The organism is Kordia sp., from assembly GCF_965283645.1.
Classification (GTDB): domain Bacteria; phylum Bacteroidota; class Bacteroidia; order Flavobacteriales; family Flavobacteriaceae; genus Kordia.
Map to the genome: position 1 here is coordinate 3099798 of NZ_CBDIPG010000001.1, position 115343 is coordinate 3215140.

General features: G+C 33.5%; 106 protein-coding genes and 1 tRNA gene (2 of these 107 cut by a window edge). 35 read left to right on the plus strand and 72 right to left on the minus strand.

Features of this window, described 5'->3' with window-relative positions; genetic code table 11:
* The 39 genes from ACQ654_RS13620 to ACQ654_RS13810 form a co-directional block, all read right to left on the minus strand.
* Positions 1–2036, minus strand: partial view of a polysaccharide biosynthesis protein gene (locus ACQ654_RS13620; RefSeq protein WP_430410884.1) — the 5' portion only. It extends 1 nt beyond the left edge of the window; the window shows 2036 of its 2037 coding nt (coding positions 1–2036); the start codon lies at positions 2034–2036; only part of the stop codon is in view: it crosses the left edge, with 2 bases visible at positions 1–2.
* A 56-nt stretch (positions 2037–2092) separates the two neighbouring features.
* Positions 2093–3223 (minus strand): DegT/DnrJ/EryC1/StrS family aminotransferase, encoded by a 1131-nt coding sequence (locus tag ACQ654_RS13625; protein WP_430410885.1) that lies wholly within the window; start codon positions 3221–3223, stop codon positions 2093–2095.
* A gap of 2 nt (positions 3224–3225) precedes the next feature.
* Positions 3226–3804: a sugar transferase gene (locus ACQ654_RS13630; RefSeq protein ID WP_430410886.1), complete on the minus strand. Its 579-nt coding sequence runs from the start codon at positions 3802–3804 to the stop codon at positions 3226–3228.
* 6 nt (positions 3805–3810) lie between these two features.
* Positions 3811–4659, minus strand: a complete 849-nt coding sequence (locus ACQ654_RS13635; RefSeq protein ID WP_430410887.1) for a formyltransferase family protein — start codon at positions 4657–4659, stop codon at positions 3811–3813.
* A 137-nt stretch (positions 4660–4796) separates the two neighbouring features.
* Positions 4797–5360: a sugar transferase gene (locus ACQ654_RS13640; protein WP_430410888.1), complete on the minus strand. Its 564-nt coding sequence runs from the start codon at positions 5358–5360 to the stop codon at positions 4797–4799.
* A gap of 9 nt (positions 5361–5369) precedes the next feature.
* Complete coding sequence (locus tag ACQ654_RS13645; RefSeq protein ID WP_430410889.1) at positions 5370–6062, minus strand: PIG-L deacetylase family protein; 693 nt, start codon at positions 6060–6062, stop codon at positions 5370–5372.
* Complete coding sequence (locus ACQ654_RS13650; protein WP_430410890.1) at positions 6062–7246, minus strand: hypothetical protein; 1185 nt, start codon at positions 7244–7246, stop codon at positions 6062–6064. The genes ACQ654_RS13645 and ACQ654_RS13650 overlap by 1 nt, the downstream gene beginning before the upstream one ends.
* A 6-nt stretch (positions 7247–7252) precedes the next feature.
* Positions 7253–8164, minus strand: coding sequence for an NAD-dependent epimerase/dehydratase family protein (locus ACQ654_RS13655; protein WP_430410891.1), 912 nt, complete (start codon positions 8162–8164; stop codon positions 7253–7255).
* Between the two features lie 30 nt (positions 8165–8194).
* Positions 8195–9403, minus strand: coding sequence for a glycosyltransferase family 4 protein (locus ACQ654_RS13660; RefSeq protein WP_430410892.1), 1209 nt, complete (start codon positions 9401–9403; stop codon positions 8195–8197).
* Positions 9372–10508, minus strand: a complete 1137-nt coding sequence (wecB, locus tag ACQ654_RS13665) for a non-hydrolyzing UDP-N-acetylglucosamine 2-epimerase (protein WP_430410893.1) — start codon at positions 10506–10508, stop codon at positions 9372–9374. Before wecB (ACQ654_RS13665) ends, ACQ654_RS13660 begins: the two co-directional genes overlap by 32 nt.
* A gap of 7 nt (positions 10509–10515) precedes the next feature.
* The gene (locus ACQ654_RS13670; protein ID WP_430410894.1) at positions 10516–12429 is read right to left on the minus strand and encodes a hypothetical protein; all 1914 of its coding nucleotides are present in this window, start codon (positions 12427–12429) and stop codon (positions 10516–10518) included.
* A gap of 23 nt (positions 12430–12452) precedes the next feature.
* Entirely contained in the window at positions 12453–13916 is a 1464-nt protein-coding gene (locus ACQ654_RS13675; RefSeq protein WP_430410895.1) for an MBOAT family O-acyltransferase, read from the minus strand.
* A 16-nt stretch (positions 13917–13932) separates the two neighbouring features.
* Positions 13933–15066 carry an NAD-dependent epimerase/dehydratase family protein gene (locus ACQ654_RS13680; protein WP_430410896.1) on the minus strand — a complete coding sequence of 378 codons (1134 nt, stop codon included), beginning with the start codon at positions 15064–15066 and terminating at the stop codon, positions 13933–13935.
* Positions 15051–15491: a WxcM-like domain-containing protein gene (locus ACQ654_RS13685; RefSeq protein WP_430410897.1), complete on the minus strand. Its 441-nt coding sequence runs from the start codon at positions 15489–15491 to the stop codon at positions 15051–15053. The genes ACQ654_RS13680 and ACQ654_RS13685 overlap by 16 nt, the downstream gene beginning before the upstream one ends.
* An 8-nt stretch (positions 15492–15499) precedes the next feature.
* Positions 15500–16504: a polysaccharide biosynthesis protein gene (locus ACQ654_RS13690; protein WP_430410898.1), complete on the minus strand. Its 1005-nt coding sequence runs from the start codon at positions 16502–16504 to the stop codon at positions 15500–15502.
* Between the two features lie 2 nt (positions 16505–16506).
* Positions 16507–17865, minus strand: coding sequence for a glycosyltransferase (locus ACQ654_RS13695; protein WP_430410899.1), 1359 nt, complete (start codon positions 17863–17865; stop codon positions 16507–16509).
* Positions 17866–17867: 2 nt separating this feature from the next.
* Entirely contained in the window at positions 17868–18995 is a 1128-nt protein-coding gene (rffA, locus tag ACQ654_RS13700; protein ID WP_430410900.1) for a dTDP-4-amino-4,6-dideoxygalactose transaminase, read from the minus strand.
* Positions 18992–19684: a GNAT family N-acetyltransferase gene (locus ACQ654_RS13705; RefSeq protein WP_430410901.1), complete on the minus strand. Its 693-nt coding sequence runs from the start codon at positions 19682–19684 to the stop codon at positions 18992–18994. The genes rffA and ACQ654_RS13705 overlap by 4 nt, the downstream gene beginning before the upstream one ends.
* 15 nt (positions 19685–19699) lie before the next feature.
* Positions 19700–20584 carry a glucose-1-phosphate thymidylyltransferase RfbA gene (gene rfbA, locus ACQ654_RS13710; RefSeq protein ID WP_430410902.1) on the minus strand — a complete coding sequence of 295 codons (885 nt, stop codon included), beginning with the start codon at positions 20582–20584 and terminating at the stop codon, positions 19700–19702.
* A 5-nt stretch (positions 20585–20589) separates the two neighbouring features.
* The gene (gene rfbB, locus ACQ654_RS13715) at positions 20590–21645 is read right to left on the minus strand and encodes a dTDP-glucose 4,6-dehydratase (RefSeq protein ID WP_430410903.1); all 1056 of its coding nucleotides are present in this window, start codon (positions 21643–21645) and stop codon (positions 20590–20592) included.
* A 20-nt stretch (positions 21646–21665) separates the two neighbouring features.
* Positions 21666–22721 carry a glycosyltransferase gene (locus tag ACQ654_RS13720; protein WP_430410904.1) on the minus strand — a complete coding sequence of 352 codons (1056 nt, stop codon included), beginning with the start codon at positions 22719–22721 and terminating at the stop codon, positions 21666–21668.
* On the minus strand, positions 22708–24081 hold the full coding sequence (locus ACQ654_RS13725) for a hypothetical protein (RefSeq protein WP_430410905.1): 1374 nt from the start codon (positions 24079–24081) through the stop codon (positions 22708–22710). Before ACQ654_RS13725 ends, ACQ654_RS13720 begins: the two co-directional genes overlap by 14 nt.
* Positions 24082–25365, minus strand: coding sequence for a flippase (locus ACQ654_RS13730; protein WP_430410906.1), 1284 nt, complete (start codon positions 25363–25365; stop codon positions 24082–24084).
* Entirely contained in the window at positions 25362–26723 is a 1362-nt protein-coding gene (locus ACQ654_RS13735; protein ID WP_430410907.1) for an O-antigen ligase family protein, read from the minus strand. The genes ACQ654_RS13730 and ACQ654_RS13735 overlap by 4 nt, the downstream gene beginning before the upstream one ends.
* Positions 26724–26733: 10 nt before the next feature.
* A complete protein-coding gene (locus ACQ654_RS13740) occupies positions 26734–27330 on the minus strand; it encodes a hypothetical protein (RefSeq protein WP_430410909.1) in 597 nt (198 codons plus the stop codon).
* The gene (locus ACQ654_RS13745) at positions 27314–27874 is read right to left on the minus strand and encodes a hypothetical protein (RefSeq protein ID WP_430410910.1); all 561 of its coding nucleotides are present in this window, start codon (positions 27872–27874) and stop codon (positions 27314–27316) included. Before ACQ654_RS13745 ends, ACQ654_RS13740 begins: the two co-directional genes overlap by 17 nt.
* Positions 27875–27891: 17 nt before the next feature.
* Complete coding sequence (gene wecC, locus ACQ654_RS13750; protein WP_430410911.1) at positions 27892–29094, minus strand: UDP-N-acetyl-D-mannosamine dehydrogenase; 1203 nt, start codon at positions 29092–29094, stop codon at positions 27892–27894.
* A 6-nt stretch (positions 29095–29100) separates the two neighbouring features.
* Positions 29101–30225 (minus strand): non-hydrolyzing UDP-N-acetylglucosamine 2-epimerase, encoded by a 1125-nt coding sequence (gene wecB, locus ACQ654_RS13755; RefSeq protein WP_430410913.1) that lies wholly within the window; start codon positions 30223–30225, stop codon positions 29101–29103.
* Between the two features lie 31 nt (positions 30226–30256).
* Positions 30257–31516: a nucleotide sugar dehydrogenase gene (locus ACQ654_RS13760; protein ID WP_430410915.1), complete on the minus strand. Its 1260-nt coding sequence runs from the start codon at positions 31514–31516 to the stop codon at positions 30257–30259.
* Positions 31506–32501 (minus strand): SDR family oxidoreductase, encoded by a 996-nt coding sequence (locus tag ACQ654_RS13765; protein WP_430410916.1) that lies wholly within the window; start codon positions 32499–32501, stop codon positions 31506–31508. The genes ACQ654_RS13760 and ACQ654_RS13765 overlap by 11 nt, the downstream gene beginning before the upstream one ends.
* A gap of 106 nt (positions 32502–32607) precedes the next feature.
* The gene (cysQ, locus tag ACQ654_RS13770) at positions 32608–33408 is read right to left on the minus strand and encodes a 3'(2'),5'-bisphosphate nucleotidase CysQ (protein ID WP_430410917.1); all 801 of its coding nucleotides are present in this window, start codon (positions 33406–33408) and stop codon (positions 32608–32610) included.
* A 1-nt stretch (position 33409) separates the two neighbouring features.
* Positions 33410–34264 (minus strand): dTDP-4-dehydrorhamnose reductase, encoded by an 855-nt coding sequence (gene rfbD / locus ACQ654_RS13775; protein ID WP_430410918.1) that lies wholly within the window; start codon positions 34262–34264, stop codon positions 33410–33412.
* Complete coding sequence (gene rfbC, locus ACQ654_RS13780; RefSeq protein ID WP_430410919.1) at positions 34261–34794, minus strand: dTDP-4-dehydrorhamnose 3,5-epimerase; 534 nt, start codon at positions 34792–34794, stop codon at positions 34261–34263. The genes rfbD and rfbC overlap by 4 nt, the downstream gene beginning before the upstream one ends.
* A 10-nt stretch (positions 34795–34804) precedes the next feature.
* On the minus strand, positions 34805–35662 hold the full coding sequence (gene rfbA / locus ACQ654_RS13785; RefSeq protein WP_430410920.1) for a glucose-1-phosphate thymidylyltransferase RfbA: 858 nt from the start codon (positions 35660–35662) through the stop codon (positions 34805–34807).
* Between the two features lie 3 nt (positions 35663–35665).
* The gene (rfbB, locus tag ACQ654_RS13790; RefSeq protein WP_430410921.1) at positions 35666–36685 is read right to left on the minus strand and encodes a dTDP-glucose 4,6-dehydratase; all 1020 of its coding nucleotides are present in this window, start codon (positions 36683–36685) and stop codon (positions 35666–35668) included.
* Positions 36678–37763: a hypothetical protein gene (locus tag ACQ654_RS13795; RefSeq protein WP_430410922.1), complete on the minus strand. Its 1086-nt coding sequence runs from the start codon at positions 37761–37763 to the stop codon at positions 36678–36680. Before ACQ654_RS13795 ends, rfbB (ACQ654_RS13790) begins: the two co-directional genes overlap by 8 nt.
* A gap of 8 nt (positions 37764–37771) precedes the next feature.
* Positions 37772–39469 (minus strand): DUF6909 family protein, encoded by a 1698-nt coding sequence (locus ACQ654_RS13800; protein ID WP_430410923.1) that lies wholly within the window; start codon positions 39467–39469, stop codon positions 37772–37774.
* A gap of 42 nt (positions 39470–39511) precedes the next feature.
* A complete protein-coding gene (locus ACQ654_RS13805; RefSeq protein ID WP_430410924.1) occupies positions 39512–41011 on the minus strand; it encodes a GH3 auxin-responsive promoter family protein in 1500 nt (499 codons plus the stop codon).
* Between the two features lie 39 nt (positions 41012–41050).
* Positions 41051–41923 (minus strand): M23 family metallopeptidase, encoded by an 873-nt coding sequence (locus tag ACQ654_RS13810; protein WP_430410925.1) that lies wholly within the window; start codon positions 41921–41923, stop codon positions 41051–41053.
* 128 nt (positions 41924–42051) lie between these two features.
* On the opposite strand from ACQ654_RS13810, the gene tatA reads away from it, so the two are divergent.
* The 8 genes from tatA to ACQ654_RS13850 all read left to right on the plus strand — a co-directional run bounded on the left by tatA (position 42052) and on the right by ACQ654_RS13850 (position 47396).
* The gene (gene tatA, locus ACQ654_RS13815) at positions 42052–42237 is read left to right on the plus strand and encodes a twin-arginine translocase TatA/TatE family subunit (RefSeq protein ID WP_430410926.1); all 186 of its coding nucleotides are present in this window, start codon (positions 42052–42054) and stop codon (positions 42235–42237) included.
* A gap of 125 nt (positions 42238–42362) precedes the next feature.
* Positions 42363–43013, plus strand: coding sequence for a hypothetical protein (locus tag ACQ654_RS13820; RefSeq protein ID WP_430410927.1), 651 nt, complete (start codon positions 42363–42365; stop codon positions 43011–43013).
* A gap of 71 nt (positions 43014–43084) precedes the next feature.
* A complete protein-coding gene (locus tag ACQ654_RS13825) occupies positions 43085–43585 on the plus strand; it encodes a hypothetical protein (RefSeq protein WP_430410928.1) in 501 nt (166 codons plus the stop codon).
* A gap of 4 nt (positions 43586–43589) precedes the next feature.
* Positions 43590–44348 carry an LVIVD repeat-containing protein gene (locus tag ACQ654_RS13830; protein ID WP_430410929.1) on the plus strand — a complete coding sequence of 253 codons (759 nt, stop codon included), beginning with the start codon at positions 43590–43592 and terminating at the stop codon, positions 44346–44348.
* 226 nt (positions 44349–44574) lie between these two features.
* Positions 44575–45063 carry a Crp/Fnr family transcriptional regulator gene (locus ACQ654_RS13835; protein ID WP_430410930.1) on the plus strand — a complete coding sequence of 163 codons (489 nt, stop codon included), beginning with the start codon at positions 44575–44577 and terminating at the stop codon, positions 45061–45063.
* A gap of 65 nt (positions 45064–45128) precedes the next feature.
* Positions 45129–45983: an acyl-CoA thioester hydrolase/BAAT C-terminal domain-containing protein gene (locus ACQ654_RS13840; RefSeq protein ID WP_430410931.1), complete on the plus strand. Its 855-nt coding sequence runs from the start codon at positions 45129–45131 to the stop codon at positions 45981–45983.
* A gap of 33 nt (positions 45984–46016) precedes the next feature.
* Positions 46017–46634 (plus strand): hypothetical protein, encoded by a 618-nt coding sequence (locus ACQ654_RS13845; RefSeq protein WP_430410932.1) that lies wholly within the window; start codon positions 46017–46019, stop codon positions 46632–46634.
* Positions 46635–46664: 30 nt separating this feature from the next.
* Positions 46665–47396 (plus strand): DUF6348 family protein, encoded by a 732-nt coding sequence (locus ACQ654_RS13850; protein ID WP_430410933.1) that lies wholly within the window; start codon positions 46665–46667, stop codon positions 47394–47396.
* A gap of 226 nt (positions 47397–47622) precedes the next feature.
* Here the strand turns inward: ACQ654_RS13850 and ACQ654_RS13855 are convergent, their stop codons facing one another.
* Together ACQ654_RS13855 and ACQ654_RS13860 are read right to left on the minus strand one after the other, a co-directional pair.
* Positions 47623–47832 carry a hypothetical protein gene (locus ACQ654_RS13855; protein ID WP_430410934.1) on the minus strand — a complete coding sequence of 70 codons (210 nt, stop codon included), beginning with the start codon at positions 47830–47832 and terminating at the stop codon, positions 47623–47625.
* Positions 47833–47927: 95 nt separating this feature from the next.
* Positions 47928–50054, minus strand: a complete 2127-nt coding sequence (locus ACQ654_RS13860; protein WP_430410935.1) for a Tex family protein — start codon at positions 50052–50054, stop codon at positions 47928–47930.
* A gap of 263 nt (positions 50055–50317) precedes the next feature.
* On the opposite strand from ACQ654_RS13860, the gene ACQ654_RS13865 reads away from it, so the two are divergent.
* The 5 genes from ACQ654_RS13865 to ACQ654_RS13885 are packed head-to-tail and all read left to right on the plus strand — an operon-like array spanning position 50318 to position 54505.
* Positions 50318–52066: a hypothetical protein gene (locus ACQ654_RS13865; RefSeq protein WP_430410936.1), complete on the plus strand. Its 1749-nt coding sequence runs from the start codon at positions 50318–50320 to the stop codon at positions 52064–52066.
* Between the two features lie 21 nt (positions 52067–52087).
* Positions 52088–52684 (plus strand): DUF6705 family protein, encoded by a 597-nt coding sequence (locus tag ACQ654_RS13870; protein WP_430410937.1) that lies wholly within the window; start codon positions 52088–52090, stop codon positions 52682–52684.
* Between the two features lie 2 nt (positions 52685–52686).
* Positions 52687–53286 (plus strand): DUF6705 family protein, encoded by a 600-nt coding sequence (locus ACQ654_RS13875; RefSeq protein ID WP_430410938.1) that lies wholly within the window; start codon positions 52687–52689, stop codon positions 53284–53286.
* A gap of 2 nt (positions 53287–53288) precedes the next feature.
* A complete protein-coding gene (locus tag ACQ654_RS13880) occupies positions 53289–53888 on the plus strand; it encodes a DUF6705 family protein (RefSeq protein ID WP_430410939.1) in 600 nt (199 codons plus the stop codon).
* A gap of 17 nt (positions 53889–53905) precedes the next feature.
* The gene (locus ACQ654_RS13885; protein ID WP_430410940.1) at positions 53906–54505 is read left to right on the plus strand and encodes a DUF6705 family protein; all 600 of its coding nucleotides are present in this window, start codon (positions 53906–53908) and stop codon (positions 54503–54505) included.
* Positions 54506–54876: 371 nt separating this feature from the next.
* Here ACQ654_RS13885 and ACQ654_RS13890 read toward each other — a convergent pair whose 3' ends face one another.
* The 4 genes from ACQ654_RS13890 to ACQ654_RS13905 form a co-directional block, all read right to left on the minus strand.
* The gene (locus ACQ654_RS13890) at positions 54877–55863 is read right to left on the minus strand and encodes a DUF4837 family protein (protein WP_430410941.1); all 987 of its coding nucleotides are present in this window, start codon (positions 55861–55863) and stop codon (positions 54877–54879) included.
* 28 nt (positions 55864–55891) lie between these two features.
* Positions 55892–57544: a LysM peptidoglycan-binding domain-containing protein gene (locus tag ACQ654_RS13895; RefSeq protein WP_430410942.1), complete on the minus strand. Its 1653-nt coding sequence runs from the start codon at positions 57542–57544 to the stop codon at positions 55892–55894.
* 159 nt (positions 57545–57703) lie between these two features.
* The gene (locus ACQ654_RS13900; protein WP_430410943.1) at positions 57704–58891 is read right to left on the minus strand and encodes a phosphoglycerate kinase; all 1188 of its coding nucleotides are present in this window, start codon (positions 58889–58891) and stop codon (positions 57704–57706) included.
* A 19-nt stretch (positions 58892–58910) separates the two neighbouring features.
* The gene (locus tag ACQ654_RS13905; RefSeq protein ID WP_430410944.1) at positions 58911–59960 is read right to left on the minus strand and encodes a DUF2652 domain-containing protein; all 1050 of its coding nucleotides are present in this window, start codon (positions 59958–59960) and stop codon (positions 58911–58913) included.
* Between the two features lie 246 nt (positions 59961–60206).
* On the opposite strand from ACQ654_RS13905, the gene ACQ654_RS13910 reads away from it, so the two are divergent.
* Entirely contained in the window at positions 60207–61367 is a 1161-nt protein-coding gene (locus tag ACQ654_RS13910) for an ATP-binding protein (RefSeq protein WP_430410945.1), read from the plus strand.
* Positions 61368–61959: 592 nt separating this feature from the next.
* Here the strand turns inward: ACQ654_RS13910 and ACQ654_RS13915 are convergent.
* From ACQ654_RS13915 to ACQ654_RS13945, 7 genes are all read right to left on the minus strand, one after another.
* Positions 61960–64560, minus strand: coding sequence for a FecR domain-containing protein (locus ACQ654_RS13915; RefSeq protein ID WP_430410946.1), 2601 nt, complete (start codon positions 64558–64560; stop codon positions 61960–61962).
* A gap of 59 nt (positions 64561–64619) precedes the next feature.
* A complete protein-coding gene (locus ACQ654_RS13920; RefSeq protein ID WP_430410947.1) occupies positions 64620–65528 on the minus strand; it encodes a FecR family protein in 909 nt (302 codons plus the stop codon).
* Positions 65529–65580: 52 nt separating this feature from the next.
* On the minus strand, positions 65581–66093 hold the full coding sequence (locus tag ACQ654_RS13925; protein ID WP_430410948.1) for an RNA polymerase sigma factor: 513 nt from the start codon (positions 66091–66093) through the stop codon (positions 65581–65583).
* Between the two features lie 646 nt (positions 66094–66739).
* Complete coding sequence (locus tag ACQ654_RS13930) at positions 66740–67411, minus strand: hypothetical protein (protein ID WP_430410949.1); 672 nt, start codon at positions 67409–67411, stop codon at positions 66740–66742.
* Positions 67412–67440: 29 nt separating this feature from the next.
* Positions 67441–68526: a hypothetical protein gene (locus tag ACQ654_RS13935; RefSeq protein ID WP_430410950.1), complete on the minus strand. Its 1086-nt coding sequence runs from the start codon at positions 68524–68526 to the stop codon at positions 67441–67443.
* Positions 68507–69052 carry a hypothetical protein gene (locus tag ACQ654_RS13940; protein ID WP_430410951.1) on the minus strand — a complete coding sequence of 182 codons (546 nt, stop codon included), beginning with the start codon at positions 69050–69052 and terminating at the stop codon, positions 68507–68509. Before ACQ654_RS13940 ends, ACQ654_RS13935 begins: the two co-directional genes overlap by 20 nt.
* A 2-nt stretch (positions 69053–69054) precedes the next feature.
* Positions 69055–69591: an RNA polymerase sigma factor gene (locus ACQ654_RS13945; RefSeq protein ID WP_430410952.1), complete on the minus strand. Its 537-nt coding sequence runs from the start codon at positions 69589–69591 to the stop codon at positions 69055–69057.
* Between the two features lie 359 nt (positions 69592–69950).
* Here ACQ654_RS13945 and ACQ654_RS13950 point away from each other — a divergent pair, with 359 nt between their 5' ends.
* Entirely contained in the window at positions 69951–70217 is a 267-nt protein-coding gene (locus tag ACQ654_RS13950; protein WP_430410953.1) for a hypothetical protein, read from the plus strand.
* A 12-nt stretch (positions 70218–70229) separates the two neighbouring features.
* The gene (locus ACQ654_RS13955) at positions 70230–70889 is read left to right on the plus strand and encodes a hypothetical protein (protein ID WP_430410954.1); all 660 of its coding nucleotides are present in this window, start codon (positions 70230–70232) and stop codon (positions 70887–70889) included.
* A gap of 181 nt (positions 70890–71070) precedes the next feature.
* Here the strand turns inward: ACQ654_RS13955 and ACQ654_RS13960 are convergent, their stop codons facing one another.
* Both ACQ654_RS13960 and ACQ654_RS13965 read right to left on the minus strand, forming a co-directional pair.
* Positions 71071–71919 (minus strand): DUF4249 domain-containing protein, encoded by an 849-nt coding sequence (locus ACQ654_RS13960; protein ID WP_430410955.1) that lies wholly within the window; start codon positions 71917–71919, stop codon positions 71071–71073.
* Positions 71920–71923: 4 nt separating this feature from the next.
* A complete protein-coding gene (locus ACQ654_RS13965; RefSeq protein ID WP_430410956.1) occupies positions 71924–74302 on the minus strand; it encodes a TonB-dependent receptor in 2379 nt (792 codons plus the stop codon).
* 323 nt (positions 74303–74625) lie between these two features.
* Between ACQ654_RS13965 and ACQ654_RS13970 the strand changes: the two genes are divergently transcribed.
* From ACQ654_RS13970 to ACQ654_RS13990, 5 genes are read left to right on the plus strand one after another with little or no spacing between them, the layout of a single operon-like run.
* A complete protein-coding gene (locus tag ACQ654_RS13970) occupies positions 74626–75861 on the plus strand; it encodes a hypothetical protein (protein ID WP_430410957.1) in 1236 nt (411 codons plus the stop codon).
* 59 nt (positions 75862–75920) lie between these two features.
* Positions 75921–76445, plus strand: a complete 525-nt coding sequence (locus ACQ654_RS13975; RefSeq protein WP_430410958.1) for a hypothetical protein — start codon at positions 75921–75923, stop codon at positions 76443–76445.
* A gap of 18 nt (positions 76446–76463) precedes the next feature.
* Complete coding sequence (locus ACQ654_RS13980; protein WP_430410959.1) at positions 76464–77081, plus strand: hypothetical protein; 618 nt, start codon at positions 76464–76466, stop codon at positions 77079–77081.
* Positions 77060–77875, plus strand: a complete 816-nt coding sequence (locus ACQ654_RS13985) for a sensor histidine kinase (RefSeq protein ID WP_430410960.1) — start codon at positions 77060–77062, stop codon at positions 77873–77875. The genes ACQ654_RS13980 and ACQ654_RS13985 overlap by 22 nt, the downstream gene beginning before the upstream one ends.
* Before the next feature lies 1 nt (position 77876).
* Positions 77877–78623, plus strand: a complete 747-nt coding sequence (locus tag ACQ654_RS13990; RefSeq protein WP_430410961.1) for a LytR/AlgR family response regulator transcription factor — start codon at positions 77877–77879, stop codon at positions 78621–78623.
* 195 nt (positions 78624–78818) lie between these two features.
* Here ACQ654_RS13990 and ACQ654_RS13995 read toward each other — a convergent pair whose 3' ends face one another.
* The 6 genes from ACQ654_RS13995 to ACQ654_RS14020 all read right to left on the minus strand — a co-directional run bounded on the left by ACQ654_RS13995 (position 78819) and on the right by ACQ654_RS14020 (position 87219).
* Complete coding sequence (locus ACQ654_RS13995; protein ID WP_430410962.1) at positions 78819–79343, minus strand: OmpH family outer membrane protein; 525 nt, start codon at positions 79341–79343, stop codon at positions 78819–78821.
* A gap of 306 nt (positions 79344–79649) precedes the next feature.
* Positions 79650–80492, minus strand: a complete 843-nt coding sequence (locus ACQ654_RS14000) for a class I SAM-dependent methyltransferase (RefSeq protein WP_430410963.1) — start codon at positions 80490–80492, stop codon at positions 79650–79652.
* An 87-nt stretch (positions 80493–80579) separates the two neighbouring features.
* Entirely contained in the window at positions 80580–81419 is an 840-nt protein-coding gene (locus ACQ654_RS14005; RefSeq protein ID WP_430410964.1) for a GNAT family N-acetyltransferase, read from the minus strand.
* A gap of 34 nt (positions 81420–81453) precedes the next feature.
* Positions 81454–83325 (minus strand): tRNA uridine-5-carboxymethylaminomethyl(34) synthesis enzyme MnmG, encoded by a 1872-nt coding sequence (gene mnmG / locus ACQ654_RS14010; protein WP_430410965.1) that lies wholly within the window; start codon positions 83323–83325, stop codon positions 81454–81456.
* Between the two features lie 56 nt (positions 83326–83381).
* Positions 83382–83804, minus strand: coding sequence for an rRNA maturation RNase YbeY (gene ybeY / locus ACQ654_RS14015; RefSeq protein ID WP_430410966.1), 423 nt, complete (start codon positions 83802–83804; stop codon positions 83382–83384).
* Positions 83797–87219: a DUF4175 family protein gene (locus ACQ654_RS14020; protein WP_430410967.1), complete on the minus strand. Its 3423-nt coding sequence runs from the start codon at positions 87217–87219 to the stop codon at positions 83797–83799. Before ACQ654_RS14020 ends, ybeY begins: the two co-directional genes overlap by 8 nt.
* A 113-nt stretch (positions 87220–87332) precedes the next feature.
* Between ACQ654_RS14020 and ACQ654_RS14025 the strand changes: the two genes are divergently transcribed.
* From ACQ654_RS14025 to ACQ654_RS14045, 5 genes are all read left to right on the plus strand, one after another.
* Positions 87333–88160: a transporter gene (locus ACQ654_RS14025; protein ID WP_430410968.1), complete on the plus strand. Its 828-nt coding sequence runs from the start codon at positions 87333–87335 to the stop codon at positions 88158–88160.
* Between the two features lie 326 nt (positions 88161–88486).
* The gene (locus ACQ654_RS14030; RefSeq protein ID WP_430410969.1) at positions 88487–89527 is read left to right on the plus strand and encodes an alkane 1-monooxygenase; all 1041 of its coding nucleotides are present in this window, start codon (positions 88487–88489) and stop codon (positions 89525–89527) included.
* 151 nt (positions 89528–89678) lie between these two features.
* Entirely contained in the window at positions 89679–91619 is a 1941-nt protein-coding gene (locus ACQ654_RS14035; RefSeq protein WP_430410970.1) for a T9SS type A sorting domain-containing protein, read from the plus strand.
* Positions 91620–91773: 154 nt separating this feature from the next.
* Positions 91774–93285, plus strand: coding sequence for a glutamate--tRNA ligase (gene gltX, locus ACQ654_RS14040; protein WP_430410971.1), 1512 nt, complete (start codon positions 91774–91776; stop codon positions 93283–93285).
* Between the two features lies 1 nt (position 93286).
* A complete protein-coding gene (locus tag ACQ654_RS14045) occupies positions 93287–93742 on the plus strand; it encodes an OmpA family protein (RefSeq protein WP_430410972.1) in 456 nt (151 codons plus the stop codon).
* Positions 93743–93904: 162 nt separating this feature from the next.
* Here the strand turns inward: ACQ654_RS14045 and ACQ654_RS14050 are convergent, their stop codons facing one another.
* Positions 93905–94591 (minus strand): hypothetical protein, encoded by a 687-nt coding sequence (locus ACQ654_RS14050; RefSeq protein ID WP_430410973.1) that lies wholly within the window; start codon positions 94589–94591, stop codon positions 93905–93907.
* A 65-nt stretch (positions 94592–94656) separates the two neighbouring features.
* On the opposite strand from ACQ654_RS14050, the gene ACQ654_RS14055 reads away from it, so the two are divergent.
* The 5 genes from ACQ654_RS14055 (at position 94657) to ACQ654_RS14075 (ending at position 99394) form a co-directional block, all read left to right on the plus strand.
* Positions 94657–95589: an SPFH domain-containing protein gene (locus tag ACQ654_RS14055; protein ID WP_430410974.1), complete on the plus strand. Its 933-nt coding sequence runs from the start codon at positions 94657–94659 to the stop codon at positions 95587–95589.
* 80 nt (positions 95590–95669) lie between these two features.
* Positions 95670–96200 (plus strand): hypothetical protein, encoded by a 531-nt coding sequence (locus ACQ654_RS14060; RefSeq protein ID WP_430410975.1) that lies wholly within the window; start codon positions 95670–95672, stop codon positions 96198–96200.
* 357 nt (positions 96201–96557) lie between these two features.
* Positions 96558–97667: a serine hydrolase domain-containing protein gene (locus ACQ654_RS14065; protein WP_430410976.1), complete on the plus strand. Its 1110-nt coding sequence runs from the start codon at positions 96558–96560 to the stop codon at positions 97665–97667.
* The gene (locus ACQ654_RS14070; RefSeq protein WP_430410977.1) at positions 97668–98714 is read left to right on the plus strand and encodes a sensor histidine kinase; all 1047 of its coding nucleotides are present in this window, start codon (positions 97668–97670) and stop codon (positions 98712–98714) included.
* Positions 98711–99394, plus strand: coding sequence for a LytR/AlgR family response regulator transcription factor (locus tag ACQ654_RS14075; protein ID WP_430410978.1), 684 nt, complete (start codon positions 98711–98713; stop codon positions 99392–99394). Before ACQ654_RS14070 ends, ACQ654_RS14075 begins: the two co-directional genes overlap by 4 nt.
* A 266-nt stretch (positions 99395–99660) precedes the next feature.
* On the opposite strand, the gene ACQ654_RS14080 is transcribed toward ACQ654_RS14075, so the two are convergent.
* From ACQ654_RS14080 to ACQ654_RS14090, 3 genes are all read right to left on the minus strand, one after another.
* Positions 99661–103275 (minus strand): S8 family serine peptidase, encoded by a 3615-nt coding sequence (locus ACQ654_RS14080; protein ID WP_430410979.1) that lies wholly within the window; start codon positions 103273–103275, stop codon positions 99661–99663.
* A 219-nt stretch (positions 103276–103494) separates the two neighbouring features.
* The gene (locus ACQ654_RS14085) at positions 103495–104796 is read right to left on the minus strand and encodes a hypothetical protein (protein ID WP_430410980.1); all 1302 of its coding nucleotides are present in this window, start codon (positions 104794–104796) and stop codon (positions 103495–103497) included.
* Between the two features lie 101 nt (positions 104797–104897).
* Positions 104898–106928, minus strand: a complete 2031-nt coding sequence (locus tag ACQ654_RS14090) for a glutamine--tRNA ligase/YqeY domain fusion protein (RefSeq protein WP_430410981.1) — start codon at positions 106926–106928, stop codon at positions 104898–104900.
* Positions 106929–107033: 105 nt separating this feature from the next.
* Here ACQ654_RS14090 and ACQ654_RS14095 point away from each other — a divergent pair, with 105 nt between their 5' ends.
* The 3 genes from ACQ654_RS14095 (at position 107034) to ACQ654_RS14105 (ending at position 107853) form a co-directional block, all read left to right on the plus strand.
* Positions 107034–107243 carry a zinc ribbon domain-containing protein gene (locus ACQ654_RS14095; RefSeq protein WP_430410982.1) on the plus strand — a complete coding sequence of 70 codons (210 nt, stop codon included), beginning with the start codon at positions 107034–107036 and terminating at the stop codon, positions 107241–107243.
* Between the two features lie 53 nt (positions 107244–107296).
* Positions 107297–107653 (plus strand): dihydroneopterin aldolase, encoded by a 357-nt coding sequence (gene folB / locus ACQ654_RS14100; RefSeq protein WP_430410983.1) that lies wholly within the window; start codon positions 107297–107299, stop codon positions 107651–107653.
* A gap of 129 nt (positions 107654–107782) precedes the next feature.
* Positions 107783–107853: transfer RNA gene (locus tag ACQ654_RS14105), tRNA-Cys, on the plus strand.
* Between the two features lie 45 nt (positions 107854–107898).
* Here ACQ654_RS14105 and ACQ654_RS14110 read toward each other — a convergent pair.
* Positions 107899–108576 (minus strand): LysE family translocator, encoded by a 678-nt coding sequence (locus ACQ654_RS14110; RefSeq protein WP_430410984.1) that lies wholly within the window; start codon positions 108574–108576, stop codon positions 107899–107901.
* 135 nt (positions 108577–108711) lie between these two features.
* Between ACQ654_RS14110 and ACQ654_RS14115 the strand changes: the two genes are divergently transcribed.
* Positions 108712–108951: a hypothetical protein gene (locus ACQ654_RS14115; protein ID WP_430410985.1), complete on the plus strand. Its 240-nt coding sequence runs from the start codon at positions 108712–108714 to the stop codon at positions 108949–108951.
* Positions 108952–109068: 117 nt separating this feature from the next.
* Here the strand turns inward: ACQ654_RS14115 and ACQ654_RS14120 are convergent, their stop codons facing one another.
* The 7 genes from ACQ654_RS14120 to rnr all read right to left on the minus strand — a co-directional run.
* Entirely contained in the window at positions 109069–109740 is a 672-nt protein-coding gene (locus ACQ654_RS14120) for a head GIN domain-containing protein (RefSeq protein WP_430410986.1), read from the minus strand.
* Positions 109741–109909: 169 nt separating this feature from the next.
* Positions 109910–110407 (minus strand): hypothetical protein, encoded by a 498-nt coding sequence (locus tag ACQ654_RS14125; RefSeq protein WP_430410987.1) that lies wholly within the window; start codon positions 110405–110407, stop codon positions 109910–109912.
* A 6-nt stretch (positions 110408–110413) separates the two neighbouring features.
* Positions 110414–110791: a hypothetical protein gene (locus ACQ654_RS14130; RefSeq protein WP_430410988.1), complete on the minus strand. Its 378-nt coding sequence runs from the start codon at positions 110789–110791 to the stop codon at positions 110414–110416.
* Positions 110792–110798: 7 nt separating this feature from the next.
* Positions 110799–111176: a hypothetical protein gene (locus tag ACQ654_RS14135; RefSeq protein ID WP_430410989.1), complete on the minus strand. Its 378-nt coding sequence runs from the start codon at positions 111174–111176 to the stop codon at positions 110799–110801.
* A gap of 5 nt (positions 111177–111181) precedes the next feature.
* Positions 111182–112480 (minus strand): glycoside hydrolase family 19 protein, encoded by a 1299-nt coding sequence (locus tag ACQ654_RS14140; protein WP_430410990.1) that lies wholly within the window; start codon positions 112478–112480, stop codon positions 111182–111184.
* A gap of 433 nt (positions 112481–112913) precedes the next feature.
* A complete protein-coding gene (locus ACQ654_RS14145) occupies positions 112914–113243 on the minus strand; it encodes a YbjQ family protein (protein WP_430410991.1) in 330 nt (109 codons plus the stop codon).
* A gap of 313 nt (positions 113244–113556) precedes the next feature.
* Positions 113557–115343: the 3' portion of a ribonuclease R gene (gene rnr, locus ACQ654_RS14150; RefSeq protein ID WP_430410992.1), read on the minus strand. It continues 409 nt past the right edge of the window; the window shows 1787 of its 2196 coding nt (coding positions 410–2196); its start codon lies beyond the right edge, outside the window — the gene reads right to left on this strand; the stop codon is at positions 113557–113559.

Consider the following 115343-nt stretch of genomic DNA (forward strand, 5'->3'; position numbering starts at 1 on the left):
TAGCTTGATTTTTTATCTACTAATTTTTTTACAGGAACATCTTTTTCTTTACGGTCTAATTCTTCATAGGAAGAGTTCATACTCTTGTACTCAGGAACGAGTGCTTTCATTCGTTTTACGACCTCAACTTTGTCAAAAAGTGATGCAGAATCAATTAATTCAGCAATGTTTTTGTTGATAATTTCATAATCATACATTTCGCCACGAGCAATCATAATTTTCTCGTTATACGTTGGTAATGTTGTAGATTTATCATTTAACAACTCTTCATATAGTTTTTCCCCTGGACGCAGCCCAATAATTTTGATATCAATGTCTTTGTTAGGAATAAACCCAGCTAATTTGATGATTTTTTTGGCAAGATCAATGATTTTTACAGCTTCTCCCATATCGAAGATGTAAATTTCTCCACCATGTCCCATCGCGCCAGCTTCTAAAACTAATTGACACGCTTCTGGAATCGTCATAAAGTACCGAATGATATCTGGATGCGTAATGGTTAGTGGGCCACCTTCTGCAATTTGCTTTTTAAATAAAGGTACTACCGAACCGTTTGAACCTAATACATTTCCAAAACGTGTAGTAACGTAATTTGTGGTATAACGTGTGTCACTTTTGAACGTTTCTTGCAACGTTTGCACATATATTTCGGCAATTCGTTTGGAAGCTCCCATAACATTACTTGGGTTTACCGCTTTGTCTGTTGATACTAAAACAAATTTTTCAACTTTATGCTCTAAAGCTGTATCCGCAACATTTTTGGTTCCCATTACATTTGTAAAAATAGCCTGAGACGGATTGTCTTCCATTAACGGAACATGTTTGTATGCCGCCGCATGATAGACTACTTGCGGCTTGTATAACCCAAAGATATTGCCTAGTTTTTCTTTATCGCGTACATCTGCAATAACCGCTTCAAAGTCTAACTCTGGAAATTTAGATTTTATTTCCATTTGTATTTGATACAACGGAGTTTCTGCCTGATCAACAATGATGAGTTTTTGTGGTTTGTAGTTGGCAACTTGTCGTGCAATTTCACTTCCAATTGATCCTGCGCCACCAGTTACTAATATACGTCTGTTGTATAATTCTTTTGCAATTAGTTTATTGTTTAGTACAATTGGTTCTCTTTCGAGTAAGTCTTCAATTTGAACATTTTGTATTTGTTGTGCAAGGTTGACATTTTCTTTGTCTTCCATGTCTGAGACAATAGGCGCACGTAATACTTTTAGGTTATGTTCTAAACATTCATCAACAATTTTGATACGTTCTTCTTGCGTTATAGATTGATCGGCTAAGATGATCGCATTGGCACCATACGCACGTAAGATTACAGATAGTTTTCGTTTGTAATGAATAATTGGTAATCCTAAGATTTCTTTACTTTGGTTTTTTCCTTTTTTGTCAATAAAACCAATGAGTTTGTAACGTACAGGACGTTCTACTTTTAGCGCATTTGATATGGCAATTGCATTGGCATCAATTCCGTAAATCATGACACTGATGCGTTCTTCTTTGGTTGCATAGTCAAAGTATGCTTCAAATACTTGTTTTACTAATACTCTAAAGAGCAATAGAAACGAGAACGACATTACAAAGTAGATAAATAGTTTTGGCGTTAGAAATAACGGATCGCCATTTATGATTAAATGTGAATAGTTTACTACGAGTAATGTGATGAGTGTTGCCAGTGAAGCTAAGAAAAACTTAATGGCATCTATGAATGTTGAGTGACGAATAAGACCTGCATACGTTCTAAAAAAGATAAAGAACAGTAAGTTGGTTATTAAAATTAGACCTGCTCGTGGTGCTAATCCTAAAAACGTTTCTGATGCATGCGCATTTAGATCGCTGATATTGATATTATTTACAATAGCACTTGTAAGCAATAGTGCAACACAACAAATAAACATATCAAAACATAAAATTAGCCATCTTGGTAAATACCCTATGTTTTTAAAATCAATACGTTTTTTACTTGATTTTAAAACTTGTTTTAAAGCTTCTCTTATTCTTATCAAATTCAATACCTTCATCTTCTCAAAAACAGATTCTTAAATTTTAGCATACAAATTACTTAATTTATTTGTTTCTATGCTAGAAAACTCGCCATTACTTCTACAATTCTTTGTTTTTCTTGTGTTGTCAAATTTGATCCCGAAGGCAAACACAATCCTGAATTGAACAGGTTTTCACAAAAATTTGTACCATAATACGTATACTTTGCAAATATAGGTTGTAAATGCATAGGTTTCCAAAGTGGTCGCGTTTCTATATTTTCTTTTTGCAATGCCAAGCGTATATCTTCACGATTGAATGCTACTTTGGTTTCATCAATAGTAATACATGTAAGCCAATAATTTGATTTACAATAACTTGCATGCTCTTGAAATACCGTAACTCCTTCCACATCTTTAAAAATGTTTTTATAGAATTGGTTTACTTCTCTGCGCAAAGCCACATGTTTTTCCAAAACTTTCATTTGTCCTCTCCCAATTCCTGCAATTATATTGCTCATGCGATAGTTGTATCCAATTTCAGAATGTTGGTAGTGCGGTGTTTTGTCTCTTGCTTGCGTTGCTAAGAAGATTGCTTTGTTTTTTATTGCTGTCGTTTTACAAATAATAGCGCCACCGCCAGAAGTTGTAATTATTTTGTTCCCATTAAATGATAATGCGGCGAAGTCACCAAATGTTCCGCAATGTTGTCCTTTGTAGGTAGATCCTAATGATTCTGCGGCATCTTCAATAAGTGTAATTTTGTATTGATTGGCTATGGCAACTATTTCGTCCATTTTAGCAGGCATTCCGTATGAATGTACTACAATGATTGCTTTGGGTGTTTTTCCTTTGGAAATACGATCTTTTATGGCAGTTTCTAATGCTTCAGGGCACATGTTCCAAGTTTCTTTTTCGCTTCCTATAAATACAGGAATTGCTCCTTGATATATGATTGGATTTACAGAAGCAGAATACGTCATGCTTTGACATAAAACCTCATCATCACGTGAAATTCCAGCAAGTATTAATGCTAAATGAATTGCCGCCGTTCCTGAGATTGTACATGCAATTTTTACCTCTTTTTGAAGATAACTTTCAAGATCGTTTTCAAAACCTGTCAAATTATCTCCATATACAGATACTTGATTGCTTTCAAGTGCCGCTTGAATGTATGGCAGTTCGTGACCGCTAAGATGTGATGTAGAGAGTGCTATTTTTGACATAGTTATGAAAAAAATGTTTTGAGTATATACCGAATGTCTTTGATAAAACGATATTCCTTAACATATTGTATGTTGATTGCTATTTTTTGTGGCCAGATGATTTCTTTGTTATAGATTTCTGGGTTATTTTGTGTTTTTAATAGTGTTTCTTCATTTCGAAAATGCAAGGTTGCAGGTCCTGTAATTCCTGGCTTTACACTTAGTATTATTGTTGCTTCTCCTTCTAATTTATCTGCAAATCCTGGAAGATCGGGTCTTGGTCCTACAAAACTCATTGTTCCTTCGAGTACATTCCAAAATTGCGGAAATTCGTCTATTTTATAGTGTCTTATTAATTGTCCCAATCCTGAGATATGCGGCGTTTTTTTGACGGCTTCTTTCGGATGAATGGTTTCAATTTTATAGATCGTAAATAGCTTTCCGTATTGACCAACGCGTTGTTGCTTGAAAAATCCGTTTCCGCCAATAAAAATTTTTGAAATAATTGCTGTTAATAGAATAAACCATCCTAAAAGTAACAATCCAGCGCATGCGAAAAAAACATCAAATACTCTTTTTATATTTTTTTCTGCGTTTGTCAAAGTATTTTATTTTGCAGGAGTTGCATCCGTAACTTCATAGTTGGTTGCATAGAAAAAACCATCATTTAATATGATTTCATGATAAACATTGCTTTCTATTTTTTCTTGCGACATGTTTCCTTTCCAAATAATTATTTTTTTGTCACCTCGTATGATGAACGCTCCTGGATAGGGTTTCGTTGTTGCTCTCACTAATCGATCTACCTGATTTACAGACATTGTTTCCGATAGCTCACCATCTTTTGGTTTTCTTCCTTCCCAATAGGTTGCTTTCGATTCGTCTTGTACTTTTCCTTCTACATTGTTGTTTTGTAAGTCAATGAATAACTTTTTTATCAACGTTTCGTGCGCAGTATTTACTTTGTTGTACAACGTTAACGCCGTTTCTGTTGGTTGAATTGGCACTTCTTCTTGTCTGAGAATTAGTCCTGTATCAACACCTACGTCCATTTTAAAAAAGGAAACACCTGTTTTGTCTAATCCTTTGATGATTGCCCAAGGAATGGCAGCTCTTCCTCTTCCTACTGGCAATAGTGTTGGATGCGCGCCAATGGCACCAATATTTGGGGTTTCAATAACTTCTTCCGAAGCTATTTGCGACCAGCCAATGATAAACAACCAATCTATATTATGTGCTTTGATAGCTTCTACCACAACAGCATCATTTACATGATTCGATTTTACAACTGGAATGTTATGCTTTTCAGCAAAATCGTCTACGTAGATTCTTCCCGATTTCTTTTTGGCTTTTTCATCAGGAATAGAGATAATTAAATCTAAGGAACCATTTACGTCATAAATGGCTTCCATACAACTTAATCCTATTTGAACACAGGTAACAAAGGCAAATTTCACACGTTTAAATTTTAGTAATTATTAATACGGTATTTATAAAATTGAGAACGTGTGCAAACGCTACGCTCTCACATTAAAAACTTTAAACATTCTCTTTTGTGAACGTCTTTTTAATATTTGTTAATATTCGTTTCATATTAGTATGCTGGTGGTTTTTTAGTAAAATATATGACGGTTTTAAAAAGAATGAGTATGTCCATTTTTAACGATATTCTGTCTGCATATTCGCCATCAAAGTTGGCTTTTACATCTTCGGGCATGTTGTCATATGAGTTTACTTGTGCCCAACCTGTGAGTCCAGGTTTTAAGAATAATGATTTGTTTTCTCTACGCATAGCAATTAGGTTTTCTTGCGAAGGAATTGGTGGTCGCGGTCCTATGAAACTCATATCGCCTTTTAAGACATTGAAAAACTGTGGCAATTCGTCCAAGTTTGTTCTTCTAATAAATTTTCCGAAAGGTGTAATTTTTAGCTTGTCTTTTTGATGCGATTCTACATTTGGCGTTTTTAAAGGCATGCTTCTAAATTTATAGAACATGAATTCTTTTCCGCCTTTTCCAACACGCATTTGCTTGAAAATAGGTGTTCCGAAATCTTGTAAAAAGATGATTAACGCTATGATAAAGTAGATAGGAATTAATACAATAATTAAGCCTATTGCTACAAGTATGTCTATTAATCTTTTAAATAGTAAAAACATTGTTTTTGTTTAAGGTTCAATGATGTTCATAGCAGTTTGAAATGCTTCACAATAGTGTCGCCCAACTTGCGAACCTCGTAAGGTTGCTAGTGCTTTGATAGCTTCGTCACTTCTTGGATGTGGATACGGGCGCATGACACCTTCATAGGCATATAATGCTTTTAGTTTTTGTGCTACTCCTTTTTCTCCAACTTCTATAAATGTATCTGCTGTAAAGTTTTGTCCGTCTACAGGAAATGCCCAATCGGTTGAAGATGGAATTTCCATGAAATATAATCCTGTTAAGGGTTTGCAGGGTTTTCTTTGGTATAATCTGGCAGCAGCCTGACACGCTTTAGAGGTATGATAATGATCGTTATTTAAGTCGTACGGATGATGTGTAATGATTACATCTGGTTGCACTTGCTCAATAATTCCTTCAATGTATTGCACCAATTCTAAATGCGGAACTGTGTTGAATTTTATGTTCGGAAAATGTCCAAGAATAGGCGCTTCGGCTCCCATAAATTTTTGAGCGTTTGCAGTATGTTCTTTGAGTTCTTCTTCATCTGGTCTGTGCCTTCTTGCATCTACTTTTCCTGATAGGATACAGTTGTATATTTTGTGTCCTTTTTGAGATAATACATAGGAACTTGCGCCAAATCCTAAAGCTTCATCATCGGGATGTGCGGTTACCGTTAAGTATGTTTTTAAGTTTTCCATTATGTTGTTGTCGTATAATTTCTTTCTAGATGTTTTGCTATTAAATATAAAAATATCATTGGAATTATGTTAATAATTAATCCTCCTGAAAAGGCTTCCGTGATGAATATGATTATAAATACTGTTTTGACTAGTGTTGCTTGTTTTGAGAGAAAGTATTTGTAAATAAACCAAAAGTAGAGCGCTATTCCTAAAATTCCTACTGCAAGAAATAAATCAAAGAAACCAAATTCACTTCGGTAACTTGCAAAATCAATGCCTCCAAAGATATAATTGATCGGATTCCAATTGGTTTGAATATAGTGAAGACTTTCTTCAAATAAGATGTTTCTTTTGGAAAAAATAACCGTCACTAAACCATCCGATTCATATAAGTTTTGCCAAAATGGAAATATTTTGATAAATATAGCAATCACAAATTTATGAAACACAATCGCCAAAATTGTTAAGAAACCCATTCCATATAATATCTTTTTCTTTTTTAGGTAGCATAAATGCACTATCACTAGTAGTAATAAGTAGAGAAATATAGCTTTTTTTCCCAGCATAAGTCCTCCTAACAAGAAGAATACTAGCAATCCATATTTTTTAGTTTTTACATATTTAATGTATGCCAAAGAAATGGCAATTGTATACAAATGAATGGATTCACCTGCCAATTCAATGAGTCCCTGATAGCCAAATCTGGTAGTGTACGGATATGATTTGAAGAGCTCCCATTTTGTAATTAATCCTATTCCAATAAAAATTGTGTTGATAATCATGAATCCGTTGAATAGATTCACTAAGCGTTCTGTAAGATTTTCGTTTGTGGTTATTTTTTCATATACACCTACAAAAAACAGGATGTACATGTATTTTATAAAGATGTAAATGTCGCCTCCTTGTGCTTCTTTTAGTAAATTGCTTCCAAATATGGAGTGTTTTTCTATAAGTACGTATTGTCCAATTAAGAAAGATAATCCGAGTATTATTAGAAAAATTAATACTTCTTTTTTAATTTTTAAGAAGATTGTATAGCCTACAAGTATTGCTAGTAATGTGAGTTTTAGAATGGCTTTTACCCTAATATTTGAGTTAGGATCATAAAAGATTTTTACAAGTGGTTCTAATAAAAATAAAACCAAAAAAACTCCATATAGAATATGGTGAATTAGTTGTTTTTTATTTTCTACTTGCGTCATTTATTATTATAAATTTAACCAATCCTTTGGGTGGTTAATTATACTTTTCGGATTCCAGCCCAAAGAACGTGCTTTTTTGTCATTAAATGTCAATGGTTTGGTCATTTTAGTAAATTGCCTTTTGTTGATTGGCATTTTTTTTCGTGTTACTTTTTGAATGACTTCACCTGCAATTGCCATACACCAAACTATGAAATGTGGAATGGATATGGGCTTTTTGAGTTTGTGAAAAGCTGCAATTCTGTCCGATAATTCTTTGAAAGAAGGATGATAACCGTCTGTAAGGTTATAGATTCCGCCTTTTTTCATGATTTCTGGAATAAATGCCGCAACATCACTGGCAAATACCATCGATTTTCTCACATCTCCTTTTCCGATGTTAAAATAATACTTTTTTTGAATTGCATTGATCATCGATTTTAAATTTCCTGGCGGATTGATTCCAAATAGCAATGGTAAACGCAAAATGGTAGTGGTTGTGTTGTGAGCTTTTCCCCATTCTGTCACCATTTTTTCTGCCATTATTTTGCTTTTCCCATACGGTTCAACAGCATTTAATGGTGCATCTTCTGAAATATTATCACCAAAATCGAGTCCGTATACCGAAACCGTACTGATAAATACAAAGTAGGCTGGAGCATTTTGTAACGCTTCTAATACGTTTTGAGTTCCTGTTAGATTTACATCGTAGAATTCTTTCTTTTCAGCTTCCGTTTTTGGAACTACATGCGCTTTTCCCGCCACATGAATAACCAAATCGTATGCTGTTGAAAGTATTGGTACTTCTTTAGAAATGTTCGTTGTAATAGTTGCTGTGTCACCTCTACCAATGGTATCAATATCGTACTGCAAACGTTCCAATTCTTGGATGACGTGTTTTCCTAAAAATCCTGAAGCTCCAGTAACTAATACTTTCATTGTGTTTTGTATTGAAGATGTTTTCTTCCGTTAGTTTTTGAATATAGTATTGAATTTATTCAATATGATTTCTTTACTGTATTCGTTTGCTGCTAACGCTCTGGCATTTTCCGAACGTTTTTTGATTTCGGAAATGTCTGCGTTCGCAATTTTGGTAAGCGTTGCCGCTATTTCTTCTAAATTTCCTGCTTCCGCAAACCAACCAATTTCATGTGCCTGTAATACCAAATGTACTTCCGAGTTTACGTCTCCAATGTAAAAAATTGGTTTTCCAGCCGCTAATAGATTGTAAAATTTGGATGGAACTCCTAAACCATACATATCTTTTTTGAGCGTTACCACACCAATTGTAGCATCAGCCATGAACTTGTCTTGCTCTTCTCGTGGAATCCAACCGTGTTTTTCAATATGTGTTGTGCTGTTGGTTGTCATAAATGTTTCAATATGATTTTCCAACGCGCCACTTCCAATAAACGTGAATGTGTATGCTTCGTTTTCCGTCTTTTTTAAGGCTTCCAACAGTATTTCTAATCCTTGCAAACGTCCCATGTTTCCGGCAAAGAGTAGTTTTTTTGTAGCTGTTTCCGGAATTGGTCGTGGAGTTATATTTTCTGTATCTGCCCAGTTTTCAATAATTGTGATTCCTTCTTTGCTATTTTTTTTCTGTTCAAAGAGTTTTTGCATATCGCGTCCAAGCACAATTAATGTGTCCATTTTCGTAAACGCACTGTTGAAAATCCGTTTCATGATTCCAAATACAAAAGACGTTTTCGATTTTAGAAATCCTGATACGACTAAGTTTTCTGGAAATACATCGTGAACCAATACATTTATTTTCCACTTTCTTCGTTTTGCGGCAAAGCTCGTTAGAACTAATAATAGTACAGGATTTGTTACCATTAATACTTCCGCATCTTTTGGTATTTTTTTCTTCATGAGTCGCAACATTTTGTAGGTTACTTTTAGATGACCTATAATGCGCGATATGAAACTGTTTTTGTTGTATCCTTTGGATTGAATTCTGTGAATGTTGATGTTTGGCAACGGTTTTACGGTAACTTTTTCACCTTTTTCTTCATAGAATTCAGGACCGCAGACTACCGAAACTTGGTAGTCTTTGGTCAAAGATGTTGCTATTTCGGTCATAATGTATCCAGTAGAAATAGTTTCTGGATAGAATAGTTCCGATACTAGCCATATGTGTTTTTTAGTATTTACTCCAAACGACTCTGTTGACATAATCTGTATATGAAAGTATAATTCGCACCATTTTCTCACTCACATTTGGCATAGAGTAGTCATATACTTCTCTAAAGTTCCTTTTTGGACTTCTTTCTTGCGCGTTTAATGCCGCTAGTCCTTGCATTATACGTTCAGGATTTAGTCCTACCATCATTACAGAGGCTTCTTCCATGGCTTCTGGACGTTCGTGTGCTTCACGAATGTTTAGTGCATGAAAGTTTAAGATAGACGATTCTTCCGAAATTGTTCCTGAATCCGATAGTACCGCAAACGAATACATTTGTAATGCATTGTAGTCTGAGAAACCAAGTGGTTTTAGAAATTGAATATTTTTGTGCGTTTTCATGTCTTTGTTGTTTAACATGTTTCGCGTTCTTGGATGTGTAGAAACAATGATTGGATAATCGTATGTTTCTGCAATCTGATTTAAGGAATCAATGAGTCCTTTAAAATTTTTCGGATTGCTTATGTTTTCTTCTCTGTGTGATGATACTACAAAGAATTTGTGTTTTTCTAAGCCTAATTTTTCTAATACATCAGAAGCTTCAATTTTTGGTAAAAATTTGTGAAGCACTTCATACATTGGACTTCCTGTTTTAATCACTCTATCTGGTGATAAACCTTCGCGTAATAGATATTCACGTGCAATGCTACTGTAGGTAAGATTGATGTCTGAAACGTGATCTACTATTTTACGGTTTGTTTCTTCGGGCACACGCTGATCAAAACAACGGTTTCCAGCTTCCATATGGAATACAGGAATTTTACGTTTTTTGGCTGGAATGGCACATAAACAAGAGTTTGTATCTCCTAATACTAAGAAAGCATCTGGATTTTCTTGCTCTAAAATTGGATCAATTTTTATTAAAATATTTCCAACGGTTTCCGTAGCATTTTTTCCTGCAGCTTCTAAGAAATGATCTGGTTTTCGAAGTCCTAAATCTTCAAAGAATATTTCGTTGAGTTCATAGTCATAGTTTTGTCCTGTGTGTACTAAAACATGCTCTATAGCATCACTGTTGTCTAATGCAAGTAAGGTACACGATAATCGTATAATTTCTGGTCGTGTTCCTACGACCGTTACTACTTTTAGTTTTTTCATAAAAAATTTATTTTTTAGGAAGTTCTATATCTCTTGTATCATAATAATTTTTAATCATCTCATTGTTTTTGCGGTAGAGATAGAAACGCAATAGTTTTATTTTGGTTGGGTTTAATTTTATATTTTTATACGTCAATAGTGTTTTATCACCTTCTTGTATAGGCTGAATTAAAAAACCGTTGGATTTAAAATTTTTCCCATCATTTTTGAAATTTTCAAGTTCTTTTGGTTCTTCTGGAAATACTTGCATTGCCAATTTCCATAGTTTCAATTCTTCTATGTCCGTTTTATTTTTGTCAATTTCTATAGTCAGCGTGTACGTATTAGCACTTGTTTCAACAATATTAACATTTTTGAAAACTAAATTTTCTTTAAATGCGTGTGCTGTGCTTGTTAGAGTTGTTGCTGTTTTTTCAATTTCTGGTGTTATTTTTTCAGTACTTTTAGTATCTGTTTCTGTACGTACTTCTTCACTGGTATTGTTTTCTTTTGTATTTGTGTTTTCGAGCTTTGTAACCGCGTTGTTTTTTATTGATTCGTTAGTAGCGTCTATGTTAAAATTAGAAATCACTACTTTTTCACTAGCTCCATCTTTGTTGTACAAATATAGTCGAAACGTTTTGAAATTTTTTGGGACAATTCTTCTAAAACCGATTGCTCTTACTAAATAATCGTCTTTACTTTCTAATGGATATGGATAGTTTCCAAAACTGATCATTTCTCTATCTTTATCCATTTTAGTTTCTAAAAGCACTTTTTCTGATGCAATAGGTACAAGCTGTATGGCAATATTATATTTGTTTAGTTCTTCAACATTCGTATTTGGATTAAATCCAATGAAGAAACAGTATTCGTCTTCGATGGTTTTTTGAATGAATATCTGATCAATATGAATTCCTTCTTTGGGAATGAACGTTTCTGTTAGCAACCGTCGCGAATTTAAAAACCGATTGTTTTCCAGATAGTATTCAGCTTCTCTATGTATAAGATTTTTGTTTTCTTTTAGATCATATTTTTTTGATATGCTCACCGCCAAATCTTGAGTAAGTTTCTCCGCTCCATTTTCATTTAAATGCAGGGCATCATAGAAATCTGATTGTGCAAAACCTGTATCATTATACTGGTAATTATAGTCTATATACTCAATTCCCAAATCTTTACTTATTTGTGCAGTGGTGTTATATATTTCTTCGCAAAACTTCCTGTTTGGTTGGTATTGTATTTGAGGAGATCGCACCAAGAGAAACTTGATATTCTTGTCTTTGCAGAGTTTTGTAATTTTTTCTAAGTAGTAGTAATTCTCTTCTGGAATTTCATAACTTGATGGAATTACGTCTGCCGTTTGCGTTATTCTTTTGGCACTATTGTCAACTTTCAATGGTTTATACCCCATTTTTTCATCTAGTACGAATTCAAACTCTAAATTTTTCTCTATTAGATCAAAATTAGCCCATTCATGATGATTTCTAACGACTGGAAATATTGCATCAAGCCAATATTTTGGTTCAAAAACGTTTGCTACGCTTTGCAATTTATTTAAAGAGTTTTTCTGACCGTCAATGTTTTCATAAGCAAAATTCAATGCTTTTCCTTCGTTGGAACTTGGTATATCAAGTGAATGTGCCTCCATGATTAACAATTCTGGCGTGTGGTATTTTAGTGCTTCTTTTATATTAAAATATAGTTGTTCTACATTTAGTGTAGCACTAGATAAATTGAACGAACTTACACCAAGTTTTGCACTGATAAGATTTGGTTTGAAAGATGAATAGGCTATGGAACTTCCCACAATGAGCACATCATGGTTGATTTTGGTAGTGTTGTATAGCTCATGCCAATTTTTAATTGCGCCCTCTTTTTTGGTAAAGAGATTACTCGTCATACTTAGTATAACTGCTATTATACCAATAAAAATGATCATTTTTAGTATCAGCTTTCCCATAATTAAAATTGAAAGTATATAAACTGTGATTGATTATGACTACCGTAAACTCCAAAGACAATTAAAACAATGGCACTAACAACGTAAAAAGACCAACGTCCTAAAAGTGGTAGGTTGTTTATAAATTTTACCATATTGTAACGTTTGTGCGTCATTTCAAATAATAACATAAGCACTATAAAAATTAATACTGCAATAAAGTTAGGCGCATCAAGCCCTATTTCTGAATAAACGCTTTTGTCACCAGTATTGAATGTAAAGATTTTTTTGATGATTGCAAATCCATCTTTCAATGAATTTGCTCTAAAGAAAATCCAAGCAATACAAACAATAGTAAAAGTAGTTAGTGTAAAAAATATGTTTCCAAAAAACGTTTTTTTGTTTAGATGGATTTTTGCAAAAGTTCTTTTTCTCAAATCTTGCGTGGCTTTTTCTAATACTATAATAATTCCGTGAATCGCTCCCCAAATTACAAACGTCATGGCGGCTCCATGCCATATTCCACTTATAAAAAACACTAAAAATAGGTTGAGATATGTTCTATACTTTCCGCCTCTACTTCCGCCTAATGGAATGTATACATAATCTCTAAACCAAGTGGAAAGCGATATATGCCAACGTCGCCAAAATTCAGTAATCGATTTAGAGAAATAAGGACTATCAAAGTTTTTCATTAAATCAAATCCCATAGTTCGTGCAATTCCTATGGCAATATCAGAGTATCCTGAGAAATCACAATAAATCTGGAATGCAAAGAAAACAGTAGCAATAATAAATTCCATTCCATAATAGTCGCCAACATTATTGTAAGTTTCGTTTACAAAAATAGCAAGTCTATCTGCAATGACCATTTTTTTGAAAAGTCCCCACAACATCAATAAGAGACCACTTTTAACTTGTTGATAATTAAACTTATATAGTTTGTTAAATTGTGGTAATAAATGAGAAGCTCTTTCTATGGGTCCTGCAACTAATTGTGGAAAGAACGACACAAATGCAAAGAATGAAACGATATCGTTTGTTGGTTTCATCTTGCCTTTATATATGTCTACCGTATAACTAAGCGTTTGGAACGTGTAAAAACTAATTCCTACTGGCAATATAATGTTTAACGTATTTATTTGTAGTTCCTGACCAAATAGACTAAATGCATCTACAAAGCTCTCTATGAAGAAGTTAAAATATTTAAAATAGATTAAAAAACCTAAGTTAACCAACAAACTTACATACAATAAGTACTTCCTTTTTTTTACATTTTCTTCTGCGCCTAACCTTTTTCCTATGTAAAAATCAACAAACGAACTGATAATTATTAGTGATAAAAACTTCCAATCCCACCATCCATAAAATATGTAACTAACAATTAGTATAAACATATTTCGTTGTGTAAGTTTTTTAGAAAAAACCCAGTACAATAGAAAAACTATTGGAAAGAAAACTGCAAAGTCTAATGAATTAAATAACATTCTACATTAATTTAAATTATACCTCCACAAAATATGTGTCGGCGTCTTCTGAATTGTAAGGTTCATTTATCCAGAATAATGTTATTAATTCCGTATTTCCAATATTTTTAATATTGTGTGTATACCAAATTGGCATGTCTACATACGCCGGATTTTCTCCGTCTAAGATGTATTCAAAAACTTCGTCTGAGTCAATTTTTCGAAGTTGAATAGACGCTTTTCCACTAATAACAGCAAAGCGTTCTACTTTTCGTGTGTGATAATGATTTCCACGTGTAATCCCTGGAACTGTAGTTGAATACGATGATTGTCCTGCCGAACCTGCACGCATAATTTCTACAAATGCACCGCGATTATCCGAATGTTTTGTAAATTTTCTTGGAAAATAATCTTTAGGAATAAAACTCGTAAACGTATTGAATAAATCTAGTTCGAATGAGTTTAAATCTACTTTTGGCACTTGTCCGTTGTCTACGTATTGCGTTTTGAATTCTTTTAGTAATCCTAAAATTTCTGATACTTTTCGTGATGATGTATGCGGAACTACATACGATTGTATCTTTTCAGCATCTTGCTTTACAATTTCGTTATAGAAAGCTTCTGAAAGCTCGTTGATGTAGATTAAGTTTACGGTACTATCATTGATAACTGTTGGTTGTTCTCCAGCTACAATTTGATGTGAAAACGTTGCAATAAACGAATTGTAGAATGGTTTTCCAAAAGGTCCAAATACGTTTGGAATGATTAACGAAGCAACTTTTCCGCCGTTTGCATTTGCCCAATTTTCCAAATGTTGTCTTCCGTCACGTTTTGATTTTCCGTACAGATTGTCTCTTTCTTCTTGTGTAGAAGATGAAAAAATAATTTTTGGAGTGGAATTGGTGGCTTCACAAGCACTTACTAGTTTGTGTACCAAACCAACATTAGTATCATATATAACTTGCTGATCTTCATGACGATTCATTGCCGCAATGTGCACAATAACATCACATGATTTTACGAAATTTTGAAGTTTAGCTTCGTTTTCAAAGTAGTTTCTTTCAAAGCTGATGCGTTCTATTTCTTCTGTTTTTGTACCTAAGAAGTTGTATACATGACTTCCCATAAAACCAGCTTGACCTGTAATTCCTACTGTTAGTTTTTGTCCCATTTGGTCCATTTGTTTTGATCAAATCGTATTTGATCGTTTTCTATTTCGTTGAATCCGTAGTTTGATAGTATCATAAGTTTCGCATTTGCTTCTAACGCCTTGAAACCATTTACAAAACCATTCGGAATGTATAGTATTTCCTGCTTTTCAGCAGATAATTCGTATTCGTATACTTTTAAATCATCCGATGGATGTTCCCAATCATCAATTTCAACCAATTTTACCGTAAAACTTCCGTTGACACAGATAAACCAACGACTTTCAATAGTATGTCCTTGCCAAGCTCTGATAACATCCGTATCAAAATGTGTGGTAAAGTATACACGTTTTATGGGTGACATATCAAATTCATTGAAGAATTCGAGTTGTCCACGATCATCTGTATAGTTTCCGCCAGAAATGATTTTTGGTAGTAATTTACCCATATGAATGCTTACTTTATGTCTTCGCGAATGAACGCTAGCTTTAGTAATAATTTTTTCATTCCTTCAATATCTAAACGTTCTGTATTGTGTGAATGATAGTCTTCAATTGTACTCATATCTACTTCTCCTTCAGAGAAATAGTTAGCATAGTTTAAGTCTCTGTTATCAGCTGGAATTCGGTAATAATCGCCCATGTCTTCCGCCTTTATTTTTTCTTCTCGTGTTAGTAACGATTCGTATAGTTTTTCTCCGTGACGCGTTCCTATTACTTTGATTTCGCTATCACTTTTATACATTTCTAACAATGCTTTTGCCAGTACCTCAACAGTTGCCGCTGGTGCTTTTTGCACAAACATATCTCCTGCATTTGCATGTTCAAACGCAAATAATACCAAATCAACTGCATCTTCCAACGTCATCATGAAACGTGTCATGCTAGGATCAGTCAATGTTAAATCTTGTTTTGATTTGATTTGATCTACAAATAAAGGAATTACGGAACCTCTTGATGCCATTACGTTTCCGTAACGCGTTCCTGAAATTACGGTGTTTCCTGCATTTCTTGATTTAGCAACTAGTACTTTTTCCATCATTGCTTTGGAAATTCCCATAGCGTTGATTGGATATACGGCTTTGTCCGTACTTAATACCACAACATTTTTCACGCCGTTTCTAATGGCGGCTTCCAAAACGTTTTCTGTACCTAATACGTTTGTTTTAACAGCTTCCACAGGGAAAAACTCACAAGAAGGCACTTGCTTTAATGCGGCTGCATGAAATATGTAATCTACGCCTCTTACGGCAGTTTCTACCGATTGTGGATCTCTAACATCACCTATGTAAAATTTTACTTTTGGATGTGATAATCGTCTTCTTTGATCTTCTTGCTTTTTTTCATCTCTAGAGAATACTCGTATTTCACTAAAGTGATCTGTATCTAAAAATCTGTTTAATACTGCATTTCCAAAGGAACCTGTTCCACCTGTGATGAGTAATGTTTTATTTTTTAGCATATCTATTTGTTATTTCTTGCATCATTTATTATATCGATCCACTTTTTAGAGACTTCCGATTTACTCGTCATAAAAAAGGCTTTTTCAGCACATTTTTCCCTGAGCACTGATCGGTTGCTAGCACTCTGAAAGCGTATTTCTTCTTTGAGCGTTTTGTATAAATCTTCCGTACTGATTGCCTCGGCGCATTTACCGCAATCATTGTTTGATTTTACCATATCAATGGCAACGCCTATTTCAAAAGCACATACGCGCGTACCACACATTAAACTTTGATTTACCATCATTGGTCCGGCATCTTCAACCGAAGGCGACAAAAAGATGTCAGCTGCATTGTAATAGTTGGGCAATTCTCTCGGAGAAATGACGTCTAATGTTTTCAGCTTGTCTTTAGGAATGATGGTTTCAAACTCCGTATGATTGCTTCCTATGATAAGGAATTTGAGATTGGGCAAATCGGAATCGTTGCTTATTTTTTTTACCATTTCCTTGAGGTATTTTCCTCCTTTGCGCGGATTAGCTAAATCCATAGCACCAAAAAATACTACAATATCAGCGTCACTAAATCCTAGCGCATTGCGAAACTTCATGCGAGCTTCAGGATTGTTAAAATAGTAATCTTCGTTGGTTGGTAATGGTATTTTGTATTGTTTGTTTTGTCCCGAAATTTGTGCTTTACTCAGTACTTCTTTTTGATAATCTGAACTGTACACAAAGTTAAAGTTTCCTTTTTGCGCGTAATGTTGTTTAAATTTCAGGTTTTTTTCTGGGAACTTTTTATAGTTTTTCGAAACTGCTGGACAGTCTGTACAACTATTTTGATATCCTAAACAATCCCAGGTATAGTGACAGCCACCAGTAATAGGTGCCATATCTAAAACTGTGACAAATACAGGAATGTTTCCCCATTTTTGACTGAGTTCGTGTATGTTTTGGTAGGTGATAAAATTCTGCATGAAAAGAACGATAATGGCATCAGGTTTGAAATTTGATGCTTTTTCATGTAATTCTTCAGAGGCGTGAATATTTTTGGTTTGATTGATATCTTGAACGAAATATTTATTTTGATTTAAAGACCTAAAAACCAAACCATTGGAAATATTGAATGTATTTGCCAAAATTCTGATCGCGCCCGTAGCAAGTTTTTTAAAAATCTTATGCTTTACAAAATTTCGGAGTCGAGCTATTTTTTTCGATTGTGCTTCTGATTGTATATTGTATACATAGTCCAACTCACCACTATATTGATTTACCATAATTTTGGCATCAACTTGGTGTTTTTGGAAAGCATCTCTGAAATCTTTAGCAATAACGCCTGCTCCCGATGAAATATTAGAATTTGTAATTAGTAATACATTCATGTTTATTGTGCGTAAAACATTTTAACCGAATCGGTTATGTGTTTTATCTCATCTTCTTTGAGTTCATAAAAGAATGGAAGTCTAAGCAAGCATTGATCATACTTCTGAGCGTTTTCCAATTCTAGAGGTGTTTCTATTTTACTGTAATATTCACTTTTGTGTAAGCATAAGTAATGAAATACAGCGTGTACATTTTTTTCTTTTAAAAATGCAATGAGTTTGCTTCGTTCTTCCTGATCTTTTGTTATTACATAGAACATATGAGCATTGTTCGTTGCAAAATCTGGAATGGAAGCCAATTTAAGGATATTTTTTTCTTCAAGCTCGTTGAGTTCTCTTTTGTATACAGACCAGATTTCTTTTCGCTTTTTCTGAATCATTTCAAGATTTTCAAGCTGTGCGTAAAGGAAGGCCGCGATTAATTCTGATGGTAAAAATGAGCTACCTGTATCAACCCATCCGTATTTGTTTACTTCTCCTTTGAAGAAAGCAGATCGGTTGGTTCCTTTTTCCCATAATATTTCTGCTCTGTCTGCAAATTTTTTGTCATTTATGGTAAGTAAGCCACCTTCTCCACATATGATATTTTTTGTTTCATGAAAAGAAAAAGCGCCCAAATGCCCAATAGTTCCCAATGGTTTTCCTTTGTAATAGGAATCAATTGCCTGTGCTGCATCTTCAATCACATAGAGATTGTACTTGTCAGCCAACTCCATAATTTTATCCATATCACACGCTACACCTGCATAATGTACTACGACAATGGCTTTGGTTTTTGGTGTTATGAGGCTTTCTATTTTGTCTTCATCAATACCTGGATGATCAGTTCTACTGTCAGCAAAAACAATTTTTGCTCCTTGTCTTACAAAAGCTAGTGCCGTTGACACAAATGTGTATGAAGGAACAATTACTTCATCGCCTGGCGCTGTATCAATTAACATAGAGCACATTTCCAATGCGTCTGTACAAGAAGTTGTCAGTAACGTCTTTTCAACTCCCAAGTTGGTCTCGAAGTACGATTGGCATTTTTTGGTAAACATGCCATTTCCAGAAATTTTACCAGAATGTACTGATTCTTCAATGTATTGTAATTCTTTTCCAATGAGGAAAGGTTTATTAAATGGTATCATATGTTCCAATAATGATAGATGTAATTTATATATTTTTTCGTAAACCCACACTTTTTGTAAAGTGCATTGGCTGGAATGTTATTGAGTTGCGTTGCTACTTCTACACTAGGTATTCCTTGTTCAGATATTCGTAACATTGCGTCTGCAATTAATTTGCTGGCAACACCTAATCCTCTTGCATTGCTGTGAACTGCGAGTAAACCAATGGTGCTGTTTTGTTGATTGTCAATATTGTACGTAATTAATCCTAGCAATTCATTGTGTTTTTCATAAATTAAAACTTCATGTTTTTCTTTTTGTGAAATGCTATTATCAATCCATTTTTTATAGAGTTTGCGAAATTCGTCATTTTTGAACTCTTCATCCGTTCTGAACCTTGAGTGAATTCCGCTTGCATATGCCAAATTTACTAATTGATCGTATGAATGCTGTGCTTTGTCAAATACTTTTATTTCGGGTATTTTAGTTGTTTGTTGTTGTTTTATTTCTTGATGATACACAATTTTTTCATCTACCAATTTTAAAGTTTCTGTTGCTAATGGTGCTTCTGAAAATACGTATATCAGTTTGAAATTTTCCGCAAGTTTATGAAATAATGGTACTTCAAAATTTTCTTTGTTTGAAACGACGCATTTTGCTATTTCGTAACCGAAAAAGTTGCTATCCCAATCTAGTTTATAGAGTTCCATACGTTTGCAAAAAAATTAGTCCTCGGTGTGATCGTAAATACCTTTTAAGTATTTACCATAATCATTTTTTTTGTATTCTTCTGAAAACGCCAACAATCTGTCACGAGAAATGAAACCCATTCTGTAAGCTATTTCTTCAATACAAGCAATTTTAAGACTTGTTCGTTTTTCAACAGCTTTTACAAATTCGGTTGCTTCTGTAAGACTTTCGTGTGTTCCAGTATCAAGCCAAGCAAAACCTCTACTCATTAGTTCTACCGACAGATTTCCTTTTTCCAAAAAGCTTTGATTTACCGACGTAATTTCAAGTTCACCTCTATGGGAAGGTTTTACATTTTTAGCAATTTCTATAACTTCATTAGGATAATAATACAATCCTACAACCGCATGATTTGATTTTGGCACTTTAGGTTTTTCTTCTATGGATATGACTTCGTTTTGTTTGTTAAACTCAACAACACCATATCTTTCCGGATCTTCCACATAATAACCAAATACTACGGCTTTGTTTTCCTCTTCTACAACAGAGACTGTTTTTGCCAGCATTTTTTGAAGTCCAGCACCATAAAACAGGTTGTCTCCGAGTATGAGGCAAACATTATCGTCTCCTATAAATTCTTCTCCTATTATAAATGCTTGCGCCAAACCGTCTGGAGAAGGTTGTTCTGCATAAGATATATTTAAACCAAGCTGACTTCCATCATCAAGTAATCGTATGAAGTTTGGCAAATCTTGTGGTGTGGAGATAATTAGAATGTCCTTGATTCCAGATAACATTAATACAGATAGCGGATAGTATATCATTGGCTTATCGTAAACGGGCAATAGCTGTTTTGAAACCACTTTTGTTACGGGATGCAGTCGTGTTCCTGAACCTCCAGCGAGTATAATTCCTTTCATGTGTATTATTTATTATATTGGTTGTTGTAATATTCTTGATATTCACCCGAGATGACGTTTGATAACCACTCTTTGTTGTTCAGATACCAATCTATTGTTTTTTCAAGTCCTTGTTCGAATGTGACCGACGGATACCAACCAAGTTCATTTTCTATTTTGCTTGCATCAATTGCATAGCGCAAATCGTGTCCGGGTCTGTCTTTTACATACGTTATTAGACTTTTTGATGAATTTTCAGACGATCTGCCCAACTTTTCATCCATAATTTCACATAGCAAATGTACTAAATTAATGTTCTTCCACTCATTAAAACCGCCAATGTTATAGGTTTCTTTCATGACACCTTTATGAAATACAGCATCAATTGCTATTGCATGGTCTTCTACATATAACCAATCGCGTGTGTAGTTTCCGTCTCCGTAAACTGGAAGCGGCTTTTCAGTAATGATGTTATTTATGAACAATGGAATTAGTTTTTCTGGAAATTGAAAGGAACCATAATTGTTGGAACAGTTACTAATTTTATACGGTAAGTCATATGTTTCACCATAAGCTCTCACAAAATGATCGGAGCTTGCTTTGGATGCAGAATACGGAGAGTTAGGATCGTAAGATGTATTTTCTGTAAATAACCCTGTTTCGCCTAATGTTCCATATACTTCATCTGTACTTACATGGTAGAAAACTTTGTTTTGAAAATCATTATTCCATGTATTTTTTGCGGCATTTAACAAAATCATCGTTCCTAAGATATTTGTTTTGGCAAACGCCAACGGATCGCTTATAGATCGATCTACATGACTTTCAGCTGCCAAGTGAATGATGCTTGAAAATTTATATGTATCAAAAATTTCATTGATGTAATTTTCGTCTGTAATATCGCCTTTTAAAAAGGTATAATTATCTTCGTTTTCAATGTCTTTCAGGTTTTCCAAATTTCCCGCATAGGTTAACACGTCCAAATTGAATATGTGATATTCTGGATATTTTTTTACAAATCGTCTTACTACGTGTGAACCAATAAAACCGGCTCCTCCGGTAATTAGTATGTTTTTTTTCATTGTTTCCATTTTTAATCGTGTTATGCTATTGCATTTATGAAAGCATTTTTCCAAACTTCTGGTGTTCTGAAGTTATAGTAAAATGTATATGCCTTTTCTGAAATTTCTTCAATATTGTGTGTTCTATCTGCTATGTTTTTCATAACATTCGCCAACGCTTTAACGGAACCGTCATATATGAAACCGTTTGTTTTATTTATGATACAAAATAATTCTCCACCCGTAATTGCATTTTTTGTTGTAATAAACGGTGTTCCATATGAAAAGCACTTTTGCACTGATAAACCTGCTTGTCCTGGCGAAATACATGCTAAAGACCTTTTGAATATTGGAAGTAATTCATGTTCTTCGGTTAGTTTTCCGTGCAGTATTACTTTTTCTTGAAATCCGTTATTGGCGATCCAAGTAACAATGTTATCATATTCTTCCCCGTTTCCAACAATTTCTAACACAGGTGTTTTTTCTTTTAATTCAGTGTGTAACTGTTGGTAAGCCGTTAGCAGTTCGTATATTTTCTTTTGTTTGTATAGAGTTCCGATAAACATAAAACTTTCAAATGTTTTTTCTGAGAAGTCAAACGCTTTGGGCGGAATTACCGTGTTATAAGCTACATGTAGTTTGTTAGAATCAATTCCGTAAGATTGATATTTTATAAGTGGATAGTGTTCGTAAAATATTGCGCCGTCTGATTTTTTTATGACATATTTTCGAAGAAAATCCAATCGTTTTTTTGAATCATAATTATTGCTATAGGAAGCTGAAACTCCTATTCCAAATACTAATACTTTGAAGTTTCTTTTTTTGAATAGTAATTTGTAAAGATTTAAAATTCTAATGTTAAACGAACATATAACCGTATCAAATTTAGAATAGTCAGGTTCGTTTTTTATAGTAAAAAAAGGACCTCTTTTTTGAGCTGTTACTTTCAGTTGAGCAAATTTTGCTCCATCAATCGGGTCATTGGTATGTGCTACAGTAAAATCGTACTGATCGCAAAGAAGATTGAACATTTCAACTCTATAGTGCGTCAGTCCGTCAATCCCGATTAGGAGTACTTTTTTTTTAGTCACTGACATTTTTTTGTTTTTTTGGCATTAGAGATATAATAAGTATTAGCGGCAAAGGTGCTAAGGTGTATAACATAAATAAATCAAACCCTGAACCTCGTATGTATTGAAATAGTATGCATACTATGTAAATGGAAAAGATGAGTTTTCCGTTGAGGATTTTAATTTTTCGCTGTTTTATAACATACCAGAATATTTTTTCAAATGACACCAATATGAATACGACAGCAATCATTCCAAACCAATAAAAGTTTGCAAAACCTTCTGCGTAATGCACCACAGGTAAACTTTGTCCGTTTTTTTTATGTTCGGGATTTAGCGTGTAGGTATATTTTAAAATCATTCCTTCTGGTTTGTTTTTCCAGATGGAACGCGGAATAGGAGTCAGAAATATTTTTACATAGGTTCCTCCATATTGTAAAGGCAACTTTTCTTTTTCTACAAAGTCCATACAAATCATGGTGTTTCCTAATACAGTGTTTACCTCAAAGTTTTCTACAAAAATATGTTTAAAATAGGGTTGACTCACATAGTCAGGCACTTTCAAAAAGGCATCTAATTTACTGTCTAATTGGTAACCTCCGTAACCTCTCATAATAGAAGCTGCAAAAATAAGATACACACCTAAAAAAGCAACAGAAAGCATCATGAGTATAAACTTAAACTTTACTTTTATTTCAAAACCGCTTTTTACAGATTCTAGAAACATAAAGATGAATACTACGAGAATTACTTCACGCTTACTTGAATAATGTTGAGAAAAAATTATTCCGATAAGAATAGTATATAATAGTATTCTTAGTCCTCTAGAAAAGTTGAAAGACTGCAGTACTAAATAGATAATTAGTACTAGTTTAAACGGATATTCAAATCCTAATAAGAGGTTTTTAAATACGGGCACATAACTAATTAGTATTAGAAAAACGAAAAACGAGAAGAAAATTACAGGTATGAAATCTGGCCATATAACGTCTTTACGTTTTGGGATCAGTTTCTTGTTTTTTCTAATTATTTTTACCCAATAGTGAAGTAGTATTAAATCTACTATGAAGAAATATATAGTATAAATATTGAGTTTGTCAATGTATATTATGTTTTCATAAACCTCTTTAGACCAACCATAATTGAGAGGAATAAATATGGAGCCTAATGTGAAGGAAAGTCCTAAATATAAAAATGAGAAGAGAATTGGAGAAAATATCATGTAGATATTTCTAGTTTCTTTCATTAAAAATCGCATTACGAAGATAAATAGTGACACGTAATGTGTCACATAAAATATCCACATATCATCCATGAACTCTCCATTTTTCTTGTAAAATAAGAGTCCTCCAATGAGAATAATATTTATAAATACAATTAACTTCATTTATTCAGTTGGTATTGACCAGACTTTTTTTACTGTGATGGCAAACAAATACAAATTCCAAATTATTAAGGCACTTGAGGAGGCAATTGCAGCTCCAATGATACCATATTGAGGAATCAGTACAAAGTTTAAAATTATTCCAACAACAGCACCTATAAAAATTCCTTTTGTTGCTTTTCGTTCTTCTCCCATCATTTTGAGGAACTGATTAGAAATGCCAAAGATAGAATTTATAATTCTACCAAATATTAATATTTGTAAACAAGTGATTCCTACTACAAATTCTTCGCCGTAAAGCAATTCTATAAAAAATTCGCCAAAAAACAGAAAAGGAAAAGCTATTACTAGCGCAAACACTAAATTGATTCCACAAAATGTAAATAACAGCTTTTTGAGCTTCGCAAAATTATTTTCTTCAAAACTACGTACAATATAAGGAGATGCCACAGCGTTGATTGCTGACAATGAAAAGATAATTAATAAGCTGATCTGATACATTGATTTAAAAATACCGACTTCTTCACTGTCTGCCAAAAAGCCTAGTAGAAATATATCTGCCTGTGCTCCAAGTATTTGAATACTTCCAAGCAGAAACAATGGCATGGCAGATCTTTTCCAAGCTGATTTTTCATAATCAGGCTCAAGGTTGGCCATTTTTTTATCTGTAAACCTTTTTACCATGTATGCACCAACTAAAAAGATGATTCCGTTGATAATGGTATAGGAAATTATAGAACTGTAAGCGTTCAACACGCCTGAATAGTATAAGACGAGTATGACGATGAAAAACAAAATTGGGCGAATAATCATTTCTGGCAACTGCGAAAGATTTACTTTTTCAATAGCCGTCAGAACTCCCGTTCGAATCATTGATAGTGCTAAAAACAAGATAATTGGCAACGCAACCAAAACATAAGGTTTTGAAGGTATTTCTACTATATCTGTCAATAATAAAAATATAGATACCGCTATAAAAACGAGTCCGCATATGGTAACATTTTTGTTGCTGAATTGTAATATTCCCTTGAGTCGTTTCCAATTTTCATTGATGTAATAAATGGCTCCAAAACGTGTCACTGCTGTTGGCAATCCCAAGTTGGAAAAAATAGAAAGTACTGTAGCAAACGACACGGCAAAAGCAAAATGACCAAAATTATCAGGTCCTAAAAACCGTGCAAGCAATATCATGGAAAGCGGCGTTACTATCGTGTAAATACCCTGAATAATGAGACTTACTAGTAAGTGCTTTGACAACTTGTTTTTGTATAACGACGACAGCTTCATTGTTTGTTTATTGATTCTTCGGTTGAAATTAGAGACCAGTTTGGCAGCATCGTAATAAATAGTATAAAAAATAAAACTCCGTATATTCTGCTAAGGTAATTTTCAAAAAAACAGCTTGCAAATATAAGAAATGTAAAGATGAAAAGTAGTTTATTTTTTTGGAGGTAACTCGAGTAAAATAAGTATATAAAAAACCCGAGAAATAGCAAAAAGTTCAGAATTCCACCAACTAAAGCAAAGTGTAAAAATTGTGAATGTGAGTTGTATTCAATAGTAACATCAAAGTTTGGGTTGTTGTGGTTTTGTGTCATTAAACAATCATCCAAATAATTTTGAATATCTCCAAGTCCAACTCCAAACCAATAGTTTGTACGTAATTTTTCCAAAGCGCAGGTATAAATTTTTGTGCGCTTGTAATCCATGAATATTTTCTCATCAAGATTATTATCTGTTTTTTCTATAAGTTCCCATTGCTTTATTTCAGCGTAAGTAGTCATAATTTTTGACTTATTGAAAATTCCAATCGCTATAATAAGTGCTATAAATGCCAAACGAAATTTGGTTGTTTTTAATAGATAAAAAGCTATTCCAAATGAAAAAACAACAAATAGAAATACGTTTAGCTTGGAAGCCAAATAGAATAAAAATAAAAGACTGAAAAGTAGCGCAATTACCGCAATTACGTTGTAAAGTATTTTGCGCGATTTTATGAGCGTATATATTGCTAAAATGTATCCGAATAAATAGTATGACGAAATGTAATTGCTATGTGAGAAGAATGAGTTTTTCCCTAATAATTCATAACCACGCTCGGAAACACCGCCAATCCAGACTTTAAATGAGTTGTCCTTAAAATAAATTAGTTGTTGTATGAATGATTCGTCGCGCAACGGAGATTCTTTTGCAATGATTTCTTGATAAATACTAATTCCTTCTACATGATGGAAAAACCATAGAAACGCATAAATAATTAAAGAAACTAAAAATAGGATGATTGCTAATTGCTTTCTTTTTTGAGTTAATGTTGGATGAAAAAATAAAATCACAAACGGCACCAAAGCAATGGCAATAGAAGGTCTTAGTTCGTTAAAGAAAAATACTTTGTCTGTTGTCCATAAAAATGTCAATACGGAAAACCAGAAGAATCCTGTTAGTATTCCATATATTTTCCAAAGTTTTCGATCTTTGATACGTACTAAGAATGTTTTATGATAAAATAATACTGACACGCCCAAAAACGTCATTAATGAAATAGACTGAACCGCGTTTCTCATAATTGGAAACATAAATAGAATACCAAATAGTGTACTACTAATCAGGTATCGTTGTTCATTTATTCGATTGAGTATACTTTTCATTTACGCTGTACTATTTTAAACTCACATTCTCGATAATCCAATAACGCAAGTTTGCCTTTCCCTCTTCGTTGTAGAGATAAAATTTTGAGTAGGCTATTTCTTTTGGTTCAAACTTAAAATCACGCAATACAACACAAATTTCATCCGCTAATAAAAAAGGAGTTGTTAAGACGCCCATGGTTTTAATTCCTTTTTTTTGTAATATTTCATCCTGAAAATCAGCTTTATTCTTAGGTTTCAGAATCATTCCTATTTTCCATTTAGAAAGTTCGTCAAAGTTTGTATGTACCGCATCCACAATCCATACAAATGTATACGTGTTATTTTTATCGTTCTTATACACATACACTTCTTTAAAAGCTATTTCAGATGAAAAAGCATGTGCGTTAGTAGTAATGCGTTGAGGAACTGTATACACTCTTTTTGAAAATTGTATATCAGGTAACTGACTTTTGATTTTTGCTATTTCTGAAGCTGTATTTTGTATTGTTCTTTCTTTTGTACATCCAAAAACAAATACTAGTAATAAAAAGAAAACACTTACGCTGATTTTATGTAAGTGTTTCTTTTTTATGCTGTTAATATATGAATTAAGGCAATACAACATCTTTAGTGTTATAGTAATTCTTATTCATATCATTATTGTTGTTATATAGGTACAATCTTAATAATGAAATTTCTTTAGGAATAATTTTAAATCCTTCTAAAACCACAACAACTTCATCGCCCATCATTTTCGGATCAGCCAATGTACCTGTTGTTTTGTATCCTTTTTTTGCATCGCTTGCATTTTCAAACTTTGTTGGATCTTTTGCAAAGAAATACATTCCTATTTTCCACTCTTTCAACTTATCAAAGTTTGTCATTTTGTCATTGATTACAAAAACGAGTGTATGCGTGTTTTCAGCTGTTTTTAATACATTAATTTCTTCAAATACAATATCATCTTCAAAGGAATGAGGAACAGCAGACAAGTTAATTAAACTTGGATCTTCAAGTAAATTTACTTCTGCTTTCGCGAAATTATATTTTGGCTCTTCTTTTTTTACTTCTTCTTTTTTAACAACATCTGTTTCTTTTTTTTCCTTTTTGTCAGATCCACAACTAAAACATAAGGTTACTAATGAAAGTATTACAATTATTTTTTTCATAATTCGGTTTATTTATTTTATTTAAAAACACCACAAAAATCGAGTGTGTTATTCGTTTTTTCTAATCTTGTAAATTCTTTGTGTGCTACCAAATATACAATAATATCTGCAGCAGTTAACGCTTCTTCTACTTCGTATATTGTAAAGTCGTCATGCGATTTTATATTTGGCTCTACAGCCATTACGTCAAATCCTTCTTCAATGAGTGTATTGGTAACTAATAACGCTGGTGATTCACGTAAATCGTCAATATTTGGTTTAAATGCCAATCCCATACAAGCAATTTTGGCATCACGTCCGTTATCTAGTTTAAACTGTAATGCAGTGCTTTTTGTTTTTTCAATTGCCCACTCAGTTTTGTAGTTGTTAATTTCTCTTGCCGCACGAATAATTTTCGCTTTCTTAGGAAATTCAGAAACAATAAACCAAGGATCTACTGCGATACAATGTCCTCCAACTCCAGTTCCAGGCTGTAAAATGTTTACTCTTGGATGTTTATTTGCTAAGTTGATGAGTTCCCAAACATTAATTCCTGCTTCATCACAAATCATTGAAAGTTCGTTTGCAAAGGCAATTTGAACATCTCTTGATGAGTTTTCAACCAATTTACACATTTCTGCTGTTTTCGAATTGGTTTTGTGCAATTCTCCTTTTACAAAATGTCTGTAGAATTTTACGGCTCTTTCCGTAGATGCTTCATCAATTCCACCAATAGCTCTGTCATTATGCTCTAGTTCGTATATTACGTTTCCTGGCAATACACGTTCTGGACAGTATGCCATGAATAGTTTCCCTTTCAATTCTGGACGTTCTGCATTGATAATAGCTTGCATTTTTTCGGTAGTTCCTACAGGACTTGTAGATTCTACAATGACCAATGCGCCTTCTCGTAAGGTTGGCAATAATGCTCTTGTTGCCGCTTCTACATACGAAATATCTGGTTCATGATCACCTTTAAATGGTGTTGGAACCGCAATTAAGTACACGTCTGCTTCAACAGGTGATGTACTTGCTTGTAAGTATCCATCTTTTACTACTTTGTGTACCAAACCATCTAAATCTGGCTCTACAATGTGAATTTCACCTTTATTAATCGTATCAACTACGCTTTGGTGAATATCAACTCCTGTTACTTTAATTTCTTTACTAGCGATTAACGCTGCGGTAGGAAGTCCAATATATCCTAGACCTACCATAACAACACTTGGTTTGTTTGCCATGATGTATTATAATTTTGACATGTATTTTACAATTTTATCACACGCTGTTCCGTCTCCGTAAGGATTATGAAGCTTGCTCATTTTGTGATATGCTGATTCGTCTGTTAGTAATTTTGTAGCTTCAGTAATAATTTTATCCGTATTTGTTCCTACTAATAAAACCGTTCCTGCATCTACAGCTTCTGGGCGTTCTGTGGTGTCTCTCATTACCAAAACTGGCTTTCCTAAACTTGGCGCTTCTTCTTGAACACCACCACTATCCGTAATTATTAAACTCGATTTGTCCATTAACCAAACAAAAGCCGGATATGATAACGGATTTATTAGGTTTACATTGTCAATGTCTGCTAATAATTCGTATACAGGTTTTTGTACGTTTGGATTTAAGTGAACAGGATAAATAATTTGTGTGTCAGGATGGTTTACCGCTATTTGTTTTAAAGCACTACAAATATTGATAAATCCTTGTCCGTGATTTTCTCTACGATGTCCTGTTACTAAAATTAATCGTTTTGAGGTATCAAGCACACTTTTTAAATCTTCTATTTCTTGATCTTCAAATCCGTCCGATTTTACTTTGTTTGCGCTAAAGTGTAACGCGTCAATTACCGTATTTCCAGTAATAAGTATGTTTTCATCTGCTACATTTTCGTTTAGCAGATTTTGTTTTGATGTTTCTGTTGGAGAAAAGTGATAGTCACAAATACTTCCTGTAACACATCTGTTAATTTCTTCTGGAAAAGGTGATCTTTTGTTGAAAGTACGCAATCCTGCTTCTACATGACATACTTTTGCACCTGAGTAAAAAGCGGCAATACTTGTTGCCATTGTCGTAGTTGTATCTCCATGAACATATACGTAATCTGGTTGAAATTCTTCCAACACAGGTTTTAAATTCATGATAATATCCGAAGTTAGTCCATATAAATTCTGGTTTGGCTTCATTAAATCTAAATCGTAATCTGGTGTAATTTCAAAGAATGAAAGTACTTGATCTAGCATTTCTCTATGTTGTGCAGTGATACACACTTTTGTTTCAAAAGTATCTTGGTGTTTTAAAAACTCCTTTACCAATGGTGCCATTTTGATGGCTTCTGGTCGTGTACCAAATACAATTAGATTTTTTTTCATTTATTCTCTACTATTTTTATCGTTAAAACGATTATAATCTTTCTGTTACAATTGATTTTGGGAGGAAATTTTTCGCGTCAAAAATAATACATCCTTCTTTAAAAAAGGGCGTTACATCAATTTTATTGAAACTTTTATGTGCAACTGCCAAGATAATCGCTGATGTGTCTTTAGAAATCGACGAAACCAACTCTATATCATATGTCGTTTTAACTTCTGAAGCATTTACATTGTCATCAAATACCTCAACGTTAATTCCGTATTCTGTAAGTTCACGTACAATATCAATGACTCTTGTGTTTCTAATGTCAGGACAATTTTCTTTAAAAGTGATTCCCAAAATGGTCACTTTTGCACCTTTGACTAGTTTTCCTTGTTTTATAATGAGTTTTACAACGCGTTCCGCAATGTATTTACCCATGTTATCGTTTATTTTTCTTCCTGCTAAGATAACTTGCGGATTGTATCCTACACTTTCTGCCTTGTATGTTAGGTAATACGGATCAACGCCAATGCAATGTCCGCCAACTAATCCTGGTGTAAATGGTAAAAAGTTCCACTTTGTTCCTGCAGCTTGTAATACTTCATGTGTATCAATACCTAGTTTTCCAAAAATTAATGCCAATTCGTTTACAAACGCAATGTTGATATCTCGTTGTGAGTTTTCAATCACTTTTGCAGCTTCGGCAACTTTTATAGAGGAAGCTTTGAATGTTCCTACAGTGATTATACTTCCGTATAATTCATCAACCAAATTTGCAATTTCAGGCGTGCTACCCGAAGTTACTTTGACAATATTGTTAACTCTATGCTTTTTGTCTCCTGGGTTTATCCGTTCTGGCGAATAGCCACAAAAGAAATCTTTATTAAACGTTAAACCGCTTTTTTCTTCCAGAATTGGCACACAAACTTCTTCTGTACAACCCGGAAATACCGTAGATTCATAAATTACGATATCATCTTTACTTAGTACGGAACCAACTAATTTTGAAGCCGCTTCTAGTGGAGATAAGTCTGGAAATTTATGAACAGTTATTGGTGTCGGAACCGTAACTATGTACACCGTTGCTTTGGCAATAGCTTCCGCCTTGTTAGTGTATTGCAATGTTGTTGCTTGTTGCAACTCTTCAGTACTTACTTCAAGTGTATGATCTTTTCCTTGTTGCAGTTCTTGAATTCGTGCTTCATTGATATCATATCCGATGACTTGGAATCCTTTTTTGCTAAATTCAACAGCTAAAGGCAACCCAACATATCCTAATCCTATTATGGAAATTACCTTATTGTTCATTTTTTACAGCTTGTTTTTTAAAGAAATCGTATGTAATTGCTAATCCGTCACGTACGGTATAGGCTGGTTTGTACCCTATTAGTTGTTGTGCTTTTGAAATATCTGCTAATGAATCGCGTACATCTCCAATTCTGCTTTCACCATAAGATGCTTCAACAGTACTGTTAGAAATGTTTTTGATATAATTCCACAAATCGTTCACGCTAATACGATCTCCAACGGCTACATTAATTACTTCATGTTGCTGTATTTCAGCAAATAACGATTTCATATTTGCTTGCACTACATTTTCGACAAATGTAAAGTCTCTGGTTTGATTTCCATCACCATTGATTGTTACTTTTGTGTTATGTATTCCTGCGTTGAAAAACAGCGGAATTACCGCCGCATACGCACCTTTTACATTTTGTTTCGGCCCAAAAACGTTAAAATAACGCAATCCTACTGTGTGAAAATCAAAATGCTTTGAGATATTTTCTGCGTATAATTCATTTACATATTTCGTAATTGCATACGGAGATAATGGTTTTCCAATGACTTCTTCCTTTTTTGGCAATGCTTTGCTGTCTCCGTACGTACTTGAAGAAGCCGCATATATCATTCGTTTTACACCAGCATCACGCGAAGCGATCATCATGTTTAAAAAACCTGAAACATTTACTGCATTCGCAGAAATTGGATCGTTAAACGAGCGAGGCACAGAACCTAATGCCGCTTGATGCAATACAAAATCCATTGAATCTACTGCGTTTTTACAGGTTTCCAAGTCTCTGATATCTCCTAGAATAAATTCAAAATTCGGATTCGATTCAAATGCTGCAATGTTGTGTTTAAAACCTGTTGCTAAATTGTCCAATACACGAACTTTTTTAGCGTTGTGTTTTAGTAGGTATTCAACTAAGTTAGCTCCTATAAATCCTGCGCCACCTGTAATTAAAAAACGATAGTTTTCGAGGCTTCCTTGATGATATACTTTTTGGTACATAGTGCAATTATTGGGTGCAAAACTAGCCATAAAATTTTACACTAGAAAATAAATGAATTTTAAGGGGAAATACCCTTTTTTATAAGGGTTTTTATCCCCTTTTGTTTTATCCTATTTTTCGAACAATAAACCACGGATTTAGTAGGTTTTTCTTGTTGTATTTTAGTGGTTTATCTGTTTCTAGCGAATACACTTCTATACCAACAGCGTTACAAATAGCTTGTCCTGCCGCTGTGTCCCACTCCATTGTTGGTGCGTATCGCGGATAGGAAGTTGCTTTTCCTTCTGCTATTAAGCAAAATTTTATGGAACTTCCTGCTTTTACAAGCGTTACTTTTTTATGTTCCGCTTTGAGTCGGGCAATGAGATCATATACTTGTGCATTGGTGTACGATCTGCTCGATGTTATTTTAACAACATCATTTTTTTCTTCTGGAAAAATTTCAGTAGCATTCTGTACTATTTCCGTTGTTATTTGATGTGTTTCCAACTCTAGTTTGAACGCTTTTTTTTCTGCAGTTATTGCAAAATAGAGTGTTTTCGTTACTGGAATGTATATGATTCCTAGGATTGGTTTGTCGTTATCAATTAGAGCAATGTTTACAGTAAATTCGCCATTTCGTTTGATAAATTCTCTTGTTCCGTCTAATGGATCTACACACCAACATTGCGACCAGTGTTTACGAATTTCGTAACTGCTATGCTCTCCTTCTTCACTGATTACAGGAATGTTTGTTGATTTGAGTGCCTGTTCGATATATTCACTTGCTTTTTTGTCGGCAATTGTTACAGGAGAATCGTCTGGTTTTATTTCTATTTCGAAGTTTTCATTTTCATAGATATCCATAATGATTGAACCTGCATGCACTGCAGCTTCAATGGCGTTGTATAGATGAGATTGTACCAAATTAGGAATGATTTTTCATGAGATTCCGTAGACTTTCCTGCCATGAAATGGTTTTGATAAGGTTACGAACTTTCGTTTTGTCTAATACACTATTATCTGGACGTGCAGCTTTTGTTTTGTAACTATCAATGCTTCTTAGTGAAGGTTTTTCAGCTTCTGCTAGATTCAGATTTTGAATGATTTCCTTCGTGAAATCGTACCAAGTGGCTTCGCCTTCATTACTGAAATGGTAAACTCCAAAATCTTTGGTATCTGTTTTGATGATTGCTACAACTAATTCCGCTAAATCGTTTGCATTGGTTGGCGTTCCTTTTTGTTCGGTAGTAATTGTCAAGTTTGCTTTTTCTGCAACTTTTCGCAACATTGTTTTGTAGAAGTTGTTGCCAAATTCGGCATAGAGCCAAGACGTACGAATGATGAAATAGTTTTGAAACGTTTCTTGAATATACTGTTCGCCTTTTAGTTTGGAAGCTCCGTATACACTTATCGGATTTGTAATATCTGTTTCTACGTATGGTGTTTGTTTTTTACCATCAAACACATAATCTGTAGAGATATGAATGAGTGTTGTATGATGCTTTTTGCATGTTTCCGCCAATAGTTTTGCTGCTGCTGCATTTACCAAATACGCCTTTTCTTCTTCACTTTCTGCTAATTCTACGTTTGTGTACGCGGCACAATTGACACAGTAATCAATTGTATTATTTTCAAAATAGTCATGTATAGCTTTTGCATTTGTAATGTCTAATTCGCTTGACGATTTGAATTGAAATGAAATATCAGTAAACTGATGTCGGATTTTTTGAATACATTGTCCTAATTGACCGTTAGCACCTGTAACTAAAACCGTTTTCATAGTGTTATAGATTTCAAAGTGGGCAATATTTTATCTTTGTCAGAAAGTACTATTTCATCTTCTGAAAGCATCCAATCTATGGCAATATCTGGATCGTTGTACATAATCCCTGATTCTGATTCTTTGTTCCAGAAGTTATCACATTTATAGGCAAATATGGTATCGTCTTCTAAAACGGCAAAACCATGTGCAAAACCGCGTGGTACAAATAGTTGTTTGTTGTTTGTATCGTTTAAAACGATGGAGAAATGTTGTCCAAATGTTTCAGAATTTGGTCTTATATCCACCGCAATATCTAATACTTCTCCGCGAATGACACGTACGAGTTTTGCTTGTGCATGTTCTCCTTTTTGGAAATGTAATCCACGCAATACTCCTTTTTGAGATGTGGATTGGTTGTCTTGTACAAACTGTACTTTAGCAGGAAATTTTTCTTGGTTGTAACTTTCCATAAAGTTTCCTCTAGAATCCCCAAATACTTGAGGTTCTATAACAAAACAGCCTGCTAATGGTGTGTGTGTAATATTCAAGACGTTGTTTTTATTGTATTTCTAAAAGATGTTTTCCGTAACCACTTTTTAATAATGGTTTTGCAAGTTCATCTAGTTGTTTTTTGGTGATGAATCCCATTCTGTACGCGGCTTCTTCAATAGCACCAATTTTGAGTCCTTGACGTTCTTCAATGACTTGTACAAATTGTGAAGCTTGCATTAATGAGTTAAATGTTCCTGTGTCTAACCAAGCTGTTCCTTTATCGAGAATGCTGACACTTAGTTTTCCTTTTTCGAGATATACACGATTTACATCCGTAATTTCGAGTTCGCCACGTTTGCTGGGTTTTATGTTTTTGGCAATTTCTACAACGTCATTGTCATAGAAATAGATCCCTGGAACTGCATAGTTTGATTTTGGTTTTAATGGCTTTTCTTCTATGGAAATAGCATTTCCGTCAGCGTCAAATTCTACAACTCCGTACCGTTCTGGATCGTGTACGTGGTATGCATAAATAATTCCTCCATTTGGATCGTTGTTGGCTTGTAATAGAGACGCCAAACCAGATCCGTAAAATATGTTGTCTCCTAAGATTAAAGCAACTTTATCGTTTCCGATGAATTTCTCACCAATAATAAACGCTTCTGCTAAACCGTTTGGATTTTCTTGTATTTCGTAATGAAATTCGCAACCAAAGTTTTTTCCATCGCCTAGTAGTTTTTGAAATAATGGCAAATCTTGTGGTGTGGAAATGATAAGTATTTCACGAATTCCTGCACTTATTAAGGTAGAAACAGGATAGTATATCATAGGTTTGTCATATACAGGCATTAATTGCTTGCTTACGGCTAACGTAAGTGGATGCAATCGTGTTCCTGATCCTCCTGCTAATACTATTCCCTTCATTTTTTATTTTGTTGTGTATTTAGCTAAATACCATTCAATTGTTTTTAAAATGCCCGATTCAAAGTTTTCTGCGGCTTTCCAACCGAGTTCATTTTCTATTTTAGTTGCATCAATAGCGTATCTAAAATCATGTCCAGGTCTGTCTTTTACAAATGTGATTTGCTCTTTGTAGGAAGCAGTTTTAGGCTGTAATTTGTCTAATAATTCACATATTGTAGTTGCAATATACACATTGTTGCGCTCATTTCGTCCACCAATGTTGTAGGTTTCACCTGATTTTCCTGTTTGATAAACTAGATGAATTCCTTTGCAATGATCTAATACGTACAACCAATCACGAATGTTTGTTCCATCACCATAGATTGGAATGTTTTCACCAAAGATTGCTTTTCTAATGATGGTTGGAATTAATTTTTCATCGTGTTGTTTTGGTCCGTAATTGTTGGAACAGTTTGTTGTTACGACATTCATTCCATACGTATGGAAATAACTACGTACTATAAAATCAGATGATGCTTTGGAAGCACTATACGGACTGTTTGGCGCGTATGAAGTACTTTCGGTAAACAAACCAGTTTCTCCTAATGTTCCGTATACTTCGTCTGTTGATATGTGATGAAAGCGGCAGTTTTCGCAGCCTTCTTTCACTTGATTTGGCCCATTCATCCACTGTTTTTTAGCAACATCTAACACGTTAAATGTTCCTAATATATTGGTTTGAATAAACGCATCTGGATTTTTGATAGAGTTGTCTACATGCGATTCTGCGGCAAAGTGAATGACCGCTGTAAAATCGTATTTCGCAAACAATTTTTCTAGTAAAGCCCTGTTACAAATATCACCTTCTACAAACGTATAATTTGCGTTATTTTGTACTTCTACTAGGTTTTGCTCATCACCTGCATAGGTAAGTTTATCAAGGTTCACAACTAGTGTATCTTGGTGTTGTTCCAAGAAATACGGAATATAGTTTGATCCTATAAAACCTGCTCCTCCTGTTATAAGTACGGCATTTTTAGGCATCTAATCGTTTGTTTTCTTCGTATGTATTTAAGAAGCTGTTTAACTCTCTTAAAAATATAAATAGTAATAATAGTATGAGCGTGATTATTGGAATTTTGAAAAGGAAGCTATCAAAAAAGCTTTTTATTTCTGACCCTGGAGAGAAGTCATTTAATACTTCTATGGTTTCTCCTCCAAAATCTTTTTCTGCTTTCAGTTTTAAAATTTCTTTTGAGATTTTTTCATTAAGTGCAAAAAGTTCAATTTCGTTCGTTTTTATCGTACTAGCAGACATTTGAATGTTTGTCTGTGCAGAACTTGTTTTACCAGCTTCACTTAAAATAGATTTATTGTAGACTTCACGTAAAGTATCAATAGATTGAAGTTGTTTTTCGAGTCCTTTTTGCTCTTCAGTAAGAGTACGTAAACGAATATCTTTCGACTTTTTTATGAAATTGTTCTCTATCTTATAGCTAACTAATTCTTCTTGCAGAGCACTAAAAATACCTTGTTGAAAAGACGCTACACTTATTTTGTGTCTTTTATATTCTAAAGGATCAATACTACTTTTAAACTTTCCGAAGTCTATATAATTTTTGATAATAGTAGTATCTGTAGACTTCATAAAGTCATCGTATGCTATTATAATATCATTTTCTGTTACGTGTGGCTCAATATAAAATCCTGCTATTTTATTTGCATCAGATGGATCAATACCAAATATTGTAGCCAACATAACACTGTCTTTTTCTTTTGCTAAGTTATTGTAATAACTAATGTTGGAATATAATTGTCTTGCACTTCCATAGTTTGCATTTACAATGATATTGGATCTGTATACCGTTTCTTGTCTGGAGTCAATGAACCATCCTATAACAAGACTTAAAACCCCAACAATTGCAAACTTCAAAATGTGAACTCTAATTATGATTAATACTTTTATTAATAAATCAAATATTAGCAGTAATACATTCTTGATAAAAGAAAATATTTTATTGAAAATATTTCCAATAATGGTAAATAAATCTCCTAAATCTATCTCTTTGTCTTTGTTAGATTTTGATGATGTTTCAGGTGTGTTTTGAACATTCTCGCTCATATCCTTTTTTATTTGTTGTTTAATAGTTGTTCTAATATTTTTCTTGTAATTAAGTATGTTGGCTTTACACCTGTTGTACCTAATCCGCCTGAAGCTAACGTGCTTCCAGTTTCTAATGGATTATCAGAAGCATAATACGCATAACGTACTTTTACATTTTCCGATATACTACTTCTAATTTTTGAAGCAGATTGAATGGCTTTTTGATAATGCGCACCTTCCATTTCTAAACCAATCACATTCCAAGTAGAGTTGTGAAAGAATTTTAAAATGTCTTTGTTTTGCAACGATGTACCTAAAACTGTAATCATTGAACCTTCAAATACTTGTAATCCGTGACCTTCTAAGGCCTCTTTTTTCAATTCGTTTTCAAAAGGATAGTTGTCCGCAGTTCCTTCAAATATGTGTGCTGACGGAATCATAATATCTCCTTTTCCTCCTTCTAATATTCCTGCTTTCCCCATAATAGAGATTGAAGCAACATTTAGGTATTCTTTGTGCTTTTTGTTTCCGTTTATGTATGGTTTTAAAAACTCATCTATGGTTTCATAGGCTTGCTCTCCAAACGCATAATCCATTACAAATAATACGGGTTTTTCAGCATCTGTTTCTGCACAACAAGTGTACGATGTTTTGCTGTAATCAATTTTTGCCGTATCAAATATTTGCACATTGATGTTGGTTCCTGATTCATCTTTTATGTAAATCATTCCTCTTTTCAACGCTTCTTTTTCTACTTTATTTCGAAGCACATCATTCCCTGACGTACTCAATTCTTCAAAAATATCAAACTCATTCGTAGTTTTGAGTTGTTTTTGTAATAATTTTGGCGCAAATATCGAGTTCATTACACTGTGCATGTTTGCACTAATGATATGGATAGGCCTGTGTAATAAATCGTTTTCCTTTAGTACTTTCTTTATATTGTTTGCCCAAACTTCACCATGAATATGATGTCCTAAACGCTCGCGCAACACAGGACTGAAGGTAATTGTTCTTTTTTCTCCAATACTAACTTCTTTGATAGCTAATTTTCCTAACCAATAAATGATATTTAAAAAGCGTTCAGGGTTTTCTTTGGTAGAAAATGTTTTGTGCGCATCTAATATTTCCTTAAATGTTCGTCCAAGAATATTTGCAGTATGTGTGATGGCAACTTCTCTTTCTGCCAAGGTTAATTTTTTCTTTTTGCAAACAGCCGCTTCTAGTTTTTCCCAATCGCGAGTTGTTTCGCCCTCTTCTCCAATGAGAACACGATTGCAAATTTTGTGCGATTCTATAAATAAAAACGTCAAATGCGTTAAGATATCATAGATTTCAGAACGTCCACGCGTAATTTCAATGTTCATCTGTTCTTCGTCAATACGATAACAGTTTCTTCTTCTTTTTGGTGGAATTATAACTTTAAAGTGCGAATTTTTGTAGCCTTCATCAGAAGTTAGGTTGATAAAACGACATTCTTCAATACCTATTGGCAACCGATCAATGACATATAAAAGTCCATTAATTTCTGCCTTTTCTTCTGCAACAGAGCCATATATTTCGGGGCGTAACTGTAACAAAGCCTGACGCAATGTATCTCCAGAAACGCCCATCGGTTTGTAAAATCCACGATTAAATAAATGTCTCATGGTAATGTACAAACGCTCAATTGCTCCTGATGACTCTTGTGCTCTAGTTCTTTTGTGTATTTTAATGTTACTCATATATGATTTTTCCGCACAAAAATACAAGTTAATTTGATATTTCTATGCTTTTTTCTGATTCGTTAGCATTTCCGCGATTTTTCTATCGTTAGATAACCTTGGAATTTTATTTTGTCCACCCAATTTACCAATTGATTTCATGTAGTTTTGAAAACCATCTTTTTGGATTTTTGTAATTTTTAACGGCTGCAAAACTTTCCCTTTGATAAGATCAAGGTAATAACTGTTTTGTTGTTGCAGTGAAGCATCAATTGTTGCTGCAAAAGCGTCCATGTGTTTTGGTTCTTTTTCAAATTCTATAAACCATTCATGATAGGGCAATTCATCTTCCGTATGTATTTTTGGTGCTACCGTAAATTCATTAATGCTTGCGCCAGAATTTTGCAATGCGTCATTTAATGCATGTTCTACTTCTTTTCCAATGACATGTTCTCCAAATGCTGAAATAAAATGTTTTATTCTACCTGAAACGATTACTTTATATGGTTTTAGAGATGTAAACTCTACGGTATCGCCAATATTGTAACCCCAAAGTCCGGCATTGGTTGAAATAATCATCACGTAATTTACACCAAGTTTTACATCTTTTAGAGCAACCCTAGTTGGGTTTTCGTCAAAAAAGGTGTTTGCTTCGATGAATTCATAAAAAATACCCGATTTCAACTGTAACAACATGCCTTTATCATCTTGTTGGTTTTGAAAGGCAAAAAATCCTTCACTTGCAGGATACAATTCTATGCTATCCACTTTTCTACCAATTAGGTTTTCAAATTTATTTCGATAAGGTTCATAATTGACACCGCCAAAGATGAATAGTTTGAAATCTGGAAAGACTTCGCCAATTTTTTTCCCTGTTCGTTCTTGAATGCGTTCAAAGTACATTTGAACCCACGAAGGAATTCCGCTAATAATCGCCATTTTTTCAGGCAATGTTTCATCAACAATAGCTTCTACTTTGGTTTCCCAATCTTCAATACAATTGGTTTCCCAGCTTGGCATTCTGTTTTTTTGTAAATATCCAGGTACGTAATGTGCTACAATTCCGGAAAGTCGCCCCAATTTTACGCCGTTTTCTTCTTTTAGGATTGGACTTCCTTGTAAAAAGATCATTTTTCCATTTACAAAATCAGTGTTTCCTGTTTCGGCAATGTATAGTAGAATTGCATTTCGAGCCGCTTCCACATGTGTTGGCATTGATTCTTTCGTAATTGGAATGTATTTTGCACCTGAAGTGGTTCCGGATGTTTTTGCAAAGTATAACGGTTTTCCTTTCCAGAGAATATCCGATTCTCCAGCAACAACACGTTCTACATAAGGTTTTAAACTTTCATAATCACGAATGGGAACGCGTTTTACAAAATCTTCATAGGAATGAATATTTTCAAAATCATGATCTTTCCCGAAAGCCGTATTTTTTGCTTGCTTTATAAGTTGTTTGAATACTTTTTCTTGCGTTTTGATAGGTTTTTTTGCCCATTTATACACGTTCTTTCGAATGTGTTTGGCAAAAGGTTTGGCAAGTAAAGCTTTTAAAGATTTCATCTGTTTGTTTGTTTTTTAAATTTGATCAGATGTAATTTTTTATAATTTAAAGTCAATGTATGATGTTGGGTTTACAGAATAGCCTTCACTCCACAATTCGAAATGCAAATGTGGTCCTGTGGTCAATTCGCCTGTATTTCCAACAGTTGCTACTACTTCTCCTGCGGTGACCAAATCGCCTTGTTGTTTGGTTAGTGTAGCATTGTGTTTGTATACTGAAATTAAGTTATTTGGATGTTCAATAATTAACACATATCCAGTAGAAACTGTCCATTCTGAGAATATGACTGTTCCGTCAGCAGTTGCTTTTACAGGTGTATCTTTTGGCGCAACAATGTCAATTGCAAAGTGTTTTTCTTTCGGATTGTATTCTTGTGTAATGTCTCCTTTTATGGGTGGAAACAATACATAGTTTACTTTGGATGTTGCCGTTTCAAATAGATTGTATTTGTCTTCTTCCGCTACTTCTTCGCGTAGTAACGAATCTTGTTTGTTAGCTGTTAAGTTGAGTTCTTCAGAATCGACCTTAAATGATTCATATAAAGAATCTTTATTAATGCTTTCGCTTTTTATTTCTCCCGTAAGGACATTTCTAATGGAAGCCATATATATAGAATCGCGCACGCGTACCTGTTGTAATGAATCTATTTTTTCGTTGAGTTCAATGGCTTTTGTTTTTAATTCCGTTGATGAATAGCCTGGAATGTATTCACGTAGTGATGTAAACGCTATAAGAAACGTAGTTAGTACAATAAGTAACAGTATCGAAAAGGTAGTCAATACAAAGACATTTAGACGTGTAAGTTTAAAGGAAACACGTTCTTCAAAAGTATCTTCGTTCAGAATGACCAAACGATACTTGTGTAAAAGCTTCTTTTTAAGTCGTTGTTTTTTCTGATTGTCTTTCGCCATAGCTCAATTATACACTACAAACTTAAAAGAAAAATATTAGGAATAATATTGTATTGCTGTGTTTTTTTATCCTTCTTTGTCGTGGTATGTATATTTATTTTTACCTTTGTAGCTTAAATTTAATCATTATGATGTCTTTAAACATGTTTTTAGCAATTCCAGGAGGAACTTCAATTATTTTAATTGTAGTTGTTGTATTACTTTTGTTCGGAGGAAGAAAAATTCCAGAATTAATGCGTGGATTAGGTAGCGGAATTAAAGAATTTAAGGATGCTACTAAAGATGATGAAGCGAAGAAAGTAGAGAAAGAATAGTTTTCTTTTTTATATAAAATAGTAAAAATCCACACGAACTTCGTGTGGATTTTTTTTTTTTTTTTGTAACAATTGCATGGTAAAAACACACCTATAATTAACAATTATATTTAAACTGTATCATATTGGAAATTACAAAAAAAGAAGTTGATCAACTTATACAGCTTGAGGAAAAGAACACCTTTTGGTCGCACTTTAGTGGAATGCTAGGGAATAATCATTTTGTAACAGGCTATGTTTCTTCTAAAGAAATTCAACTTTGGCAACGCAATAGTTGGACGATGAGTTTGTATGCCGTTTTCACCTTTACATTTAATGCACAACAACATTTAACTGATATTAAAACGGAACTCAATATTTTTGGAAAAGTTTTCTTTTATGGAATTTTTGTTGCATTAGTTTTCTTTTTTATTCCAAAAGATATTGCTTCCTATCAACAAGACAATTTTTGGATTTTTACGTGTATTAAAGTTATCTTTTTAATTATTTATGTTGTTTTTTGTAAAGTAGTGTATGAAAGTGAAAAGAGAATTCAGAAAAAAGATATTTTAGAAAAATTAGATATTGAAGTTACGGAAGAGAATACCATAAAAGAAGCGTCATTGTTCAGTATTTTTATTCGAATATTTACCTATCCTTTAGGTTTGATGACGTTATATGCTAGTGTTTTTTATTTTTTTCCTAGCCAAAAATACGTTTATGCAATTGCAGGAATGATCATTGTTTCTGCGTATTTTATAACTGATATCATGCTTCTTTTTAGAAAGAAGAAATGATAATATTATAAATTTTATTATTCTTAACGCAACCAAATTGCATTTTATGTATCTATTGTAAAAACAATAGAATGAAAGCCAACCACTTAATCGTATTCATTGCACTTATTTTCACTTCGTGTTTCTATAATGATGACAATGTAATACCAACTGTTGAACCACCAGCATCGTCTTTTGAAGCAACAACACTATTGCGTTCAGAACTAGAAACATCAATAGTACTTCAAGAAGCAAAACCAATTGCCGAAACAGGAAAAATTTATGTAAAAGAACAATACTTGTTTATTAATGAGCCATACGAAGGATTTCACATTGTAAACAACTCCGATCCGTCTAATCCAATTGTGGAAAAATTTCTTGTAACGCCTGGCGCAACTGATCTTATTTTTAAGAATGATTCATTCTACATTAACCAAGCGGTTGATCTTGTTGCGCTAAAATTTAATGCTTCTTTGGACGGAATTATTGAAACACAACGCGTTGAAAATATATTTCCACAATTATTATCTCCTGATGGATTTTTCCCTAATGTAGCACCAAATGAAATTGTTATTAACTGGACTCAAAATTAAAGATATGAATACACTAAAAATATTTATTTTATTAGTTTGCGTTGGAATTATACATACTTCTTGTGACTCAGATAGTTCAGATATAGCAAACACAACAAATGAATTTGGACAAGATGGACAATCAGGATCTTTAGCACGTTTTGTAACGTTGGAAAATTATTTGTACACCGTAGATTATCAAAACTTAAACGTGTTCAATATTAGCAATACAGAAAATCCTGTGTTGGTAAATACGATAAATGTAGGTTTCAATATTGAAACATTGTCTTCATACAAAGACTACTTATACATAGGTTCACGAAACGGAATGTTTATTTACAACGCTTCACAACTAGAAACTCCTCAACTATTGTCATCCGTACAGCATTTTACAGCTTGCGATCCCGTAATTGCAAATGATTCTCATGCTTTTGTAACCTTGAAAGGTGGAAATTTATGTGGAGAAGATTTGAATATTTTGGAAGTTTACGATGTTACAGATGCGGAAAATCCTATCTTACTATCGCAACGCAATATGATTGAACCTATAGGTTTAGGATTTTATCAAAACGATTATCTATTTGTATGTGATGATCAAGTTAAAATATTTGATATTTCTGACCCTGAAAACATGCAATTAGTACACGCAATTGATGCGGATAGTTTTGATGTTATTATTCAAAATAACTTGCTCATATTAATAGGCGAAACTGGCTTAACGCAATATATGCTGAATCCGGATGATATTCAAAATGAAACATTCTTGAGTTCATTAAGTCTGTAAAAACTAGTTTACATACATATCTATTTTGATTTCTGTAGTATAATTACCTATTAGCTGGAATGCTATATTCATTTCGTGCTGTTTATTGGTGAATACTACTTATCTTTAGAAAATATAAGTAAACTTGATTTTATAAAATTATATCGAAACAACCGAAAACATATTTGATCATTTTAAACAGTATATCAAACTTTCTGATCAGCTCAAAGCCGAATTAAAAGATAGATTGCATGTTGTTACGTTTAAAAAAGGAGAACTCGTTTTAGATGCAAATCAAGTTTCTACAAAAAGTTATTTTATCAGAAAAGGCATGCTTCGCACCTACTTTTTAAAAGATGGAAAAGAAGTAAGTGAATACTTTTGCAGTAAAGATGAGTGGATAAACTCGCCAAAAAGCTTCATGCTGCGCAAAACAGACATCTATTATATTGACGCCATTGAAACGACGGAAGCATTTTCGTTACATGTAAATGATTTGGTGTATTTGTTTGACAATTTCCCAGAAATGGAGCGTTATTCACGACTTTCTATGGGAACTATTTTTGGGCATTTAATGGAACGTATTACCTCAATGCGCTTTGCTTCTGCCAAAGAAAAATACACTCATTTTTGCGAAACCTATCATGATATTTACCATCGTATTCCGTTAGGAATGGTGGCTTCCTATATTGGCATCACGCAAGAAACATTGAGCAGAATTCGCGCTGAAAAATGATTATTTGATCTAGGTCAAAAGTTTAGAACGTATAATCAACTTACTTTGTATAAAAATAAATAACTATGATCTCATCAAAAAAATTACAATTTGTATGCTTCCTATTTTTCTTAATTTTTGCCACAACAATTGATGCGCAAGAAACACTTGCTACTAAAAACACAGAAACTGTTTTATATCTTGGAAACGGTGAAAAACAACCTTTAATTGTCGGACTCGGCGGCTCGGAAGGTGGAAACGCTTGGACAAGTGATTATTGGAAAAAAACAAGAGATCAATTTCTTGAAAAAGGCTATGCATTTTTAGCTATTGGGTATTTTAATGCAACAAACACACCTAAACTTTTAGAAAAAATAGCCATTGAAGATGTGCATAACGCTATTCTAAAAGCAACCGAAAACAAACAAGTTGATGCTGAACGAATTGCTATTATTGGTGGTTCGCGTGGCGCAGATTTAGGATTGTTAGTTGCAAGTTATTACGATGATATTGATTGTGTTGTCGGACTCGTAGCAAGTCATGCAGTTTTCCCAGGGAATACCAATCATTTTACCACTTCTACTTGGACGTATAATGGTGCTGAATTGCCGTTTATTCCTGTAAATGATGCGTCCGTGCCGTTTATTATGAAACGTGATTTACGCGGTGCTTTTTCTGCTATGTTGCAAGATACAGTAGCAGAACAAAACGCATTGATTAAAGTTGAAAACATAAAAGGACCTATTTTATTAATTTCTGCAACTGAAGATGAAGTTGCACCAACAACGCCTATGTGTAACAAAATGATTGCTAGATTGAAGCAACAGAATTTTCAATATTATACAGAACACGTTGCTATTGTTGGTTCGCATGGAGATTCATTAAAGCATTTTGAATTGGTGTTTAATTTCTTAAAACATAAATTTCCTGTAAAGAAGTAACTTATTTTTAGTGTTATTTCATAAATTCACAGGATGAAATCACTTGCTACTTTCTTTTTAATTACCATACTATTCTCGTTTGTTGCGTGCAAACAAGAAAAAGAAACTGTACCAAAATCAACACCAAATATTAATCAAGAAAAAGTTAATTCTCACGAAAGTGAAACGCCAAAAAGTATTGACCTTACGTCAAAATTAGAAGAAAAAATAACACGATTGGCAACGTTAGAACATCACTATCAAGTGAAAAGTATAGACGTTGTTTTGCCTGAAAAAACAGTACTTTTATGGCGTTTACAACATGCGTTAACGCTTAAAGATAGTTTGGCTACAATTGCTGATCTTACCAAAATTAAAAGTAATATTCATGAAGTTCGAACATCCTTTTTAAAAGGAACAAAACCAATGCGACCAAACGGAACTACCTATCCGAGAGTTACCATTGAAGAATATATTTTTAATACTCCTGAAAGCGCAAAAACAGCTTTTAACATATTGATGGAGTCCAAAAAAAATGTAGGTTTATGGACATATGTTAGCAAATCGCCAAACGCCTTATTTGTAGAAGAAAATAGAATGTATTTTATAGATTCTGGTGGGTATTATATGATGGAAATTTATTCATATATTACTGAAAAAATAAAGAATTAGTAGATACTAACATGAAATTTTGCAAGCCGTATGGGATTTTTTGACTTTTTAAAACCAAAGAAGAAAAAACAAGAAGAAGAGGAAATTGACATGAATACGTTTCTGTTGCAGGCGCTAAAAAAATATTTAGAAACCTTAGGACATACGACAGAGTTTTCCACAAAATATGCTGCAATTGAAGTAGATTCAGAATTTGAAATTGCCACCGCAATTATGCCTGGCGATTTTCATCCATTGATGCTTCCTGCTCTTATAATTACCATTCATCCGACCTATTTCCCTAACGGAATTGTTACCAATTTAACAGGTATTGGCGATTCTCCACCAGAAAAAGTTTCTTCCTTAATTGATGATTATATCACCAATATTTTCAACACATTTAAAGAAAGTTTTAAAGAAACACACGACGAAGCGCTTGATTTTTCTACCCTTCGTGATGGAAAAGAAATTTTATGGCATCCAAACATGAGCGAAAATGCTTTTCAAGGAACGTGGGAAGAAACTAAAAGAGATACAAGTTTGTTTGATTTGATAAAAAACAACTTGAAAAACGCGCCACTTGATCATAAATTTAACGCGCTAAAACTTTATATTGGAAGACAACCAACAGGCGAAATTTCCATAGAATGTTCGCTTAACAGTGAACAATGGGAAGAAGGTTTTTTGGTGTTAGAAGCATATGCAAAATCATGGAAAGATATTGGCGAATTCAAAGGTCAAAAACAATTTATCATGCTTAGAAGTTGTGATAAGTTTGATTAATTTTAGTTTGAAAAATAAATGAAGCATCTGATATTGTGCTGTTCTTGGTGGAAATTTACAAACCTGAGTTCAAAATAATTAGTATTCAAATTTAAAGTGTATCTCCTAGGAATAGTATCGTTTTTTGATCTTGAATGCACGTTAATTATCAAAATATATTGTTGAAAAAGAAAAAGATTAACGAACCGAAATTCGTTAACCTTTTATTAATTAATCTCCGTCAAAATTATCCTGTTGGTCCATCACAGTAGGCAGTTTTCTCTGGTGCCTGCTGTTCACAATTGCAAGTCTCGGTAGGAAGTATGCAATAACATGCTGATTCACATGTAATCGCAGACGCACATGCATGATCTGAAAGTCGGTACGTTCCTCCAATCAAAAAATTACTAATGATCACTTTTTTAAGTGTTAACGAATTTGAATTTCCTTTTTTCATATTATAAACGGTTTTAGTTATCAGAAATCGTTTTGACTTCTTTGTATAGCTATAACCTTTAGAAATTTAAACCGTGACATTGTAGTTTTCAAAAATTAATCAATCATAGACAATTGAATTCGTTTTCTACTTTCGTCAACCTCAACAACGGTAACTGTTACGTGTTGATGTAATTTTACCACCGAATTGACATCACTGATAAATTCGTTTGCCAATTTTGAAATATGAACCAAACCACTTTCTTTGATTCCGATATCGACAAAACAGCCGAAGTTGGTAATATTATTGACAATTCCGGGTAACGACATACCTACTTTTACATCTGAAATCTTTTTTACATGCTTGTCAAATTCAAAGAGTTTTGCCGCTTTTCGCGGATCAACACCAGGTTTTTCCAATTCTTTTATAATGTCTGAAAGCGTAGGCAATCCGATAGTTTCTGTACAATAGTTTTCAAGTTTGATGTTGCTTAAAATAGCTTTATTCCCTATTAATTCATCAACCGAAATCTTTGCATCTTTTGCCATTTTTTCTACAATATGATAACTTTCTGGATGTACGGTAGAATTATCCAACGGATGTTTGGCATCAGTAATTCGTAAAAAAGCGGCGGCTTGTTGAAATGCTTTTGGACCCAAACGAGGTACATTTTTTAAGCTTGAACGTGAATCAATTTTTCCGTTTTCGGTTCTAAACTTTACTACATTTTCTGCCAAATTTGCGCCAATTCCAGACACATAACTTAGCAATGCGCTACTTGCGGTATTTACATTTACACCAACCGCGTTTACACAACTCATCACAACCGTATCGAGTTCTTCTTTTAGTTTTGTTTGATCAACATCGTGCTGATATTGTCCAACACCAATGGCTTTCGGATCAATCTTAACGAGCTCCGCTAACGGATCTGTCAAACGTCTTCCAATAGAAACCGCACCACGAACCGTTACATCGTAATTTGGAAACTCAGCACGTGCAATTTTTGATGCAGAATACACAGATGCGCCTGCTTCATTTACGATAAACACTTGCAAATCGCGATCAAATTGAATCTTTTTAATAAAGAATTCTGTTTCGCGCGAAGCCGTTCCGTTTCCGATAGCAATGGCTTGAATTTTATACGCGTTTACCAATGATTTTATCTTTTTACCTGCTTCTGAAATTTTTCGCTGTGGCGGATGCGGATAAATATTTTCATTGTGTAACAAATCACCTTTTTCATCCAAACATACCACTTTACAACCCGATTTAAAACCAGGATCGAGCGCTAACACACGTTTTTGACCTAATGGCGCGCCCAATAATAATTGCTTTAAATTGTCTGCAAAAACTGAAATTGCCGTTCCGTCTGCTTTGGCTTTGGCTTCGTTCATGACTTCATTTACAATTGCAGGCGACAACAAACGTTTGTACGCATCTTCAATAGCTGTGAATACTTGATCTGTACACGATTTTACGTCTGTTTTAATAATTAAACCGTCAATCATGTCTAGTGCTTCTTCTTTGGCAACAGCAACTTTTACTTTAATGAAACCTTCATTTTCGGCACGCAACATCGCCAATAATCGATGTGAAGGTGTTTTGTGAAGCAATTCGCTCCAATCGAAATACTGGGTGTATTTCTGCGCGCTATCGTCTTCTTTTTTCGTTTTGACTACTTTGGTTGCAATCGTTGCTTTCCGTTGGTAAAGACGTCTTATTTTGTTTCTGACGTATTCGTTTTCGTTAATCCATTCCGCAATAATGTGTCGTGCGCCTTCTAATGCTTTTTCAGTAGAAGCAACTTCTCCTTTTACAAAACGATTTGCGGCGTAGTTTACATCTTCATGTTGTTGTTTCATGATAATTTTTGCCAATGGTTCTAACCCGTTTTCTTTAGCAATAGAAGCTTTTGTTTTACGTTTTTTCTTATAGGGTAAATAAATATCTTCTAACGTTAGTACCGTTTTTGCTTGCGCAATTTTTTCCTGTAATTGTGGCGTGAGTGCATCTTGTTCTGTAATTGCTTTCAGAATGGCTTCTCGTCGTTTTTCTAGTTCTTCGTAAGCAGTTTTTAGTTTTACTATTTGACCAATTTGAACTTCATCTAAGTTTCCTGTCATTTCTTTTCGATAACGTGAAATAAATGGAATTGTACACTCTTCATTCAGTAATTGAATTGTTTTGAGAATACTTTTTTCAGGGATTGAAACGTGTGATTGTATGTATTGAAGTTCGGTCATGAAGGTGTTCTTTGAATTAAAAATTGAAGGATTCAATGATTGAAATAACAATCTTTTTTTAAAGTTGCAATTTAGTATTTTTTGTGTTGAAGTGACACTTTTTTACAAAGCTATATACGAATACAAGAACTGTAGACAAAAGTCGATTTTAATGAATATTGTCGTCATTTTGCAGAAATCCGTAAGAATATGCGATTTTTTTATTGTATGTTTACGAAAAATCATGTCATTTATTAAAGAATTTACGCTATACGCTATCTTTCATGTCAAAATATATTGGTAAAAATACTCTGCTTTTTATACAACTACTTGCAATTGTCTTGATACTATTTAATTGTGAGCAAGATGATGTAGCGAAACCAGATGAAATTGTAGTTTTCATTCCAAAAAACGAATTGTGCATACAAATAAAAACGGGCAATGCGGTTTCTAAAGAAATGATTACCTATTTGCACCATAAAACAAATAACTCGCTTCATGTAAGCTATGATAAAACGGGTGTCTCACTTCAAAAAAACAATAACACTGCCGAAAATGCAACCTTTGGTACCATCAATACCGATTCAGAAATTGTAGTCATAAACGAGCATAACACAAAACATACGTTTAAGGTTGACAACGTTAGCCAATATGACAATGTCATTGTGAATATTATAGTAGTGGAAACAGCAACTCTTACGTATGAATATTTTATTAAGTACACATTTGAAGGAAGTATTCCGTATGATTATACAACTAATACGTTAACTGTATCTCGATTTACAGGAACAATAGAAACCTTTACCAGTGAAGGCAATCTTACAGGTTCTATGGATATAGAAGATGGAGATGTAATACAAGTGAATGGTCAAACGAGTCCGTGCCCAGATGAAGTAACGCCAACGGATACAACTCCTCCTAACACAAATGATACAGACGGTTCCTCTAACAGTGCAGGAATTCCTGGAGAAGGTGGCAATAGCAATACTACTACTAACGGCAATCAAAATGGTACAAACGACGCAAGTGATGGCGGTGGTTGGATACAAGGTGATGGACCGTGCGGACTTAACTATACGTATATATGTTCTAATGGATACGGCGGCAATCATGATCCTACGACGATTAATAGTGCTGGAGATTTGTGTAGCGGTACTAACAATGGTGCTGGTATTTTAACCGTGCGAGATTGCAACGGAAATGTATTGGCTAGAAATAACTCCGCGCCAAACCCAGAAGGTAGTGACACCATTAACAACCCATGTGCAGGAATTGTTGGCGTACTTGTTAGTGTAGAAGAAGCGCACCAACAAAATTGTGATGAACTCAAAAAATTAACAGATAATGCTACGTATGCAAAACCTGCAAATACCAAATATACTGATGATGCTATAAGAGATTTAAAATTAACTCTTGATGATGAAGGTGAATTTGGTTATTCACTTAAAAAAAATTCTGCAGGAAATACCTATGCTGTAAATGCTGATAGACAAGGAGATAAAGTAGTCTATGCGCAACATCCTAACGTGTTTGGAGGTTTACATACACATCCAGATGATGATAAAAAATTTCCGATGTTTTCTGAAAAAGATGTAAAGGCATTATTAGATTTTACCCAGCTTTACAATAGTGGCACTCCTGTAGAACCTTCTTTATTTGTTCATGTAATTGTAACCTATCAATTTACATATGCCATCAAAATTGAGGATTTAAGTAAATTACAACAATTAACTGCAATCTTTGCAGATGAAGGAGATATTAATGAAGATGATAGAGATGAATTCAAAGAATTTAAAGACGCTTATAACACTCTGTTTGACAGTACTTATGATAATAATGGCGATTTCAAAGGTTCAAAGACATTTCAAAAAGCCTTTTTACGGTTTATTACCGAAGAATATGATTTAGGTGTATCTTTATACAAACTAAAAGAGCCTACTACAAGTACTGAAAAACCCGAATGGTTAAAACTTTCATTGGAAGGTACAGGAGATGATAGTATCGTAAAAGAAGAAAATCCATGTCCAGAATAATAAAACAATAAAATATAGATCATGAAATACATAACAACTATTTTACTACTGATATTTACGATCAGTTGCAAAGCACAGAACCCTGTAGTGGGACTTACACAAAAAAAAGGAAGTATTCCAGAGGGTATTTATTATAAAGATATTGATGGCGATTTGGATAAATATGTTGGGACTTGGATATATGCCAATGGAACTACTTCGTTTACCATTACGTTTCGGAAAGTGATTCAATATTATAATGGAAAATGGTATGCAGACAAACTTGTTGGCGATTACAAATATGTAAAAAATGGCGTAGTAATCATGGATTACCTTCACAGAATTAATGACCCAACTGTTAATGATGTACAGCACTATATCGACGGAAATAGAATTATTTATCCCTACCAAGATGTTGATTGTGACGGTTGTACCCATATGGAACGTCGTATTGATTTATTTTTTGATGATCCTGAAAGAAGACATTTAGATTTTGCCTTTGTCATCCGTTATTTAAATATTAATAATGTAGAAAAAATACAAGCTAATCTTAGAGTAACCGATATAGGAACTGTGCCTCCAAATGCTCCTCTTGATACTAGAATTCCATATGGGAACTACACATTAATTAAACAATAACCATGCGGTATTTTGTCATCATAGTTGTTGTTTTTTGTATGAGTTTTAGTTGCAAAGCACAGAACCCTGTAGTAGGGCTTACACAAAAAAAAGGAAGTATTCCTGACAATATTTATTATAAAGATATTGATGGCGATTTGGATAAATATGTTGGGACTTGGATATATGCCAATGAAACTACTTCGTTTACCATTACGTTTCGGAAAGTGATTCAATCTTTTAATGGTAAATGGTATGACGATTTATTAGTTGGAGACTATAAATATGTGAAAAATGGTGTGGTTGTGATGGATTATTTAAGCAGAATTAATGACCTTACTGTAAATAATGGGCAACATTATATTTATGGAAATCGGATTATTTATCCCTACCAAGATGTTGATTGTGACGGTTGTACCCATATGGAACGCCGTATTGATTTATTTTTTGATGATCCTGAAAGAAGACATTTAGATTTTGCCTTAGTCATCCGTTATTTAAATATTAATAATGTAGAAAAAATACAAGCTAATCTTAGAGTAACCGATATAGGAACTGTGCCTCCAAATGCTCCTCTTGATACTAGAATTCCATATGGGAACTACACATTAATTAAACAATAACCATGCGGTATTTTGTCATCATAGTTGTTGTTTTTTGTATGAGTTTTAGTTGCAAAGCGCAGAACCCTGTAGTGGGGCTTACACAAAAAAAAGGAAGTATTCCTGATGGTATTTATTATAAAGATATTGATGGAGATTTGGATAAATATGTTGGGACATGGAAATATACCAATGGCACAACATCTTTTACAATTACCTTTCGGAAAGTGATTCAATCCTTTAATGGTAAATGGTATGACGATTTATTAGTAGGGGATTATAAGTATGTAAAAAATGGTGTTGTTATAATGGATTATTTAAACAGAGTAAATGATCCAACTGTAAATAATGGGCAACATTATATTTATGGAAATCGGATTATTTATCCCTACCAAGATGTTGATTGTGACGGTTGTACCCATATGGAAAGGCGTTTTGAACTCTTTTTTTCAGATCCTGAGCAAAGGTATTTATCACAAGCGATGATTGTAAGACATATAATTGTCAACAATATTCAAAAAATACAAGTCAACTTAAGACTTGAAGATTTACGACTTGCTCCCGAAGGAACCAATTTAGAACCTAGAGTTCCGTTTGGAAATTATACATTAGTGAAACAATAACGATATTGATGTGTAGCATGAAATATATAATAATACTTGCACTATTCATAATAACTATAAATTGCAAAGCACAAGATCCAATAGTTGGGCTACATGAAACTAGAACTTACGGAATTCCTAACGGCATTTACTATAAAGATATTGATGGCGATTTGGATAAGTATGTAGGTACTTGGAAATATACCAATGGAACTACGTCACTCACCATTACGTTTCGGAAAATACTCCAGTATTACAATGGAAAATGGTATGCGGATAAACTTATAGGTGATTATAAATATATACAAAATGGTGTGGTTATCATGAATTATTTAAGTAGAATGAACGATCCGACTGTTAATAATGCACAGCACTATATAAAAGGCAATAGAATTATTTATCCATTTCAAGTTGTAGATTGTGATAATTGTAGTCATATGGAAAGGCGGATAGAGCTATATTTTTCTGATCCATTAAGAAAATATTTGTCACAAGGGTTAGTAATACGGCATATTAATGCTAATGGAACAGAAAAAATACAAGCAAATATACGTTTAGAAGATTTACGACTTGCTCCCGAAGGAACCAATTTAGAACCTAGAATTCCGTTCGGAAATTATACATTAATTAAACAGTAGTTAAAGCCTTTTTACTTATCATATAAAACATTATCAACTTGTTTTAAGTATATTTTAGTGAAAGCTTTTATGAGATCTTGTTTTTCAACAGGATTAGTTCAACTGACAATTTTGAATCCGTCTTATAGATTTTTCAAAATTGAGTTTCACTAAAAAAAGCACAGAAATTTAGAAAACTTCTGTGCTTTTGTCGGTTTTAATGTATGTGTTATACCAATTTACACATAAAGTAGTGTTTATAAACTCGTTCATTTGGCAATCTAGTTCCTTGCGAATACTTTCCGTAGCTAAGGCTATGCAAAGCATTCACGGCGTCCTATACTGACAAAGCAACTTCGTATCCAAAACATAATTTTAAATCTAAATTGGTATTATTCTTTGATTTTTAACGATTTTAGAATGGCTTCTATTTCAAACATAAAGTCTCTTTTATCTTCCGATGGTGCAAAAGTTAAACCTTCTACTACAACCAATCGATCGTGTTGTTTGTCCTCTACAATGTAGTTGATAAATGGTCCTGCCATATGAAAGTTTTTCATTTCCCACATTCCTTTAGTTTCCAAAGCAGATTTGTTGTCTACAATGGCATCATATACGTAAGGAGCATAAGCCTTTTCAGTAATCATGTGCATTTTTTTAGGATCTCTTCCTGGCACATAAGCTTTTCCAATAGAATCGCGCATGGCAATAATGGCATCAACAGTCGTGTCGTCTTTTGGAATGCTTCCAAATGGCAATGTATATGCTATAATATTCATAGTTCCTTTTGGAACTTCACGTTCAAACCATACAAAGTTTTCTTCATTTTTTACCATTTTGTAGGCAGATGGAATATTTAGCGAAAACCCAAACGTTTCTTCTAGTGTTGTATCTCTACTTAATGAACCTTGAATGAATTTTTGCTTAGAACGCAATTCGTTTAACTTTAATGTCGTAACAGATTCTTTCTCGTTATTTTTAAGTTGAGAAATAATTTCATCATCCGTTCCCGTAACATAGACTATTTTTTGTGGCCTAGCATATATGTTTTCCTTAATTTTGAATTGTTTTTTGTCTGACGATTTCACAAAAAGAACACTTCTACATTTCGTAAGTATTCCGTCAAATACTTGCGGATTAATCTGTTTTAGTGAAAATAATGGTTCTTCCATTGGCAAACCATCTGTTGGTGCGGCGTAGATACTTCTAATGCTGTCGCCAACTTTTCCTTGCCATAATTCGTCATCTACAACAACCGTAAGTAAGTTTACTTTTCCGTAGGACTCTGGTAAAAACTGTGCTGCATTTTCACTATTTTTCCTGTCTTCGCAAGAAGTGAATAGTGCCAAAGCAATGATGAATACGTATAATTTTTTCACGAGGTATTATTTTTATGAGTTCTTTTTATTATTTAGAAACCTGCAAGGTCATTCCAGGTTTTAGTTTATTACCACTAATATCATTCCATTTTTTAATATTCGTCACAGAAACTCCTGGAAATTTTTGTGCTATGCTCCACAAAGAGTCGCCAGACTTAACAACATAGGTTTTTCCATTTTTTGTATTTTTTTTCTTCTTGTTCGACTTTTTAGCGGTAAATCCAGGTTTTTTAGGATAAACCGTTAAGCGTTGTCCAATTCGTAGTTTATTAGATCGGAGTCCATTCCAACGTTTTAAGTCGCTAACACGTACACCAAAACGTCGTGCAATTTTCCCCAAATAATCACCATTTCTAACACGATAGCGTGTCCGTTTGTCCATTTCAAATAATTGTGGCAATGGTTTTTCGCGTTTTGCTAATTCTTCTTTCGCTAAGGCGTAAATGGCATCTTCGTTGTTTACAAATTTTCCAACTTCTTGTATCGGCAAACGCAAGGTATAATTTCTTCCTTTTACATTTGGAATAATGTCTAATTTGTATGAAGGATTGAAAAATTGTAAGTCTTCTACTTTTACATTTAACACTTCAGATATTTGATCAAATGTAAGTATTTCTTTTACACGAATCGTATCCGTTGCAAAATGTGGAACTTCTATTTTTTCTACCTGAAAACCGTGTTCATCCGCATATTCAAAAATGTACATCGTTGCTAAAAATGCTGGCAAATATCCTGCGGTTTCACGTGGTAAGTTTTTACGAATATTCCAGTAGTTTTCGTATCCACCAGAACGTCTAATGGCTTTGGAAACGTTTCCAGGTCCTGAATTGTAGGCGGCCAACGCTAAATCCCAATCGCCAAAAATTCTGTATAAACTGGCTAAATATTTACACGCCGCTATTGTTGATTTTTCAGGATCGCTACGTTCGTCAACATAGGAACTTACATTTAAATCGTATTCTTTTCCAGTTCTGTACATAAATTGCCATAAACCTGTTGCACCAACGCGCGAACGAGCTCTTGGATTTAAAGCAGATTCTACAATGGCTAAGTATTTTACTTCTAATGGAATATCGTAGTTATCAAGTTCTTGTTCAAACATTGGAAAGTAGTATTGACTTACTTTCATTAAACGTTCCATTGATTTTTTTCTTCGTTTTAAAAATCTACGAATGACACTTTCTAGTGAAGGATTGTATGCTATGTTGAATGGTGTTTTTGCGTTGAGTCGTTCCAAACGTGCTTTTAGCGTATCTGTTGGTAATTCTTGATACACAACAGGATCGTATTTTAGCTCTGTAATTTCTTTATGAATGGTATCAAATAATTCTGCTCCACCAAGTTCGCGCAACCACAGACTATCAATTTTAGCGGCAAATTTGTTGTCTTGTAGCTCGTATTTTTCTTCAATTCTTGACAACTCTTTTCTTCCATCAAGCATCATAGATACACTGTCTATTTCAGGAAGAATATCATTTGTATCACGTTTGATTTCGTTTTTGGTATCAACATAAATCGTATCAATCATCACCGTTTTTTTACCATCTAAAATAATGGTGTCTTTGATGATTTTGAACGTAGGTTTTGGCGTTTCTTTTACTTTTTCGAGCTTTTTATTAGCTACTTGTGCATGTCCGATAAGCGCAATGCATAGAAAAAGTATGGAAAATAGGTATTTCATCTACTGTGAATATTTTAGCGTTTTATACAATGTTTGTATGTATAGAAACGTGATTGGTGCTAAATTCGTGTTTTTTCTTCGAATTTTGAAATTCTTGCAAATGAAAAAAGCCTAATTATTAGAATTAGACTTTTTCAAAATATCGTTTTATTTTATTTTTTATGCTAAAATCGCCGCAATTCCAGGCAATGTTTTTCCTTCTAAACTTTCTAACATGGCGCCTCCACCTGTACTTACGTAGCTTACTTTTGGTTCAAAACCAAATTGTTTTACAGCCGCTACAGAATCGCCACCACCAACAAGTGAAAATGCTCCATTTTTGGTTGCCTCCGCAATGGCATCACCCAAAGCGATGGTTCCTTTTGCAAAGTTTGGCATTTCAAAAACACCTAAGGGTCCGTTCCAAAGTATAGTTTTTGATTGTGCAATAACAGCCGCAAATTTGGCTTGTGTAGCTGGTCCGGCATCTAAGCCCATCCAACCATCTGGGATTTTAGTTACATCTATTATTTTTGTTGTTGCATCATTGGCAAATGCATCTGCAATTACAGAATCTACAGGTAAGTGAATGGTCACATTTTTAGCTTCGGCTTGCTTCATTATTTCTTTTGCCAATTCTAATTTGTCATCTTCTACCAAAGAATTCCCAATGCTTCCACCTTGTGCTTTGATGAACGTAAATGTCATTCCGCCACCAATAATTAGGTGATCTATTTTGTCTAAAATATTATCTATTATTGTAATTTTTGAAGATACTTTTGCACCTCCCAAAACTGCTGTAACTGGCTTTTCACCTGTTTGCATTACTTTGGTAATACTTTCTATTTCTTTCGCCAGTAACAAACCAAAACATTTTTTGTCTGTAAAGTTCTGCGCAATTACTGCTGTAGATGCGTGCGCTCTGTGAGCCGTTCCGAAAGCGTCATTTACATAAATATCTCCCAATTTGGCAAGTTGCGCCGCAAATGCTTCATCACCGCTTTTTTCTTCTTCGTGAAAACGTAAATTTTCGAGTAATAATACTTCTCCTTCTTCTAAACCTGCAACTGCTTTTTCAGCTTCCTCACCAACACAATTTCCTGCAAATTTTACTTGTACACCAATTATTTGTGAAACTTTTTCGATGATGTGACGTAATGAATATTCTTCTTGAAATCCTTTTGGTCTTCCTAAATGCGACATTAATACGCAACTTCCACCATCTTCTAGTATTTTGATGATTGTTGGTTTTGCGGCACGAATTCGCGTATCATCTGTTACTTCAAATTGATCGTTTAATGGTACATTAAAATCGACACGAATGAGTGCTTTTTTATCTTTAAAGTTAAAATCATTGAGCGTTTTCACTTTTCTTGGTTTTTTCGGGTTATTGATGTGTTTTAAATCCTGAATCAGCAAGCAATATAAGTTCTTTTATGATTTTGGGAATGACTTTTTGGAAGTTTTTTTTCATGAACGGTTTTATTAAAATTCCAAACGGTTTAAAATCGACAAATACTTCTATTTGAAGGTTTGTTTTTTCAGCATTTACAGCTTCTAGTACAAAGTAGATATTCAGTTTTTTAACCATTGGTATTTTGGTCGCCGATTCGCCATAAACCAATTGTGTTTCTTTTGCTTTTTTCGTCACTGTCGTCGGATTGTAAGTCGTTTTATTGATTAAACATTTGTGTTTTTCTCCTAAACGATTCACCCTATTTTTTTCATATTCAACTTTCGATATGCGTTTGTCCCATAATAATCGATGATCAAAGTTACTAATCACTTCATAGAGTTCTAAAATAGGCATATTGATCACCGCTTCTTCACTGTATAGGTTGTGTTTGGGAACATTATCAGGAATTGGTGAAATTTCAGGAAGTTCTGTTTTGTAATTTCCCAACGCTTCGAATGCATATGTTATAGTTCCGAAATCATAGTCTGACTGCAGTTGATTTTCTGTGGTCATGTGTACTTCTTCTGTAAATAAAACATATTCTGAAATAGGCACTTCATTTTTAAGCAAACGATGCACTTTTATAACATTGCTTCCATAGGGTTTGTTGGTGTCTTTGATTGATATAAATTCAATTTCACCGTGGTGAATGATAAATTTTAAGCAGAGATTGTATACCGATGAACACGCGCCACAATGACAAATTTTCTCGTACTCATACCGCTTTAAGTATGTGTGAAAAGCCAAATACATGCGCTTGACTTGTTCTCGAATTTGCTTGATGTTTGTTGTCGCTTCCATTTTATAGAAAAATAACGCATCACCTTCAATTTCAGCCAATTGCAAACCTGTAGTATTATTATCAATCAATAATTCTAAGAGTTCTGAAATAATATGACGACTGTGCTGAATTGCCGTATGCTGCACAAATTCGGTAAAACCAGAGATGTCAGGAATAAAAAGTAATGCTTTTTCCGCCATATTGTGTGTGTTTTGGTTCGATATCTTGTAAAGATAAAGGATTTATAAGCTTTGTCGTAATTATTGACAATTCCTTGGAAAAGTAATGCACGTTTTCATTTTTTATTGTTTAAAAGTATCTCAACAACGATCAATGTGACAGAATCGTGTGTCGGTTTTTATTTTCCAGAAAACCATACCGTACTTCTGTGGAAAACCTCCATCAATGATAGTGTAAAATTCAACTGTTACAACTATATTTGTCACATGCTTTTCCAAGATATTTTAGGTTTAACACATATTAAAAAACATCTTACCTTGAGTGCTGATGCAGGACGAATTCCGCATGCGCAACTTTTTGTAGGTCCGGAAGGTTGCGGAACGCTTCCGATGGCAGTTGCGTACGCGCAATATGTGTTGTGCCAGAATACGGAGAGTGAAAATTTGGGCGGAAACGAATCGTGTAATTTGAAGTTTACTAATATTTCGCATCCCGATTTGCATTTTGCGTTTCCTGTAGCGGGCAATCATAAAGTAAAAAGTCATCCTGTATCAAAACATTTTTTGGAAGAATGGCGAGAGTTTCTCCAAGAGCAACCGTACGGAAATTTATTCGATTGGTATAAATTGCTTGGTATTGATAATAAACAAGGTCAGATTGGTGTTGATGAAGCGCTTGATGTTGTAAAATCACTTGCGCTAAAATCGTATGAAGGTGGCTATAAAGTGATGATTATTTGGATGGCTGAACGCATGAATACGGCGGCGGCAAATAAGTTGTTGAAGTTGATTGAAGAACCACCAAATAAGACGTTATTTATTTTGATTGCTGAAGACGAAGAACAGATTATTAATACAATTCGTTCACGTTGTCAGTTGTTACATTTTCCGCCTTTGGGCGAACAGGCAATCAAGGAATCGTTGATGGCAAAATTGAATGTTTCGGAAGCAGAAGCTACTAAAATTGCGCATCAATCTAATGGAAATTATAACAAAGCGGTTGATTTAGTGCATCAAGATTCGGAAGATTTGATGTTTGAAACATGGTTTGTTGCTTGGGTTCGATCTGCTTTTAAAGCAAAAGGAAATAAAACAGCTATTCGCGATTTGATTGCTTGGAGTGAAGAAGTTGCCAAAACTGGACGTGAAACGCAGAAGAAGTTTTTAGGTTTTTGTTTGAATCTTTTCAGACAAGCATTATTGCAAAATTATACGGCAACCGATTTGGTGTTTTTTGAACCGCATACCAAAGGGTTTTTCTTGGAAAAATTCGCACCTTTTGTGCATGGAAATAATATTTTGGATATTTCTAAAGAGTTACAAGATGCGATATATCACATTGAACGCAACGGAAATTCCAAGATTGTATTGACCGATTTATCTATTAAATTGACACGATTGTTGCATCGGAAGGATCAGACGTTGTAGATTTTTGATTTTCACCAAAGCTGTATTTCACTCAAAAATTCAATAACTTTTATTATAGCTATTAGTGTCCAAATTATAGCCGCACAAACAATTCCTATTGCGAAGAAAGAAGGAATCATTCTCAAATAGTGATAAACGACTAAACCAAATAAAGCTCCAATTATTGCTACAAATATTATTGTTAAAAAATATCCTTCATTACTTGATATATAATAAATATACTCGGCAATACATGCCCCAATAATTAGATACAATTATTAAAGTTTTATTAGAAGGTTCTTTTTCTGAAATACCGTGTAAATAATCTAGTATAGAGCCTATAAAATCAATAATATAACTTATCTTTTTTAACATTTAATTTTTTCGTATAAATCATAAATTTATGATTTATATTTTCCATAATGTAAGAAAAAACCACCTTAAATCGAAATTGTTATACGTTTTTTAATAATTTGGAAAATCCCATTTCGAAGCAGTATTTGGAAAACTCTAAAAAAAATCAATATATCAAATTAGACTCCATTTGTCAGCAGAGTTGGTTCAACTTATAATTTTAAGTACGCTTTCATAAGTTTTTTAAAATTAGGTTTCTCTAAAAATCCACTCTAAATACCAAATTCGGCGTTAAGCCCAATGAGAAGTTATCAACCGTTTGTAAGCGAAATTGTATGTTGTCATCCGCATTTAGGAAAGGTCTAATTTCGTAATAACGTTCCAGCAAGTTTTTACGATTGTATATGTTGAGTAGTGAAAAACCTATTTTTCCTTTCCAACTTTTCTTTTCGTCAAAGTTAAAAGTATACGTGCCTGAAAAATCAAGTCGGTGATAGTCAGAAATACGCGCTGTGTTCGTATCTCCAATAAAAACAAACAAGTCTCCGTTTGATTGCGTTTCTGCCGTTACAGGCGTGTATGGCGTTCCTGTGCGGTAATTCCAGCCAAGTGAGAATTTAAAATTCCCCATAGTGTACGAATGTGCCCAACGAAAATAATGGCGAATGTCATAATTCCCAGGAAATGCAACACCATTGTTTATACGCGAAAACTCAAATTGGTTGTCGGTGTATGAGTAACTCACCCAAGTTTGATAGTTGTCAATTTTCTTTTCTACTAATAAATCAACACCATGTATTTTACTTCTTCCTTCAGTAAAAATTTCAATAACGCTTGTACTTCCAAAACTTCTGTTGAATGACGTTAGTCCTTTTATTATTTTGTAATATCCATCAATATCAACACGCCAACCGTTTTTATTAAATAAGAAACCAGTAGATATTTGCTGACTTTTTAAGACTGGGAATTCATCACCATTTGCAATTGCCCAAACTTGATTTTCCAAACCTAAATTTGCCGTATTAAATTCTATAATCTGACTTACCGCTTGGTGTTTTAATTCGGCAGAAAGTGTTGTGCTAAAGTTTTTGTTAAGCTTTTTTTCAATGTGTAAACGCGGTTCAAGAAATAGTTTTTTTGTAGTACTGAAATAGTTTGCACGTAAACCTGCATTTATAATTAGTGTTTTTTGATCGTTAAATTTGTATGAAGTATATAGTGCATGCGAATTGTTTATACTTTCTTCAGCCGCTAAATACCTAGTAACACCTTCTTCATCGGCACTAAAACCTGAGAAGCTAAATGATACATCATTGGATGAGAATTGATATCCTGATTGGACTTCGTTTTTTTTATTGATTTTCCAAAAAGTATCATACGAAAACCCAATATCTTTGATTGTATTTCGTTTTTGATCTTCTTCTACTAATTGAATAATATCTCCTTGAAATCTACCTAAATAATCAAAGTCAAATTTTGAATGATATACATTCAGTTTATGCGAAAATTTTTCATTCCATTGTCGTTTCCAAAATGCACTCAATCCGGAGTTTTTAATGCTTAATTGATCGCGTGATGTTTCTTCAAAGAATTCAACTTTTGAACCAAAATCAAGTTCGTTTTTTGTCATTAAATTACTCACCATAATTTCATCTTTATCAGAAATTTTTCCAATAAGTTTTACGGTATAATCTGTAAAAAAGAACCTGTTATTTGTTTCAGAAAAGATATTCTCAGCAACTTCAGTACCTTTTGTAATTTTGGTATTTTGAAATACACGTTCTGAGAAATTGTCGTATGTAAATGTTTCCAACACATCTGTAAATGCCCTACGAGCTGATACGGTAACACCAATTTTTTTGCTGATTGGAACTTTTAAGTACGCATCGGCATGTGTCATATTGAATCCGAATCCGCCAGATAATTTTTCAGGAACTTTGGTGTCTGTCTGAATATCAATGACGCCTGAAATTCGATCTCCGTACCGTGTTTCTGTTCCGCTTTTGTAAATGGAAACTTCTTCTATTACATATGGGTTGAACGCAGATATTAAACCAAAAAAGTGTCCAGAATGATACATTTTTATTCCATCCCAAAGTATTAAGTTTTGATCTGGAGTTCCACCACGAATAAATAGTCCTGAAGCGGTTTCGTTTGGACTTTGAATGCCTGGCAATAGTTGAATACTTTGCAGTACGTCAGGTTCAGTAAGTCCTGGAAGAATTCCGAGTTTTGATGGGGAAATTGTTAATGCACCATTGTTTTGTTTGTTAATTCCAGAAGTTAGATAGTTACTTATAAGTACTTCTTTTAAACTAAATTTTTCTGCAATTAATGGAATTTTTGCGCATGGTATTTCTTGTAGTTCTTTGGCAAGAATTTGTGTTGGTTTGTATCCTAAATACCGAACTTCTATAGTGTCTGATGGAAATGCTAAAAAGAGCTCAAAGTAGCCTTTTGAGTTGGAAACTGTTCCTTTGGATTGTGTTTTATTGACAATAGAAGCATCATTAATTGGCAACTCATTTTCGGCATCAACCAATACGCCACATATTCGTATTTTTCCTTCTTGTGATGGATCTCTGATGATGTAATAGCGATCGTTTACTTTTTCAAAAACAATAGGTGCTTGTGCTTGCAATCGTTGAAAAACAGTGTTTAGCGTTGCATCTTTCAGCCTAAGGGTTATTACTTTGTCTTTAGCCAATTCTGCACGATATGAAAATTTTATATCGTATGCTTTTTCAATGGTGGTAAGGACTTCTTGAAGCGGTTCATTTGTAAATGAGAGATCTACATTGCTTTGGGCAAACAATGTATTTGTGATGAATAGTAGAACAACACTTATAATTCTTCTCATATTACGTTATGGTAAGTCTCTAATAGGCAAATGCTTTTTTTGGTATTAAAAAAGTTGGGCTAATTCGCCTTTTTAAGGATAACTGTATTTTCGTCCTTAAAAGTATATGAAATTTCCATAGGAACAAAGACCGTACGCAATGCAAGTTTCAAATTTTTATGAGAAAAACTTCCTGTAAAGCGTTGTGTTATATCTATGTTGTCGTGTATGAATGTTATTTCGTATTGATTCTGAATGGCATCAATCACATGTTTTAAAGGGATTACACGGAAATTGCTTTCGCCTTCTCTCCATGTTTCGTCTTTGATGTTGAAGTCCCAATTTGATGTGTTGCCTTCCAATTGAGAAAATGCTTTTCCAACTGTTAAAATTGCTGTTTCATCATTTGAAGTTTCAACTTTTACTTTTCCTTCTGTACATTTTACTTCAAATAAGTTAGTTGCTGTTTTCACATTAAATTGTGTTCCAAGCACTTCAACAATTCCAGAATTTGTAGTAACCGTGAATTTTTCTCCTTTTTTTACTTTGAAATATGCTTCTCCAGAAAGTGAAACAGTTCTGTTGTTTTCCCAAGAATCTTTATCAAACGTAACACTTGATTTTGCATTTAATATTGCTTCTGAACCGTCTGGTAAAGCAACAACCATTTGATCTCCATAACCTGTTTCAAATGTTTCTCCGGCAGTTGTGTATACATACGCAAATCCTACTACTAGCAGTATTACTGCGGCAGCTGCATACATCCAAGAAGGAACAAGTTTTCTTGTTTTTGTTTCTTTTGTATCTTGAATTTTAGACAATAGGCGTTGCTTATCAAAAGAAGGTGCTTCAAACTTATTAGTTCCTTCAATAATTTTCATGTAATCTTGATATTCATCAGTGTTTTCAAAACGCGTTTTTTCCGCCTCTGAAATATCACCATTTAGCCATCTTGCTAAAAATGTATCGTCATATTTATCTTTCATCATTTCTACTTGATTCGGTAATAGAACAGTTTTCTTTAAGAATACCCTACCTTTTTTATATATTTCCTATTTCTTTTCTTAATGTTATTAATGCTTTGTGCATTCTTTTTTCTACCGCTTTTACAGAAAGTCCTATAATTTCTGCTATTTCATTGTACGTTTTTTTATCAATTCGGTTGAGTAAAAAAACCTCTCGTTGTCCGTCTGGTAATTTTGCAATGGTACGTTGCAGTTTTTCTTGAAATTCTTTTTCTCTTAAGACAAATTCGGGCGTTTCGTTAGAAACTTTGCCTGTATGTTGTTGTTTGTATTTTAATACTACTTTTTCATGTGCAACTTCATTTAAGAACATGTTGTTGGCTACTGTGTATAGATATGATTTGGCTTTTGTAAAAATTACTTTCGCACAATTTTTCCAGAGTTTTATGAAAGCTTCTTGCACAATATCTTCCGCTTGTTGTTCACTTCCACATTTGTAGTATACAAAGTTGCGAAGTGTTTCAGCATTGGTATTGAATATGGTTTCGAAGTGTTTTGATTCACAAACAGATTTTTCCTCTGTAGCCATTAATTTCTAAGAATTAGTTTTTTTCCAAAACTACGCAATTTTATTTTTAGGTAATTTTTATGTGATTAACGCATTAAAATTCATTTAAAGAAATGATTGATTTTTTAAGTTTTTTCAAATTATTTAGAACGTATTTGTAGAAATTTCAAGAAAACGTAAATTATTTTTAATTTTTATAAAACGCAGCTATCCTTAATAAAAACAGGGTATTCACCACCAATTCTTGATGATTTTAACATTTAATATTAAAATTATTTAATTTTTTTTTAAAATTATGGTAGGGTATTTTCCAGATAGCCTGTTTTATTAGCAAGTTAAGTTAAAATCAAAATTTTGTTATCTCTTTGAGATATTAAAGATTTTAAAACTAATGAAGTTCAATTAAGTCGGTTTTTTATTAGTTGAAAATAAGTGGCAGCAAAGCTATTGAGATCGAGGCTAAAGTCTTTGTTGCCCTTTTTTTAACTATATAATACACATAAGAGGTTGGGAAAAGATTGCTATGAAAAACAAATAACAACTCCGAATAGTTGTTTTTAAGAAATTCGGGAAAAAGAAAATACATCTCAAACCTATTTACTAGTTTTTCTTCCCTCGGTAATTCTAAATTTATCGAGGTTTTTTTCGCTTTAAAGTGAACGAATTACTAAAATTTATCTTTTATTTTTTTCTTTCTTCCCATATTGAAGATTCCTATTTTTAGCCCTAAGCCAACAGAAAATCCTTTGATGTTATCGCGTCCATAAAAAGGCAATCGGAATGATTCTGAGATTCGATATCGAATTCCTGTTTCTATTTGTACAAAGCGTGAAACGTTGTACAATATGTTTACTCCAGGTTCTACTATAAAGAATGAATCGTAATCGTAGGTGTCGTTTTCTAACGGCGTTTCATCAAAATCACCATTTGCTTTTTTCTCAAGTATGGTAACGCCTCCGCCACCAATCATTAATGGAAATGACACACTTATAAAGCGGTTTCCAAATAGTATGGGTTCTAAGTGCAAGCCTCCATATCCACCAACCAAAAGTACCTCATCACCTTCATATACATCGGTATTGTTGGGTTGTTTGCTAAAAAATAAACTTCCAGAGAGTCCTATTTCAAATTTTCGATTGGCTACATACGCCAACTTTAGATTTACAAAACCTGCTTCTTCACCAGATATTCTTCCAAATTGTGGTGTAAATCCTAAATAAACTCCGTGTACAATGTTGGTCCGATCGTCAAATTCGAAGTAATCGTTGGTTTCATCAGTTTGTGCTGTGAGTGTATTGAAAATGAATAGTATGAATACTGCAGTTACTAACTTTTTCATTTTGTATGATTGTTTCGTTTGTTTCGTATTTATAATTCTTTTAATATGATCACGCCTTTGTAACCTGTACATGTAATGGTTCCAGTGTTTTTTGCGCCATATGAAGCGCTAATGCGTCTTATTTTGTCTTTTCTGTCTATAATTTCGCTTTCTATGTTCTCCATTGTTTTTGGAATACGTAAAACGCCTTGCTCAAGCTTAGCTTTAAAATTGAATGCTGTTTCCGAAATATTTATATATACTTCCGCTTCTGTTTGATTGATCTCTAAATTAGGCTCATTTTGTAGGTGTTTTAAAATTCGAAGTTCTCCGTAATTGAGATCGAGTTTTACTTTTCCTCCTACCGTTTTGAAAACCGTTTTTGAATGTTTTATGTTTCCTGAAATACTGTCAATTTTTACAATATTGATATTATCTTTGTTTGAATTGAGTTGTAAGTTTTTAATGTTGCTCAAGATCATTTCTGAACCATCAGAATCAATTTTTAAGTTGGTACCATTGTAAATTTCTAAACTAGCATCCTTTGATGTAATGAATGATTCATGAAGCTCTACAACATTTAGGCTAGCATGTTTTACTGTTATATTTGCATTTTTTAATTCGTCTGAAATACGCAAATCGCCATGCTCCAGAACCGTTTTTAGATTTCCATTCCAACCAGATATGGTAATGTCACCATATTTGTTGTATACTTCTATGGTTGCTTTTTTAGGAAGATATATAGTATAGTTTATGGTTGTTTTTTCGTTTTTGAACGGATCAATTTTACTAATGTATCGTCCTAAAAGTCCACCTTCCTTTTTTTCAATTTTCGAAATAATTTTTACCTCAGCATTGGTTACCGTAATGTCTGTTTTTACTCTATCGAGCAGTTTTTGGGCTTTGTCTTCATTTTTGCCTTCTGCTTCTATGTTTACTACAATTTCAATGGTGTTTTTGTCCCATCCCGTAAGGAAAATATTGCCATACAAATTTTCTAAGTACAGTTTATTTTCATCGGTAAATGTATGGGTTTCCCGAATTTCTTTATTGAGTTTATGTTGTCCTAACACATGTTGATAAGACAGTAAGCATAAGACTCCACAAAGGAATGTTTTATAGAATGAGCTCGCCATCGTCTAAGGTGTTTTGAGTTGGATATGATCTGCGTAAGAGATCTTCCATGAGTTGTATTTTTTTTCTATAGTTGTTTATGATTGCTTCTATGATTATTTGATTGTTGACGCCTTGTCTGAGTTCTTTTTTGAGATTGAGGTATTCTTGGTCTAATTCGTCTATGTAGCTTAAAAATTCTTCTTGCGCTACTTTGGATAAGTTGGTACTGCTTTTTACCAATTGAATTTGATTTTCCACCAACGATTTGTAATGCGTATCTATTTGACGGAATTCTTCACTCACCATGTCATATTCTCCATCTAACTGATTTTCAGAAAAATACACAAACATGCAACCAAATAATAATACCACTGCCGCTGCAACTCTAAAAGAAGCTTTTTTCCATAATGGAATTACTTTTTTTGGTGTTTCGGGCAATTGCTCACTAATTTTTCCCCAAAGTTTTAGTTTGTCAACTTCGTCTATGGAATGATCATCAAACTCATTTCTGTGGGATTGTATGTAGTTTTTTAATTCGTCTTTCATGATCAATTAATTAATTGGATTAACTTCTTTTTGGCTCTGTGATATTGCGATTTTGAAGTTGATACACTGATTTCTAAAATGTCTCCTATTTCTTTATGGTCATAACCTTCTATGAGGTATAAATTAATTATGGTTTGATAGCCGTTTGGCAATTGTTGAATGGCTTTTTTTATGTTACTGATGTCTAAATTTTCTGTGCTTATGTCTTCTACTTTTTCTGGAATCCAATATTCTTGTGCTTCAATGGCAACTAATGGAATTCGTTTTACTTTTAAGTAATTGATACTTTTATTGATGACAATTCGCTTTAACCACGAACCAAATGTACTTTCGTACTTAAACGACGCTAGGTTTTTAAACGCATCGATAAAACTATCTTGAACCACATCTTCCGCATCTTCTTTTACCTTTACAATCCGAATACTTACATTAAACATAGCATCTACGTATAGTGAATACAGTTTGTACTGCATTTTACGATCGCCAAGCTTGCTTTTTTCTACAAGATCTTTATGTGTAAATAGTATAGCGTTGTTCACTATGATATAAAATATGGTATGCGGTTATGATTTGTTTCTTTTACTAAAGACAACAGTCTTTGACAAAGGTTGCATATTTTGATAAATAATTTTTCTTTTTTAGCAAAAACAGTCTTTTCGTAGCTTCTAAGACGTGTTTTTTTATTCTTTCTTCCTGATTTTTATACGATTAGGTAATTTAACCATTTTTTAAATCAAGTAATTATACGCTGAAAATTCTTCAGCTATCGTAAGATATTTGTAATGCAATCATTAAGAGTATAATTATTTAGTAGCTACATTCCTTTTTTTGATTGTTAAAGGTCGAATCTGAAAAGCCTTCACAAAAAGAGTAAGAACTAATTTAAAAATTACCTACCATGTCAAACCTACCAGGAGCTTATTCTCCATACACATGTAAAATTGCAGCAGCAGCTGAAAAAGCTTTTGCACAAGCAATGAAAGGAATTGTTGGTGTACGTTACATGCCAGTTGCCGTTTCAACACAGATCGTTTCAGGAGTAAACTACAAATTTTTCTGTAACACACAAGCCGCTACTATTATGCCATTAAATGGCGCGGCTATTGTAAGCATTTATGCACCTCTTGAAGGAGATGCTCATATTACTCATATTCAAACCTTATAAAACCATATAATCATGCAAGGAATACCAGTACCAGTTAAAAATGTAAATATATATGCATATTTTAACCCAACAGAACCTTTACAAGAACTAGTAATTGAAGGCGCTACAGGAACTTATACTGTAGGAACCTTAACAACTAACATATTTTATAACTTAGACTTAAATGACGACGGAAAACGTGTAAATCCATTACAGGTACATGGCAGATATTATGCTACATTTGAATATGAAGGAAGTAAAAAATCTATTACAACCGTATGGATGTTCTGTTTAGACAATTCAGATACACCAAAATTTGGTCGTACAATCAGCTTATTCCATTCTGATGACGCAAACGATACAGCTACACCAGCTATTGTAGATCAATCAGATTATATTAAACTTACGCCATTACACGATATTACAGTAAGTCAATTATTTCCACCACCAGCTATTGGACAACGAACTTTAATTGAACACGGAACAGGGAATATTATTGGAACTAGAATTGGAACTCCACATCTTATGGGTGTTGAAGTAGACAATGGTGAACTAGTTGGTAAATTTGCGCCAGGAATGAAACGAATTATTATTAGTGGACGAACTGATAGTGGTGAATTAATTTCAAGAACTGATTTAACCGTAATTTCTAATGGCAAACCTGCTATATTTTTAAGAACATTTCCATCATAAGATTTAAAAGTTCTTTTAAAATTTTATAAAAAAACCTCTAAGAAACTAATACTTCTTAGAGGTTTTTTGTGGTATATAGTTCTCTATGTTTTTAAACATAAAAAAGCGCAATTTATACTGAAATTACGCTTTTGGTTGAATGCAAATACATTCGAATTAAATAAACTAATTAAGAGTTTTTTTATTGAAATGTATAGGTAACTTGATCAAATTCTGTAACTCTAAAATACCCAAAAGCATAATTAGCTTCATTGGTTGTGTTGACGCAATTTCCTCTAATTTCTGCGGGCGTTACCGAAAATGGATCACCGCCAGAATCGTATTGTTCTACAAGTAATGATACATAATTGTAGTAACGTTGCGAAATTCCGTATAGTTGTATGCTTACAGTATCACCTGGATTGTATTCTGCTTCAGGATCTTCATCATCTCTTTCTTTTTCAAAGAATTCTTCTTGCTCATTTCCGTTGGTAAATTCGTCTGATTGTGTTTCTAATTCTGCAAATAAATCAACATCTTCTTTGTTTCGAAACAAGTAATAGTTATCAACATCTGCCGGATCATTAAAGTATATCGTAACATCTAATACTTCATCGTCAAATCCGCCTTCTAACGATTGTTCAACACTGTTTATAGGCGTTACAGACATTAATTGCTCCGTTGCTGTGTAGGTTTCTCCATCATGAATTACCTCTAACGTGTATGAATCATTTAATACAGGAACGAAATTGTTTATGGTATATGTTCCATCATTCTGATCTGTAAAATTGTACACTGCAGTTGAGTTGTTGTTTGTCACTTTTACAGAAGCACCAATAACGCTTGTGTTTTGTGTAGTATCAAAAAACGGTGTTGATGTACTTAATTTTATAGTTTGATTGTTCCCTGTTGTTCCTTTTTCCCAATCTAAAGAAGCTTCAATCACCAAACGTGGTGCCGCTTCAGGAACATCAACATCAACTTTGTCATCACATGCTACAAATGTGATGAATAGTGCTAAGATTGCTGTTAATTTTATATATTTTTTCATGTGCTTAAAATTTAAAATTATACGTTATCGATGGAATAAAACTTCCAAAAATTGAGAGTCTTCGTGCTTCGTTTACACCTGTATCAAAATCTTGTGTAAATGAAATTGATGCCGCGTTTCTTCTCGCATATGCATTATACACACCAAAAACCCATTCGCTTTGCCAGCGTCTGTTTTTGTTTTTACTTGGTGTAAACGTTGCTGATAAATCAAGTCTGTGATATGCAGGTAAACGATTGGCATTTCGTTCGTCAAAACTAGCAATGGAAATACCTTCATATTCGTATTGTCCGTTTGGATACGTTACAGGACGACCAGTTTGATACACAAAGTTTGCGCTAAAACGCCATTTTTCATTAAAATCGTAACTTCCTGTTATAGAAATATCGTGCGTTCTGTCATATGGTGTATTGTACCAGTTTCCACGGTTAATTCCTGGTCCGCCAGCATTTCCACCAAGCGCTCTTTGCTCAGATTTTGATAGTGTATAGGCAAACCAACCTTTGAATTTTCCTTTGTTTTTTCTGAATAATACTTCTAAACCATACGCTCTTGCTTCTCCGTTTAAAATTTCAGTTTCAATATTATTAGTTCCAATGAGGTCAGAACCATCAATATAATCAATTCGATTGTCTACATTTTTATAATACGTTTCTAACTCTAACGAGTATTTTTTGTCGTTGAAATTTTTATAATATCCAACCGCAAATTGATTCGATTTTTGTGGTTTAATGTACCGTCCACTTGGCGCCCAAACATCTAATGGCGTTACCGAAACCGTGTTAGATAATAAATGTACATATTGAACCGATCGTGTGTAACTTGCCTTTACCGAAGATTCGTCATTGAGTTGGTATGAAAGTCCAAGTCTTGGTTCAAGGTTTGCAAATGTTTTGATGCTTTCGCTCTTTTTATAATCTGTAGTGCTTATTTCTTCGCCTTCTTCATAAATACCGATTTCATTGTTGTATACAACAGGCAAATCATTTGCGTAGTTAGCCAATGCTTGTCCGCCCAAACGACTAAAAGTACTGAAACGCAAACCGTATTGTGCTGTTAATTTGTCTGTCAATTCATGTTCGGCACTAATGTAAGCCGCCGCTTCAAACGCTCTTTTTTGATCAAGTTTTCTAAAGTTAATTGACGAACTTGGATCTGAAGGTCGTACTTCTCCCGGATTGAAGTTGTATGAAATTCCGCTTACACCAAAATCAAGCTTTAATTTATCACTTGCATAATAGCGTAAATCATACTTTACGTTAAAGTTTTCAATATCTGCAACCCAATCTAACTTTATAAAATCGAGAATAATTTCATAATCGTATTTACTGTAGATTAATGATAAGTTTGAGAAGAGTTTTTCATTGAATACATGATTCCAACGCAAGTTGGCCGATGTGTTTCCGTATCTGTTTTTGATGAATTTTGAAATGTCAAAAATATCTCTTCCAAAGTATCCAGAAAGATAGATTCGATTGTTTTCATTGATTTCGTAATTCGTTTTTAGGTTTAAATCGTAAAACGAAATTTTATCGTCTTTTATTTCTTCAATCAATGGCATAAACAAGTGTGCATACGACGTTCGTCCGGCAACTAAGAAAGATCCTTTTTTATTAAACATTGGACCTTCAACCGCCAAACGACTTGATATGATCCCGACACCACCATTAACTTCTAAGTTTTTACTGTTTCCGTCTTTCTGGCGTACATCTAACACGGAAGAAATTCGTCCTCCAAATTTTGCAGGAATATCGCCTTTATATAGTTTAATATCTTTTATCGCATCAGCATTAAACACCGAGAAAAAACCAAAAAAGTGTGATGTATTGTAGATAATTGCTTCATCTAACAACACCAAATTTTGATCGGCCGCACCACCACGAACGTTGAATCCGCCAGTTCCTTCTCCAGCATTGGTAACACCTGGCAACATCTGAATGGATTTAATTACATCTACTTCACCTAAAACGACTGGCATTTGTTTTATGGTTGCCGCATTTAGTTTAGAAACACTCATTTGTGGTTTTCTAATGTTGACACGTTCAGATTCTTCCGCTTCAATAACTACTGCGTCTAAAGACGTTGATGCTTCATTGATTTCTAAATTTACTGTTTGATCCACCGTTAAGTTAACTTCTTTCGTAATGGTTTTGTATCCAATAAACGAAATTACTAACGTGTAGGTTCCTTTTGGTGCAGTTAACGAATAGAAACCGTATTCATTGGTTACAGCTCCGTTGGTTGTTCCTTTTAAATATACGGTAGCACCAAGCAAGGTTTCCCCGTTTTTTTTGTCTTTAATGGTTCCGCTTACGCTAAATTTTTCTTGCGCAAAGAGAAATGTACTCATTAAAAGACAAATCCAGATAACACTGTTTTTCATTGTTTTTATATATTTTCTGATTGATATTCTACAGCTATTGACAACTGATAAAATAAAAGGTTGCACGATTAACAAATTTTTAAGTCACAAAAATAAACTTCTCAAAGCGTAGGATGTAGTTTATAAACTTTTTTTTAACTAAAGTATTATAAAATCAAGGTTACCGATTATCGAATGAACTAAACCGTTCCTAAAACTACTCTATATAATTAATCACTTGTATTTCATCTTTGTTACCATAATTACGTAATGATACAACCATCAAAGGCGGAAACCGAAAAGCCTTTTTATAAAAGAGTAGGAAATTATTAAAGTAAATAATTATGGAAAATACAAAAAACTGTAATCAAACAAGACTTATAAAAGGAACGTATTCTTGTGATAATTTTTCAGATGTATATGTTGGAGACTGTAACGGTGTTCATAAAAAAATAGCAAAAAGTAGCACATTAGCATCTGTAGATTTTGAAGCAAAAGCAAGCTGTAACGGCTACTTATACTTTGTGTGTTGGAGTGATGATGCTGGTTTAAATGGGTTATTAGCTGAATTACACGGATCCAATAAAGTACTTTCGGGCGCACATTCAAAATGGGAAGTGTATCCAACAGGAATTGATTTCGATACTGAAGCAACAAGACCTTCAGAAGCAATTGTAAATGAACAATTGAAAAAAGCAACTTGTAAAAAATGGAAAGCTGTTACGGAAGGACCGAACAACGATGCGACTATTTTTAGAGATTATCCGAATATTGCGGATAAGGCGCATTTTATTTGGTTCGATTCGAAAAAAAGTTCGGGAACAAATGCACCATTTTCAGGATTTAATCATGATGAGTTTTTAATTTTTAGATTTCCTGTAAAGGAATTGTTTAGAGAAGAATGTTATAATTGCGATTTGGATTGTGAATGTAAAGATGACTGCTGTTGTTCCGTTTGTGAAGAAACAATTAGTGAGGAGCAAAAAGTACTGAAAGCAGAAGCATTACGTAAAACTTTTGTGATAAAAGGAAAAGAAAACAATACAAAAAGATGTAAAACGCCATATGCTAGTATCGCTTGTTCTACACTCGATTTACCAACCTTAGAACCTTGCTTCTACTTGCATTGGGGCGATGGACCACAAGATCAAATGGGAACACGTGACCAAGAAGTATTGTACATCACAGCATGTAATCCATATGGAAATTTACGCTTTAGAGGATTGACAATTACAAAAGTTACTATTGTGGCTAAAAGAAAAGTTTTTAACCCTGGAAATCATGGTGGCACCATATCAACTCCTGGTATTGTAATTACACCTGTACGTGATGTAATTGAAAAGGAGAAAGCAACATCTATTTCTGAGGCACACAACACAATTCAGTTGATTCCAAATCGTTTGATTCGCTTTGGAGATTTGTGCGGATGCGCATGTGCAAGTCAGGCCTTATACTTATCCATTCAAAATGCAGTAGCACGAGATTATGAAATTCATGTGGAATATTGTATTGATCAAATAGAAATTAATCAAGACAATACGGGAAAAACACTGTTTCCTATTACACTAATAAAGAGTTAATTATAAATTTTAAAAAAACGTTCCGCTTGTTTGCGCAGGCGGAACATAATAATACGATTATGAAAACAAATATTACATATTTAACAATTTTATTCTTACTTTTAGTAATCTATTCATGTGATGATGTTATCCCAGAAACTGCTTTGTGTATAGATGATGCTATTACAATGGAAAAAAACTATGTGATGCTTAAAGGTTTTGACAAGAATCCAAACCATGATAATAGAATTATTTCATTTACACATGAGCAGATGGAAAGTAATTTAAACTACCTAACGGCACAAGCTGAAAAAAGAGGTATTTCGGAAGAAGAGCTAGGGTTTAGAGTTTATTTTGCTGCAAAAAAAGAAGAGTCTTTCGTCAAAGGAAAACTTAAATCTATTGGTTCTGAAGAAGAAGCTTATTCAACAGTGTTTTTTGTTGCAACTATAAAAGGAGAATCGGAAGATGCTAATGATTATAAAAATATATATGAAATTCCTGCTTTAAATTATGGAGGTTCAAGAAGGCCGCCAAATAACCCATATAACCCAGATCCAGGACAACGTTGTCCAATTATAGAGCAAAATGTTCATGCTCATTAAAACTAACCTAAATAAAATATGATTCTTATCTTTTTTTTATGCTTTCAAATAGCTGCTTTAGTCGCAGCTATTTGGTATTGGCATTCTTATAAAGATACAACACAGCGTTATTTTTTGTGGTTTTTGATATATGTAGTTAGTCATGAAGTTTTAGGACTTCTATACCAACGAGTATTTGATAATAATAATGATATACTTTACAATATTTTCACATTGGTTTCTTTTCCATTTTACTGCTGCTGGTTTTATAAAATTCTACAGAAACGTAAATGGTTAGTGTATGTATTATCAACTGCTTTTGCCATTGCATTTTTAAATGATATTGTTAACATAAACCCTTTTGATTATTTGTATTTGAATCCAATCATTATTGGCGCTTTTTGCATTTTAGTCTTAACCATAAGTTACTTTGTAGAATTACTAAATAAAGATGCTATCACAACTTTTGCTAGCTCACAAAAATTCTGGATTGTTACTGGATTGTTTTCTTTTTATATAGGATTACTTCCACTATTATTATTTCATAGTTACTTGAGCTATGAAGGATATTTTTACGAAACAGTCATTACGGTATTAAATGCCGTTTTATATAGTTGTTACCTTAAAAGTTTTATATGCCTGAAAAAGAAGATATAGGAGAGTTTTATACTGTAGAAGAAATTTTCTTTTTACTATCAGGCACTGCCTTGTTAATTGCAGTAGCTGTTGTAATTCTATTTTACGTATTCATTACACGTAAGAATAAATTATTAACGGATAAAGCAATGTCTATTAATAGTTATGAAAAGAAAATGATTGAGCTAGAATTGCACGCGTTACGATCGCAGATGAATCCGCATTTTGTACATAATTCGCTCAACGCGATTCAATATTATATTCAACTCAACGATATTGATCAATCTGAGAATTATTTGACACGTTTTTCAAAATTGGTGCGTCAGTTTTTTGACTATTCGCGCAAGCAATTAATCAGTATTGAAGAAGAAATAGACTTGATTTCTAATTATTTATCACTTGAAAAATTACGCTTTGAAGACAAACTTTCGTATGAAATTATTTGTGACGAAACAGTAGACAAAGAAGCTTCCATTCCATCCATGGTATTGCAACCAATTGTAGAAAATGCGGTAAATCATGGCATTTTTCATAAAAAAACTGCTGGAAAAGTGACCATTACATTTTCGCAACTTTCAGAAGATACGTTTTGTGTAGTAGTGAAAGATGATGGTATTGGCATTAAACAATCTAAAAAATTAGCTAAAAACATAATTAAAAATCATGATTCTCATTCTTCTGAAGTGTTGGACGAACGTCTAAAATTATTAGAACAAATTGATAATTGGCATGTGGAATATACCATTAAAGATCGTTCCGAATTTGGCAATGAACAAGGAACACTTGTTACCCTAATTTTTAAACTACCAAACTAGCATGACTGTAACTGCAATTCTTATTGACGATGAATACAAATCGTTAGCAATTTTAAAAAACAAACTGGAGCGTTTGTGCCCAAATGTGAATGTTATCGGAGAAACGCAAGATCCGGAAGAAGCCATTGAATTGATCGAACAATTAAATCCTCAATTGGTCTTTTTAGATATTGCCATGCCAGGCATGAATGGTTTTGAAGTGTTGCAAAAAATTTCACAACCACAATTTGAAGTCATTTTTGTAACCGCTTTTGATAAGTATGGAATTGAAGCCATTAAACATTGTGCTATTGGCTACATTGTAAAACCAATTGACAGCCAAGATTTAATTCAGGCAGTTGCAGTTGCTACGCAGAATATTTCGGATAAAACAGCCTTGCAAAAGAACAAGCAGTTGATTGAAAATTTAGGCATTCAATCATTTCAACAAAAGAAAGTTGTGATTCCTTCGCAAGATGGTTTAGAGTTTGTAAAAATTGAAGATATTATTCACTGTCAAGGAACCGATGGTTATACCAAAATTTATTTTCAAAATGATAAACCAATTATGAGTTCGTACAGTATTGGGCATTTTTTTAAGCTTTTAAAGCATAAAGATTTTTACCTCATTCACAAATCGCATCTAATCAATATCAATTATATTTTAAAGTATTTAAATGAAGGTTATGTGGTTTTGCAAGACAATTATAAGTTGCCAGTTTCCAGGAATAAGCGCACGGATTTTTTGAATATGATTCGGAGTGAATAATGTAGTAATTTGAAAATGGCTGTTGAGAAAATTTTAAGTTCATTATTGTCATTCCTGCGAAGGCAGGAATCCATTCTTCCCTAAATAGATTCCGCAACAAGTGTGGAATGACATATTTTATCAAAAGTATATCACAAAAAAAAGACCTTCATTTCTGAAAGTCTTTCTAGTTTGAATCTTGTATGTATGTTGAAATTATTTCTTTTCAGCGGCGTACTTTTCGTTTAGCTTGTCTAAGAGAATTTTTGTAATATCACTTTCTTCTTTTCCGTAATAAACTGTTCCAACGTATTCGTTTTTACCAAGAATGTAATCGTATCCGTTTGTTTTTCCGTATTCGGCAACGAAGTCTTTTACTTTATTTAGTAAAGAGTCGTTTAATGCTTGACTTTCTTCAGAAATTGCTTTTTCAGAAATTTGATATTGCTGTTGCAACATTCCTTGCTTTTGTTGCAATTGTCCCATCAACTCATCTTGTTTCGCCTTTGACATTTTTGCCGCTTTCATTTGTGCAGTTTGAACTTCCAATTGAAAAGCGCGCCCAATACTGTCATTATATTTTTGGAAATTTTCAATTTTCCCTTTTATTTTTGCTTCCAAATCTTTTTTCTCTTGGTATTCATTTACCAATTCAGAATTGTCAACAAAAGCAATTTTTGCCGATTCTTGACAAGAATACAATCCGAAAGCAACAACTGCTAAAACGATTAATTTTTTCATTTGTATAAATTTTTAGTTTTTTACCTATTTACTTTTTGAAATTTGATAAAACGCATCATTCCGTTTTTTATCATTTTTCGTTGCCGCAAAAATAGAAATAAAGTTTACATAACAAATTGTGAACTTTGAATGATTTTTCATGAAAACTACATGTATAAGAATAATCTATAATAAATTTATGTATAATAAGTGAAATTGATTAAAAGTGAATGATTTATCATTGCTTTTTAACTGATTTCTGAAAAGATTCAATATATTTTACTGGTAGAAACGTAAAATGCGCTTAAAACAGCTTACAATGTGTTTTTAGTTGTTTTTAATAACGTAAATCAACGAAGAATACTCTGAAGTTGTAATCGCTTTGAAGTTTGATACAAATCCTCTGTAAAACGCTTTAATAGGATTCATTTTTCCTGTTTTGTGTTTTTCAGAAAGTAAACTCACATAATACGCATCAAACTTCATTGGTAAGATTTTTACTACTTTCATATCTTGCTTTCCAAAAAGTTGTTTGATGGATTTTTGTGAGAAATGCCAAAGGTGTCTTGGTACATCAAAAGCTGCCCAACTTTCTTTGTAGTGATTTGCATCGTGACTTTTAAAATTTGGAACGGCAATAAAAATAGTTCCGTTAGGTTTTACAATTCTTTTTAGCGTTGCTATTTGTGCTTGCAAATCTGGAACATGTTCCAACACATGCCACATCGTAATTGCATCAAAACTTTCATCAGGAACTTCTGCTAGCCAATCGTTATTTTCAATTTGGATTCCTGTTTTTTCACTTGCAATTTTTCGTGCTTGTGCATCAGGTTCCACGCCGGCAACATTCCATTTGTATTCTTGTGCCATTTTTAAAAAGTCGCCTGTTCCACAACCAATATCCAACACTTGTTGCGAACCAGTTTTTGTATGTTGGGTTACCAATGCCATTTTTTTAGACAACATATATGAACGAACCCAATGATATACATTTTCAAATAAGTTTCTTTTTGTATCGGTATGCGAGATATAATCTTCACTTTGATAGTAGGAAGGTAATTTTTCCAAACTTGGTTGTGGCTCGGTTTTGTACATTTCCAACACGGCATCAAAAACCAATTGAAATTCTTCACCTGAAACTGAATAATCTTTTACCGTTACGTTGTTCATTTTTTTGCACTTCTATTTTTATCGTATTGTTCCACGTGGAACATTTTGTTTTTTTCGTTTCTACTTCGAAAGTTTCAATTGCTATAGTTAATTTATAGAACCGAAATGAAAACTCATATCGTATTGGTCGATATAATTATTAAAATTCATCTTTTTGAAAAAAGCGTGTATATTTTTATTTGCTGTATCAATATTAATAATATTATAATTTCCTGTTTCTAATCCTGAAAATAGAATTTCTCCAAATTTATTCCAATCATTTTGCTGTACTCCTAATTTATGAATTCGTTTTGAAGTTTTATGAAAAAGTAAATATGCTACAATTTCATTCTCATCAAAAACAGAAATTGACATCAAATTATTTTGATACTTTTTTAAACAATGATTTTGGTTTTCAATAGATGGAAAATAATTTTGTAACTGGTTAAAATCTGAAAAATTAAATTCGGCAGCAACTACAATTTTATATTCAGTTTGAATTGTTTTTTGTTTCCACTCAAACTTATATAAATGATATTGACGATCTATATTGAAACCTACTTTTTGATACGCTAAAATGGCACGCTCATTTTTTGTAATACATTCCAATGTGCTTTTTTGAATTCCGTTTTCTTGAAGCTTTGCAATTCCTGTATCATACAATTTCGTGAGCAAACCTTTTCTACGATATGCTGGAATGATTCCTGTAGAAGCGTTATACGCAACGTTGGTTTCTCCATATATATTGATTGCATGAATAATGAATCCGACGAGTTTCTTATGATCAAAAACACCAAAGGATAAACTGTAATCTACGCCAGAAGCTGTCCAGCGTTCATTTACATAATCTATGGTAAAATTGATCGGAATGATGTAATCAGAAAACGCCAAATTCAAGGTTGAAATGATCTCTTCAATTGGCGTATATTCTAATGATTTTATTTCCATGACATAAAATGTTCCACGTGGAACACTAATCGTTTTATCTATTTAAGTAGACTAACATTACACTAATATCACTTGGAGAAACTCCACTAATTCGTGATGCTTGTGATAAGTTTACAGGACGAATTTTACTCAGCTTTTGTCGTGCTTCCATTGATAAATTTGTCAATCCATCATATACAAAATCAGCTGGGATTTTTACACGTTCTAAATTATTTAATTTGTCAGCATTGCTTTTTTCTTTGTTAATATAGCCAGCATATTTAATCTGAACTTCGGTCTGTTCCAGCACATCTTTATCAAGATTATTGTCTTCAATAAATTGTGAAACTGAAGCCACTTGTTTCATATCATCCATGCTAATATTTGGACGCGCAAATATTTTAAACATCTTGTCCTGCTGTCTAACTTGTGCCGAATCTTTGGCTTCCAAAACAGGATTTATTTCTTCAGGTTTTACACTAGTATCTTTAAAGAATTGGATAAAAGCATCAGAATTTGTCTTCTTCTTTTCCATCGCTTTCAGTCGTTCTTCACTCGCCAAACCAAGTTCATGACCAACAGGTGTGAGTCTAAAATCTGCATTATCCTGACGTAGCAAGGTTCTGTATTCTGCACGCGAAGTAAACATTCTATAAGGTTCTTCTGTTCCTTTTGTGATCAAATCATCTACTAAAACACCAATATATGCTTCGTTTCTTTTTAGAATAAATTCATCACGTTCTTGCACTTGCAAAGCTGCATTTATTCCTGCCATTAATCCTTGCGAAGCCGCTTCTTCATAACCTGTTGTTCCGTTAATTTGTCCAGCAAAAAACAGTCCATCTACAATTTTTGTTTCCAGCGTGTGCTTTAATTGTGTTGGTGGAAAATAATCATATTCGATTGCATAGCCAGGTCTAAAGAATTTTACATTTTCAAAACCTACTACTGAACGCAATGCTTTAAACTGAACATCTTCTGGTAATGACGTTGAAAATCCATTTACATATACTTCACAAGTATTCCAACCTTCAGGTTCTACGAATAATTGATGACGATCCTTGTCTGCAAACCGATTTATTTTATCTTCAATTGATGGACAATATCTTGGCCCAATAGATTGTATTCTTCCATTGAACATTGGCGATCTGTCAAATCCTTCTTTGAGTAAATTGTGTACTTCTGGTGACGTATAGGTCATGTGACATGCACGTTGATTTTCTAAAGGTTTTGTAGATTTTAGGTATGAAAATTTATCTGGAATTTCATCTCCAGGCTGTATGATCATTTTAGAATAATCTAATGAACGACCATCAACGCGTGGTGGCGTTCCTGTTTTCATTCGACCCGATTCAAAACCAAGTGCAACTAATTCTTCAGTAATTCCGGTTGCAGCTCTTTCTCCTGCTCTTCCACCACCAAAGTTTTTATCTCCAATATGAATCAATCCGTTTAAGAATGTTCCATTAGTTAATACAACCGTTTTCGATCGTATTTCTAACCCTAAAGAAGTTTTTACACCTTTTATTTTTCCACCTTCTATAATTAAACCACGAACCATTTCTTGATAAAAATCTAGGTTTTCGGTTCGTTCTAACATTAAACGCCATTCTTCTGCAAATCGCATGCGGTCACTTTGTGCTCTTGGCGACCACATTGCAGGACCTTTTGATTTGTTGAGCATCTTAAACTGGATTGCAGAGTTGTCAGTAACAATTCCGCTATATCCGCCAAGTGCATCAATTTCACGCACAATTTGTCCTTTGGCAATTCCGCCCATAGCAGGATTGCAAGACATTTGTGCAATGTTTTGTAAGTTCATCGTAACGAGCAATGTTTTGCTTCCCATATTGGCAGCGGCAGCGGCAGCTTCTGAACCAGCGTGACCAGCACCAACAACTATTACATCATATTCCGTATTAAACATATCTTAACGATTGAATTTTTTTTGTTTACAATTTTGAAAATACTGAGCTTGGTATTTTAAGATTGTTCCACGTGGAACATTTTAAGTTTTTCGTTTTCTTTTTCCGTCATTATATCTTGATCTGCTTCCGTTTTATCTTTGTATCCACAGTAATGTAATACACCATGGACCATCACTCTTTTGAGTTCTTCTTCAAAGGAAACTTTAAAATCTTTGGCATTATCAGCAACTCGTTCCACAGAAATAAATATATCTCCGTGTAGTTCGTTTCCCACTGAATTATCGAAGCTTATAATGTCTGTTAGCGTATCATGATTCAGGAATTCAACATTTAGTTTATGAAGATACGCATCATCACAAAATATGTAATTGATGTCACCTTCACGCTTGTCTTCCGAGTTTATAACGTTGCTAATCCATTGTTCAATTTGCGCTCCATTTGGAAGTTCAAATTGGGTTTCGTAATGAAAACTAATCATCTTTGTTTTTGAAATACGCTTGCACTTTCTTTTTGTAATTATTGCGCAAAGGTAATACTTGTCTGTTTAATATTTCAATTTGATTGAAATACTGTCGCACATCAGGCATTTTTTCGTTTGTAGTATTGGTGAAATCTTTGCGATTTGAAGTTGCTTCTCTTCTACTTTCTTGCTTTTGCTCGAAAGCGGCTTTGTCTAGTTTTTGAAGTTGATATTTAAGCTCAATCATCTTTTTCATGGTTTCATTATTGAAACCTCTTTCTAACAATTCCGTTTCTACTTGCTCCATTTGCTTGAGCAATTCATTGGCGAGTGAGTTCTTTATTTTGTCTCCGTATTTGTCTTTTAGTTGCTGTTCAAATTGTTGACGCAATTGTTGTTGTTGTTTGTAAATGTCGTATAGTTTTCCTGATTCATTTTCGTCTCCACTACCCGATCCGCCACCTTGCTGACCATTTTCTCCTTGCTTACCATCTTTGCCACCTTTTCCTTTTTCGCCTTCTTCCTTGCCGCCTTCTTTGCCACCTTTTCCATCTTTTCCTTGACCTTCTTGCTTCATTCCTTTTTCCATTTGCTTATTCAATTCTTCTTGGGATTGAATAATATCTGGCAACTGAAATCCTTTTCCTTGACCTTGATTTTGTCCACTTTGCCCAACTCCTGAAGATCCTTGTCCTTGCCCTTGTCCCATACTTTGGTTCAAATTGTCGAGTACACCACTTAAAAAGTCAGCTAATTTGTTGGTAGCTGTTAATGCATATTGTTGAGCAGAAACGCCTCTGTACACATTATTTTCGGCTAATAATTCAAGAGATTTGTCAATATTAAAATAGATATCGGTGATTTCTTTGTTGATCGTTTCCGAGATTTTTGGCTGTCGCAACGACATTGCAAATAAACTATCGTCCACATGTTGAAACATTTTTCGCAGTTCATTTTGACGTTTTAGCTTGGAAGCATAGCTCGCATTTGTATTGTCAATTTCCTCAAAACCTTCCATCAATGTTTCTTCCTCGAAAGAGAAGATAACCAAATTATCCAGTATTTGGCGTAACATTTCAGCGTCTTCTTGAATACTTTGTTGGCCGCTCATTTGCATAGCAGACTGCATTGCTTTACTCATACGTTGCATTTTCTGAGCCGCTTTTTTCTGCTTTTGTTTTGCGCTTTGTTGTTGTTCTTGCTTTTGTTGTTCGCTTGGCGATTCTTCACTTTTTTCTAAATCGTCCGTGGCATCTTGTTGTTCTTGCTTGACATCTTCTTCTTCATCTTTTTTGCGTTCTAAATCCATCGGTTTGCGCAATTCACTATTTTCTTTGTCAAGATCATCCATTTGTTTTTGCAAGTCTTCAAACTTCTTATTGAGTTCTTCTTGCTTTTCTTTGGTGTTTTCTTCACCTTCTTTTTTGGATAGTGCTTCTTGTTCTTTTGCTAATTCGGCAAGTTCTTTTTGAATTTTCTCAGCTTTCTTCGTTACATAATAACGTTTCGTAAGTTCAACTATTTGCTGTAAGTTCTTTTTATTATTTTGTTGTTTTTTACCAAGTTCTTCTAACTTTTCTTGAAGTTCATCTTCACTAATTTTTTCAGCTAGTTTTTTGAGTTCTTCCATCAACTTTTCATTCTTCTCTAATTCTTTTTGTTGACGTTCTAAACGTTCTTTTAGCAACTCTTTATCTTCATCATTTTTGGTGTCTTCTTGCTGAAATTCTTCTAAATTCTTTTCTAATTGCTTCGAGAACTTTTCCATCATTTGATCGTTACGCTCTTGGCGTTCTAAGAAGTTTTTTAGCTTTTTACGATCATTGAAGTTGAGTTCGCTTTTCTCCTTTTGAGTTTTAGAAATCTTTTTGAGTTCTTCTTGTTGCTTTTTTAGCTTTTCTAAGGATTTGTCTAAATCTTGAATTGTTTCCTGTTGTTGTTCTAATTGTTCCGTTTCTAACTCCGTGTCTGTTAGTTTACGGTAGTTGAACACTTCACTTTTTACTTTCTTTCCACCACGAATGCCGTCATTATCTGTTAATTCAAAATAGAATTCATAGTTGACACCTTTTGTTAATTGTAGATTTCCAGGAAATGTATATTGAAATTGATCAATATTTGATTTGCTTATCGCGATGTTTTCTTTTACTTTTTTATCTTGACTTTCTGTTGGATAATACACCAATTGCAAACGTTTCAAACCATAATCATCTGAAACTTGCCCAAGGAAATACATCGTACGCTGCTCAATAGAATCGCGTTTTGATTGCAAATCCATCTTTGGATATTCGTCTTTTATCACACTTAAATTAAATCCTAAATTTTCATAGTTTTTAAGTTCATCATTACTCGTACTTATTTGATAATCAAGTTTTTGATAAATTCTTCTTTCAAGCTTAAATTCGTTCGCTTCTTTGTTAAAAATGTATGTGCTATCGCTGGAAATTAATTCCAATTGATTGGTTTGTTTTGCTTTTGCTTCCCAGGTAATTTTAGTTCCTTCAGGAATGGTTGCATTTCCTGTACTTTTTAAAACCTCATCTTTTCGTTTTGTGTACGCAGGATAATCCAATATCATTTGAAAATTTACCAATGAAGGCACTTTTACGACGTTTAGTGTATATGGTTTTGACGTTACTTCATTTGCCGTTAGTGTAAATGTTGTTGCTTCTTTTGGTTGTGAAAATGTATATTCAAAGTTTCCAATTCCTTTGTTTTGAAGAAAGTAGGTTTCGTCACCTAAAGTAATTTGAACTTCCTCAGGAGTCACATCTCCCAATGTTTGCACTTTTAACTTATACGATTGATTTTCAATAGCTTGCAACGAATCATTTACCACTAAAAACTGAAATGGCGCTGGTGGTTCGTATGCCGTTTGATAGTTAACCACACGTTCGTAACTGTTGCTAAATAGTGAGCTATTTCCAGAAATCCATACAAATAATACAATTGCTAAAGGCAACAATGCATATTTTATATATTTCACATTTTTCTTGAAATTGATTGCTACTTGAAACGGAATTGGTTGTAATTCTGTTGATTTTTGTTCAATACTTGCCAATAATAATTCAGATTCAGACGATGTTTCTGATAATTGTAGCACGTTCAATAATTTATCATTCACTTCTGGAAAGTGGTTTCCAATGATTTTGGAGGCTTCTTTGAAACTGATTCCTTGTTGTAGTTTGAAGAGTTTCGTTAATGGAAACACAATAAATTTCGCGAAAAGCGCAACTTCAACAGCAATAAAAACCCAGAATAAGGCGGTTCTTGCAGCAGTGTTTAACCATAAAAAATGTTCTACCAATAAAGTGATAATAAAATATAGCAGTCCGATACTAAAAAATAAGATCGCACCTTTGATGAGCTCATTTGTATAGTATTTGGTTACAAATTGCCCTAGTTTCTTTTGTATTTGCTCGTATGCATTCATCATATAACTGATAAAAATAACATATTTAAGCTAGTATTAGTATATTCTAGTTGTTAAACATTCTGTAAGATTTCTGCAAAAGCAACTACTAAGTGTTCATAAACAAGCCAATTATGAGAAATTTATATATCGTTATCGCTCTTTTTAGTACCAGTTTTTTGTTTGCACAAAGTCCTTGGACACAAGAAAAAGGGAAATTTTACACACAACTTTCGTTTAGTACGATTTCAAATTATGATGAAGTTTTTGGAGATCCTGAGTATAATACAGATCGTGAAATTACAGATAATACCTTGCAGTTGTATGGCGAATACGGTTTGACTTCAAAAACGACTTTGTTACTAAATGTACCTTTAAAATTCATCAATAGTGGAGATGCTGTTACTCAAAATCCTTTCACGATAGAAGAAACGATTTCATCTTTCGGAAATGTTACTTTTGGTGTAAAACATCAATTTTACAAGAAAAAATGGTTAATCTCTGGGCAATTAAGCGTGGAAGCGAATACAGGTAAGTTTGAAATTTCTTCTGGAATTCGTACTGGGCAAGACGCTTGGACATTTACACCAACCATTAATATTGGACGTAGTTTTGATACATTTTATGTGCAAGCCTTTACAGGAATTGACTTCAAAACGAATAATTATAGTAATAACTTCAAAATTGGCGGCGAAATTGGAACGAAAGTACATTCCAAAATTTGGTTGATTGGTTTCTTAGATATTGTACATTCTTTTAATGATGGTGATGTAAATGTACCCATAAGCAATTTAGGAACAGCTTTGTATGTAAACAATCAAGAATATACTGCTGTTGGTTTAAAAGCAATTGGAGAAATCAACAAATCATTTGGTGGTATGTTGAGTTTTGGCGGTGCATTTTCTGGAAATAATGTTGCCAAACAAGCTGCTTTGACGGTTGGTGTGTATCATACGTTTTAGATAAATTTACATTTTTGCATTTTATTTTCTTTGCTCGTTCAAAGAAAACGAAACAAAAGAAATGACGCTTTTAGTTCGTAAGTTTTCTATTTTAAATTAATGAACTCATGAATCTTTGATTTCCAGAGGTGTTTTTAGTTTTCTCCAAGGCTTCAAAAATTCTTAACGAATAACATATACTACACTTCGGAAAAGAACAACTCCACTAGGAAATTTATAGACATCTTATAACTTCAAACTTTGGCAAAACGCTCTAAATTTATAAGCTATTTCATTTCAATAAAAAAAGTAGTATTTTTAATGACCTTGAATTGAAGCATTAGACTATGAGAGATTTGAAATATTTAGCAGCTTTTTCTACTCCACTAGTAGCTGTAATCGCTTTATACTTAAGTGGCTATTATACATTTTTAACGCCAATGTATGCTTTTGGAATGATTCCGATGATGGAATTAATCTTTTCACAAAGTACCACAAACTTATCAGAAGTTGAAGTTGAAGAAAAATCAACGAATCGTATTTTTGATTGGTTATTATATTTGAACATTCCTATTGTCTACGGACTATTGATTGCAACTATACTAAGTATTCATAACGGAACATACGAAACCTACGAACTTGTCGGGTTGATCTTTTCTACAGGAATTGTTTTAGGCTCAAACGGAATCAATGTTGCACACGAATTGGGTCACAGACAAACACAAGTTGAGCAAATTATGGCAAAACTTTTATTATTGCCATCATTATACATGCACTTTTTTGTTGAACACAATTTTGGACATCACTTGCATGCAGCAACCAAAGAAGATCCGGCAACGGCACGATACAATCAAATTGTGTATTCATTTTGGTTTACCTCAACAATTCGTCAATATATAAACGCTTGGAAAATTCAGAAAAACTTGCGGCAACGCGGAAATATTTCGTTTTTCTCTTTTAAGAATAATATGTTTTGGTTTACCGTATTACAACTTACCTATGTAGCTACTATTTTCTATTTCTTTGGAACTTTACTCTTGGTTTTTATACTCGCAAGTGCTGTTGTGAGTTTCCTATTATTAGAAACAATTAACTACATAGAACATTACGGATTACAACGTAAAAAGTTGGCTTCGGGTCGGTATGAGCGTGTTCGTGAAATTCATTCTTGGAATTCCAATCATGTCATTGGACGTATTGTGTTGTACGAACTCACACGCCATAGTGATCATCATTACAAGGCTTCAAAAAAGTACCAACTTCTTGATTGTCATGAAAAAAGCCCTCAAATGCCTTTCGGCTATCCAACTTCAATGGTGCTAGCCTTACTTCCGCCTTTGTGGTTTAAAGTGATGAATAAACGCATACCAAGTGAAATGAATTCCTAAGTGTTTTTCCTGTATCGTTTACGGTTTTTCTATACTTTCTTCTGAAGGCAAAACACGTCTACATTCTTAGTGCTTTGCTTCTACTCTATGTTTTGATACTGGCGCATCTTTGCCTTGAAACAAAACAATAGAAACTTAAACATTTTACATTATGAGAAACATTTTTACTTTATGTTTACTCTTCGTTTACGGAGTAAGCTTTGGTCAATTTTGCGAAGATTTTAACGATCAAGACGTATCAAATTGGAATGGCGTTGCAGCAGGCGCAAATACTGCAGATCCTTTTGGACCTAGCGGAAACGCAGATGACTTCTTTTTACATTCATATGATGCATCGGGTTCATCATACATTTACAACGACGTAGATTATGGTGGCGATTGGCGCGAATATGATGGACAATGTCTTTGCTGGGATTTTCAAGTAATTGAAGATGGAGGATTTGGCGAACCATTATCTCCAAGATTAATTATTTATAGTGGATCACCAACAAGTCCGACAGCTTCGGCAACTTTTGTAGCGAGTGTGCAAACTACTGAAGGTGGCGGTTGGGTGCATGTATGTGCGCCAATTGAAACCTGTGAAGGAACAGGTTTGCCTTCAAATGCTAACGGAGAATGGGTAATGGCACCTGGTTCTGATTGTTCTGATTGGAATAACTTAATAAGCAACATTGACGGAATTCGTTTTTACTTAGACCTAACGTCAAGTCCAACAGAAGAATACGGTTATGACAATATTTGTATTCAAGATTGTGACATTCAAGGTGGCGAACCTACTAATGAAGGTGCTTTTTGTTGTGAAGGTGATAACTTAGTAGCAAACGGAAACTTTGAAAACGGTACTAACGGATTTACAAGTGATTATACAGAAGATGGAAGTGTATATCCAGGAGCATTTAACGTTTCTGATGATGCAAGCATTTTTGGAGCAACCATCACAGACCATTCTGCATGTGCTGATCCTGAACAATATGCTGATAATAAAGATTTTTTGTTAATCAATGGACGCACAACACAACCAGCAGGAACTTCAAGTGTTATTTGGCAACAAACTGTACAAATTGACTTTGAAAAAACATACAAATTCTGTGCAAACTTCAAAGACATTCCACAATGTACATTCAACATTAAGCCAGAAATTCGTTTGGAAGTAAATGGTCAATTATACGATTGGATTACAATTGATACCAATAGTGATGACCCGTGTGATTGGCAACAAATTTCAGAATGTTTTGAAGGAAATCAAGATGTTTTAGATATCAAAATTCACTTAAAAGAAGATGGTTTAGGCGATGGAAATGACTTAGCAATTGATGATATTTCATTGCAAGCGAAACTTGATCAAAACCTAAATATTAGCGTATTGCATCAAGGAAATCCGCAACAATTAACAGGTTCTATTAATAGTATTGATACTACAGATGATACATTACTTGTTGAAGATACATGTGCAGAACAAAATGATGGAAATCAGTATTATTGGTTTGTGTATGAATTGGCGAATTACCCAATAACACAACCTGTTGATTTTGTTAATATGGCACCGAATACTTTTGCGTGGTCAAGCAACCTTGGTGGATTCAACGATCAATTACCAACTTCGGCAAATCCTGCATGGGCATTGACAACAAATTTTCCTAATTACGTATTTGAACACAACAAATTGTACGTTATCGGAATGTATGTTCCAAGCTGTTGCGAGAGTTGTTATGATGAAGCTTGGTCGTACCAAATTACGCTAAGTACAGAAAGTGATACGCCGCCAGCAATGAATGTATTTACGCCAGAAGTAAAAGCGCATTTGAAATCATTATTTGTCATGGGAGAAACGAATAACGGAACATTAGGAAGAGAAGAAACTGATCTTATCAACTTTACCATGTTTCCAAATCCAACGGCAGATGTGTTACAATTTAATACAGACGAAACAATAGTATCGTACAAGATAACAGATATTACAGGAAAGTTGGTACAAAACAAAGCAATCGAGGTTTCAGAGATTGATGTATCGCAACTAAGCGCAAACATGTACTTTGTTACAGTAACAACAGCTTCAGGCATCAGTCACACAGAAAAATTTATCAAAAAGTAATGAATTTCAAGAATTGTCATTAATTCATGTAGAAAATAGCATTTTTTCTCAGACTTGCTGATTTTCGAAACCCTCAAAATTAAAACGTTGAGGGTTTCACTTTTACAATTGTATTATTTTTACATTTGTACTTTATAACCATATACTAAAATTCATGTCAAAAAAAGTTCGTGTTCGTTTTGCACCAAGTCCAACAGGACCATTACATATTGGAGGCGTTAGAACTGCCTTATTTAACTATTTATTCGCCAAAAAACATGGTGGAGATTTTGTGTTACGTATTGAAGATACAGATCAAAACCGATTTGTAGAAGGTGCGGAAGCATACATTACAGAAGCCTTAGAATGGTGTGGAATTCCGTATGATGAAGGTGTTGACAAAGATGGCGGATTTGGTCCATACAGACAAAGTGAGCGCAAGCATTTATATAAAAAATATGCAGACCAATTGATTGCAAAAGGACATGCATACTACGCATTTGATACTGCTGAAACGTTAGACGGACATCGTAAAGATCATGAAGCAAAAGGAAAAACATTTATCTATAATTGGCACAATCGTTTAAAGTTGACGAATTCTTTATCGCTTTCCGCGGAAGAAGTTTCAGCTAAGATAAATGCTGGTGAAGCGTATGTAATTCGTTTCAAATCGCCACAAGATGAAACGTTGCAGTTGCAAGATGTTGTTCGTGGAGATATTCAAATTGACACCAACATTTTAGACGATAAAATTTTATTTAAAAGTGACGGAATGCCAACCTATCACTTGGCAAATATTGTAGATGATCATTTAATGGAAATCACACATGTAATTCGTGGTGAAGAATGGTTGCCTTCGTTAGCATTGCACTATTTATTATACCGATCGTTTGGATGGGACGCGCCAATATTTGCGCATTTACCATTAATTTTAAAACCAACAGGAAAAGGAAAACTAAGCAAGCGTGATGGCGCAAAATTTGGTTTCCCAGTATTTCCATTGGAATGGGATGATACAAAATCGGGAGAAATGTACAAAGGTTTTCGTGAAGAAGGATATTTTGAAGATGCCTTGGTAAACTTTTTAGCCTTTTTAGGGTGGAATCCAGGAACGGAACAAGAAATGTTCAACTTAGAAGAATTGATTCAAGCATTTGAATTGGAACGTGTAAATAAAGCTGGTGCACGATTTGATATTGAAAAAATGAGATGGTTCAACCAACAATACATGCAGCAAAAATCGAACGAAAGTTTAGCCGTCGCTTTTAAAGAAAGTCAAGCTGAATTGGCAGATATTGATATTGATTATATTGCAATGGTTGTCGGATTGATTAAAGAAAGAGCAGGTTTTACAAACGAATTATGGAATTTAAGTCACTTTTTCTTTGTAGCACCTCAAGAATTTGATGAAAAAGCCCGTAAAAAAGCCTTAAAAGAAGGTACAGAAGACATTTTGAAGAAATTGGTAACCATTATCGAAGCTGTAGAAGATTATAGCGTAGAAAGCCTTCAAACTGATATAAAAGGTTGGATTACTAGTAATGAAATTGGTTTTGGAAAAGTAATGCAACCCTTGCGTTTTGCACTGGCTGGCGCATTAAGCGGACCCGATTTGTTTCAAATTATGTACATGATTGGAAAACAGGAAACCATCAAGCGTATTCAGAAGGTTATTGAGATGTTGTAGGATGAGGAAAATACTGTTCATCATTTTTATTTTTTCTATTTCGTGTAAAACGAATCAAAGTGTCATTTTAGAAAGGAAAAATCAAGAAGTTATTTCAGACGAACTAAATCCTTTTTGGAAATACACGGAAAAAATAATTTTTAAAAGTGGTACAGATGAATTTACTGAAAATTATTCTACAGAAATTATAGCTATTAGTGAAATTATTAAAAAGATTACTGATGAATATACTTTTGAAATTTCTGGTCATACAGATTCGGTTGGTAAAAAAGAATTAAATCTTGAGTTATCACAAAAAAGAGCAAAAATAGTACGAGAACTTTTAATTGCTGAAGGTTGTAAATCGTCTCAATTAAAAGCTATAGGCTATGGAGAAACAAGACCTTTGGCTTCCAATAAAACTAAAGAAGGACGAAAAATGAACCGAAGAATCGAAATCCTTATTATTAAAAATTAGAATAAGATGCTAAATCAGGTTTTAGCATGACGAAATACAAAATATATAAAGAGCGCCAATTGGCGCTCTTTTTCGTGTTAAGATCTCGCTCTACAGCGAGATTAGTTCAACCTACAGTTTTCTGTGTACTTTGCAAGCTTCACAAAACTGAGTTTCACTAAATTACAAATAAAAAGTGGCCGAACCACTCAACTGTGTCGTATTTCCTTTTAGTGTTTTATTGTCAACTGTTAACTTACTTAAAACGTTTGTAAATCCATATTCGTATTGAACAGAGATTTTAAATGTCTCAAATCCGGCACTAAAACCGATAATTCCGTTCACATTTATGTTTGATGTTTTACGTGCATCTTTTGCTGTAAATGTATCGTATCCTTCCAAAATATAGTCTTCAAAAGTACTTTCTAGCTCAAATTTGTCAGATAATTGCAAAACTGGTCCAAATTCTATACTAAAATGATTTCCGCCCAATTTGTAACTTCCTAAAACTCCAAGTTTGGCGGCTAACAATTTCATTGGAATTTCTTCAACTGTAGTTGTCAATATAGTATTCTCTCTTCCTAACATATTGATTTCGTGTCTGTTTAAATGTAAAAAGTACACCATATCAAAATGTTTCCCAACCGTTCCGCGTGTAGACAAACCTCCGTGAAAGCCTGTTCCTTTGGTCGTTACAAGATCGTTTGTCGTAATATCAAATTGATGAATTCCTGCGGTAATTCCGAGGCGATTGTAGTCGTTGTAACGACTTTGTGAAAAAGATTTTGTAACAAAAAGTAGGGTTGTTGCTACTAATAGTAGAAAATAGGTTTTGTTCATTTTGGGCGTACTTTTGATTAAAGTTGCCAAAAGTATCCATTTTTACACAAAAAAAAATTATTTTTAATCACACTAACATTTTAAATATACAAGTTATGCCATTTAATCCCATTGTAGTAGTCTTGATTGTTATTGCAGTCATTATACTATTTTTTTCATTCTTTATTGTTAAGCAACAAACTGCGGCTATTATTGAACGTTTCGGACGTTTTCATAGCATTCGTCAGTCTGGTTTACAGCTAAAAATTCCTTTAGTAGATAGAATTGCAGGAAAATTAAGTTTAAAAATTCAACAATTAGACGTTATCGTAGAGACGAAAACGAAAGATGATGTATTTGTTCGTTTAAAAGTTTCTGTTCAATACAAAGTAATTAAACTAAAAGTTGAAGATGCTTTTTATAAGTTAGATTATCCACATGATCAAATTACATCATATGTATTTGATGTGGTTCGTGCCGAAGTTCCAAAGATGATTTTGGATGATGTATTCTTACGTAAAGATGATATCGCAATTGCTGTAAAAACAGAATTGAATGACGCCATGATGGAATATGGTTATGACATTATTAAAACCTTAGTAACAGACATTGATCCGGATGCACAAGTAAAGGCGGCAATGAACCGAATTAATGCTGCAGATAGAGAAAAAACTGCTGCACAATATGAAGGAGATGCACAACGTATTTTAATCGTTGAAAAAGCAAAAGCGGAAGCAGAAAGTAAGCGTTTACAAGGACAAGGTATTGCTGATCAGCGTCGTGAAATTGCACGTGGTTTGGAAGAATCAGTAGAAGTATTAAACAAAGTTGGTATCAACTCGCAAGAAGCTTCTGCCTTAATTGTAGTAACACAGCATTATGATACCTTACAAGCAATTGGTCAGGAAACAAATAGTAACTTAATTTTGTTACCAAACTCACCACAAGCAGGAAGCAATATGCTTAATGATATGGTTGCTAGTTTTACAGCAAGTAATCAAATTGGTGAAGCCATGAAAAATTCTAAAAACAATAAAAAAGAACAATAATTCCTAAATTAATAGTTAAAACCCGAAACGAAATGCTTCGGGTTTTTCATGTCTAATAATTCAATTAAATATATTTTATTATGATTAAAAAAATCACTTTCCTCCTATTTATATTTTGTGCAACCTCAACGTTGTATGCACAAGATACAAAAGCGATGAAAGCTAGCGCTATGCGTGATGCACAAGCAGCTTGTGAAGCTACCTTAAAAGAAGATTTTAAAACATTACTTACGTATACACATCCAAATATTTTGAAAGCTGCTGGCGGCGCTGATATCATGGAAGAATACTTAAAAACTACTTTTACACAAATGAAAGCTAACGGTTTTTCGTATGAAATAGCAAAAACAAAAGCTGTATCTGATATTGTAAAAGAGCAAGGAGAATATCGTTGTTATGTAGAAAATTACAATCAAATGAAAATGAACGGTAAGCGTATTATTTCTACAAGTTATATGCTAGGTTTTTATAATGAAACTACTAAGAAGTGGACATTTGTTGAAGCGAAAGAAATGAAACCAGCAGGTACTATTATTGCTTATTTTCCAGATTTTAAAACCTCTTTAAATATTCCGGAGAATACAATGAAGATGGAAGATATTAAAGAATAAATAGTGTTGAAACTAAATCCTGCTGAAAAGTAGGATTTATGTTTTTCAATAAGTTTAATTGATCAAGATCGCGCACTACAGCGAGATTAGTTCAACTTACAATTTTGAGCGCGTCTTGCAGACTTCTCTAGTTTTAATTTTATTGAAAAAATAGAATTTTCTAACTTTACACAGATTTAATAGGATAAGATCGCGCACTACAGCGAGATTAGTTCAACTTACAATTTTGAGCGCGTCTTGCAGACTTCTCAAAATTGAGTTTCACTAACGTTCATCAAAATCTTTTTTACGTTCGTCAAACAAATTTTACATCTACATAAATAGTTTGTTCTTTTGAGATTGTAAACAATTCTTATCATGAGACGAACAATCATTTATTTAATTATTATTTTTCTTTGTGTACATTCAGTACTTTCACAAGAAGTAAAAAAAGCACAAAACAATCTGGTCACTATTGATGCATCCATTGCAACTATTATAACAGCTAACAGTGATTTTTTTCCAAATAACACACAACTTTCTATTGCACTTATTGATGGAAATTCTACAAAATATATTGGTGTTATACGTAATAATGATTCACTTCAAACTATAGATAATAAAGAAGCTATTTTTGAAATAGGATCTATTACGAAAGTATTTACTTCACTCCTATTTTCAAATTTTATCAATGCTGGAAAACTTAAAGCTACCGATAAGCTTTTTGAGACGTTAAATATTATTCCAACTAAAGCACCTGTTGAAGCTTCCAAAATTACTTTGCAAATGCTCGCAAATCATGCTTCTGGCTTACCGAGACTTCCACAAAATATATATCCTTTGTTGGAAAAAAACATGCGAAATCCGTATAAAGAATATTCAACGAAACTTTTAGATAGTTACCTCAACAATGAAATTGTACTAGAAAATACGCCAGGTACAACAAGTACATATTCAAATTTAGGTGTTGGAATTTTAGGATATGTGTTGACAAAAAAATCGAATCAGTCCTACGAAGCATTGCTACAAAAGTATATTTTAAAACCGTTGGCAATGGAACATAGTACTACACTTTTGGCTACTGTAGATACTTTACAACTCGTTTCCGGACTTGATCCTGATGGAAGTAAAACCGCTAATTGGGACTTTTCTGATGCGTTAGTTGGCGCAGGCGGAATAAAATCGAATGTAGTTGATATGGAAAAATTTATTCGGAAAAACTTTGAAAATGATGTTGTGTATAATTTGCCACAGCAATCTACTATAAAAATAAATGAAACTACCACAGTTGGACTCGGTTGGCATATTATTTCACAAGGCAATCGTACATTTTTATTTCACAATGGTGGAACAGGCGGTTATTTGTCGTGCATGGTTATTGATAAGAAAAGTAAAAAAGCGGCATTGGTTTTATCAAATGTTTCCGCTTTTGGTCCACATGCGCAGAAGATTGATAAATTATGTTTTTCTTTGATGAAAACACTGTAAATGTCGAAACGTAAACTATATATTCTTGTTTTCATTCACCTGCTTTTTTGGGCATTGAACTATTTGTATATTACAAATGGGAACTTGACTTGGATGGGTTTTGATAACAATTCTGGTTCACTTGGTATTGCGTACGGTTATGGAATGTTTTTCAATGCATTTTTATGTTATATACAAGTATTTTGGCTAGTTCCTGCTTTTTTTATTAAACACAAAAAACTTACATTTTGGTTATATTCGTTATTACTTTTATTCGTTATTACATTTTTTGAAACCTATTTGGATATTCAAACGCTCTTACATTTTGAAATTATTAATGTGCATGTTTCTAAATTGCTTATTGGTGCTTCTGTGTTTATTCAAAATCTGATTTTTCATGTTTTCTATAGTATTTTTGGCTTTTTCTATCATTTTTTATTCGCCTACAGAAATGCTGAACGTGCAAAACAAGAATTGCTAAAAGAAACACATCAAACAGAATTAAAATATTTAAAAGCACAACTTAATCCACATTTTCTATTTAATGGAATTAATAGTGTGTATCACTTGATTGGAAACAATAATAAATTAGCAAAAGATACCTTGTTGCAGTTTTCCGATTTGTTGCGTTATCAATTGTATGAAAGTAATGAAGCGTTTATCAATCTTGACAAAGAATTGGAATATGTATCACAGTATATCCGTTTGGAAGCCATCCGGAAAGGAGATGATATTTCACTTACGTACGATATTAATTTTGAAAGTTCTTCATTAAAAATTGCACCTTTACTGTTAACTCCATTTGTTGAAAATGCTTTTAAACATAACAGTCATTATGATGAAAGCGAAAAAAATAGTATTGAAATAAAAATACAAGAAGAAGAACAAAAATTAACGCTTTATGTAAATAATTCAACAGATATTGTTTCACAGCAACAACCGTTTGGCGGTGTTGGTTTGGCAAATGTAAAACGAAGATTAGATTTGTTATACCCAAATAAACATACACTTACACAAACAGAGGAAAATGGTTTTTACAAAGTGCATCTAATTATTGATATTTCATGAATGTATTGAATTGTATTATTATTGATGATGAACCGCTAGCACGCAAAGGATTGGTTACGTATTGTGACGATATTTCTTTTTTGAATGTTGTTGGTGTTTGTAAAAATGCACTTCAGGCAAATGATATTTTACACGAGCATGCTATAGATTTGATTTTTTTAGATATTAATATGCCAATTATGACAGGTTTACATTGGTTAAAAACGTTGACTTCTTCTCCTCTTGTTGTCATGACTACTGCGTATCCACAATATGCCTTGGAAAGTTTTTCGTATGAAGTTATTGATTATTTGGTGAAACCAATTTCGTTTGATCGTTTTTTACAAGCGGTTAACAAAGCCTATCGCTTGACAAAAACTACAAAGGAAGATAACGTCTTTTTTGTAAAGAGTGATAAATCGTTAAAGAAGATTAAAATTGATGAGATTTTATTTTTGGAAGCAATGCAGAATTATGTGAAAATTATCACAACTACTGAAACGATAATTACGCATACTACTTTGAAACAACTTCACGAATATTTGTCAGATCAGGTATTTATTCAAACACATAAATCGTATATCATTTCAAAAAAACATATATCGGAAATTGAAGGAAGTCAAATTTTGATAGAAAATTATAAAATTCCAATCAGCGTACGTTTAAAAAAAGATGTTTTACACAACATTTTGAATTCGTAAGTATACGTTCATAAAAGTTTATTTTATAAAAGCTTTTTGTCGTTTTAACGCTGTTTTTAGTGCGTTTTGTGTAAAAGCAAACAACGTAGTTTTAAATTGCTTTATTTAGCGTTAAACAGCTTTATTTGCAGTCAATTTCAATACCTATTTTCAATTCCTTTTTCTATAAATATAAACATTCTCTATCGTTGATTTCTGAATAAAAAAAATCCCGAGAATGTAACATTCTCAGGATTTTTAGAGTTTGGTTGGATTGGTATTATTTTTTAGTTGACGATTAATTTTTTCGTCACAGACTGATCACCTACTTTGATTTTTACAAAGTATAATCCTGTTCCGTATTTAGAAACATCTAAGCTTTGCTGTGCATTTGCATTAAAACGTGTTTCTTGTATTTTAGAAATTGATTGTCCTAAGCTGTTTAGTAATTCAATTTCGTATGTGTTTCCAATTGTTGTATTGATACTAATATTAACGTTGCTTTTTGCTGGGTTTGGATACATTGAAATTGCGCTATCTAATACATTTTCTCCAACAGATAATGTACTTTCAATTGAGATATTATCTACAAATGTACTATTACTGTAATCGTTAATGTTTACAAATCTTACTAAGATGTTATTTCCAACATATGGTGTTAAATCAATTATTTCTGTTCTCCAGTTTGCAGCACTGTTTGGTGCCCAAGCAGCATTTACATATGGTACAGTTGCTAAATCTAACGCATCTTTAAAATAGATTTCTGTAAAAGTAGCTCCACAATCAGTAGAAACTTCAACACGTAAAGCGTCGTTATAAGCATTTGACCATTGTGCTTTCGCAAGATCAAATTTTAATTCGGCAGTTCCGTTAAAGTTTAAGTCAAAATATTCTGTTGTGAAAGCATCTTCTGCTCCTCTTGTTGTGTAGTTTGCACCATCAACAAAAGCTGCTATTGTTGGGTTTCCATCAATACCAACAACATTTGATTGTGATTCCCATGTTCTTGCTGCATCTGGGTTATCTAATATCCAACTTTCTGGTACTACAGGGTTTACTTCAAACGATTCTATAAAATCAACAGTAGTTCCACTTACTTGTGCAAAGAAATCAAGTGATTTTTCATCATTAATTACATATTCGTCTCCAGATAATGATGTCCACACTTTTAATGTACTTGCTCCATTTCCAGATAGTGTTACTGGCGTAGAAAAGTTAAAAGTATTTGACATTCCTGTCATTAATGTTCCTGAATACATTTCTTGTACTACAGGTTCACTCCCAACTTGATAAGTAACCATAAAGTTTGTTTGTGGATCTGTACCACCATTTTGTACTTCTACAGATACAATAATTGGGTCTGTACTACATATTGTTTCAAAATCAGAAGCTGTATTATTGATGGTTGTTACTGATAAATCTTTTGCTAACGTACAGTTAAATAATCCTCCGCCTAAAAAATTTCTAGCATTGGTACGTAAACCAGACCATCCATTTCCTCCTTTTGCGCTTACAGCAAACCAAATTGGGTCAGCTGGATCAGCGATTGGGAATGTATGTGATGTTGTTGTTGAGTTTCCAATTACTTCCATGAATTTTTCTCCCAATATATATACATCGTATGACGTTGCACCTGTAACGGCATTCCATGTAATTGTTGCTTCTGTTGGACAAACCGACTGAATTACAACTCCAGTTACACGTTGCGCAATTGAGAAGTTTTCTGGACTTTGATCCGTTAAACTACCATTAGTTATTCTAACTATACACTGACCTGAAACATTGCCTGGTACTGTCCAAGTATAATTTCTGTTAGTTGATGGCAATGTTGCCATTGGAATCCAGCTAGTTCCGTTATCTACAGAGTATTCTAAAACAGTTGAACTTGTTGCATTGATAGCATCCCAGTGGATTATTTCTTGTGTTGCTGGTACAAATCTTTCTCCACCAATTGGATATGTTAATGTTAATCCGTCAGAGATAATTTCATATACTACATAATATTTTTGAGGTCCAACAGGAACGTTGAATCCAGCAATATTAATGTTGTAAGTTCCAGCCACAGGATTGTCTATAGATACTTGCTCTACATTATTTAAACGATCAACTCCTCTACCTGCTGGTAAGTTTAATAAAGAAGCATTTGGTGTTGTATTTAACACCCATGGTTGGTGTGTTGTACTTGCTGGATCTGTTACAACTAAGTCTAAGTCGTTTACCAATGCTGGAGAAGCTCCTGGCGCTGCAGGTGTATCACTCCAGTATACCATAAAACGAACTTGCGTTGTGTTTGCTGGTACTGTAATTGAGTGGTTATTGTTTGCTCCTTGAGCTACAGTTGCGTCTAAGTAACGTCCGTCTTCAATAAGCATAGCCGCTCTAAGTCCATTTACTATTCCCCATCCAAAACTAAAATCAGGTCCTACATTTCCGTAGTCGTTAGCTGTATTTAGTAGTGTTGCTTTAATTAATGCTGATTCTGGGAAAGCGCCACCATTTAATCCTGCATATGCTTCGTATAACTGAGCAGAAACTCCTGCAATTGCAGGTGCTGAAAACGAAGTTCCTGAAGTAGCCGTCGTATACGTATTATTTTCAAGTGTTGTTGAAACATTACTACCATACGCAGTTATGTCTGGTTTGATACGACCATCTGCCGCAGGTCCACGACTACTAGAAGTGGCTCTTTGTCCATCGAAGAATGTATTTGCAGTTGCTATTACATTCTTTCCTTGTTTGTGTCCACCTGTAATATTTCCCCAACCTGCTCCAGCTCCGTATCCACAGTTACTCGTTCCTGAGTTCCCTGCTGAAAAAACGTGAAGTAGTGTTGGTATTGTGTTTGTTTGCGTATCTACTGTACGAGATGTTGTTGAATATCCTGCATTACATCCATCACCATAAGATGAGTTTGTAATTTGAACAGAACCATTATTAATTAAATCAGTTGTTGCAGCATCTAAAAAAGATCCTACGTAATTTATAATATATGTGTCAGCGCCAGCTGCCATTCCTTTTTTTGTAGGGTCTAAGTTTGCTGCTCCTGATAATACTCCAGCAACTCTATCACCATGGGTTTGTCCAGTTCCTGAGGCAAAAGAGTTATCAATTCTTCCTTGGAAGTCAATGTGTGGTCCTACAATTCCATCGTCACGAACCATTACTCCAACTCCAGATCCAGTATAATGTCTACCACTTGGTGTTTGTGTATCAAGGTTAGAAGATCTATGTAAGCCTCTTCCTCTTGTATCTTCTTTTACTGGTGGTGGTGGAATTAATTCTAACCATTTTACAAATGGTTTTGCAGCAATTTGATCAATTTTTGCATATGGAACAGCAATTTGAAGCATGCTATATCCTTTGTAATTTTCTAAAATGGTTACCGAACCAACTTTTTGCAATTCTTCAAATACGTATTGTTTGTTGATAAAATCATAGTGTTCTAAAGTAATTAACACATTGTTTCCTTGCATTGCATAGCTATCAATGTTGTTAAATTTAATTTGAGAAGACTTTTTGAAGTTGTTTTCTACAGGAATTATAGAGATTGCTCCTGATTGTTGTAAAAATGATACTTGTGTGTTTTTTGGGAAGTAGAAAAGATATGTTTGATCAGGGAAATACTCAATAAGTTTGAGGTCTCTAGATGCAAAGTCATCTTGAATTACTTGAGTCGGTGTTTGATTGAAACGAATCCAACCGAAGTATCCTTCATTAAATTTTGCCGATTCTGGCATAGAATTCCAGTTGAATGATGCAATATTGTTTGGCATCGTAATGACTTCATCCTGAAAATACACAGTATTTTGTGCCTTTACTACAGAACAATTTAAGAAAATTGCAGCCATTAATAAAGGAATGAAAGAACCTAGCACGTTCTTTACAAGGGTAATTTTTTTCATGACAATTTTTATTAAGTTAATAGGTTTTAAAAAACATATGTTTTTAGTATTACCATTTTAAACAATCTTAAAAAAATAGGAATTAATTTCTAAGAGATTGCTAAAAAAGTAATTAGCTTGCTAATATACTAATAAGTTTGCAAAAAAATGTTACGTTTTTTGAGGATGAAAACTCTTTTGTTATAGATTATATAAGATTTTTATAATGGATTTTGGTATTTAATTTTCATTCCAAAAATCTTTTGCTTTGTCCCAAAGTTCTTCACTACCTTCTTTGAGTTCTTTTCCAGCTTCATTGATTCCGTCTTCAGTAGTGAGTTTTTCTAGGTTTTTAATAAATTCTGTAGTTGCATCTATTTTTTCAAAAACAGCATCCGTATTATTAAATCCTTTTTCTTTCATAAGACGTCTCCAATTCAACTCCTTTACTGTATTCCAAGTATATTTCATCACAATTTTACTTAGAAAGTATTTGTCATATACAGTGTTTAATACTTTACCTGATTCTCTATTTTTTAGGTAACCAACCGCTTCATCAATTGATTTTTTCTCTTTGTCCGTAAGCATTTTGCTCTGTCGTAACTTTAGCAATGATGTAATTGCTTTTTCCGAATCTTCCTTTTTGAGATGCAAATAGGTTTCAATTGCGAGTGTTAATTCTGTTTGCACACCTAAATGATTCATGATGTTTAGAAATGCTTGAAAATCTTCCAAAGCACCTTGCTCTTTTTCACCACCAATTCGTAACCGATCTATTCCGCGTAGTAGGTAATTTATACCTAAACTAAGGTCTTGTGCATTTTGTCTTGATATGTTTTTACCATATAAATACCAATAGTAGTCTAAAAAGTCCGCAGTTCTACTTTTTTCAATGTAGTTGATGTTTTGTGTCAAGTCTGCTGCTGCTAAATAGGTCATTCCTTTTTCAAAAAATAACATGGCTCTAAACAATCGAAACACGCATTTTTCTTCACTTTCTGGAGCATTTTCTACATCTACTTTCGTAATTTCATACAATGCAATTTCTTTTCCTAAATCTCTAGAAAACATTGAAACCACTGAAAGAACTAAATGTTCAGTTGATTTTCTTAGCTTTATTTCTTCTTCGGGTGTAAGTTTTTTTTCAGGTGTGCCGCCTTTAAAAATTGAAGGTAAAATGTCTTCGTCTGTTTCTTTTATGTAATCTTTTATTTCTGTAAAATCCTTATAAACAGTTATATAATCTAAAGGAGATAGTTCATCATTTTCTATCTTTTTATCGTACATGTCATAAACATTTTGGATGTTTCCGAGCTTTTCTTTTACAGGCAATAATTCAGGATGATTATCTTCGTTTATATCTTTAGCCTTGAACGTCATTTTCATGTATTTCCAAAATAATACTTTGTATGAATATACACTTTCTTCCAACTCTAATCGTTCTTTTTCAATAGGAGTGAGATTGTCATCTTCCAGAAAAGAACAACTATTTAATGAACATATAAAAGCTATAATGGTGATGTGGTAAAAGAAGTTTTTCATTCGGTTTTTGTTAACAAAGACAATATACAATTTTAAATAAAATCAAAAAAAAGGACGCACAATTTGTACGTCCTTTTCACTCTATTGAATAGCTTTTATTTTTATACTTGTTTCGCTTCCGCGACTAACAATTCGTTTTTATCTTCTAATGCTTTTTCAATGAATTCGGCAATTTTTCCATTTCTTTCTTGTCCATTTTTAAGTAAAACACCAAGCGTTAGCATTGCGGCAATGCGTGTTCCCGCTTTTTTAGCCGCTGTTGCAAATAATGGTTCTACGTCTTCATATGCAACTTTTTCGGCTAATGCCTGAATCTTTCCTTTGGCAATTTGTTGTTTTTCTTCAGGAAGATTTGTGTACTTTTTACCCAATTGTTTTATTTCTTCAATTGGCGGACGTTGGTGTTGTTGCTTTTGCTGTTTTGGCTGATTCTGTTGAACTTTTGGCTTTTGTTTTGCCCACGTATCACGCAAACCAACCGTTTTATTGAATACTAGTTTTTCGCTAGTCGTATCTTTGTCAACATTGAAATATCCTAAGCGTTGAAACTGAAAACGATCTTCAATTTTTGCTTCTTTTAGATACGGCTCAACATAGGCTTTTACAATTTTTAAAGAGTTTGGATTTACAAACTCCATATAGTCTTTGTCTTTGTGACTGTCTGGCGCTTCATCAGAAAATAAACGATCATATACACGAACCTCAGCTTGTATAGCATGCGCAATAGAAACCCAATGTAAGGTTCCTTTTACTTTGCGTACACTAGCTTCTGTACCGCTTCCGCTTAAACTGTTTGCGTCATATGTACAGTGAATTTCTGTAATGTTTCCATCCGCATCTTTGACGATGTTTTCTCCTTTGATGATGTATGCATTTTTTAGCCGTACTTCCTTTCCAAGTGTGAGTCTAAAGTATTTGCTTCCTGCATCTTCTTTGAAATCTTCACGTTCAATGTAGAGTTCTTTTGAAAACGGTACTTTATGACTTCCAGCATTTGCATCTTCCGGATTGTTTTCTGCTTCTAACCATTCTTCTTTTCCATCAGGATAGTTGGTAATGACCAATTTTACAGGATCTAAAACCGCCATTACACGATTGGCAGTTTTGTTTAAGTCTTCTCTGATACAGAATTCTAACAACGAAACATCAATTACATTTTCGCGCTTAGCGACACCAACTGTATCAACAAATTTTTTGATCGCATTTGGTGTATAACCTCTTCGGCGTAAGCCAGATATTGTTGGCATACGTGGATCGTCCCAACCAGAAACGATGTTTTCTTCTACCAATTTGAGCAATTTACGTTTACTCATGATGGTATAACTTAGGTTCAACCGTGCAAATTCGCGTTGTTTTGGTTGTAACGGATATGCTTCTTTACCATATTCGTATACGTGTTCTTTGAACCAGTCATAGAGTTTACGATGTGGTTTAAATTCTAGTGAACACAAGGAATGTGATATTTGTTCGATATAATCACTTTCTCCATGTGTCCAATCGTACATTGGATATATACACCACTCGTCACCTGTACGATGATGGTGTGCAAACAGAATACGATACATGATAGGATCGCGCATGAGCATGTTTGGATCTTCCATGTCAATTTTGGCACGTAATACATGTGTTCCGGCTTCAAATTTTCCATCTTTCATCCCTTGAAATAATTCCAAGTTTTCTGCAACGCTTCTATCTCTGTACGGACTATTGGTTCCAACCTGCGTTGGTGTTCCTTTTTGTGCCGCCATTGCTTCCGAAGATTGCGAATCTACATAGGCTTTTCCATCTTTTATTAATTGAATCGTCCAATCGTATAATTTTTGAAAATAGTCAGAAGAGTAACATTCGTTTGCCCATTGATAGCCAAGCCAAGCAATATCGCGTTTGATGGCATCTACATATTCTTGTTCTTCTTTTGCAGGATTGGTATCGTCAAAACGAAGGTTTACTGGCGCGTTGTATTTTTCACCCAAACCAAAACTAATTCCAATAGCTTTGGTATGCCCAATGTGTAAATATCCATTTGGCTCTGGTGGAAAACGAAAACGGAGTTTGTCTTTTGACATTCCGTTTGCCAAATCTTCTTCTATAATATGCTCAATAAAATTGAGTGGTTTTGTTTCTTCTGTCATGAGAATTTTTGCTTCAACATATAAAACGGTAAAATTAGCGAATTAATTTGTAACAAAACTTTGTTTGTTGCTACTGATTTTATGAATCAAAAAACCAAAATTAGTATGCAACATTCAAATTATTCTTGTCCAAAATGTACTAACAGAACCTATGTAGTAGGAGAGATGCGCGCTACTGGCGGGCGTTGGTCTAAAATTTTTGATGTACAAAGCGCAAAGTTTACTTCTGTTTCGTGCGAACGTTGTTCGTATACCGAGTTTTATAAAGCTAAAACAAGTGCTATTAGTAATATTTTTGATTTGTTTACGAATTAATGTTTAGTTGTAATACTGTATTTTTGCCGCTTTAATCATTTATAATTTAAGATATGGGAATTGTTCGTGTTACTAATTGTAAAGTATATGCTTACCATGGGTGTTTGGTAGAAGAGAGCAAAATAGGAAGTGAATACAGCGTTGATGTTTCTGTGAAAGCTGATTTACAACCTTCTGCAAAGAGTGATAATTTGCTTGAAACTGTTGATTATGTTCATGTGAATAAGATTATAAAAGAAGAAATGGCGATTCGTTCTGAATTGTTAGAACATGTTGCCAAGCGTATTTTAGATCGAATTTTTGTTGAGATTACAATTGCTGAAGAAGCAACCGTAGCTGTTTCTAAGATAAATCCGCCAATTGGTGGCAATGTAGAAATGGTGACGATAGAGATGTTGCAACGACGTTAATTACTTTTTCTAAGGTATAGAAAAAGAGATAAATAATAAACGTAAGATTTTCATATGTAACATTAAGGCTATTTAATGTTTCTTTTTTGTTGCATAAAATGGAAATTTGGTTAAATTTGCATCAATAATGGCGTCGTGGCCGAGTGGCTAGGCAGAGGTCTGCAAAACCTTGTACAGCGGTTCGAATCCGCTCGACGCCTCTACAAAAAACTAAACCTTCTGATATTCAGAAGGTTTTTTTAGTTTTAAGCTGTAAATAATTGAATTAGTTCTTCTTTTAGTTTTGTTAATTCTTTTGGAAATGCGCCTTGAAGTATCATTACCGATCCGAAAACAATGATTAATATACTAACCCATTTTTTCGTTTTGAAGATAAAACGTGGTGTCATTTTACTTTTTAGTTTTTTCGCAAGCAATATTTTTGCAATATCTGTTACCAACATACTTATCAAAACAGTCGCCAAAAATACTATGACACCTTGTGGCGTTGTTGTAAGTGCATTTGCCATCACAATTACACCAATCCAACCTGCGAGGACACCGAAGTTGATAAAGTTTAGCACAAAGCCTTTTACGAAGAGTCCTAAGAGGTTTTTTTTTGGATATACATTGTAATGCTCACGAACTATTTGGCGGAATGATTTTGATGTTTTTATGTACGATATTATTCCGAAAACACAGAGAATGAGTCCTCCAAAGATGATTAGGTTGGGATCATCTTTTATTTTTTCAAGGATTTTACTTGTACTATAGTAAGCAAAAATGATAAAGATAATGTCTGCGAAAATAGCACCTAAGTCAAATGTAAGCGCACTTCTGAAACCTTTGGTAATACTTGTTTCTATAATAATAAAGAACACAGGACCAACTGCAAAAGCGAGTATGAATCCGTAAAGTACTGCATATGGTAATCCGTCGAACATAAAGCAAAAGTACTAAAAGTAATAGGATACTACTTTATATATTTTGGGTGAAATTTAATTTTTTTGAGTTTTATTTTAGATTACTTCTCTCTTTTAATACTTAAGTTTAGATTAATAATCTAAAATTTTTTAACCATGAAAAAAAGAAATTTAAAAGGACTGTCTTTGAATAAAAAGATAATTTCTGGATTTAAAAACAATGTTTATGGCGGTGGAACCGATGGTTGCCAGTCTAACCTTTTTGGGCAATGTAGCCAAGTAGACCTTACAGATTGGCTAGGTTGTGGCTCTGGTGATGCGTGTAATAATACAGGTAGTTTTCACTGTCCTACTAGTGCTGCTATTTGTGATCATTTGTGTCCTTCAGATGTGTAAATGACTTATTCTAATCACCCTGATAAACAAATTTATCAGGGTGACTTTTAATTTCGAGATTATCGAGTTTTTATGTGAATTTCTTATAAATATTTTGTGCGATTGCGTTGAGATAGTTTACTTCACTTTTATTTTTCCTCCGAAGAGTTTGTCTTTTTTAACTGTTTTTGGATCTCCATGAATTTCTATGTATCCACCAGCTCTTACTTTGGCATCTGCTAACACAGAAGCAGAAACATAGGCTTCTCCTCCAGCACTAACTTTTACTTTGGTTTGCTCCGTTATGAGTTTTTTTCCTTCGTAAATTCCTCCTGTATTTAGAGTAATTTCTTGAAGTTTTACTTTCCCAGAAGTTTCAATGATTCCGCCAGAAACTGATTTTACTTCTAGGTTGTCAACTTCTAAACCAACTCTAATTTTTCCACCTTCTTGTGCTCTTAGTTTTAGAAACGGAATTGTCATGGTTTCGTTTGATACTATTTCAGCACCTTCATTTGCATCAATGGTACTGATGTTTGTATAGTATACTTCTACAAATGTTTGGTTTCCATCAAAAATACGATCAAATTTCATACGTATTTTTAGTTTTCCTTTTTTGTTGACGATTTCTACATCATCTACATCGGCTCCTGTAATGATTACTTTGTTTTCGTCAGATTTGATGAGATTGATTTCTATGAGATCAAAAACTTTTACTTCGTTGAAGTCGCCAACTTGTTTTTCTAATGGTTTTTGCGCAAAGGCTGTAAATGTTAGCAGACAAAGAACGACTGTGAATATATTTTTCATAATCAATGATTTTAGTGTTTGTAGATAAAGAGTATGAAGAAAACGTTTTGTTACAGTTTTTATTGAGATTTTACTGAATTCTATATGATTTTAAAAAATAATGGCCGTAAAAAAAGCCCTAATAATTAAAAAATTGGGCTTTATAATTAATTTGTCAATACTTTTTATATTATTCTTCATATATAAAACCAACAATTCCTTGGTTTGCTATATATCTATTTCCAAGTTTTTCGTTTTCATCAATTATAAAAATATGTTGTGATTTTCTTAATAATTCTAGCGTTTTTTTAGGACCTACACGATCCATATACGCTCTGTCAATAATACTATTTTTATTCTCTTGTAAAAATTGTTCATTTACTTCAAAAGTAGGCATTTTTTTGTTTGCAAACATAGCATCAAAATTCTTGTAATTACTAGTTGTAATCCAGAAATCTGATTGCCTTCGATTACAATCTGTTTCAGGAATATTACTAAAACTATAGTAATACATTGTCTGCTTCATTTTACCTTTAGCACTAGATGTTTTTGTTTTTCTCGTATGGTTATCATTTGACGAAAAGTATATGTAGACTGTTTTTTCATCCTTTGGCAACGTTTCTAGTTTTTGACTAGAGACGTACGTAGATGTTAGTGAAAACAGTATTAAAAATATATATTTTATCATGAATAGTTAATTTACTTTGGTGTAACCTTGCAATTTACCTTGTTCGGTAGTAATTGGCAAAATATTACTATTTTCATTATTTATAGCATTAATAATATCACACCCTATATCACTATCCTCATCTTCAAATCTTAAAAACATATTTCCGTTACAAGAAATTACAACTGAATAGTTAATTGTATCAATTGATTCATTATCAGAATAGATTTTTAATCTCCCATTAGATAAAAATTCCAATTTATGACCTGATTCACCTTCTGATTCCCAAGTGCCTATAACTTCTATATTATAAGTTTGTTGTAATTGTAATGGTGTTTGTCCTTTGCATGCATATACACATGAAAAGAAAAAGATGGTAAATAGTATTGGTTTTAGATGTTTCAAAACGCTACTAGTTTACTTTGTTGTAGACAAATATTTTTCCATTCCCCATAAATCTCATAGAAAGTGTATTATTATTATCATAATTTGCTCCATATAGTTCATAACAATACGTATCTAAGTCTTCACTATCTATCATCTTTAAAAACCAAGTATTTGTATTTGATTCTTCTCCACATTCATGAGAAATAGTATAACTAAAAGTTCCTGATAGAACCGAATCATAGTATTCCACACATTGCCCATTAGTATTAAAAACTAATTTAATTTTTGGGTCTTCTTCTGAAACCCAAGTGCTTATTATTTCCGTGTGAATATTTGGTTGTGCTTGTTGTGCTTTACATCCTAGTGTAAGTACTAGAGTAAATAATATTATTATATTTTTCATAATTTTTATTCTATACAAGTTATGGAATCTTTTGCTTTTTTAAATCTTTTTCTTCGATCTTTTATACCTGCAAGTCCTCTGCCATTTATCTTTTTTGTTATTTTTTTTACAGTCGTTGTTGAATCTATAGTTATTTTATCAAGAACTCTTTTTTTATAATACCACATTGCACTTAAAACTGCCATTGTATCATTACTTTTTAGTAATTCTGGATTCGTAACAAAATCTTTATCTGGATCATATTTATCATTATACCAAGTTTTAAATTTATTGTAATTGTATTTTCCTGTCAATTGAAAAATGCCTCTACCTCTATACTTATAACCTTCACCACTTGCTTCATTTCCATTTCCTAATTTATCGGCATATACATAATTTGCTACTTTTGATGAATTACCTAAATATGTACTATCAGGAATTCTTCTAGTTATACTATCAGTATTTGAAAAAGAACTTGTAAAGACCTTTATTAGTCTGCTTTTTGTTGTGTAATGTAAACTTTCTTCTCTTCCTATTCCATTATTAAACCCGCCTGTTTCATGCCCAGCTTGTGCTAAGAAATGCCATAGTTTTTCTTTGGTATCAATACCAAAATCTGTGCCTTTTTCATTGATAAGTTTAGCTAATAGCTTTGCATCAGCATCTGACATGTTTGGAAATACTTTTTTTAAGTCTTCTTTTGATGTATCACAATCATCATCTTTTAAAATCACACCAACATCACCATCATCGCATGGATCTATAGGATTTCTTTTTAGCATTGTAGTGACATCTGAATTATTCCGTTGTGCTAGGACATTTCCATTACAATCTGTTATTGTTAATGGACTTCCTTCACAACAACTTGGACCTGAAGGAGAATGTCCGTTGGCTGTTCCACCACAACCACATTGCGCATAACTCCATCTTAAACCGCAGTCATCAGTATCTGAACTTGCAAAGAAACCACCGTTTCCCGTGTTATCATTTGGAGCATTTGTACCACTAGTATCACTACCAGGAACTCCTGCACTAGTACTTGAACTACTTGTAGTGTTATCATTTGTAGGCGCATCGTTGGTATTAGTGGGATCATCTACAGGATCATCAGGACATGGTGCTAGTTGTCCCATTTGGTTGGTAATATTTCCGTCACCAATGAATACGTCACCAATTAAATTTCCTGCACTATTGAAGGTTTCAATGCGTCCATTAAATTGTGAAAAGTCTATATTTCCTTCTGAATTGTACATAGAAACTCCAGTACTTAATGTATATTTTAGAAAATATTCATAAACTGTGTCTTCAGTTTCTACAATAATCAAATTGATGACTGAGTTGGCATCATTTGGGTCAATTATTTTGAATGTATGTTTTGTATTGTTTTCATTGATGACTGCTATTTCTTTATTTGTATCAATGATTCCTAATGCTGTATTTTTAGAAAAAAACGAATCGGTAGCTAGTTTTACTGTATTTTTTCGATTTGTTATGGTAAACGTATTATTGGTTTTTAGCTTGATATAATCAATAGCAGCTTTAGAAACTTCATTCCCTTTTTTGATTTACACTTTTTGTGGCAGTTCTGCTATAATATCTTTTGTATTATTAAGATCATCATTATTACAGGATAATAGTAAAAAAAAGATATAAAAAAATTTAAAAATTGTCCTCATAAATAGTATTTCTTACTTTAAGAATACAATTATAAAATAATTCTTACAATATTATTTATGGTTTTACCTTACTTTTTAAATTTTAAGAATTGCGCTTAGACTGCGTTTTTACTGCCGTTCCCGTGATACTTACCAATACAGCGCCACCTGCACTTATTTCCATATCAACGTTAATTCCTACAACCGCATCTGCGTTTAATTTTTCGGCATTGTCGCTTAGTTTTTGAAAAGTTGCTTCTTTTACCGCTTCAATAGCAAGTTCTATTTGAGCATAGTATTTTTTCATGTTAAACATGTCTTTAAATGATACACCTTTGTAACTGTAGTTTACATTGTAGGTCATTCCAGTAACTAAACCTAAGTATTCGGTTATTTCTTTATTTTGAAAATTATCTGTTGTTGTAAATAGCATAATGGTTGTGTTTTTAGTATGACTTTTATGTTTCTATTTAGTTAGTATCATTTTTTGATAAATGTTACGCATAAAAAAAGTTCACTTCGGAAATTGAAATGAACTTTTTGTGTTTTATAGCATTTCTCGATACAAATTTGTGATACAAATTCACTCGAAATGACGTTTGGTGTAATTGATATTCTCAATACACAATACTAACTTCTCAATACTGTTTTTCGCGTTAAGGATTGAGGTTTTGTCGGAGCTCTTTTTTAAAAAAGCGACTACCGAAAGCCTGACCTCCATTTTTTTTGGAGGGAACGCACAAATACTAAGCTTCTACCTCAACACGTTTTCCGATAAGATCGAAATCTAGGTGACGTTTGACTAAGTCTGTATTTTTTACTTTTACAACTACTTCATCTCCAAGTTGATATATGTTTTTGGTAACTTCACCAACCAACGCATATTGCTTTTCGTCAAAGTTGTAATAATCGTCTTTTATTTCGCGAATACGGACCATTCCTTCACATTTGTTGGAAATAATTTCAACGTAAATTCCCCATTCGGTTACACCCGAAATGACACCTACAAATTCTTCATCTTTATGATCTTGCATAAATTTTATTTGCATGTATTTTGTAGAATCACGTTCTGCACTTGCGGCTAAACCTTCCATACTTGACGAATGTTCACATTTTACTTCGTATTCTTCTGCATTTGCCGATTTTCCACCATCTAAATAGTGTTGTAATAATCTGTGAACCATCACGTCTGGATAACGACGAATTGGTGATGTAAAGTGCGAATAGTAATCAAATGCTAAACCATAATGACCAATGTTGTTTGTGGTATATTTTGCTTTGCTCATGCTTCGAATGGCAAGCGTATCGATCATATTTTGCTCACCTTTTCCTTTGACATCTTCTAATAATTTGTTTAAAGAATTTGTCGTTGTTTTTCTTGATTTTAGATTTAATGAATATCCAAATCGAGAGATTATATTTTGCAGATTTCCCAGTTTTTCTGTGTCTGGTTCATCGTGAATACGATATATAAATGTTTTTGTAGGTTCTTGTTTTCCAATAAACGCCGCAACTTTTCTGTTTGCTAGTAACATGAATTCTTCAATGAGCTTGTTGGCATCTTTTTGGGTTTTGAAATATACACCTTCCGGATTGCTGTTTTCATCTAAGTTGAAACGAACTTCTACTTTGTCAAACGATATGGCTCCTTGTTGCATACGTTTTCCACGCATGATTTTTGCAAGTTCATCTAGTTTTAATGTAGCTTCTACTATTGCTTTGTCTACTTTGTATGTTTTTCCAGTAAGTGAAATATCTGCAGGAATTTCATCACCTTTTGTTTCAATGATTACTTGTGCTTCTTCATACGCAAATCGTTTGTCTGAATACGTAACTGTACGTCCAAACCATTCGTTTATAACTACTGCTTTTTTGTTGATTTCAAAGACAGCTGAGAATGTGTATTTTTCTTCATTTGGACGCAATGAACACGCACCATTTGATAGTCTTTCTGGTAACATTGGTACTACTCTGTCTACTAAGTATACAGAAGTTGCACGTTCGTATGCTTCTTCATCTAAGATGCTTCCGGGTTTTACATAGTGTGAAACATCTGCAATATGAATTCCTATTTCGTAGTTTCCGTTTTCGAGTATTTGAAACGATAATGCATCATCAAAATCTTTGGCATCTTTTGGATCAATTGTAAACGTAAGAATGTCGCGCATGTCTCTACGTTTTTTAATTTCTTCTGCTTGAATTGAAATATCTAGTTTGTTTGCAAAGTGTTCTACTTCTTCAGGAAATTTGTATGGTAATCCGTATTCTGCTAAGATGGAATGAATTTCCGTATTGTGTTCTCCTGGTTTTCCAAGTACTTGTGTAATGTTTCCGAAAGGAGAATCAGCGCGTGCTGGCCAATCTTCAATTTCCACTACTACTTTATCACCATTTTGTGCATTGTTTATTTTATTTTTTGGAACAAAGATGTCTGTGTACATTTTTTGATTGGAAACTACCACAAACGCAAAATTCTTCTGCATTTGCAAGACACCAACAAATTCTGTTTTTTTACGTTTTATGATGTTTGTAA

What these genes read in the sequence shown, in the direction of transcription:
- ACQ654_RS14145 (WP_430410991.1), bottom strand. Translation starts at nt 113,243, where the DNA reads ATGCTATTTACAACAACAGATAATTTTCAAAATAAAGAAATAACCGAA.
- ACQ654_RS13645 (WP_430410889.1), bottom strand. Translation starts at nt 6,062, where the DNA reads ATGGAAAACTTAAAAACATACTTAACGGTAACCGCACATCCCGATGAT.
- ACQ654_RS13640 (WP_430410888.1), bottom strand. Translation starts at nt 5,360, where the DNA reads ATGTTTTTACTATTTAAAAGATTAATAGACATACTTGTAGCAATAGGC.
- ACQ654_RS14035 (WP_430410970.1), top strand. Translation starts at nt 89,679, where the DNA reads ATGAGAAACATTTTTACTTTATGTTTACTCTTCGTTTACGGAGTAAGC.
- tatA (WP_430410926.1), top strand. Translation starts at nt 42,052, where the DNA reads ATGATGTCTTTAAACATGTTTTTAGCAATTCCAGGAGGAACTTCAATT.
- ACQ654_RS14110 (WP_430410984.1), bottom strand. Translation starts at nt 108,576, where the DNA reads ATGTTCGACGGATTACCATATGCAGTACTTTACGGATTCATACTCGCT.
- ACQ654_RS14115 (WP_430410985.1), top strand. Translation starts at nt 108,712, where the DNA reads ATGAAAAAAAGAAATTTAAAAGGACTGTCTTTGAATAAAAAGATAATT.
- ACQ654_RS14125 (WP_430410987.1), bottom strand. Translation starts at nt 110,407, where the DNA reads ATGATAAAATATATATTTTTAATACTGTTTTCACTAACATCTACGTAC.
- ACQ654_RS13705 (WP_430410901.1), bottom strand. Translation starts at nt 19,684, where the DNA reads ATGGAACTCTATAAACTAGATTGGGATAGCAACTTTTTCGGTTACGAA.
- ybeY (WP_430410966.1), bottom strand. Translation starts at nt 83,804, where the DNA reads ATGATTAGTTTTCATTACGAAACCCAATTTGAACTTCCAAATGGAGCG.
- ACQ654_RS13895 (WP_430410942.1), bottom strand. Translation starts at nt 57,544, where the DNA reads ATGAAATACCTATTTTCCATACTTTTTCTATGCATTGCGCTTATCGGA.
- ACQ654_RS13885 (WP_430410940.1), top strand. Translation starts at nt 53,906, where the DNA reads ATGAAATATATAATAATACTTGCACTATTCATAATAACTATAAATTGC.
- rfbA (WP_430410902.1), bottom strand. Translation starts at nt 20,584, where the DNA reads ATGAAAGGAATTATACTCGCTGGAGGTTCAGGAACACGACTGCATCCC.
- ACQ654_RS13995 (WP_430410962.1), bottom strand. Translation starts at nt 79,343, where the DNA reads ATGAAAAAATTAATCGTTTTAGCAGTTGTTGCTTTCGGATTGTATTCT.
- rfbD (WP_430410918.1), bottom strand. Translation starts at nt 34,264, where the DNA reads ATGAAAACGGTTTTAGTTACAGGTGCTAACGGTCAATTAGGACAATGT.
- rffA (WP_430410900.1), bottom strand. Translation starts at nt 18,995, where the DNA reads ATGATACCATTTAATAAACCTTTCCTCATTGGAAAAGAATTACAATAC.
- wecB (WP_430410893.1), bottom strand. Translation starts at nt 10,508, where the DNA reads ATGAAAAAACTAAAAGTAGTAACGGTCGTAGGAACACGACCAGAAATT.
- wecB (WP_430410913.1), bottom strand. Translation starts at nt 30,225, where the DNA reads ATGAAAAAAAATCTAATTGTATTTGGTACACGACCAGAAGCCATCAAA.
- ACQ654_RS13720 (WP_430410904.1), bottom strand. Translation starts at nt 22,721, where the DNA reads ATGTCAGTGACTAAAAAAAAAGTACTCCTAATCGGGATTGACGGACTG.
- ACQ654_RS13760 (WP_430410915.1), bottom strand. Translation starts at nt 31,516, where the DNA reads ATGAACAATAAGGTAATTTCCATAATAGGATTAGGATATGTTGGGTTG.
- ACQ654_RS14055 (WP_430410974.1), top strand. Translation starts at nt 94,657, where the DNA reads ATGCCATTTAATCCCATTGTAGTAGTCTTGATTGTTATTGCAGTCATT.
- ACQ654_RS13905 (WP_430410944.1), bottom strand. Translation starts at nt 59,960, where the DNA reads ATGGCGGAAAAAGCATTACTTTTTATTCCTGACATCTCTGGTTTTACC.
- ACQ654_RS13850 (WP_430410933.1), top strand. Translation starts at nt 46,665, where the DNA reads ATGGGATTTTTTGACTTTTTAAAACCAAAGAAGAAAAAACAAGAAGAA.
- ACQ654_RS14135 (WP_430410989.1), bottom strand. Translation starts at nt 111,176, where the DNA reads ATGAAAAATATAATAATATTATTTACTCTAGTACTTACACTAGGATGT.
- ACQ654_RS14120 (WP_430410986.1), bottom strand. Translation starts at nt 109,740, where the DNA reads ATGAAAAATATATTCACAGTCGTTCTTTGTCTGCTAACATTTACAGCC.
- ACQ654_RS14000 (WP_430410963.1), bottom strand. Translation starts at nt 80,492, where the DNA reads ATGAACAACGTAACGGTAAAAGATTATTCAGTTTCAGGTGAAGAATTT.
- ACQ654_RS13880 (WP_430410939.1), top strand. Translation starts at nt 53,289, where the DNA reads ATGCGGTATTTTGTCATCATAGTTGTTGTTTTTTGTATGAGTTTTAGT.
- ACQ654_RS13805 (WP_430410924.1), bottom strand. Translation starts at nt 41,011, where the DNA reads ATGAAATCTTTAAAAGCTTTACTTGCCAAACCTTTTGCCAAACACATT.
- ACQ654_RS13975 (WP_430410958.1), top strand. Translation starts at nt 75,921, where the DNA reads ATGAAAACAAATATTACATATTTAACAATTTTATTCTTACTTTTAGTA.
- ACQ654_RS13870 (WP_430410937.1), top strand. Translation starts at nt 52,088, where the DNA reads ATGAAATACATAACAACTATTTTACTACTGATATTTACGATCAGTTGC.
- ACQ654_RS13650 (WP_430410890.1), bottom strand. Translation starts at nt 7,246, where the DNA reads ATGACGCAAGTAGAAAATAAAAAACAACTAATTCACCATATTCTATAT.
- ACQ654_RS13940 (WP_430410951.1), bottom strand. Translation starts at nt 69,052, where the DNA reads ATGAAAGACGAATTAAAAAACTACATACAATCCCACAGAAATGAGTTT.
- ACQ654_RS14090 (WP_430410981.1), bottom strand. Translation starts at nt 106,928, where the DNA reads ATGACAGAAGAAACAAAACCACTCAATTTTATTGAGCATATTATAGAA.
- ACQ654_RS13920 (WP_430410947.1), bottom strand. Translation starts at nt 65,528, where the DNA reads ATGATGAAAGATAAATATGACGATACATTTTTAGCAAGATGGCTAAAT.
- ACQ654_RS13930 (WP_430410949.1), bottom strand. Translation starts at nt 67,411, where the DNA reads ATGAAAAAGTTAGTAACTGCAGTATTCATACTATTCATTTTCAATACA.
- ACQ654_RS13985 (WP_430410960.1), top strand. Translation starts at nt 77,060, where the DNA reads ATGCCTGAAAAAGAAGATATAGGAGAGTTTTATACTGTAGAAGAAATT.
- ACQ654_RS13800 (WP_430410923.1), bottom strand. Translation starts at nt 39,469, where the DNA reads ATGAGTAACATTAAAATACACAAAAGAACTAGAGCACAAGAGTCATCA.
- ACQ654_RS13960 (WP_430410955.1), bottom strand. Translation starts at nt 71,919, where the DNA reads ATGAAAAAATATATAAAATTAACAGCAATCTTAGCACTATTCATCACA.
- ACQ654_RS13915 (WP_430410946.1), bottom strand. Translation starts at nt 64,560, where the DNA reads ATGAGAAGAATTATAAGTGTTGTTCTACTATTCATCACAAATACATTG.
- ACQ654_RS13625 (WP_430410885.1), bottom strand. Translation starts at nt 3,223, where the DNA reads ATGTCAAAAATAGCACTCTCTACATCACATCTTAGCGGTCACGAACTG.
- ACQ654_RS13765 (WP_430410916.1), bottom strand. Translation starts at nt 32,501, where the DNA reads ATGTACCAAAAAGTATATCATCAAGGAAGCCTCGAAAACTATCGTTTT.
- ACQ654_RS13990 (WP_430410961.1), top strand. Translation starts at nt 77,877, where the DNA reads ATGACTGTAACTGCAATTCTTATTGACGATGAATACAAATCGTTAGCA.
- ACQ654_RS13865 (WP_430410936.1), top strand. Translation starts at nt 50,318, where the DNA reads ATGTCAAAATATATTGGTAAAAATACTCTGCTTTTTATACAACTACTT.
- ACQ654_RS14005 (WP_430410964.1), bottom strand. Translation starts at nt 81,419, where the DNA reads ATGGAAATAAAATCATTAGAATATACGCCAATTGAAGAGATCATTTCA.
- ACQ654_RS13935 (WP_430410950.1), bottom strand. Translation starts at nt 68,526, where the DNA reads ATGGCGAGCTCATTCTATAAAACATTCCTTTGTGGAGTCTTATGCTTA.
- ACQ654_RS14075 (WP_430410978.1), top strand. Translation starts at nt 98,711, where the DNA reads ATGAATGTATTGAATTGTATTATTATTGATGATGAACCGCTAGCACGC.
- ACQ654_RS14085 (WP_430410980.1), bottom strand. Translation starts at nt 104,796, where the DNA reads ATGAAAAACTTCTTTTACCACATCACCATTATAGCTTTTATATGTTCA.
- ACQ654_RS13855 (WP_430410934.1), bottom strand. Translation starts at nt 47,832, where the DNA reads ATGAAAAAAGGAAATTCAAATTCGTTAACACTTAAAAAAGTGATCATT.
- ACQ654_RS13965 (WP_430410956.1), bottom strand. Translation starts at nt 74,302, where the DNA reads ATGAAAAACAGTGTTATCTGGATTTGTCTTTTAATGAGTACATTTCTC.
- ACQ654_RS13955 (WP_430410954.1), top strand. Translation starts at nt 70,230, where the DNA reads ATGCAAGGAATACCAGTACCAGTTAAAAATGTAAATATATATGCATAT.
- ACQ654_RS13970 (WP_430410957.1), top strand. Translation starts at nt 74,626, where the DNA reads ATGGAAAATACAAAAAACTGTAATCAAACAAGACTTATAAAAGGAACG.
- ACQ654_RS13950 (WP_430410953.1), top strand. Translation starts at nt 69,951, where the DNA reads ATGTCAAACCTACCAGGAGCTTATTCTCCATACACATGTAAAATTGCA.
- ACQ654_RS13740 (WP_430410909.1), bottom strand. Translation starts at nt 27,330, where the DNA reads ATGTTGTATTGCCTTAATTCATATATTAACAGCATAAAAAAGAAACAC.
- ACQ654_RS13675 (WP_430410895.1), bottom strand. Translation starts at nt 13,916, where the DNA reads ATGTTATTTAATTCATTAGACTTTGCAGTTTTCTTTCCAATAGTTTTT.
- ACQ654_RS13810 (WP_430410925.1), bottom strand. Translation starts at nt 41,923, where the DNA reads ATGGCGAAAGACAATCAGAAAAAACAACGACTTAAAAAGAAGCTTTTA.
- ACQ654_RS14045 (WP_430410972.1), top strand. Translation starts at nt 93,287, where the DNA reads ATGAGGAAAATACTGTTCATCATTTTTATTTTTTCTATTTCGTGTAAA.
- ACQ654_RS14080 (WP_430410979.1), bottom strand. Translation starts at nt 103,275, where the DNA reads ATGAAAAAAATTACCCTTGTAAAGAACGTGCTAGGTTCTTTCATTCCT.
- ACQ654_RS13910 (WP_430410945.1), top strand. Translation starts at nt 60,207, where the DNA reads ATGCTTTTCCAAGATATTTTAGGTTTAACACATATTAAAAAACATCTT.
- ACQ654_RS13725 (WP_430410905.1), bottom strand. Translation starts at nt 24,081, where the DNA reads ATGAAGTTAATTGTATTTATAAATATTATTCTCATTGGAGGACTCTTA.
- ACQ654_RS13685 (WP_430410897.1), bottom strand. Translation starts at nt 15,491, where the DNA reads ATGGGTAAATTACTACCAAAAATCATTTCTGGCGGAAACTATACAGAT.
- ACQ654_RS13925 (WP_430410948.1), bottom strand. Translation starts at nt 66,093, where the DNA reads ATGGCTACAGAGGAAAAATCTGTTTGTGAATCAAAACACTTCGAAACC.
- rfbA (WP_430410920.1), bottom strand. Translation starts at nt 35,662, where the DNA reads ATGAAGGGAATAGTATTAGCAGGAGGATCAGGAACACGATTGCATCCA.
- ACQ654_RS13825 (WP_430410928.1), top strand. Translation starts at nt 43,085, where the DNA reads ATGAAAGCCAACCACTTAATCGTATTCATTGCACTTATTTTCACTTCG.
- ACQ654_RS13695 (WP_430410899.1), bottom strand. Translation starts at nt 17,865, where the DNA reads ATGAATGTATTACTAATTACAAATTCTAATATTTCATCGGGAGCAGGC.
- ACQ654_RS14025 (WP_430410968.1), top strand. Translation starts at nt 87,333, where the DNA reads ATGAGAAATTTATATATCGTTATCGCTCTTTTTAGTACCAGTTTTTTG.
- ACQ654_RS13845 (WP_430410932.1), top strand. Translation starts at nt 46,017, where the DNA reads ATGAAATCACTTGCTACTTTCTTTTTAATTACCATACTATTCTCGTTT.
- rfbB (WP_430410903.1), bottom strand. Translation starts at nt 21,645, where the DNA reads ATGAAAAAAAACATACTAATTACCGGAGGAGCCGGTTTTATTGGTTCA.
- ACQ654_RS14020 (WP_430410967.1), bottom strand. Translation starts at nt 87,219, where the DNA reads ATGAATGCATACGAGCAAATACAAAAGAAACTAGGGCAATTTGTAACC.
- mnmG (WP_430410965.1), bottom strand. Translation starts at nt 83,325, where the DNA reads ATGTTTAATACGGAATATGATGTAATAGTTGTTGGTGCTGGTCACGCT.
- ACQ654_RS14065 (WP_430410976.1), top strand. Translation starts at nt 96,558, where the DNA reads ATGAGACGAACAATCATTTATTTAATTATTATTTTTCTTTGTGTACAT.
- ACQ654_RS13860 (WP_430410935.1), bottom strand. Translation starts at nt 50,054, where the DNA reads ATGACCGAACTTCAATACATACAATCACACGTTTCAATCCCTGAAAAA.
- ACQ654_RS13795 (WP_430410922.1), bottom strand. Translation starts at nt 37,763, where the DNA reads ATGAGCGAGAATGTTCAAAACACACCTGAAACATCATCAAAATCTAAC.
- ACQ654_RS14095 (WP_430410982.1), top strand. Translation starts at nt 107,034, where the DNA reads ATGCAACATTCAAATTATTCTTGTCCAAAATGTACTAACAGAACCTAT.
- ACQ654_RS13840 (WP_430410931.1), top strand. Translation starts at nt 45,129, where the DNA reads ATGATCTCATCAAAAAAATTACAATTTGTATGCTTCCTATTTTTCTTA.
- ACQ654_RS13830 (WP_430410929.1), top strand. Translation starts at nt 43,590, where the DNA reads ATGAATACACTAAAAATATTTATTTTATTAGTTTGCGTTGGAATTATA.
- wecC (WP_430410911.1), bottom strand. Translation starts at nt 29,094, where the DNA reads ATGGCAAACAAACCAAGTGTTGTTATGGTAGGTCTAGGATATATTGGA.
- ACQ654_RS13980 (WP_430410959.1), top strand. Translation starts at nt 76,464, where the DNA reads ATGATTCTTATCTTTTTTTTATGCTTTCAAATAGCTGCTTTAGTCGCA.
- ACQ654_RS13655 (WP_430410891.1), bottom strand. Translation starts at nt 8,164, where the DNA reads ATGAAAGTATTAGTTACTGGAGCTTCAGGATTTTTAGGAAAACACGTC.
- ACQ654_RS13660 (WP_430410892.1), bottom strand. Translation starts at nt 9,403, where the DNA reads ATGTCAACAGAGTCGTTTGGAGTAAATACTAAAAAACACATATGGCTA.
- rfbB (WP_430410921.1), bottom strand. Translation starts at nt 36,685, where the DNA reads ATGCCTAAAAATGCCGTACTTATAACAGGAGGAGCAGGTTTTATAGGA.
- ACQ654_RS13730 (WP_430410906.1), bottom strand. Translation starts at nt 25,365, where the DNA reads ATGAAGCTGTCGTCGTTATACAAAAACAAGTTGTCAAAGCACTTACTA.
- ACQ654_RS13680 (WP_430410896.1), bottom strand. Translation starts at nt 15,066, where the DNA reads ATGGGACAAAAACTAACAGTAGGAATTACAGGTCAAGCTGGTTTTATG.
- gltX (WP_430410971.1), top strand. Translation starts at nt 91,774, where the DNA reads ATGTCAAAAAAAGTTCGTGTTCGTTTTGCACCAAGTCCAACAGGACCA.
- ACQ654_RS14030 (WP_430410969.1), top strand. Translation starts at nt 88,487, where the DNA reads ATGAGAGATTTGAAATATTTAGCAGCTTTTTCTACTCCACTAGTAGCT.
- ACQ654_RS13735 (WP_430410907.1), bottom strand. Translation starts at nt 26,723, where the DNA reads ATGAAAAGTATACTCAATCGAATAAATGAACAACGATACCTGATTAGT.
- ACQ654_RS13875 (WP_430410938.1), top strand. Translation starts at nt 52,687, where the DNA reads ATGCGGTATTTTGTCATCATAGTTGTTGTTTTTTGTATGAGTTTTAGT.
- ACQ654_RS14070 (WP_430410977.1), top strand. Translation starts at nt 97,668, where the DNA reads ATGTCGAAACGTAAACTATATATTCTTGTTTTCATTCACCTGCTTTTT.
- ACQ654_RS13670 (WP_430410894.1), bottom strand. Translation starts at nt 12,429, where the DNA reads ATGATCATTTTTATTGGTATAATAGCAGTTATACTAAGTATGACGAGT.
- ACQ654_RS13690 (WP_430410898.1), bottom strand. Translation starts at nt 16,504, where the DNA reads ATGCTAAAAAATAAAACATTACTCATCACAGGTGGAACAGGTTCCTTT.
- ACQ654_RS14060 (WP_430410975.1), top strand. Translation starts at nt 95,670, where the DNA reads ATGATTAAAAAAATCACTTTCCTCCTATTTATATTTTGTGCAACCTCA.
- ACQ654_RS13745 (WP_430410910.1), bottom strand. Translation starts at nt 27,874, where the DNA reads ATGAAAAAAATAATTGTAATACTTTCATTAGTAACCTTATGTTTTAGT.
- folB (WP_430410983.1), top strand. Translation starts at nt 107,297, where the DNA reads ATGGGAATTGTTCGTGTTACTAATTGTAAAGTATATGCTTACCATGGG.